The 84,709-nt window shown below is 64.4% G+C and carries 78 protein-coding genes and 2 pseudogenes (2 of these 80 running past the window's edge); 44 read left to right on the top strand and 36 right to left on the bottom strand.

Annotated elements, in window-relative coordinates; all coding sequences use genetic code 11:
- The 3 genes and pseudogenes from LOY42_RS08475 to LOY42_RS08485 form a co-directional block, all read right to left on the bottom strand.
- Positions 1 to 308 (bottom strand): annotated as a pseudogene (locus tag LOY42_RS08475) (response regulator) (it extends 1,620 nt beyond the left edge of the window).
- Positions 305 to 1,195, bottom strand: coding sequence for an ABC transporter substrate-binding protein (locus tag LOY42_RS08480; RefSeq protein WP_139669740.1), 891 nt, complete (start codon positions 1,193 to 1,195; stop codon positions 305 to 307). The pseudogene LOY42_RS08475 and the gene LOY42_RS08480 overlap by 4 nt, the downstream one beginning before the upstream one ends.
- A complete protein-coding gene (locus tag LOY42_RS08485) occupies positions 1,195 to 3,309 on the bottom strand; it encodes a TonB-dependent siderophore receptor (protein ID WP_139669742.1) in 2,115 nt (704 codons plus the stop codon). The genes LOY42_RS08480 and LOY42_RS08485 overlap by 1 nt, the downstream gene beginning before the upstream one ends.
- Positions 3,310 to 3,488: 179 nt before the next feature.
- Between LOY42_RS08485 and LOY42_RS08490 the strand changes: the two genes are divergently transcribed.
- The 14 genes from LOY42_RS08490 (at position 3,489) to LOY42_RS08555 (ending at position 17,519) form a co-directional block, all read left to right on the top strand.
- On the top strand, positions 3,489 to 4,514 hold the full coding sequence (locus LOY42_RS08490; protein WP_038706499.1) for an NAD(P)H-dependent glycerol-3-phosphate dehydrogenase: 1,026 nt from the start codon (positions 3,489 to 3,491) through the stop codon (positions 4,512 to 4,514).
- 11 nt (positions 4,515 to 4,525) lie between these two features.
- Positions 4,526 to 4,873: a DUF4389 domain-containing protein gene (locus LOY42_RS08495; RefSeq protein WP_038706498.1), complete on the top strand. Its 348-nt coding sequence runs from the start codon at positions 4,526 to 4,528 to the stop codon at positions 4,871 to 4,873.
- Positions 4,870 to 5,328, top strand: a complete 459-nt coding sequence (sixA, locus tag LOY42_RS08500; protein WP_139669746.1) for a phosphohistidine phosphatase SixA — start codon at positions 4,870 to 4,872, stop codon at positions 5,326 to 5,328. The genes LOY42_RS08495 and sixA overlap by 4 nt, the downstream gene beginning before the upstream one ends.
- A 96-nt stretch (positions 5,329 to 5,424) precedes the next feature.
- Positions 5,425 to 5,763: a hypothetical protein gene (locus LOY42_RS08505; protein ID WP_139669748.1), complete on the top strand. Its 339-nt coding sequence runs from the start codon at positions 5,425 to 5,427 to the stop codon at positions 5,761 to 5,763.
- Positions 5,764 to 5,866: 103 nt separating this feature from the next.
- Positions 5,867 to 6,655: an alpha/beta fold hydrolase gene (locus LOY42_RS08510; RefSeq protein ID WP_139669750.1), complete on the top strand. Its 789-nt coding sequence runs from the start codon at positions 5,867 to 5,869 to the stop codon at positions 6,653 to 6,655.
- Positions 6,652 to 7,506, top strand: a complete 855-nt coding sequence (locus LOY42_RS08515; protein ID WP_139669752.1) for an alpha/beta fold hydrolase — start codon at positions 6,652 to 6,654, stop codon at positions 7,504 to 7,506. Before LOY42_RS08510 ends, LOY42_RS08515 begins: the two co-directional genes overlap by 4 nt.
- Positions 7,507 to 7,608: 102 nt before the next feature.
- Positions 7,609 to 8,403, top strand: a complete 795-nt coding sequence (locus LOY42_RS08520) for a DUF4892 domain-containing protein (RefSeq protein WP_102684724.1) — start codon at positions 7,609 to 7,611, stop codon at positions 8,401 to 8,403.
- Positions 8,404 to 8,415: 12 nt separating this feature from the next.
- Positions 8,416 to 9,468 carry an AI-2E family transporter gene (locus LOY42_RS08525; RefSeq protein ID WP_258600258.1) on the top strand — a complete coding sequence of 351 codons (1,053 nt, stop codon included), beginning with the start codon at positions 8,416 to 8,418 and terminating at the stop codon, positions 9,466 to 9,468.
- Positions 9,469 to 9,616: 148 nt separating this feature from the next.
- Positions 9,617 to 9,706: a K(+)-transporting ATPase subunit F gene (kdpF, locus tag LOY42_RS08530; RefSeq protein ID WP_011534724.1), complete on the top strand. Its 90-nt coding sequence runs from the start codon at positions 9,617 to 9,619 to the stop codon at positions 9,704 to 9,706.
- A gap of 9 nt (positions 9,707 to 9,715) precedes the next feature.
- Positions 9,716 to 11,410: a potassium-transporting ATPase subunit KdpA gene (gene kdpA, locus LOY42_RS08535; protein WP_258600259.1), complete on the top strand. Its 1,695-nt coding sequence runs from the start codon at positions 9,716 to 9,718 to the stop codon at positions 11,408 to 11,410.
- 10 nt (positions 11,411 to 11,420) lie between these two features.
- Entirely contained in the window at positions 11,421 to 13,475 is a 2,055-nt protein-coding gene (kdpB, locus tag LOY42_RS08540; protein WP_214500378.1) for a potassium-transporting ATPase subunit KdpB, read from the top strand.
- Positions 13,476 to 13,487: 12 nt separating this feature from the next.
- Positions 13,488 to 14,051, top strand: a complete 564-nt coding sequence (gene kdpC / locus LOY42_RS08545) for a potassium-transporting ATPase subunit KdpC (protein WP_102683718.1) — start codon at positions 13,488 to 13,490, stop codon at positions 14,049 to 14,051.
- A gap of 118 nt (positions 14,052 to 14,169) precedes the next feature.
- The gene (locus tag LOY42_RS08550) at positions 14,170 to 16,824 is read left to right on the top strand and encodes a sensor histidine kinase KdpD (protein WP_198755280.1); all 2,655 of its coding nucleotides are present in this window, start codon (positions 14,170 to 14,172) and stop codon (positions 16,822 to 16,824) included.
- A complete protein-coding gene (locus tag LOY42_RS08555) occupies positions 16,821 to 17,519 on the top strand; it encodes a response regulator (RefSeq protein WP_110703485.1) in 699 nt (232 codons plus the stop codon). Before LOY42_RS08550 ends, LOY42_RS08555 begins: the two co-directional genes overlap by 4 nt.
- A gap of 18 nt (positions 17,520 to 17,537) precedes the next feature.
- On the opposite strand, the gene LOY42_RS08560 is transcribed toward LOY42_RS08555, so the two are convergent.
- Together LOY42_RS08560 and lysA are read right to left on the bottom strand one after the other, a co-directional pair.
- Entirely contained in the window at positions 17,538 to 19,223 is a 1,686-nt protein-coding gene (locus tag LOY42_RS08560) for a diguanylate cyclase (protein ID WP_258600261.1), read from the bottom strand.
- 120 nt (positions 19,224 to 19,343) lie between these two features.
- Positions 19,344 to 20,573, bottom strand: a complete 1,230-nt coding sequence (gene lysA / locus LOY42_RS08565) for a diaminopimelate decarboxylase (RefSeq protein ID WP_258600263.1) — start codon at positions 20,571 to 20,573, stop codon at positions 19,344 to 19,346.
- 142 nt (positions 20,574 to 20,715) lie between these two features.
- Here lysA and LOY42_RS08570 point away from each other — a divergent pair, with 142 nt between their 5' ends.
- On the top strand, positions 20,716 to 21,630 hold the full coding sequence (locus LOY42_RS08570) for a LysR family transcriptional regulator (RefSeq protein WP_198755283.1): 915 nt from the start codon (positions 20,716 to 20,718) through the stop codon (positions 21,628 to 21,630).
- Between the two features lie 92 nt (positions 21,631 to 21,722).
- The gene (locus LOY42_RS08575) at positions 21,723 to 22,061 is read left to right on the top strand and encodes a hypothetical protein (protein ID WP_102683713.1); all 339 of its coding nucleotides are present in this window, start codon (positions 21,723 to 21,725) and stop codon (positions 22,059 to 22,061) included.
- Here the strand turns inward: LOY42_RS08575 and cynR are convergent.
- A complete protein-coding gene (gene cynR / locus LOY42_RS08580) occupies positions 22,049 to 22,966 on the bottom strand; it encodes a transcriptional regulator CynR (RefSeq protein ID WP_139669763.1) in 918 nt (305 codons plus the stop codon). The two genes, LOY42_RS08575 and cynR, sit on opposite strands and share 13 nt — an antisense overlap.
- Before the next feature lie 112 nt (positions 22,967 to 23,078).
- Here cynR and LOY42_RS08585 point away from each other — a divergent pair, with 112 nt between their 5' ends.
- From LOY42_RS08585 to LOY42_RS08595, 3 genes are all read left to right on the top strand, one after another.
- On the top strand, positions 23,079 to 23,738 hold the full coding sequence (locus tag LOY42_RS08585; protein WP_046854796.1) for a carbonic anhydrase: 660 nt from the start codon (positions 23,079 to 23,081) through the stop codon (positions 23,736 to 23,738).
- Positions 23,739 to 23,766: 28 nt separating this feature from the next.
- Complete coding sequence (gene cynS / locus LOY42_RS08590) at positions 23,767 to 24,237, top strand: cyanase (protein ID WP_038706489.1); 471 nt, start codon at positions 23,767 to 23,769, stop codon at positions 24,235 to 24,237.
- An 86-nt stretch (positions 24,238 to 24,323) separates the two neighbouring features.
- Complete coding sequence (locus LOY42_RS08595; RefSeq protein WP_258600265.1) at positions 24,324 to 25,547, top strand: amidohydrolase family protein; 1,224 nt, start codon at positions 24,324 to 24,326, stop codon at positions 25,545 to 25,547.
- Positions 25,548 to 25,591: 44 nt separating this feature from the next.
- Here the strand turns inward: LOY42_RS08595 and LOY42_RS08600 are convergent, their stop codons facing one another.
- A complete protein-coding gene (locus LOY42_RS08600) occupies positions 25,592 to 26,317 on the bottom strand; it encodes a hypothetical protein (RefSeq protein ID WP_139669767.1) in 726 nt (241 codons plus the stop codon).
- A 307-nt stretch (positions 26,318 to 26,624) separates the two neighbouring features.
- On the opposite strand from LOY42_RS08600, the gene LOY42_RS08605 reads away from it, so the two are divergent.
- Positions 26,625 to 27,977 carry an MFS transporter gene (locus tag LOY42_RS08605; protein ID WP_139669769.1) on the top strand — a complete coding sequence of 451 codons (1,353 nt, stop codon included), beginning with the start codon at positions 26,625 to 26,627 and terminating at the stop codon, positions 27,975 to 27,977.
- 88 nt (positions 27,978 to 28,065) lie between these two features.
- Here LOY42_RS08605 and LOY42_RS08610 read toward each other — a convergent pair whose 3' ends face one another.
- Entirely contained in the window at positions 28,066 to 28,887 is an 822-nt protein-coding gene (locus LOY42_RS08610; RefSeq protein WP_256659262.1) for a helix-turn-helix domain-containing protein, read from the bottom strand.
- 124 nt (positions 28,888 to 29,011) lie between these two features.
- Between LOY42_RS08610 and LOY42_RS08615 the strand changes: the two genes are divergently transcribed.
- Genes LOY42_RS08615 through LOY42_RS08630 form a run of 4 tightly spaced genes read left to right on the top strand, consistent with a single transcriptional unit; the run spans position 29,012 to position 31,459 of the window.
- Positions 29,012 to 29,326, top strand: a complete 315-nt coding sequence (locus LOY42_RS08615; protein ID WP_139669773.1) for a DUF2834 domain-containing protein — start codon at positions 29,012 to 29,014, stop codon at positions 29,324 to 29,326.
- A complete protein-coding gene (locus LOY42_RS08620) occupies positions 29,323 to 29,763 on the top strand; it encodes an MAPEG family protein (RefSeq protein ID WP_139669775.1) in 441 nt (146 codons plus the stop codon). The genes LOY42_RS08615 and LOY42_RS08620 overlap by 4 nt, the downstream gene beginning before the upstream one ends.
- Positions 29,764 to 29,812: 49 nt before the next feature.
- On the top strand, positions 29,813 to 30,976 hold the full coding sequence (locus tag LOY42_RS08625; RefSeq protein ID WP_139669777.1) for an AAA family ATPase: 1,164 nt from the start codon (positions 29,813 to 29,815) through the stop codon (positions 30,974 to 30,976).
- Between the two features lie 42 nt (positions 30,977 to 31,018).
- Positions 31,019 to 31,459, top strand: a complete 441-nt coding sequence (locus tag LOY42_RS08630; RefSeq protein ID WP_258600268.1) for a hypothetical protein — start codon at positions 31,019 to 31,021, stop codon at positions 31,457 to 31,459.
- A gap of 353 nt (positions 31,460 to 31,812) precedes the next feature.
- Here LOY42_RS08630 and LOY42_RS08635 read toward each other — a convergent pair.
- The 11 genes and pseudogenes from LOY42_RS08635 to gloB all read right to left on the bottom strand — a co-directional run.
- Positions 31,813 to 32,253 (bottom strand): annotated as a pseudogene (locus LOY42_RS08635) (GNAT family N-acetyltransferase); the annotation flags it as partial.
- Between the two features lie 95 nt (positions 32,254 to 32,348).
- On the bottom strand, positions 32,349 to 32,618 hold the full coding sequence (locus LOY42_RS08640; RefSeq protein ID WP_046854813.1) for a DUF3077 domain-containing protein: 270 nt from the start codon (positions 32,616 to 32,618) through the stop codon (positions 32,349 to 32,351).
- 154 nt (positions 32,619 to 32,772) lie between these two features.
- Positions 32,773 to 33,018, bottom strand: coding sequence for a hypothetical protein (locus LOY42_RS08645; protein ID WP_258600270.1), 246 nt, complete (start codon positions 33,016 to 33,018; stop codon positions 32,773 to 32,775).
- A gap of 465 nt (positions 33,019 to 33,483) precedes the next feature.
- Entirely contained in the window at positions 33,484 to 34,398 is a 915-nt protein-coding gene (locus tag LOY42_RS08650; protein ID WP_258600272.1) for an SH3 domain-containing protein, read from the bottom strand.
- 73 nt (positions 34,399 to 34,471) lie between these two features.
- Complete coding sequence (locus LOY42_RS08655) at positions 34,472 to 36,067, bottom strand: ABC transporter ATP-binding protein (RefSeq protein ID WP_258600274.1); 1,596 nt, start codon at positions 36,065 to 36,067, stop codon at positions 34,472 to 34,474.
- Position 36,068: 1 nt separating this feature from the next.
- Positions 36,069 to 37,088: an ABC transporter permease gene (locus LOY42_RS08660; protein WP_217866563.1), complete on the bottom strand. Its 1,020-nt coding sequence runs from the start codon at positions 37,086 to 37,088 to the stop codon at positions 36,069 to 36,071.
- A gap of 1 nt (position 37,089) precedes the next feature.
- Positions 37,090 to 38,163: a microcin C ABC transporter permease YejB gene (locus tag LOY42_RS08665; RefSeq protein WP_258600277.1), complete on the bottom strand. Its 1,074-nt coding sequence runs from the start codon at positions 38,161 to 38,163 to the stop codon at positions 37,090 to 37,092.
- Position 38,164: 1 nt separating this feature from the next.
- The gene (locus LOY42_RS08670; RefSeq protein ID WP_139669789.1) at positions 38,165 to 39,997 is read right to left on the bottom strand and encodes an extracellular solute-binding protein; all 1,833 of its coding nucleotides are present in this window, start codon (positions 39,995 to 39,997) and stop codon (positions 38,165 to 38,167) included.
- Entirely contained in the window at positions 39,994 to 41,826 is a 1,833-nt protein-coding gene (locus LOY42_RS08675; protein WP_198755301.1) for an extracellular solute-binding protein, read from the bottom strand. The genes LOY42_RS08670 and LOY42_RS08675 overlap by 4 nt, the downstream gene beginning before the upstream one ends.
- 178 nt (positions 41,827 to 42,004) lie before the next feature.
- Positions 42,005 to 43,435, bottom strand: coding sequence for a lytic transglycosylase domain-containing protein (locus LOY42_RS08680; RefSeq protein ID WP_102683694.1), 1,431 nt, complete (start codon positions 43,433 to 43,435; stop codon positions 42,005 to 42,007).
- Between the two features lie 100 nt (positions 43,436 to 43,535).
- Positions 43,536 to 44,315, bottom strand: a complete 780-nt coding sequence (gene gloB, locus LOY42_RS08685) for a hydroxyacylglutathione hydrolase (RefSeq protein ID WP_258600280.1) — start codon at positions 44,313 to 44,315, stop codon at positions 43,536 to 43,538.
- 84 nt (positions 44,316 to 44,399) lie between these two features.
- Between gloB and LOY42_RS08690 the strand changes: the two genes are divergently transcribed.
- The 4 genes from LOY42_RS08690 to LOY42_RS08705 all read left to right on the top strand — a co-directional run bounded on the left by LOY42_RS08690 (position 44,400) and on the right by LOY42_RS08705 (position 48,940).
- Complete coding sequence (locus tag LOY42_RS08690) at positions 44,400 to 45,173, top strand: methyltransferase domain-containing protein (RefSeq protein WP_038706475.1); 774 nt, start codon at positions 44,400 to 44,402, stop codon at positions 45,171 to 45,173.
- Between the two features lie 13 nt (positions 45,174 to 45,186).
- A complete protein-coding gene (rnhA, locus tag LOY42_RS08695) occupies positions 45,187 to 45,633 on the top strand; it encodes a ribonuclease HI (RefSeq protein WP_023629443.1) in 447 nt (148 codons plus the stop codon).
- Positions 45,634 to 45,798: 165 nt separating this feature from the next.
- On the top strand, positions 45,799 to 46,554 hold the full coding sequence (gene dnaQ, locus LOY42_RS08700) for a DNA polymerase III subunit epsilon (RefSeq protein ID WP_139669793.1): 756 nt from the start codon (positions 45,799 to 45,801) through the stop codon (positions 46,552 to 46,554).
- Positions 46,555 to 46,699: 145 nt separating this feature from the next.
- Positions 46,700 to 48,940, top strand: coding sequence for an Orn/Lys/Arg decarboxylase N-terminal domain-containing protein (locus LOY42_RS08705; protein WP_139669795.1), 2,241 nt, complete (start codon positions 46,700 to 46,702; stop codon positions 48,938 to 48,940).
- On the opposite strand, the gene LOY42_RS08710 is transcribed toward LOY42_RS08705, so the two are convergent.
- Positions 48,924 to 49,142 carry a hypothetical protein gene (locus LOY42_RS08710; RefSeq protein ID WP_028690532.1) on the bottom strand — a complete coding sequence of 73 codons (219 nt, stop codon included), beginning with the start codon at positions 49,140 to 49,142 and terminating at the stop codon, positions 48,924 to 48,926. The genes LOY42_RS08705 and LOY42_RS08710 overlap by 17 nt on opposite strands.
- A gap of 158 nt (positions 49,143 to 49,300) precedes the next feature.
- On the opposite strand from LOY42_RS08710, the gene LOY42_RS08715 reads away from it, so the two are divergent.
- Positions 49,301 to 49,861 carry an NADPH-dependent FMN reductase gene (locus LOY42_RS08715; protein WP_139669797.1) on the top strand — a complete coding sequence of 187 codons (561 nt, stop codon included), beginning with the start codon at positions 49,301 to 49,303 and terminating at the stop codon, positions 49,859 to 49,861.
- A 70-nt stretch (positions 49,862 to 49,931) separates the two neighbouring features.
- Here LOY42_RS08715 and phnX read toward each other — a convergent pair whose 3' ends face one another.
- On the bottom strand, positions 49,932 to 50,759 hold the full coding sequence (gene phnX / locus LOY42_RS08720) for a phosphonoacetaldehyde hydrolase (protein WP_139669799.1): 828 nt from the start codon (positions 50,757 to 50,759) through the stop codon (positions 49,932 to 49,934).
- A 34-nt stretch (positions 50,760 to 50,793) separates the two neighbouring features.
- Entirely contained in the window at positions 50,794 to 51,900 is a 1,107-nt protein-coding gene (locus tag LOY42_RS08725) for a 2-aminoethylphosphonate--pyruvate transaminase (protein ID WP_139669801.1), read from the bottom strand.
- Positions 51,901 to 52,013: 113 nt separating this feature from the next.
- Here LOY42_RS08725 and LOY42_RS08730 point away from each other — a divergent pair, with 113 nt between their 5' ends.
- The 8 genes from LOY42_RS08730 (at position 52,014) to LOY42_RS08765 (ending at position 64,227) form a co-directional block, all read left to right on the top strand.
- Positions 52,014 to 52,877: a LysR substrate-binding domain-containing protein gene (locus LOY42_RS08730; protein WP_258600284.1), complete on the top strand. Its 864-nt coding sequence runs from the start codon at positions 52,014 to 52,016 to the stop codon at positions 52,875 to 52,877.
- Positions 52,878 to 52,941: 64 nt separating this feature from the next.
- Positions 52,942 to 53,964: an AraC family transcriptional regulator gene (locus tag LOY42_RS08735; RefSeq protein ID WP_258600285.1), complete on the top strand. Its 1,023-nt coding sequence runs from the start codon at positions 52,942 to 52,944 to the stop codon at positions 53,962 to 53,964.
- Positions 53,965 to 54,069: 105 nt separating this feature from the next.
- Positions 54,070 to 58,581 (top strand): NEL-type E3 ubiquitin ligase domain-containing protein, encoded by a 4,512-nt coding sequence (locus tag LOY42_RS08740; protein ID WP_258600287.1) that lies wholly within the window; start codon positions 54,070 to 54,072, stop codon positions 58,579 to 58,581.
- Between the two features lie 92 nt (positions 58,582 to 58,673).
- Complete coding sequence (locus tag LOY42_RS08745) at positions 58,674 to 60,320, top strand: AMP-binding protein (protein ID WP_139669809.1); 1,647 nt, start codon at positions 58,674 to 58,676, stop codon at positions 60,318 to 60,320.
- A 10-nt stretch (positions 60,321 to 60,330) separates the two neighbouring features.
- Positions 60,331 to 61,098, top strand: a complete 768-nt coding sequence (locus LOY42_RS08750) for an SDR family NAD(P)-dependent oxidoreductase (RefSeq protein WP_139669811.1) — start codon at positions 60,331 to 60,333, stop codon at positions 61,096 to 61,098.
- 12 nt (positions 61,099 to 61,110) lie between these two features.
- Positions 61,111 to 62,304 (top strand): acetyl-CoA C-acyltransferase, encoded by a 1,194-nt coding sequence (locus LOY42_RS08755; RefSeq protein ID WP_139669813.1) that lies wholly within the window; start codon positions 61,111 to 61,113, stop codon positions 62,302 to 62,304.
- Positions 62,305 to 62,312: 8 nt separating this feature from the next.
- Positions 62,313 to 63,440 carry an acyl-CoA dehydrogenase gene (locus LOY42_RS08760; protein ID WP_258600290.1) on the top strand — a complete coding sequence of 376 codons (1,128 nt, stop codon included), beginning with the start codon at positions 62,313 to 62,315 and terminating at the stop codon, positions 63,438 to 63,440.
- Positions 63,441 to 63,453: 13 nt separating this feature from the next.
- A complete protein-coding gene (locus tag LOY42_RS08765) occupies positions 63,454 to 64,227 on the top strand; it encodes an enoyl-CoA hydratase (protein WP_102683680.1) in 774 nt (257 codons plus the stop codon).
- Positions 64,228 to 64,261: 34 nt separating this feature from the next.
- On the opposite strand, the gene LOY42_RS08770 is transcribed toward LOY42_RS08765, so the two are convergent.
- Positions 64,262 to 68,815 (bottom strand): hypothetical protein, encoded by a 4,554-nt coding sequence (locus LOY42_RS08770; RefSeq protein WP_258600292.1) that lies wholly within the window; start codon positions 68,813 to 68,815, stop codon positions 64,262 to 64,264.
- 408 nt (positions 68,816 to 69,223) lie between these two features.
- Here LOY42_RS08770 and LOY42_RS08775 point away from each other — a divergent pair, with 408 nt between their 5' ends.
- On the top strand, positions 69,224 to 69,628 hold the full coding sequence (locus LOY42_RS08775; RefSeq protein ID WP_023629711.1) for a TraR/DksA family transcriptional regulator: 405 nt from the start codon (positions 69,224 to 69,226) through the stop codon (positions 69,626 to 69,628).
- A gap of 344 nt (positions 69,629 to 69,972) precedes the next feature.
- Entirely contained in the window at positions 69,973 to 70,167 is a 195-nt protein-coding gene (locus LOY42_RS08780; RefSeq protein ID WP_102683678.1) for a hypothetical protein, read from the top strand.
- 5 nt (positions 70,168 to 70,172) lie between these two features.
- On the opposite strand, the gene LOY42_RS08785 is transcribed toward LOY42_RS08780, so the two are convergent.
- Positions 70,173 to 70,358, bottom strand: coding sequence for a hypothetical protein (locus tag LOY42_RS08785; RefSeq protein ID WP_139669819.1), 186 nt, complete (start codon positions 70,356 to 70,358; stop codon positions 70,173 to 70,175).
- 314 nt (positions 70,359 to 70,672) lie between these two features.
- Between LOY42_RS08785 and LOY42_RS08790 the strand changes: the two genes are divergently transcribed.
- Both LOY42_RS08790 and LOY42_RS08795 read left to right on the top strand, forming a co-directional pair.
- Positions 70,673 to 71,143 carry a hypothetical protein gene (locus LOY42_RS08790; protein ID WP_102683676.1) on the top strand — a complete coding sequence of 157 codons (471 nt, stop codon included), beginning with the start codon at positions 70,673 to 70,675 and terminating at the stop codon, positions 71,141 to 71,143.
- Positions 71,140 to 71,349 carry a hypothetical protein gene (locus LOY42_RS08795; RefSeq protein WP_102683675.1) on the top strand — a complete coding sequence of 70 codons (210 nt, stop codon included), beginning with the start codon at positions 71,140 to 71,142 and terminating at the stop codon, positions 71,347 to 71,349. Before LOY42_RS08790 ends, LOY42_RS08795 begins: the two co-directional genes overlap by 4 nt.
- A 3-nt stretch (positions 71,350 to 71,352) precedes the next feature.
- Here LOY42_RS08795 and LOY42_RS08800 read toward each other — a convergent pair whose 3' ends face one another.
- The 7 genes from LOY42_RS08800 to LOY42_RS08830 form a co-directional block, all read right to left on the bottom strand.
- Positions 71,353 to 71,718 carry a Na+/H+ antiporter subunit G gene (locus LOY42_RS08800; RefSeq protein ID WP_139669821.1) on the bottom strand — a complete coding sequence of 122 codons (366 nt, stop codon included), beginning with the start codon at positions 71,716 to 71,718 and terminating at the stop codon, positions 71,353 to 71,355.
- Positions 71,715 to 71,993, bottom strand: coding sequence for a K+/H+ antiporter subunit F (locus tag LOY42_RS08805; protein WP_258600296.1), 279 nt, complete (start codon positions 71,991 to 71,993; stop codon positions 71,715 to 71,717). Before LOY42_RS08805 ends, LOY42_RS08800 begins: the two co-directional genes overlap by 4 nt.
- Entirely contained in the window at positions 71,990 to 72,478 is a 489-nt protein-coding gene (locus tag LOY42_RS08810; RefSeq protein ID WP_139669823.1) for a Na+/H+ antiporter subunit E, read from the bottom strand. The genes LOY42_RS08805 and LOY42_RS08810 overlap by 4 nt, the downstream gene beginning before the upstream one ends.
- A complete protein-coding gene (locus LOY42_RS08815) occupies positions 72,475 to 74,154 on the bottom strand; it encodes a monovalent cation/H+ antiporter subunit D (RefSeq protein WP_139669825.1) in 1,680 nt (559 codons plus the stop codon). The genes LOY42_RS08810 and LOY42_RS08815 overlap by 4 nt, the downstream gene beginning before the upstream one ends.
- Positions 74,151 to 74,495, bottom strand: coding sequence for a Na+/H+ antiporter subunit C (locus LOY42_RS08820; RefSeq protein ID WP_023632557.1), 345 nt, complete (start codon positions 74,493 to 74,495; stop codon positions 74,151 to 74,153). The genes LOY42_RS08815 and LOY42_RS08820 overlap by 4 nt, the downstream gene beginning before the upstream one ends.
- A complete protein-coding gene (locus LOY42_RS08825) occupies positions 74,495 to 77,401 on the bottom strand; it encodes a monovalent cation/H+ antiporter subunit A (RefSeq protein ID WP_139669827.1) in 2,907 nt (968 codons plus the stop codon). Before LOY42_RS08825 ends, LOY42_RS08820 begins: the two co-directional genes overlap by 1 nt.
- A gap of 188 nt (positions 77,402 to 77,589) precedes the next feature.
- Positions 77,590 to 78,534 carry a DMT family transporter gene (locus LOY42_RS08830; protein WP_139669829.1) on the bottom strand — a complete coding sequence of 315 codons (945 nt, stop codon included), beginning with the start codon at positions 78,532 to 78,534 and terminating at the stop codon, positions 77,590 to 77,592.
- A gap of 84 nt (positions 78,535 to 78,618) precedes the next feature.
- Here LOY42_RS08830 and LOY42_RS08835 point away from each other — a divergent pair, with 84 nt between their 5' ends.
- Positions 78,619 to 79,182: a helix-turn-helix domain-containing protein gene (locus LOY42_RS08835; protein ID WP_139669831.1), complete on the top strand. Its 564-nt coding sequence runs from the start codon at positions 78,619 to 78,621 to the stop codon at positions 79,180 to 79,182.
- 73 nt (positions 79,183 to 79,255) lie between these two features.
- On the opposite strand, the gene soxR is transcribed toward LOY42_RS08835, so the two are convergent.
- On the bottom strand, positions 79,256 to 79,711 hold the full coding sequence (soxR, locus tag LOY42_RS08840) for a redox-sensitive transcriptional activator SoxR (protein ID WP_110703565.1): 456 nt from the start codon (positions 79,709 to 79,711) through the stop codon (positions 79,256 to 79,258).
- Positions 79,712 to 79,799: 88 nt separating this feature from the next.
- On the opposite strand from soxR, the gene LOY42_RS08845 reads away from it, so the two are divergent.
- A complete protein-coding gene (locus LOY42_RS08845) occupies positions 79,800 to 80,180 on the top strand; it encodes an antibiotic biosynthesis monooxygenase (protein ID WP_110703567.1) in 381 nt (126 codons plus the stop codon).
- Here the strand turns inward: LOY42_RS08845 and LOY42_RS08850 are convergent.
- Both LOY42_RS08850 and LOY42_RS08855 read right to left on the bottom strand, forming a co-directional pair.
- A complete protein-coding gene (locus tag LOY42_RS08850) occupies positions 80,159 to 80,929 on the bottom strand; it encodes a S9 family peptidase (protein WP_139669833.1) in 771 nt (256 codons plus the stop codon). The two genes, LOY42_RS08845 and LOY42_RS08850, sit on opposite strands and share 22 nt — an antisense overlap.
- Entirely contained in the window at positions 80,913 to 82,025 is a 1,113-nt protein-coding gene (locus tag LOY42_RS08855) for a DUF3182 family protein (RefSeq protein WP_408981068.1), read from the bottom strand. The genes LOY42_RS08850 and LOY42_RS08855 overlap by 17 nt, the downstream gene beginning before the upstream one ends.
- A 195-nt stretch (positions 82,026 to 82,220) precedes the next feature.
- Here LOY42_RS08855 and LOY42_RS08860 point away from each other — a divergent pair, with 195 nt between their 5' ends.
- Positions 82,221 to 84,023: an aminopeptidase P family protein gene (locus LOY42_RS08860; RefSeq protein ID WP_139669837.1), complete on the top strand. Its 1,803-nt coding sequence runs from the start codon at positions 82,221 to 82,223 to the stop codon at positions 84,021 to 84,023.
- 40 nt (positions 84,024 to 84,063) lie between these two features.
- On the opposite strand, the gene LOY42_RS08865 is transcribed toward LOY42_RS08860, so the two are convergent.
- Positions 84,064 to 84,345: a hypothetical protein gene (locus LOY42_RS08865; RefSeq protein ID WP_110703575.1), complete on the bottom strand. Its 282-nt coding sequence runs from the start codon at positions 84,343 to 84,345 to the stop codon at positions 84,064 to 84,066.
- Positions 84,346 to 84,531: 186 nt separating this feature from the next.
- A protein-coding gene (gene rhtA, locus LOY42_RS08870) for a threonine/homoserine exporter RhtA (RefSeq protein ID WP_110703577.1) crosses the window boundary here: on the bottom strand, positions 84,532 to 84,709 show its 3' end. The gene runs 710 nt beyond the window's last position; 178 of the gene's 888 nt are visible here — the last part of the coding sequence; its start codon lies beyond the right edge, outside the window; its stop codon occupies positions 84,532 to 84,534.

Below are 84,709 nucleotides of genomic sequence, written 5' to 3' on the forward strand. Positions count from 1 at the left end.
GGCTGCTCGACGTACACCAGGATATGGTTGCGGCTGTCCTGCACCTCGAGGAAACGCACGTGGGGAATGCTCAAGGTGGCGCGCATCAGGCTTTCGAGCACTTCGTTGTTGCCCGAGATCACCCCGTACTCGGACGCCGGCGCCAGCTGGTTGGCGATCAGCTGCCCGGTGTGGTTGAGCTCCTGGCGCAAGTCCTGGATGCGTACGAAGGTGAAGAAACTGATCAGCAGCAGGGTCAGCAACAGCGCGGGGCCCAGGCTGATGATCTGAGTGCGGGTGTGGATGTCCCAGCTCAGGCGCTTGCTCATGGGGTGGGGGTTCCTTCGGCAAGGGCCAGGGCGGCGGCTTCCGGGTCGATCGCTTCCAGGCCCAGGGCCCGGGCCACCTGCTGGTTGCCGCTGACACCAAAGTGCGTGGGGTAGAGGCTACGCGGCCAGCGGGCCGGTGGCTGGTCGAGCAACTGCTCGAGCACCGCCAGCCAATCGTCCTGGTCGCTGTAGGTGCTGGCCAGGGCGCCGGCGCGGACGAAGCCGACGTTCGGGCCGATCAGCGCCATTTGCCGGCCATAGCTGCTGAGCAGCACGTTCTTGGCCGACTTGGAGTTGTACAGCTCGGGGTCGTCCAGCCCCAGCAGCACATCACTGTTGTTCAGCAACTGCTGCAAGGGGCGGCTGTCGCGCACGTCGGGCCAGTCCTGGGCGACGATCTCCAGGCCCAGCGGGCGGGCTGCTTGGCGCAGCTCGTCGAGCAGGAAGCGGCTGTGTTCGCCATACAGCACGCCGATGCGCCGCGCCTGCGGCAGCAGGTAGCGGGCCAGGCGCAGTTGCCGGGCCAGGGGCGGGTCGCTCCACAGCAGGGTGAGGTAGGCGGGGCGCGACACCCCCAGGCGTTGCTCGGCCTGGACCCGGCTGATGCGCAGCGCCAGTGCCAATGGCCCGGTTGCCTCCGTCAGTCGCCACTCCAAGGCCGGGATGTCGAGCAGCACCAGGCGGGTGTCGGCCTTGAGCTTGCCCGGGGCAGGCAGCTGCTCGACGGTCTGGAACCGCACCTGGTCATGGGGCCTGCGCTTTTCCAGGGCTGCGACGAAGCCGCGGATGCCGGGCTGGTCTTCGCCGCCCACCAGCAGGATCTCGCTGGCCGACAGTGATCCCAAGGGCCACAGGCACAGCAGCAGCAGGCGCAGCAGGCGCAGCATCAGAATTCCAGCTCCGCGCTGACACTCAGGCGGTGGCGGCTGTCATAACGGTTCTGTTCGAGAGTGACCGGTTCGTCATCCAGGCGCTGCTGCCACAGCGCGGCCAGTTCCAGATTGCTGCCCTGGATCTTGAAGCGCTTGGCCACGCGCAGGTCGACCCGCTCGTAGCGGTACCGGTTGAGGGCATCGTCGCCGTAATAGAAGAGGGCGCTGGACCAGCCCTCACCCCAATCGCGCAGCCAGCCGGCCGAGCCGCTGTTGCGGGCACTCAGGCGGCGATCGGCCGAGTTGCTGGCCCAGGCGTCGACATAGGCATAGGTCAGGCGCAGGCGGTCGCGCTGGGTGGCGCGCCAGTCGAACTGCGCCTCGCTGCCGCTGAAACGGGCTTTGTTGGCATTGCTGGCGATGAACTGGTTGTTCTTCAACGGCTCGCTGATCATGCCGGTGATTTCGTCGTAGAACAGTTTCACGTCGACATTCAGGTCGATGTCGCTGAAGGCGCCGTTGTAGCCGAGCTCTCGTGAACGCATGCGCTCCTGGTCGAGGTTGCCGGGGCCGCTGGTCTTGACGAAATACTCGCCGTTCTGCAAACCGTACAGGTTGGGCGAGAGGCCCTTGACCGTGTAGCTCCAGTTGACGTTGTTCTCGAACATGTCCGGCGAGCGAATGGCCTCGGAATACACCGCGCGCAGGCCGTGGCGAGGGGTGATCAGGTAGTTCACCGCCATGCGCGGGGTGAGCGAATTGCCCGACAATTGCGAATGTTCGTACATCGCGCCGCCCTGGACGATCCAGTGCTCGTCGGCGCGCCATTCGAGCTGGCCGAACAGGCGCCAGGTCTGGTCGTCGATGCTGCCGTTGAAGTAGGTCTGCGAATCGGCGCGGTCGTAGCGGTAGTTCATGCCGCTGACCAGGCGCAGGCTGTCGGTGAGGCTCAGGGTGTCCTGGATTTCCAGGTCATAGCGGGTTTCACGGGTGCTCTGGTCGACGTCGCCGCAGATCGTGTTGCTGCCACCGCTGGCCCATTGGTTCTGCACCTGGCCCGTCAGCGAACCGAGCACGGGGTCGCTGGTGCTGGGCAGGTTGCCGGTGTACAGGTTGCGCGCGACCTTCTCGGCGAAGTTCGGGTCGAGCTGCCACAGGCGTGTCAGCTCGGGGCTGAAGGCAATTGCCGCATCGCAGGCGCGCCATACCTGCTGGCGGTCGAAGCGCTGCGCCGAACCCTGCACGTACAGGCTGTGCTCGGGGTTGAGGTCGAGGTTCCAGCGCACCGAGCCTGCGTAGTCCTTGGCGTTGACGTCGGCGTTGTCGCCGGCCCGGTAATTGCCGAACACTGGCTGGTAGGTATAAGGCCGCTGGTTGCTGCCTTCCTTGGCCGCCAGTTGCCATTCCAGCGTCTGGTTCGGCGCCAGGGTGTGGCTGGCACTGATGTTGATGCGGTTTAGCCGGCGGCTGTCGCGGTAGTCGCGGCCGAACTGGTCCTGGTCGAAGCCGTCGTCCTGCTGGCCGGAGAGCGACAGGCGCAGGTCACCGGTGTCCCAGCCGAAGCCTTGGCTGGCGTAGTAGTCGTTGATGCCATCCTGGCCGCGGGTCAGCTTGACCCGCGTGCCATGGCTGTCGGCCGGGTTGCGGGTGAGGATGTTGACCACCGCCATCAGTGCGTTGGCGCCGTAGCTGACGGTGTTCGGGCCGCGGAACACCTCGATGCGCTCGATATCCTCGATGGCCACGGGGATGTCGCTCCAGTCCACCGTGGCCAGGCCGGCGCGGTACACCGAGCGGCCATCGATCAGCACCTGCATGCGCCGGGCGTCGCTGACGTTGCTGCCATGGTAGTTGACCGTCGGCTGGTTGCCGGCGCCGTAGCCGATCATCATGCCCGGCACCAGGCGCAGCAGCTCGGGGATGTCGCGGGCACCGCTGGCACGGATCAGCTCGTTGTCGAGCACGGTCATGCTGCCCGGAACCGCCGCCGGGGATTGTTTCAGGCGCGTGGCGGTCAGAACCTGCGGCAGGTCCTGGTTGTCGATGAACAGGTCATCGGCCACGGCCGGGCCGCCCAGCAGGGCAGTCAGCAACAGCAGGCGAGGGTACGGGGGCGTGCCAGGGAACACGAAACGGCCTTGTTTCAGAGATCAATCAGGCATGTTAACCGACCGTGCGGCTTTTGCCAGTGACCGCGACACCATGACAGGCCTGCCCTGCGAAAGGGCGGGTACTGCCACTGGCTCTGGCGCATGCGCGCCGTATAATGCGCACGTCGCCACTTACTTTATTGGTTAACGGATTGGATATGACTGAACAGCAACCTGTTGCAGTTCTTGGAGGCGGCAGCTTCGGCACCGCCGTGGCGAACCTCTTGGCACAGAACGGCCATCCGGTACGGCAGTGGATGCGCGACCCGGCGCAAGCCGAGGCAATGCGTGTCGACCGCGAGAATCCGCGTTACCTCAAAGGCATCCGCCTGCATGATGGCGTCGAACCGGTCAACGACCTGCTCGCCACCCTGCAGGGCAGCGCGCTGATCTTCGTCGCCTTGCCCTCCAGCGCCTTGCGCAGCGTGCTGGCACCCCACGCCGAGCTGCTGCGCGGCAAGGGCCTGGTCAGCCTGACCAAGGGTATCGAGGCGAACACCTTCAAGCTGATGAGCCAGATCCTCGAAGAGATCGCCCCCCAGGCACGCATCGGCGTGCTGTCAGGCCCCAACCTGGCCCGCGAGATCGCCGAGCACGCGTTGACCGCCACCGTGGTCGCCAGCGAGGACGAAGCGCTGTGCCAGCAGGTGCAGGCCGTGCTGCATGGCCGCACGTTCCGTGTCTACGCCAGCAGCGATCGCTTCGGCGTCGAGCTGGGCGGCGCGTTGAAGAACGTCTACGCCATCATCGCCGGCATGGCCGTGGCCTTGGGGATGGGCGAGAACACCAAGAGCATGCTGATTACCCGGGCCCTGGCCGAGATGACCCGCTTCGCCGTGAGCCAGGGCGCCAACCCCATGACCTTCCTCGGCCTGGCCGGGGTTGGCGACCTGATCGTCACCTGTTCCTCGCCCAAGAGCCGCAACTACCAGGTTGGCCATGCGCTTGGCCAGGGCCTGAGCCTCGAGCAGGCGGTCAGCCGCCTGGGCGAGGTGGCCGAAGGCGTCAACACCCTCAAGGTGCTCAAGGCCAAGGCCCAGGAAGTGGGCGTGTACATGCCGCTGGTGGCGGGGCTGCACGCGATCCTGTTCGAAGGCCGCACGCTCAACCAGGTGATCGAGCACCTGATGCGCGCCGAGCCCAAGACCGATGTCGATTTCATTTCCACCAGCGGTTTCAACTGAGGGAGAAACGTATGAACGATACCCCGGAGCGCGCCCAGCGCGAGTCGATCATCCTGCGCGTGCTGTGGATGCTGGTGTTCCTGGTGGCCTGGCAACTGGCCGAGCTGCTGCTTGGCGGCCTGGTGCTGGTGCAACTGATCTACCGCCTGATCTACGGTGCGCCCAGCGCCAGCCTGATGAACTTCGGCGACAGCCTGAGCCAGTACCTGGCACAGATCGGCCGTTTCGGCACCTTCCACAGCGACCAGAAACCCTGGCCGTTCGCCGACTGGCCGACCCCGCGCACCCCGGAAGGCGAGGCGCCCCACGCCGTGGCCCCGGCGCCACACCCGGTGCGTGACGAGGAGCCCAAGCTGTGAAGCTGTGGGTGCTGCGCCACGGCGAGGCCGAGCCACGGGCCAATAGCGACGCCGAGCGGCGCCTGACCGCCCACGGTCGCGAGCAGGTGCTGCGCAGCGCCGCGCACCTGTTGGGCCAGCCGTTGCAGGCAATCATCGCCAGCCCCTACGTGCGCGCCCAGCAGACCGCCGCCCTGGTGCACGGCGCCCTCGGTTTTTCTGAACCAGTGCGTACCGTGCCGTGGCTGACGCCAGAGAGCGACGTGCACCAGGTGATCGGCGAGATCGAGCGCCTGGGGCTCGAGCAGGTCTTGCTGGTCAGCCACCAACCCCTGGTGGGCAACCTGGTTGGTCAGCTTGAGCACGGCCATGGCCAGCAACCTGCACCGTTGAGCACGGCCAGCCTGGCCGAGCTGGAGGGCGACTGGCCACTGGCCGGCCTGATGACCCTGCGCAGCCTCAACCACGCTGGCTGACACCTGGCAACTGGCATTTATGCCAGTTGCCGTTCGGGTGGTGCGGGCCTTAGCGTGGCGGCGTGCATGATCGCAACGCCGCGCAAGGAATCATGGATGAGCAGGCAACGCCTGGAGCTGGTGCGCTCCGTCAATCCCCAGAGCGTGATCGACAAGCTGGACAGCCCCGCTGCGCTGGACTTCGCCGAGTACTGCCTGTTGCGCGACTGTGCCGATGCCAAGCTTGACCAGCTGCTGCGCCGCTTCGAAGGCCAGTACGAGCTCGAGCAACTGCGCCAGTCCGGCATCCGCATGGCGCACCTGCTGCAATCCAGTTGCCTGGCGCTGCGCCGGCTGGTGGAAACCCAGCAGGACCGCCAGCTGGCCCGCGAAGCCCTCGACTGGCAACTGGCCTACATGCGTGCCTGCCTGCACCGTTCGATGGCCAGCTTCTAGTCGTGATGACCTGATCGTCACTGGCGATGACCGTTCAGGACGTTGCCGCCAGCCGATCGCTTGCCGACAATGGGCCATCCATCCCCGTGCAGAGCAGGCGGCCATGTCGCAGCAGATCTTCTTCGCCCACGCCAACGGCTTCCCTTCGGCCACCTACGGCAAGCTGTTTGCCGCGCTGGCGCCGGACTACCAGGTGCATCACCTGGACCAGCACGCCCACGATCCGCGCTTTCCGGTCAACGACAACTGGCAGAGCCTGGTGGACGAGCTGCTGCATCACCTTGAGCAGCAGGATGCGCCGGTCTGGGGCGTCGGCCACTCCCTGGGCGGCGTGCTGCACCTGCATGCGGCGCTGCGTTGCCCGGAGTTCTACCGCGGGGTGGTGATGCTCGATTCTCCGGTGCTGACCCGCGCCGACGAATGGCTGATCCAGGCCGCCAAGCGCCTGGGCTTCATCGACCGCATCACTCCGGCCGGGCGTACCCTGGGCCGGCGCGAGGCTTTTCCCGACCGCGACAGTGCCCGCCGTTACTTTACCGGCAAGACCCTGTTCCGCCACTTCGACCCGGAGTGCCTTGAAGCCTACCTGGAGCATGGCCTGGCGCAGGACGAGGACGGTCTGCGCCTGCGCTTCGACCCGGCCACCGAAATCAGCATTTACCGCAGCATTCCGCATGTCAGCCCAGCCAGGCCTCGCCAGTTGCAGGTGCCCTTGGCGATGGTGCGTGGCGCCCAGAGCCGGGTGATCCGCAAACACCACGCCCTGGCCGTGCGCGGCATGGCCATGGGCGAGTATCACAGCCTGCCGGGCGGGCACATGTTCCCGCTGGAGCGGCCCACCGACACCGCCAGCCTGATCAAGGGCCTGTTCGAGCGCTGGAGCCAGGCATGAGCGCCCAGGTCGAGGAGATCCGCCTGACGCTGGGCCATATCGAACTGGCCGCACACCTGTTCGGCCCGGCCGACGGCCTGCCGGTGATCGCCCTGCATGGCTGGCTGGACAACGCCAACAGCTTCGCGCGCCTGGCGCCGCAGCTGCAGGGGCTGCGCATCGTCGCCCTGGACCTGGCCGGGCACGGCTATTCCGGGCATCGACCGGTCGGTGCCGGCTACGCCCTGGCCGACTATGCCCATGACGTGTTGCGGGTTGCCGAACAGCTCGGCTGGGAGCGCTTTGGCCTGCTCGGCCATTCGCTGGGCGCGATTATTTCGGTGCAACTAGCCGGGGCCTTGCCCGAACGAGTCAGCCATCTGGCATTGATCGACGGGGTGATCCCGCCAACGCTCAGCGAACAGGATGCCGCCGAGCGGCTGGGGCAGGCCTTGCAGGCGCAAATGCGCCTGGAGGGCAAGCGCAAGTCGGTGTACGCGACCCTGGAGGAGGGCGTCGAAGCGCGCATGAAGGGCATGGTCGCGGTCAGTCGCGAAGCCGCCGAGCTGCTGGCCCAGCGCGGCCTGATGCCGGTGCCCGGCGGCTACAGCTGGCGCAGCGACAGTCGCCTCACCTTGCCTTCGCCCATCCGGCTGAACCACGACCAGGCCATGGCCTTCGTCAAGCGTATCGCCTGCCCGGCCTGCCTGGTGGTGGCCGGCGACGGCATGCTGGCGCGCCACACGGATCTGCTGGAGCAGCTACCCTTCGAGCAGGTGATCCTGCCGGGCGGGCACCATCTGCACCTGAACGACGCCGAGGGCGCGGCCCTTGTCGCAGACTGTTTCAATCGCTTCTTTGGCATTCCTTGACTTGCACCGGACAAGTGTCGAGGCTTGGCGGGTTGAAAGGGAGACAACCATGTACATGCCAGACATCCACGCACCTTGCCCCGCCACCTGCGAGGGCGGTCGATGAGCGCACCTGTTTTCGTTCGCGGCGCCGTCGCCGCCTGCCTCGCCATCGCCAGCCCCTTGCTCTGGGCCGGCAGCCTGCCGGTACCGCCCGACGCCAAGGTGGTCGACCAACGCCCGGCAGTGGAGCAGGAGCGTGTCTACCCCATGGGTCCGCTGCGCAAGATCAGCGGCCGGCTACGGGTCGAGGACAAAGTCGAAAGTCGCGGCCAGGTGAGTTCCGTGACCTACGAGCTGCCGGTTGAGCGCAGCGCCCGCGAAGCCTTCACCAGTGCCCGTGAGGCGTTGCAGCAGGACGGTGGCTACCCGTTGTTCTGGTGCCAGGGCCGCGATTGCGGCGAGGCCAGCCTGTGGGCCAACGACGTGTTCGCCAACGCCCGCCTCAATGGTGGTGACGAACAGCAGGCATTCATCCTGTTGCGCCGCTCCGCCGAAGAAGCCGACACCCTGGTGGCGCTGTACAGCGTGACGCGCGGCAACCGCCGCGCCTACCTGCATGTCGAGGAGTTCGTCGCCGGCAACCCGCTGGGCGAGCTGCTGCCCACCGCCGCCACGGTGCTGCGCGAACTGCGCGACACCGGCAAGCTCGACTACCCTGACCTGGCCGAGCCCCAGGCCGCCTGGGCGACGCTGCTGGCCCGCAGCCTGAACCTCGACAGCACCCTGCGCGCCAGCCTCAGTGGCAAGGGCGCCGAAGCCTGGCGCGAGCAACTGGTCAAGGCCGGCGTGCGCAGCGCCCGGCTGGAGGTGGGCGATGCTCCGACCGAAGGCCTGCACCTGGAACTGATCCGTTGAGTGAGGGCCACCATGGCCAACAATGACCGCCTGTTGATCCAGATCCTGCTGCTCACCTTGCTGGGCGCCGCGCTGTGGGTGATGGCGCCGTTCATCTCGGCGCTGCTGTGGGGCGCCATCCTGGCCTTCGCCAGCTGGCCGCTGATGCGCCTGTTGACCCGCGTGCTGGGCGGCCGGGAAACCCTTGCCGCGAGTCTGCTGACCACGGTGTGGATCCTGCTGGTGGCCATGCCGCTGGTGTGGCTGGGTTTCAACCTGGCCGACCATGTGCGTGATGCCACCGCGTTCATTCGCGATGTGCAGGTCGATGGCCTGCCGGACGCGCCCGCCTGGGTGGCCGGTATCCCATTCGTGGGCGAGCGCCTGGTTGGCTGGTGGGAGTCCTTCGACCAGCAAGGGGCGGCCTTGCTGGCCTCGGCCAAGCCGTACCTTGGCCAGGTCGGCAACTGGTTGCTGGCCCGCAGCGCGCAGATCGGCGGTGGGGTGCTCGAGCTGACCCTGAGCCTGGTGTTCGTGTTCTTCTTCTACCGCGACGGGCCACGCCTGGCGGCGTTCGTGCACCGCCTGCTGCAACGGCTGGTGGGCGAGCGCGCCGAGTACTACGTCGACCTGGTCGCCGGCACCGTGCAGCGGGTGGTCAATGGTGTGATCGGTACTGCGGCGGCTCAGGCCCTGCTGGCGCTGATCGGCTTCCTGATCGCCGGCGTGCCGGGAGCCATTGTGCTGGGCCTGGTGACTTTCATGCTCAGCCTGATTCCCATGGGCCCACCACTGGTATGGATACCGGCCACCGCCTGGCTGGTCTGGAAGGGCGACTACGGCATGGCGGTGTTCCTGGGCATCTGGGGCACCTTCATCATCAGTGGCGTGGACAACGTGCTCAAGCCATACCTGATCAGCCGCGGCGGTAACCTGCCGCTGGTCATCGTGCTGCTCGGGGTGTTCGGTGGCCTGATCGCGTTCGGCTTCATCGGGCTGTTCATCGGGCCGACCTTGCTGGCAGTGGGGTACAGCCTGCTGCTGGACTGGAGCCGCAATACCGCGCAGCACACGCCGCAGCGTTGATCTCCATCGCGGGCTTGCCCCGCGATACATCAGCGATCTTTACGCTTTCTTTATGTCCTGACCCGACCCCCCATCTCGCCCCTTTACGCCCCTCCCTCGGACAATTTCCCCAAAGCGGCCTTCACGCCGCAACTAGGGGAGATTGCACATGTACATGCTCGACGGGCTGTCACTGCTTCTGGCGGTGGCGTTGGCGGTTTACCTGCTGGTGGCGCTGCTGCGCGCCGATCGCGGCTAAGGGGCGACCATGCACAGTTACGATTACCTGCTGCTGCTGGCGTTCTTCGCCATCGTGCTGCTGCCGGCACCCTGGCTTGGGCGCTTCTACTTCAAGGTCATGGAGGGCCAGCGTACCTGGCTGTCGCCGCTCCTGGGCCCGGTGGAGCGGGGCTGTTACCGTGTGGCCGGCGTGCGCGCCGACCAGGAGCAGAGCTGGAAGCAGTACACCCTGGCCCTGCTGGCCTTCAACCTGGCCGGTTTTTTGATGGTGTTCGGCGTCCTGCAACTGCAGGGCAGCCTGCCGCTCAACCCGCAGCACTTGCCGGGCCAGGAATGGTCCCTGGCGTTCAACACCGCGGTCAGCTTCATGACCAACACCAACTGGCAGGTCTACAGCGGTGAAGCCTCGGTCAGCTACCTGAGCCAGATGATCGGCCTTACCGTGCAGAACTTCGTCAGCGCCGCCACGGGCCTTGCCGTGCTGGTTGCCCTGTGCCGGGGCATCGCCCGCCGTTCGGCCAGCACCCTGGGCAACTTCTGGGTCGACCTGACCCGCGCCACCCTCTACGGCCTGCTGCCGCTTTGCCTGGTGCTGGCGCTGCTGCTGGTGTGGCAGGGCGTGCCACAAACCTTCGCCGACTACGTCCACGCCGTGACCCTGCAAGGCGTTGACCAGACCATCCCGCTGGGCCCAGCCGCCAGCCAGATCGCCATCAAGCAGTTGGGCACCAACGGCGGTGGTTTCTTCGGCGTCAACTCGGCTCACCCGTTCGAGAACCCCACGGCCTGGAGCAACCTGTTCGAAGTGGCTTCGATCATCCTGATCCCGGTGGCTCTGGTATTCACCTTTGGCCACTACGTGAAGGACCTGCGCCAGAGCCGCGCGATCATCGCCTGCATGCTCGCGCTGTTCCTGATCGGCGGCAGCACCGCGCTGTGGTCGGAGCACCAGCCCAACCCGGCCCTGGAAAGCGCCCAGGTGCAGCAGAGCGCGCCACTCGAAGGCAAGGAGAGCCGTTTCGGCACTACCGGCTCCGTACTGTGGACGGTGACCACTACCTCGGCCTCCAACGGTTCGGTCAACGCCATGCACGACAGCCTCAACCCGCTGACCGGCATGGTGGCGATGGTCAACATGATGCTTGGCGAGGTGATCTTCGGCGGCGTCGGCGCCGGCCTCTACGGCATGCTGCTGTTCGTGCTGATCGCCGTGTTCCTGGCGGGCCTGATGATCGGCCGCACGCCGGAGTACCTGGGCAAGAAGCTGCAGGCCCGTGAAGTACAGCTGTTGGTGGCGACCCTGCTGGTGATGCCGGTGGGCGTGCTGGTGCTCGGCGCCATCGCCGCCAGCCTGCCCGGGCCTGCCGGCGCGGTGACCAACCCCGGGGCCCATGGCTTCAGCCAACTGTTGTACGCCTATACCTCCGGTACCGCCAACAATGGCTCGGCCTTCGCCGGCTTCGGCGCCAACACGCCGTTCCACAACGTGATGATTGGCCTGGCCATGTTGATTGGCCGCTTCGGCTACATCCTGCCGGTGCTGGCCCTGGCCGGCAGCCTGGCCGCCAAGAAGAGCGCGCCGCAAGGCCTGAACAGCTTCCCCACCCACGGCCCGCTGTTCACCACGCTGCTGCTGGTGACCATCCTGCTGGTGGGTGGCCTGACCTTCCTGCCGACCCTGGCCCTGGGGCCGATTGCCGAACACCTGAGCCTGGGTTTCTGAGGAACACACCATGAACATGCCCATTCCCGAAGTGAAGGCGCGTCATAGCGCCAAGGACCAGACCCGTTTCGCCGCCCTGTGGCGCCCGGCGCTGGTGCAGGCCTTCGTCAAGCTCGACCCGCGCCAGCTCAAACGCGCCCCGGTGATGCTGGTGGTGGCCCTCACTGCCATGCTGACCACCGTGCTTTGCTTCGCCCCTGAAAGTGGCGTGAGCACTTCAGTGGCCGTGCAGATCACCGTATGGCTATGGTTCACCGTGCTGTTCGCCAACTTCGCCGAAGCCCTTGCCGAAGGCCGTGGCAAGGCCCGCGCCGACAGCCTCAAGGCCGGCAGCCAGGGCCTGGCCGCCAAGCGCCGCAAGAGTGACGGTACGTTCGAGACCGTCGCCGCCACCCAGTTGCGCAAGGACGACGTGGTGCGCGTGGTGGCCGGTGAGCTGATCCCCGGCGACGGCGAGGTGCTCGAGGGTATCGCCGCGGTCAACGAGGCGGCCATCACCGGCGAGTCCGCGCCGGTGATCCGCGAGTCCGGCGGCGATCGTTCGGCCGTTACCGGCAACACCCGGCTGGTCTCCGACTGGCTGCTGATCCGCATCACCAGCAACCCCGGTGAATCGACCCTGGACCGCATGATCGCCCTGGTCGAAGGCGCCAAGCGGCAGAAGACCCCCAACGAGATCGCCCTCGACATCCTGTTGATCGGCCTGACCCTGATCTTCCTGATCGTGGTGGTGACCCTGCAGCCGTTCGCCCGCTTCGCCGGCGGCGAGCTGCCGCTGATCTTCCTCGCCGCGCTGCTGGTGACGCTGATCCCCACCACCATCGGCGGCTTGTTGTCGGCCATCGGCATCGCCGGCATGGACCGCCTGGTGCGCCTGAACGTGATCGCCCGCTCCGGCCGCGCCGTTGAAGCGGCAGGCGACGTGCACACGCTGATGCTCGACAAGACCGGCACCATCACCTTCGGCAACCGTCGCTGCAGCGCACTGCACGCAGCCTCCGGCGTGACCGCCAAGGAGCTGGGGGAGGGCGCCTTGCTCGCCTCGCTGGCCGATGACACTGCCGAAGGCAAGTCGATCGTCGAGTACCTGCGCCAGTTGCACGACTTCGCGGAACCGGCGAGCAACCAGTACGAAGCCATCGCCTTCAGCGCCGAGACGCGCCTGTCGGGTATCGACTTCCAGCAGCGCCGCTACCGCAAGGGCGCCGTCGACGCGGTACTGGCCTTCTGCGGCCTGCAACGCCTGGAGCTGCCCACCGCGCTGGCCCGTGAAGTGGAGCGCATCGCCCAGAGCGGCGGCACCCCGCTGCTGGTGTGCGTCGACAAGCACCTGCTCGGCGTAATCCACCTCAAGGACGTGGTCAAGCCCGGTATCCGCGAGCGTTTCGCCGAACTGCGCAAGCTCGGTATCCGCACCGTGATGGTCACCGGCGACAACCCGCTGACCGCCGCCGCCATTGCTGCCGAGGCGGGTGTGGACGACGTGCTCGCCGAAGCCACCCCGGAGAAGAAGCTGGCGCGCATCCGCCAGGAGCAGAACGACGGCCGCCTGGTGGCCATGTGCGGTGACGGTGCCAACGACGCCCCAGCCCTGGCCCAGGCCGACGTGGGCATGGCCATGAACGATGGCACCCAGGCCGCCCGCGAGGCCGCCAACATGGTCGACCTGGACAGCGACCCGACCAAGCTGCTGGACGTGGTACAGGTGGGCAAGGAGCTGCTGGTCACCCGTGGCGCGCTGACCACCTTCTCCATTGCCAACGACGTGGCCAAGTACTTCGCCATCCTGCCGGCGCTGTTCGCCGCCATCTACCCACAGTTGGGCGTGCTCAACCTGATGCACCTGGCCAGCCCGCAAAGCGCGATCCTCTCGGCCATTGTGTTCAACGCGCTGATCATCATCGTGCTGATCCCCCTGGCGCTGCGCGGGGTGCGGGTGCAGGCCGCCAGCGCCGCCCATTTGCTGCGGCGCAACCTGCTGATCTACGGCCTGGGCGGCATTGTCGTGCCGTTCGCCGGGATCAAGCTGATCGACATGCTGCTCACTGCGTTGCACCTGGTCTGAGGAGAGACTGACATGACCGCTTATGTACGCCCGGCCCTGAGCCTGATCCTGCTGATGACCGTGGTCACCGGCGCGCTGTATCCCCTGGCGGTGACCGGCATCGCCCAGGTCGCCTTCCCTGAGCAGGCCAACGGTAGCCTGTTGCGCGATGATCGGGGCGAGGTGCGCGGTTCGGCGTTGATCGCCCAGGAATTCAAGGGTGACGCTTGGTTCCAGTCGCGGCCTTCGGCGGGGGCCTATGCCACCGTGGCCAGCGGCGCCAGCAACCTGGCGCCGAGCAACCCGGCGCTGGTCGAGCGGGTCAAGACCGATGCCGCTGCGCAGTACCAGGCGCAGCAGGGGCCGGTGCCACAGGCGCTGCTGACCACCTCGGGCAGCGGGCTGGACCCGCACCTGCCGCCCGAGGCGATCGCCTACCAGCTGCCGCGCGTGGCGGCGGCGCGGCAGGTCTCTGAGGAGCGCTTGCAAGTGCTGGTGAATGACGCCACCCTGCGTCCACTGATCGGGCCACCGGTGGTGAATGTGCTGGCATTGAACCAGGCGCTTGAGCGGTTGGCGCCGCTAGCCGCGCGCTGACGGTGGGATTTGTTCGCCGGCAAGCCGGCTCCTACGGGATTTGTGCCGTCCTGGCATGTGTCTGTAGGAGCCGGCTTGCCGGCGAACAGCTGATCCTTGAACAACCAAAGGATGAAACATGAGTGACTCCGCCCGCGCCGACGCGCTGTTGGCGGGCCTGCCCCGGGAAGGCCGGGGCAGGCTCAAGGTATTTCTCGGCGCCGCGCCCGGGGTCGGCAAGACTTTCTCCATGCTGCAGGCCGCCCACGCCCAGCAACGCCAGGGCGTGCGCGTGGTGGCCGGGGTGGTCGAGACCCACGGCCGGGCCGAGACCGAGGCTTTGCTCGGCGGCCTGACCCAGCAACCCCTGCTGCGCAGCGAGTACCGTGGCGTGATGCTCGAGGAAATGGATCTCGACGGCCTGCTCAAGGCCACGCCGCCGCTGGTGCTGGTCGACGAACTGGCCCACACCAACGCCCCTGGTAGCCGCCACGCCAAACGCTGGCAAGACGTGCAGGATCTGCTCGCCGCCGGCATCGACGTATACACCACGGTCAACGTCCAGCACCTGGAGAGCCTCAACGACAAGGTCCGCGACATCACCGGCGTGCAGGTGCGCGAGACGCTGCCCGACTGGGTGTTGCAGGAAGCCTTCGAACTGGTGCTGATCGACCTGCCGCCGCGTGAACTGCTCGAGCGCTTGCGCGAGGGCAAGGTTTACGTACCCGAACAGGCACGGGCGGCCATCGAGGCCTATTTCTCCCAGACCAACCTCACCGCCCTGCGCGAACTGGCCATGCAGACCGCCGCCGCCCAGGTGGACGCGGACCTGGCCAGCGGCTATCGCCAGCGCGGTCAGGAAGCCCCGGCCCTGCGCGGCCGGCTGCTGGTGGGCATCGATGGCGACGAGCAGGCCGAACGCCTGGTGCGCCATGCCTGTCGCGTCGCCCAGCGTCGCCATCTGCCATGGAGCGTGGTCCACGTCGACAACGGCCGCCTGCGTGACGAGACGGCCCGCCATCGCTTGCAGGCTGCCCAGCAACTGGCCGAGCGCCTCGGCGGCGAAGTGGTGCTGCTGCGCGCCGGCGAAGTGGCGCGCACGTTGATCCAGCACGCCGCCGAGCGCCGCGCCAGCCTGGTGCTGGTGGGCCAGTCCCGTGATCTGTTGCGTCGGCGCCTGTTCGGCGCCGGTGTGGCGGCCCGCCTGCTGCGTGAGAGCCACGGCCTGGAGATCAACGTGCTCGACCGCGACGCCCAGCCGCCAGCGGCGCGTACGGCGGTAAAGCGCGTATGGGTGTGGCGCCACTACCTGCTCGCGCTACTCGCCACCGCGCTGGCGGCGGGCTTGTCCTGGGCGGTGTCGAGCGTGCTGGCGCTGCCCAACATTTCCCTGGTGTTCCTCGCCGCCGTGCTGCTGGTGGCAGTGCGCAGCAGCCTGGGGCCGGCCCTGGCGTGCGCGGCGCTGTCGTTCCTCACCTACGACTTCCTGTTCATCCCGCCGAACTTCTCCTTCGCCATCCAGCGCGAAGAGGACGTGCTGACCCTGGTGTTCTTCCTGCTGATGGCCGCGCTCACCGGCAACCTCGCCGCTCGCCAGCGTCGCCAACTGCAGGCCTTGCGCGAAACCCAGGCGCAGACCAACCAGCTGCTCGACCTGTCGCGCCGCCTGACCGTTGCCACCGACCGCCAAGCGGTGTTCAGCGCTGCCGGCCAGCATATGGATGGCTGGCAGGGCGTGCAGGTGTGTCTGCTCGAACGCAGCGCCGAGGGCCTGTTGCAGGTGGCCAGCGGTGGCGCTCCCGCCTTCACCGACAATGAACGCGCCGCCGCCGAATGGGCCTGGCAACATGGCCAGGCCGCGGGCTTCGGCAGTGACACATTGCCCCACGGCCGCTGGTGGTGGTGGCCGCTGGCCGTGGAGGAACAGCCCCTGGCACTGCTCGGCATACGCCCACGCGACGGCGAGCCCTTGAGCGACCAGCGCCGTCGGCTGTTGATGGCCCTGGCGCAACCCCTGGCCCAGGCCCTGGCCCGTGCCCGCCTGGGCGAGCAACTGGAAGCCGCCCGCCTGCACGGCGAAACAGAGCAACTGCGCAGCGCCTTGCTCGCCTCGGTGTCCCACGACCTGCGCACGCCGCTGACGTCGATGCGCGGCAGTATCGACAGCCTGCTGGCGCTGGGCGACGCCATCCCCCCGGATGACCGCCGCGAACTGCTCGAAGGCACCCGAAACGAAGCCGAGCGTCTGGACCGCTACATCCAGAACCTGCTGGACATGACCCGCCTGGGCCATGGCACGCTCAAGCTGGCCCGCGACTGGGTTGCCCCGGCCGATATCGTCGGCAGCGCCCTCAACCGCCTGCGCGTGGTACTGGCCCCCCTGCGCGTGCACACCGAAGTCCCGCCGGAACTGCCGCTGCTGTTCGTGCACGCGGCGTTGATCGAGCAGGCGCTGATCAACGTGCTGGAAAACGCCGCGCGTTTCTCTCCAACGCAAGGCCGCCTGGAACTTCAGGTCTCGGTGCGCGATGAGCAACTGTGCTTCGCCGTGGCCGATGAAGGCCCCGGCATCCCCCAGGATGAACGCGAGAAGATCTTCGACATGTTCTACACCGCCGCCCGCGGTGATCGGGGCGGGCAGGGCACCGGCCTCGGTCTGGCGATCTGCCAGGGCATGATCGGTGCCCATGGCGGGCGGATCCTGGTCGACGACGGCATCGATGGTCACGGCACCCGCATCACTCTATGCTTGCCGCTGCCGACCCAACCCGATACTGAAAGTGAAGCCCCATGAGCCAAGCCGCCACCCTGCTGGTGATCGACGACGAGCCGCAAATCCGCAAGTTCCTGCGCATCAGCCTGGCGTCCCAGGGCTACAAGGTGATCGAGGCCGGCACCGGCAGCGACGGCCTGGCCCAGGCCGCCTTGAACAAGCCCGACCTGGTGGTACTCGACCTCGGTCTGCCGGACATGGACGGCCAGCAGGTGCTGCGCGAGCTGCGTGAATGGAGCACGGTGCCAGTGATGGTGCTGTCGGTGCGTGCCAGCGAAGTGCAGAAGGTCGATGCCCTCGACGGCGGGGCCAACGACTACGTGACCAAGCCGTTCGGTATCCAGGAATTCCTCGCCCGGGTGCGGGCATTGCTGCGCCAGGCGCCCCAGGTGGGCAACCTCGCCTCGGCGGCGAGTTTCGGGCCGCTGGTGGTGGACTTCGCCTTTCGCAAGGTTACCCTGGATGGCATAGAGATAGCCTTGACGCGCAAGGAGTACGCGCTGCTGGCGCAGTTGGCCGGGCACCCCGGACGGGTGATCACCCAGCAGCAATTGCTCAAGGACATCTGGGGGCCGACCCATGTCGACGACACCCACTACCTGCGCATCGTGGTGGGGCACCTGCGCCAGAAACTGGGCGACGACCCCACCGCGCCGCGGTTCATCGTCACCGAGGCGGGCGTGGGATACCGGCTGGTGGCGCCGTCCGACCCGTGAACAGGCCGGGCGATGGGATCATGATTGGGCAACTGCCGATAGTTCTTTTTCCGTTACTACCCGATTGCGCCCCTGCGCCTTGGCTTGATAGAGCAACCGGTCCGATCTTTCCAGCGTGTCCGACATCGATTCGCCGGCTCTCCACAGGGCAACCCCCAGCGATATCGTGATATGCCCGACGGTATCGAGTTCCGCGGCTTCGATCACGGTTCGAAGCCGCTCGGCAACCTCCGCGCCAGTAGCAATTGAACCGTTGGGCAGCAGCAGCAGGAATTCCTCGCCGCCCACCCTGCAGACCAAATCGTCTGGGCGCGAGGCCTGCCTCATCAACTGGGCCACGGTGCGCAGGGCTTCATCGCCGACGGCATGGCCGTAGGTATCGTTGACCCGTTTGAAATGGTCGATGTCCACTGCGATCGCAGCGAAGGTTTTCAGTGTTTGCTGCCACAACACCAAGGTTTCTTCCATCGCCCGGCGATTCGCCAGTCCGGTCAACGGGTCACTGTGTGCCTGTTGATTGAGCCGCCCGATCTTTTCTTGCAGAAGGTTGGCCCCCAGCAGCAGAGCGCGGCGGATCTGCCAGCTTTCAAAATAATCCGCAGGTACCGCGAGGATGCGCTCGTAGCTTTCAGGTGCATCCAGACGCTTGGCGCTCTCCGCCAGACGAGAGAGCGGGACGGAAATTTTCACGCCCAGCCACCAGATCAACAGCAGGCCGAACACACCGAGTGGGACGATGCCTTTGGCAACTTTGATCGTCGTCGCCTCCAGCGTTGCCTCAATGTTCGACAGCGGTCGCTGTGAAATCACGCTCCAACGGCTGCTGGGGATACTGGCGAACCCGGCGAGCATCTCGTTGCCACTGCTGTTTATCGCTCGCATCGAGCCGTGACTGTGCTGGAGCGCCGCCTCGACGATAGGGTCGGTTGCCAGGATCGTACCGATGCGCTCCGGGTCAGGGTGGTACAGCACTTGCCGATGGCTGTCGACCAAATAGACATGCGCGCCATCTTCGCGGATGTTCAGGTCCATGAGCGCCTGCAACGTGTTTTTCTGCTCCAGGCGGATGCTCCCGCCCACAAGCCCAAGGTATTTTCCATCGCGGCTGAAAATGGGATGGGAAACGAACACGACCAGGTTGCCGGCAAGGGACTTGAATGCGTCGCTGATCATCGGCTCTCGCCTCGTTAGCGGCGAGCGACGTTGCAGCACCTGGCCGTCCAGTTGCAGGCTGCTGGGGGCCGAAGCAATGATTTTTCCTTCGGCGTTGGCTATCAGTACCGAGTTGAAGCTGTGGTCCTGGCTCAGGAGGCGGTGCGCCTCATCGTGCAGGGCAGATGGGTCTGTGAAGGTGCGACCGATGACGGTGGATGCAAAACCCAGGCGATCGAGCTCGGAGCTCAATACCCCCTCCACACTGGTAGCGATTCGGGCAGCATAGGCTTCGTTGGTCTGGAGGGCGTTCTCCACCAGCTCGGCTTTCTGGGTGGTGAACATCACCACGAACGTATTGGCCAGGGTTGCGATGGCACAGATCAGCGCGAATGCCAGCAGCAGCGTGCGCAGGGTGAGCTTGGGGCGTGGCCGTGTGGGCATGTGGCGCATCCGGATGCTGAAGGCATGCGATTTGGTGAAGTAGCGTCGCCGTGGGGTTGCAAACGCGCTCCTTGCGCCTTGTGGCGTATCCTGTGTGGCCTTCTGCATCAAAACGCGATAGTTCGGGCTGAGTATCTCACATCTGTTTTTGAGCCACCATTTTGACATTTATTCGACGGCGCATCGCCTTTCGGCGACCCGCCGCGAACAATCGCTTGCCCTTGCCGGCTAGTCCATTCGCTCGAGCTGCAACAATTCCTCTACCGTCTGCCTGCGGCGAATCATGCGCAATCCACCCTGATCGAGCAGGAACTCAGGCAACAATGGCCGGCTGTTGTAGTTCGACGACATGGACGCGCCATACGCCCCCGCATCGTGAATCACCAGCAGGTCACCGACCTTGGCCTGGGGCAGGTCCTGGGGGGTCAGCTCTTCGTCGTTCTGGGTGAACACATCTCCCGACTCGCACAGCGGCCCCGCCACCACGGTCGGTTGCACCGGGCGGCTCACTGGTCGGCCCACGGCATCGAACAGGCTCATGCGGTGGTAAGCGCCGTACATGGCTGGGCGCATCAGGTCGTTGAAACCGGCGTCGACCAGGATGTAGTGGCGCTCGCCCATCTGCTTGACTGCGCGCACCTCGGCCACCAGGTAGCCGGACTCGGCCACCAGGAAGCGCCCCGGTTCGATCTCCATGCGCACGGAGTGGCCGAGCATCGCCTCGATTTCCGAGCGGGCCACCGCCCAGGTGTGGGCGTAGCGCTGCAGGTCCACCGGTTGGTCGCCGTCGCGGTAGGGGGTGGACAGGCCGCCACCGATGGAGAAGGCCTCGATATCCATGCCCAGGCGGCCGATCAGCCCGACCATGGCTCCGGCCACCTGTTCCAGATGTGCGTAGTCCACCCCCGAGCCGATGTGCATGTGCACGCCCACCAGGTGCAGGCCGTGCTGCTTCACGCAGGCCAGCGCCTCGGGCAATTGCTCATGCCAGATGCCGTGCTTGCTGTTCTCGCCGCCGGTGTTGGTCTTGCGGCTGTGGCCATGACCGAAGCCGGGGTTGATGCGCAGCCACACCCGGTGGCCGGGGGAGCGCTCGCCGAGCTGGCGGAGCATGTCGATGGAGCCGGCGTTGACCTCGATACCGGTCTCCACCACCCGCGCCAGGGTCGGCTGGTCCAGCACGTCGCAAGTCAGCACCACGCCAGCCGGCTCGCCGCCCACCGATGCGCCAGCGGCGAAGGCGCGTTCCATTTCCCCCAGGGAGACCGCGTCGAGCACCAGGCCGCGTTCGCGGATCAGGCGCAGCACGTGCAGGTTGGGGTTGGCCTTCTGCGCGAAGCGCACGGTGTCGAAGTGCTGCTTGAGCTGGTCGATGCGCTGATGGATGGTCTGGGCGTCGTAGGCCCACAGCGGCGAGCCGTGCTGGCGGACGGCATCGGCCAGGAGGGTGGTGGTCATGGTGGCGTTCCTTGTTTTGGATACGCCGATGGTGAGGCAGTTTTGGTGATTCAGAAAAATAGCTATTGTTCTGAAGGCAATTCATATCTGATATGTAGCAACCCCTCCAGATTTCTGGTTACGCACAGGTCTTGTTGCAGCCATGCGACTTTCCATTCGTCATATCGAAGTTTTCCGCGCCATCATGGCCGCCGGCAGTGTCACTGGCGCCGCGCGCCTGCTGTTCACCTCACAGCCCACGGTCAGCCGCGAGCTGGCGCGCATGGAGCAGGTCACCGGCCTGAGTTTGTTCGAGCGCGAAGGCGGGCGCCTGGTGCCCAGTGCCCAGGCCTTGTTGCTGATCGAGGAAGTCGAGCGTGCCTTCGTCGGCCTCGAGCGCATCGACCGCTTCGCCCAGGCCATCCGCAATTTCGAGCAGGGCCGGCTGGCCGTCACCTGCCTGCCGTTGTTCTCGCAAACCCTGCTGCCGAAGGCCTGCAAGGCGTTTCACCAGCATCATCCTGGGGTCAGCCTGAGCATCACCGCCCAGGAGTCGCCGTTGTTGGAGGAGTCGCTGGTCGCCCAGCAGCACGACCTCGGCCTGACCGAGACCGCGCAAGTGCCGCGGGGTGCGGTCGGCGAGCTGTTGTTCAACGCCGACATGGTCTGTGTGCTGCCCGCGCAGCACCCCTTGCTGGCCAAGCCGGTACTCCAGTTGCAGGACTTCCATGAGGTCGATTTCATCAACCTTGCCAGCTTGGACAGCTACCGCCAGCAACTCGACCGGCATTTCCGCGAGGCCGGCGTGAACCGGCGCACGATCATCGAGACCACCAGCGCCGCCTCGGTGTGCGCCATGGTCCGCCAGGGGCTGGGGGTGGCGATCATCAACCCGCTGAGCGGGCTGGAAGCGGGGCAGGCTGGGCTGGCGATCCGCCGCCTGAGCCTGTCGGTGCCGTACCAGGTGATGCTTATCCGGCCAGAGCTGCGGCCGGCGTCAGTGGTGCTGGAGCCGTTCTGCCAGGCGCTGCGGGTGCAGGCCAGGGCAATGGAGGCGGCCTTGGCGCAAGGCGCCTGAGCGGTCGGGCGACCGATTGGAACGTTCTCAGCCACGCCAGGGTCAACCCCATCAGCAGTGATCGAAAATGCTCCACAGCATGAGGAATCGCCATGAGTACGCTGACGATCGAAGGCTGGTTCAAAGCTGAGGGTGATCGCAGGTCCACCCCGGTGGGCGATATCCACTTCGACATCCAGGGTGTGAACCACCGCAAGTTGGAGCAGGCCGAGGAGCGCCTGCAACAGAGCCACGAGCCCGAGGCGATGGTGGATGTCGACATGGACAGCCTGAACCTGGTGTTGCCCGAGGGCTACGGCCCGTTGTCGGACTGCCGCCTGCGCGTCTACCTGAGCGACGACGAGCGTGGCCAGTTCCACCTGGTCGGGCATCGGGCCAGCGATGGCAGCCTGATCTACACCAATGCGGTGTTGATCGCTCAGCTGAGCTGAATACCGGCTGCGCTGTCGCCGATTTCCAGGCGTGCCGCCACTGACGTTGCCACTTCGATGAAAGCCCGCGCTGCCGCGCTCTGATAGGCGCCCCTGCGCTGCATCAAGACTGCGGTGCGCTGCAGGCGCAGAGGGTCCAGGGCAATGGCGGTCAGGTCATCATGGGCCAGGGCGAGGTTGGCGGGCAGCAAGGTCGACAGTGTCGTGCGGCGTACCACTTCGATCACCGCGCCAATGGCGTTGGCCTCCATCCGCACCCGTGGGCGTATACCGTGCTGGCGGAAATAGCGCTCGATCTGCTCGCGCGTGGCGAACTCGGCGCTGAGCAATATCAGCGACTCGTCGTTGAGCGCCTGCGGGCCAATGCTGCGGGCAGTGGCCAGCGGATGTGCGCGACCGACCACCAGCGCCAGGGTTTCCACCAGCAGCGGGCGGCTGTCGATGTCCTGGCTGTGGACCTCATCGAAGGCGATGCCGACATCCAGCTCATCGGCCTGCAACAGCTCCTCCATGCGCTCTTGGGCGATTTCGCGCAGGTTCAGGGTGATGTTGGGGTAACGCGCATGGAAGGCCTCGACCAGCGGGCCGATCAGGTAGCTGGTGAAGGTCGGCGTTACCGCCACCCGCAGCGATCCTCGGCTCAGGTCGCCCACGTCATGGATGGCGCGCCTGGCCTCCAGCAGTTCCTGTTCCGCCCGCTTGGCATAGCGCAGGTAGACATCCCCGGCATCGGTCAGCCGCGTGCTGCGCCCGGAACGGTCGAACAACTGCGCGCCAAGGCTTTCCTCCAGTTGCCTGACCTGTTGTGACAGCGCCGGCTGGGAGACATGCAGCGCCGCTGCGGCGCGGGTGAAACTGTGGTGTTGCGCCACTGCGAGAAAGTACTGGAGGTGCCGGGCAAGCATGACTGTTTCCATAAGATAATCTGATGCGCTTCATCATAAATGAGACTTTTACCTTATGTAATGCGCTGCGTAACCTTTGCCTCAACACACCGCGACATTGAGGCAAGCAGCCATGAAAGACATCATCGACGGTTTTCTGAAGTTCCAGCGCGACGCCTTCCCCGAGCGGGTCAAGCTGTTCAAGGACCTGGCCACCCAGCAAAGCCCCCGGGCGCTGTTCATCTCCTGCTCCGACAGCCGCCTGGTGCCCGAGCTGGTCACCCAGCGCGAGCCGGGCGACCTGTTCGTCATCCGCAACGCCGGCAACATCGTGCCTTCCTACGGCCCTGAGCCCGGCGGCGTATCGGCCTCGGTCGAATATGCCGTCGCCGCCCTGCAAGTGGCCGACATCGTCATCTGCGGCCACTCCGACTGCGGCGCCATGACCGCCATCGCCACCTGCAAGTGCCTGGACCACATGCCTGCCGTGGCCGGCTGGCTGCGCTATGCCGACTCCGCCCGGGTGGTCAACGAGGCGCGCCAGCATCACAGCCCGCAAGCCAAGGTCGAGGCCATGGTGCGCGAGAACGTGATCGCCCAGCTGGCCAACATCCAGACCCACCCCTCGGTGCGCCTGGCCCTGGAAGAGGGCCGCGTGCGCCTGCATGGCTGGATCTACGACATCGAAAGCGGCCGCATCGATGCCTTCGATGGGCGCACCGGCCAGTTCGTGGCCCTGGCGCAGAACCCTGACGTCAACGCCGTTTCCCACCCCTCCAGGCACGTTGCCTGAACCTCTTTCAAACCCAAGGAGATACACCATGATCCAGTCGCAAATCAGCCAGAACGCCCGCCTTGCCCTGAGCGAAGTCATCCTCCTGGCCAAGGCCCGCAAGGACCTGTCGTTCGCCCAGATCACCGACGGCACCGGGCTGTCCGAAGCCTTCGTCACTGCCGCGCTGCTGGGCCAGCACCCGCTGCCGGCCAGCGCTGCCCAGGTGGTGGGTGACAAGCTCGGCCTGGACGCCGATGGCATTGCCTTGCTGCAGACCGTGCCACTGCGCGGCAGCATCCAAGGCGGCGTGCCGACCGACCCGACCATCTACCGCTTCTACGAGATGCTGCAGGTGTACGGCACCACCCTCAAGGCACTGGTCCACGAGAAGTTCGGCGACGGCATCATCAGCGCCATCAACTTCAAGCTCGACGTGAAGAAGGTTGACGACCCGGAAGGTGGTTCCCGCGCGGTGATCACCCTGGATGGCAAGTACCTGCCGACCAAACCGTTCTGATTCGCCCCTAGGGGAATGGCCCGACCGCAGCAAGACGGCCGGGCCATTTCCACGCTCGCTAATGATCCCCTATCAGGAGTGACGGCATGGACCTGATCTTCAGAAATGTCCGCATCGACGATGCAAAACCCTTGATGGATGTGGCCGTGCGCAATGGCAAGATCACTGATATCGCCCAGACGATCACGGCAACGGCAAACCAGGAAATCCAGGGCAACGGCAATGTCCTGGTCCCCGGCTTCGTCGAAGCCCACCTGCACCTGGAAAAAGCCAACGTCATGCAGCGCAAGGCCAACCGCTCCGGCACCTTGAAGGAAGCGATCGCCGTCACCGCCGCGCTCAAGCCCACCCTGACCCGCGACGATATTCGCGAGCGTTCTGTGCAGGTGTTGCGCGCCCTGGTGCAGGCCGGCACCACCCATGTGCGCGCCCACGCCGAGTTCGATCCGGCCCAGGGTTTTACCGGCCTGGACGGGGTCCTGGAGCTGCGCGAAACCTTGCGTGATGTCATCGATATCCAGGTGGTGGCGTTTCCCCAGGAAGGCATCCTGAAACTGCCCGGCATGAAAGAGATGATGGTCGAGGCCATGGAGAGGGGCGCCGATGTGGTCGGCGGCATTCCCTACAACGACGTATCGCCCCTGGAGCACATCGATTTCGTCTTCGACCTGGCCCAGCGCTACGGCAAGGACATCGACCTGCACCAGGACTTCGCCGACGACGCCGAGCACATGACCATCGAGTACGTCGCCCGCCGGACCCTCGCCGTGGGCTACCAAGGGCGCGTCAGCGTCGGCCACCTGACCAGCCTGGCGGCCGTGGAGCCAGCGCGCCAGGCGCGCATCATCGCGCTGCTGCGCGAAGCCGGCATCAGCGTGATGTGCCTGCCCGCCACCGACCTGCACCTGGGCGCCCGCGGCGACAGCCACAATGTGCGCCGCACCTTGACGCCGGTGCGGGCGTTGCGCGATGGCGGGGTGAACGTGTGCCTGGCCACCAACAACATCCGCAATGCCTTCACCCCCTACGGTACCGGCGACCTGCTGCACATCGCGCAACTGGCCATTCCCGCCTGCCACCTGGGCGGGGCGGACGACCAGGCCACGGTGCTGCCGATGCTCACCAGCAACCCGGCCAAGGCCCTGGGGTTGCAGAACCATGGCCTGGCGGTGGGCAACGACGCGGACCTGGTGCTGATGGATACCCACCGTGTCAGCGACGTGATCCTCGACCTGCCTGCGCGGCTGATGGTGCTCAAGCGTGGGAGGGTGGTGGCGACGGCTGAGCATCGCCGCTCGGTGGTGTTCTGAGCGGTTGTTACGGTAACTGCGTCAGGTGGGGTTGCAGCGTGTTGTCAGCCCTGAGCCGCCACGGCAGCTTGATCGTTGAAGCCCTGCTCCAGTTCGATCCCGTATTGAAACATCGCCATGTCCATGATCCGCGCGGTGGGGTATTGCAGCCCAAGGCGTCCGGTGCGCAGGGGCAGGGCAGGGACGGCGAGTTCCTCGACCAGTTCCGCCAATGCCGCCAGGCCTTTGCCACTGGCATTGGTGATTGAGGAGCGGCGGGGGAACAGATCGCGGCATGCCGCAATATAGAAACGATCGAGCGCTGGGCACTCACCCCAGACGCCCATCAGGATCTTGGTCTTGAGGGTGTTCGTCCAGGAGACGTTGGTCGCCAGGGACTCCATGGAGCCCAGCACGGAATCCAGCAATTTCTGATGGCGGGCCCGGTTGCTGTTGTCAGGTCCGAAGTCCTCCAGCGAGAGCTCAAGCAACTCGGCACCCTGACCTTCGAAGAGCAGTTTGGCCAAGGCCTTCATCAGGTCCAGATTGCTGTTCTGCAGGAGCCCCGAGGAACCTCGGAACATCCCCCAGTTCGCCAGGTAGAAACCGATGTGCAGCGCGGTCGTCTCTAGCTGCGTCTTGGATGTCAGGTCGGACCAGTGGGTACGGGAATCGTCCCAGATGTACTCGTACAGGAACTCCCAGGCCTTGAGCCTTGGGTAAAGATTGCCTGGCGCCGGCTGGATGTTGCCGTAGTAGGTCTTGGCGTAGTGATGCACATCGAAAGTCATGGGGCAACGTCCTGTCGAGATGGGGGTGGCATTTTAGTGGCGCATGATCCGCCAGTCGACCATGACGGATGTTCTGCCAACCCGTGTTCATAGGTCGTGCTCATGATCCGCCACGTGTCGCTGTCGGTGGGTAGCAGGTGCTCGATCCGCAGCGAAGCCGCCGCTTTCGCAAGGGAATGTCTCACTAAGGGTTTGGCTATCGCCCGGTATCAACGCGATCGATGTTGGCAGACGCGCCGCGTTCTCTCCCTCTAGTTTGCGCAGGGCGTGCTGGAACCCCGAACAACAATAACGAGGGACCCCGACCATGCCCACCGCCCCCCAAGCGTCCAACGCCTGGCGCATCCTGTTCCTGCTGTTCCTGGCCAACCTGTTCAACTTCTTCGACCGCACCATCCCCGCCATCGTCATCGAGCCGATCCGCCTGGAGTGGCACCTGAGCGACTTCCAGATCGGCATCATCGGCACCGCCTTCACCCTGGTCTACGCCATCGCCGGCCTGCCGCTGGCACGTATCGCCGACACCGGCTCGCGCAGCAAGCTCATGGGCTGGGGCCTGCTGGCGTGGAGCGGGCTGACGGCGGTAAACGGCATGGTCGGCAGTTTCTGGAGCTTCCTGCTGGTGCGCATGGGCGTGGGCATCGGCGAGGCGAGCTATGCGCCCGCCGCCAACTCGCTGATCGGCGACCTGTTTCCCGCCGGGCGGCGGGCAAGGGCGATGGGCATCTTCATGCTTGGCCTGCCGTTGGGCCTGTTGCTGGCGTTCTTCAGCATCGGCGCGATGGTCGAGGCCTTCGCTACCTGGCGCGCACCGTTCTTCATTGCCGCCGTGCCTGGCGTGCTGCTGGCGCTGTTCATCTTCATGATCCGCGAACCCGCGCGCGGTGCGGCGGAGACTGTGGCTATCGCCCAGACCCCGCTCGACCGCCCGCTGCGCCGGGTGCTCAGCGTGCCCACCTTCGCCTGGCTGGTGTTGGCGGGGCTGACCTTCAATTTCGCCACCTATGCCTGCAACTCGTTCATGGTGCCGATGCTGCAGCGTTACTTTGCTCTGACGCTGCACGACGCCGCAGTGGCCACCGGGCTGATCGTCGGCCTCAGCGGCCTGGTGGGCCTGACCCTCGGCGGCTGGGTGGCCGACAAGGTGCACCAACGCTTTGCCAATGGCCGCCTGGTGTTTGCCGCGCTGAGCATGTTGGCGGCCACCCTGTGCACCGCCTGGGCACTGCATGCCGGGCGCATCGAGCTGGGCGTGTTCGTGGCGGTCTTCGGCATTGGCTGGCTGTTCTCGTACAACTTCTATACCTGCGTGTACACCGCCATCCAGGACGTGGTGCAACCGCGCTTGCGGGCCACGGCCATGGCCCTGTTCTTCGCTGGGCTGTACCTGCTGGGCGGCGGGCTGGGGCCGGTGGTGGTCGGCGGGCTGTCCGACCACTTCGCCGTGGCGGCCATGACGGCGGCGGGTGAGGGCGTGATGAACGAGGCGTTCAAGGCACAGGGGCTGCATGACGCGATGTACCTGATACCCGTGGCGCTGATGCTGACGATGGTGTTCCTGCTGGCGGCTTCGCGGTGTTTCAGCCGGGATGCGCAGCGGATGCGCGAGGGGATGGTGCTGGAGGGTGGGGCGGTGGCGGGGCAGGCGGCACAGGCTTGAGTCCGTGCTTACCGGCCGGGACGCCAGCACTTGCTTGTCGAGAAGGTTGGCATTGAGGTTCATCGAGTCCTGACGCCGCGATTGTCACTCAAATCTCGGCGTTGCGGATCACTCGTTGATACGCCGCCGTCATGGCTTGCCATGTTTCGCTGTCGGCGGGCATCAGGTGCTCGATACGCAGCGACGCCACCGTGATGTCCTGCGGCATGCCGAAGGTGGTGAAGGTAGACAGGAAGCGCAGCTCACCCTCGGCAGTGCGCACCCGGGTCAGCACCACTGGAGACATCGGCGTATCCGCCGCCAACGCGGGTGGCACGGGCAAGTCTTGCAGCAGTCTGGCCAGGTCAGGATTGCTCACCGCCTCCCTGGCCGCCCGCTGCCAGGCAATCGCCCGTATCTCGTCTGCATTGATCAGATGATCCCCCAGCCCGCCCGGGCGCAGCAGTGTGTCCAGCAGGTTGAGGCCCGAGGTGCTGCTGGCCAGTACGCCGGCCATTGCGAACAACAGTCCGGCACTGGCATTGGCCGCCGTGATGTCCCAGTTGCTGGCGATGACGATGGCCGGGGCGGGGTTGTTGGCCTGCAGGATGTGCTCCACGGCGTCGTGCACCATCTTCATGGCCGGAGCGTCCGCTGCAGAGGCCATGTAGCGCGGTGCATAGCCCGCCGCGAGGAACACTTCGTTGCAGTGCTCAAGCGGCACCTGCAGCGCGCTGAGCAGGGCATGCAGGGTGCCGGGGCTGGCCTTGGCGCGGCCGGTTTCCACGCAGCTCAGGTGGCGTTGCGAAACACCAGCGAGCAACGCCAGGTTGAGCTGGCTGAGGCCGGCCTGGCGCCGCAGGCGGCGCAGATGCGCGCCCGCGTCGGTGGCGGTGGGCGGGTGCGGGGTGTGGAAGGGAAGAGGGCTCATGCTGCGACTCTGGCTGTCCTTGGCTGAAGCGTTCATGACCTGTGAGGTCATTGCTGCGCAGGCGACTGTATCACTACCGTGAGGCCAACTTCGCCCGCCAGATCGACAGGTATGGAATTCGACCATGAGAGCTGAATGGATCGCGCTGCCGCTGTTGCTGTTGTTTGCCCTTTACACCGGTTGGACCATGGTGATTGCGGAGCAATCACTGATTGCCTTTGGCCTGGAGCTGATGTCCCGGCCGGACACCGCGCAGGTGCTTATCGACCTGTACATGATGGCCGGGCTGGGCTGCGTCTGGATGGTCAGCGACCACCGCAAGCGCGGCGGTTCGCTGCTTGGCGTCATGCCCTATGTGCTGCTGACGCTGGTGTTCGTCTGCATGGGGCCGCTGCTGTACATCGTGGTCAAGGGTGGCATGCCGAGGTACGGGCAATGAACGTCGCCCTGTCGGTCTATGCCTGTTGCGTGGTGGTGCTGTTCATCAAGATGCTGGCGATTTCCTGCTACCAGGGTTACTTCCGTCTGCGTTTCCTGGCCTTCACCAACAGCGAGGATGCGGCAGTGTTCAGACGCTCGGCTTCTCCCTCTGAACTACCGCAAGTCACGCGCGCCGCGCAGGCTTGGCGCAATGACCTGGAGAATATTCCGATGTTCATAGCCTTGGCCGGGCTTGCGGTTGCGCTCGACGCGCCTGCAGCCAGCACCGCTTGGCTCAGTGGCATGTTCACCGTGGCGCGGGTGCTGCATACGGTGACCTACCTGGCGCGGCTCCAGCCCTGGCGGACGCTGAGCTATGGCGTGGGCGTACTGTGCCTGATCGGGTTGGCCACGTTGCTCGTCATACCAGTGTACTCAGCCGTGGCTTTACATTGAATTATTCCAGGCCAATAATTATCGCCATGGAATAATTGCGGATAAACCCATGGCTGACATCTTCCTGCGACCTGAACTGGCGGCCGACATGGCCCGGCAACTGCTCGAGCCGTCCGCGCTGGATATCGGCCTGCGTTCCGGATTGTTCCTGTCTGGCCTGCGGCGCACCGGCAAGACTACCTTCCTCAGGAACGATCTGATCCCGGCGCTGGAGGCCAAGGGCGCGCTGGTGATCTACGTCGACCTGTGGAGCGACACCCAGACCAGCCCGGTGCATCTGGTGCTCGCCGCCGTGCGCAAGGCCCTGCGCGAGCTGCAGACGCCGGCGTCGTCGTTCATGCAGCGGCTCAGGGCCCTGCGCGGCGCCGAGGTGGAGCTGGCCGGGTTCAAGTTCGGCTTCAACCTCGACACCCTGGGCGAGGCGGGCGGCGTGACCTTGGCCCAGGCCCTGGGCGAGGTGGTCGACCAGGCCAAGGCCAATGTGGTGTTGATCGTCGACGAAGTGCAGCACGCCATCACCACCGAAGACGGGCAGCAGATGATGCTGGCGCTGAAGGCCGCGCGTGACGCCATCAACCCACGCCCAGCCCCGGCTGGGCATTTCCTGTTCATCGGCACCGGCTCGCACCGGGCGATGGTCAACGAGCTGACCGCCCGGCGTAACCAGGCCTTCGCCGGTGCCACCAACGTGGCCTATCCGGTACTGGGCGAGGACTATGTGGCGTTCTGGCTTGAACGGCTCGCAGCCGATGGCCTCGACAACCTGCCTTCGCTGGCGGTGGCGACCGAGGCGTTCCAGACGCTGGGCAGCCGCCCCGAAGAGTTCATCCGCGCCCTGCGCCAGTTGATTCATTCGCCCAGCCTGACTTCTGGAGCGGATGTGGTGCTGCCGGTGATCGCCGCCACGCTGCGTTCGGCGGCGGCGGACCTGGAGCTGATGAAGGTCGAGGAACTGGGCGTGCTGGCCCAGGCCATCTTCGCTCGAATTGCCTCGGTGGACGGCGAGACCCGCGGGGTGTTCTCCGCCGAGGCGGCGGCGCAGTACTCGAAGGTCGTCGGGCGTGAAGTGCGGGTGGAGGAGGTGCAGCCCGTGGCCAACGACCTGCTGGCGGCCAATCTGATCATCCGCCGTGGGCATGGGTTGTATGGGGTGACGGATCCGTTCGTGCAGGAGATCTGGCGGGAGCGCCAGGCGATGTTGGGCAAGCGCTGAGTCGGCTGCGGTCGGCGATGCTCAAATGACAAGGATGTTGGTGTGAGTGATACCCCTTCGATTTTCAAAAAACTGGCTGTACGGCTGCTGGGCTTGTGCGTGGTACTTCCCGTGTTGTTGGTTACGGGATACTGGGGCCTGTTCGCCGTGGTCTTGTTCCCAGGGATGATCTACAACGGCTTCGATGACCCTTGGGATTACCAACTGACCCGTATGGGGTTGGTCATCGTAACGGCGATGGGCTTGTGGGGCGTATATACAGGGCTGCGGCTTTATCGGCACTTCCTGCAAAGCACGCGCCCACCAGCGTGGGCCCGCTCTGCCTGGGCGGGGCTGGCATGCGGCACGGTGGCGAATCTGGCGATCCTCGCCTGGTTGCCGGAGTCGTTGCTGTTCCTGGGGTGGCCGTTGATCGGCAGCGCGGCGTTTGCCTTGCTGTTGCACAGCGCCAGGTTTAGCCCGCGCTACCGATGCAGCCCTTGATCAGCCGTTTGTGATCGGTCAGTGCCTGGTTGAAATCACTGAGCGCGAAGCTAACCGGCTTGCTGTTTGGGTAACAGTGCGTGGAGGCATCCACTAATAGGAAACGCCTGATGCCAATGTCAGGTCTCGCTGTCGTAACCCATTTTCAAAGCCTGAGCCTGATCTGCCAGTTCATTCATCGCGGCCCGGCTGATCTTGTCGTGCCTGCCCTTGTAGGCAATCAGGTCGGGGAACGTGATACTCCGCTCACGGTCGGCGCAGGTATGAGGGATTGCACCCTCATCCAGCTGCTTCGCCAGATACTCGCAAGAAACGTTGAGCGCGTGTGGCGCTTCCGAAACGGTCAGCGTGGACTTTTCCATGACAATAGTGCGTTCTGCACCATGGAATTCATCACGAAGTTTCCGATACCCCAACCGCGCATAGAAGCCTTGGGCCGTGATGGACGAAGGAACGCGCAATGCTGTGACGCCGGCTTTGATCGCTGCTGTGTGGATAGCCCTCATCAACTGCCTGCCAATACCTGCCCCATGATGGATCGGCGCGACAAACACTGTCCTGACGACCTCACCATCGAGACTTGCCGTCCCCAGCAGATCGTTCTGCTTGACCGCCACGAACACCACCCGGCTATCGAGCAAGGTACCGACCGCCGCAGGTGAAAAACTCTGTTCTACCTGGGCGATCACCTCTGCCGGGTAATCCTGCGAGTTGGATTCGTGCAGCGCCGCGATCACGAGGAGGCTGATGGCTTGTGCGTCTTCGCGCTTAGCGCGACGGATATGACATTCCATGGACGTATCCCGAACTGATGTCCCCAAAGCCTAACCCGTGTCGAGCGGCCTTGTACTGCGAAGGGGCCGCAAAGCGGCCCCATGCACCTGTGAAGTCAGTGCTTCATCCCCAGCTCCGCATCATCCATCAGCGCCTTGGCCAGCGCGCTCAGGTAATACGATGCCCAGATCAGCTGAGGTTTTTCCTCCATGATCCCGGTGATGGTCAGGTCGCACACGCAGCCCATCAACTCCGAAGCCTGTTCCCGTGCGTGCTGGCAAGGGATGCCGGGTTCGATGCAGAACAGCGGGTCGGTATGCCCTTCACCCTGGTAGAACCGGGTCTTGCCCACGGTGGTGTGGGGCGTGGTGTCGTCTGTGCTCATTGCTCAATCTCCCTGAAATGATCGGTGCCTGGGCGAGCTCTCACAGTTAGATCCGCTATCAGCTACACAGCATCTGCCGCGCAGCCATGCCGATCCCCTGTGGGAGCCGGCTTGCCGGCGATGAGGCCAGCCCAGGCAACCCATGGCTAACGGCCTAGTGCAGTGTCCGAGGCTCCACCTGCGGCATCTGCACCTGAATCAACGCCGATTCGAGCAGCACCCGCAGCGCCTCCATTTCATGCATCGCGGCCATGACCAGAATCGACACGGGCGACTTGGGATGCAGCAGAGCAGCCCGATGCGCCACGGTCTGCGCGCACAGGGCGTACTCCGTGGCCTGGATGATGGTGTCTTCGAGGGAGTGGTGGTTGTGGGGTGGGTCGGGGACGATCTTTAACATAACAATTTCCCTTTGGCGGTGCCGCCACCTGCCTGCTGTCAAACAGTAGGGTGGCAGCTGTACGTGGGTTGACAGACCGGCGGAAATTGCAAAGTTCCGGCGCACGCAAGCGTGCCCGCACGTACAGCTGCCATAAAGGTTGAGCTGCGTGCAATTTGCCGTCACAGCCTGTCAAAGCTGTATCGTTGATGTGCAACGATAGGTCGAGACTAGAGCCCCAATAGGGAGACCGCAACGGAAAAAAGACGGTGGCAGGATATTTGGGAAATGGACTACAAGGAAGAGGTTAAATCTGATTTTAAAGAGGCGAGTCGGAAGCGGTCCTTCTGCCTCAGGGTGAAAGTAAGTTGGCAGGATTCATCGGTTTCTGTTGTTTGAGCTAGACGGGTAAGGCGCCTTGATTTACTAGAAGTTTTGGTTGGGTTGTGGCTATGCGCCGAAGAGTCTGGTGCTGTTTTGATATGTCTAAAGGGAGATTTTTGCTGCAAATTTTTTGTAAATCCATCCTTCGAATGGAAGGCCGTCTATGTGTGTTTCTATTCGAATCCAATCACTATCGATTTTCGATTCTAGAATTGTGATCCTATTAGGCGTGCTGAGTTTGGTAATGGTTTTGTATTTTGTTCCTGGGCCATTTCTTAGATTTATGTTTTCCTTTTTTATTATCCATATTTCACTTGGGTTGCTATTCGTTGTGCTGGTGCTGGCTTGAATTTTACAAATAGTTGATCCAGTTGCATTTGTCTCCCCTCTAGATAGCTGCTTGCAAATTATACCTATAAATGTGTCTATGTCAGCGATGTGGCCAATCGTGCTGAGAATGGCGTATAGCAATACCGCAAGGAAAGGCTTGGAGCTTTCGCTAATTGCTTCGTCTTTAAGAGCGTTAAGTATTTTCTTCTTTAGTTTCTTGTTGGGTGTCGAGCTGTCTAGATTTAAGAATATGGACTCTAGTTTTTTGCGGTTTGAGGCATTGTATTCGGTTAGGATCTCGTTGAGCTGTAATGTGGATGTTAGGAATCTGAAGTGGGTTGAGCCTTTGAAGTCGTCGAAGGTTTTATATAGGTATGTGAGATCTTTCCACGGGTTGAATACCTCAGGGTGAAAAAAGATGTACTTGGTGCCGTCAATGAGGTCGCGCCATTTGGTGGTTGCACTCTTCATTAGCTTGCTCGATGCGAGTTTTTTCCACTGTTCATCGTCAAGCGACATCGCTTGGAGCGTTGCGCCAAGTTGGCTAAGTGGGATAGATTCCATTACTTTGCGTAGAGGTGCCCTTGTGTCAATTGGGAGCGCTGGACGTGGACGTTCGGGACCTACGAAGTCCATGTTGAAGGCTTTTCTTATCCATGATGTGTCTGGTTCTTCGTTCTCTGTCATTTTAGTCTCGGTTAAGAGTAGGTGCCTCTTTATCGCCCAAAGCCAGTAGGGACTGTAGGGGTATAGTCTGCTTTTACTCTAAAAACGCCGCCTCCAACAACTGCCTCGTATACCCATGCCGCGGCTCATGAAATATAGCCCCCGCATCCCCCTGTTCCACCACCTGCCCATGCTTGATCACCATCAACTGATGACTCAACGCCTTGACCACCGCCAGGTCATGGCTGATAAACAGATAGGTCAGGTTGTACTTAACCTGCAAATTCCGCAGCAACTCAACCACCTGCCGCTGCACCGTCCGATCCAGCGCCGAGGTCGGCTCATCCAGCAAAATCAACGCCGGCTTCAACACAAGCGCCCGAGCAATCGCAATCCGCTGCCGCTGCCCGCCAGAAAACTCATGGGGATACCGATGCCGCGTCCGCGGATCCAGCCCCACTTCCTCCAACGCCGCGATAATCGCCGCTTCCTGCTCAGCTGGCGTGCCGATCTTGTGAATCCGTAACCCTTCGCCAACGATATCCGCCACGCACATGCGTGGGCTCAGGCTGCCAAAGGGGTCCTGAAACACCACTTGCATCTCCCGCCGCAGCGGCCGCACTTCCTTCTGGTTCAGCCCCTCAAGATTCTGCCCATGGAAACGAATCCCACCCTGGCTGGAAATCAACCGCAAGATGGCCAGCCCCAAGGTGGACTTGCCCGAGCCACTCTCGCCAACAATGCCCAGCGTCTGGCCCTGGGGCAGGCTGAAGTTCACCCCGTCCACGGCCTTCACATGGTCCACGGTGCGGCGCAGCAGCCCCTTCTTGATCGGGAACCACACCTTCAGGTCCTTCACCTCCAGCAACGGCGCGCCTTCGGCATTCGCAGCCGGTGCACCGCTGGGCTCGGCATTGATCAGCATCTGCGTATACGGATGCTGCGGCTTGCTGAACAGCGTGGCGCAGTCGGCCTGCTCGACGATCTTGCCGCACTGCATCACGCACACGCGGTGGGCGATGCGGCGTACCAGGTTGAGGTCGTGGCTGATCAGCAGCAGGGCCATGCCGAGGCGCGCCTGCAACGACTTGAGCAGGTCGAGGATCTTCAACTGCACGGTCACGTCGAGCGCCGTGGTGGGCTCGTCGGCAATCAGCAGTTCGGGTTCGTTGGCCAGGGCCATGGCGATCATCACCCGCTGGCGCTGGCCACCGGACAGCTCGTGGGGCAGGGCTTTCAGGCGCTTGTGCGGCTCGGGAATGCCGACCAGTTCCAGCAGCTCCAGGGTGCGCGCCGTGGCGGCCTTGCCGGTGAGGCCCTTGTGCAGCGAGAGGATCTCGTTGATCTGCTTCTCGATGCTGTGCAGCGGGTTCAGCGAGGTCATCGGCTCCTGGAAGATCATCGCGATGCGGTTGCCGCGAATGCGCTGCATGGGCTTCTCGCCCAGGTGCAGCAGGTCCTTGCCTTGGTAATGGATGGTGCCAGAAGGATGCCGCGCCAGCGGGTAGGGCAGCAGGCGCAGGATCGAGTGGGCGGTCACCGACTTGCCCGAGCCGCTTTCGCCAACCAGGGCCAGGGTCTCGCCCTTGCGGATGTCGAAGCTGATGCCATCGACCACGCGGTTGACCTGCTCGCCAGTGACGAACTCCACCGCCAGGTCGCGGACTTCGATCAGGGTGTCTTGGCTCATGTCATTTCCTCGGGTCGAAGGCGTCGCGGGCGGATTCACCGATGAATACCAGCAGGCTCAGCATCACCGCCAGCACGGCAAAGGCGCTGATGCCCAGCCACGGGGCTTGCAGGTTGGACTTGCCCTGGGCCACCAGCTCGCCCAGCGAGGGGGAGCCGGCGGGCAGGCCGAAGCCGAGGAAGTCCAGGGCGGTGAGGGTGCCGATGGCGCCGGTGAGGATGAACGGCATGAAGGTCATGGTCGAGATCATCGCGTTGGGCAGGATATGCCGGTACATGATCGGGCCGTTGCGCATGCCCAGGGCGCGGGCGGCGCGCACGTATTCCAGGTTGCGCCCGCGCAGGAACTCGGCGCGCACCACGTCCACCAGGCTCATCCACGAGAACAGCAGCATGATGCCCAGCAACCACCAGAAGTTGGGCTGCACGAAACTGGCGAGGATGATCAGCAGGTACAGCACCGGCAGGCCGGACCAGATCTCCAAGAAGCGCTGGCCGGCGAGGTCCACCCAGCCGCCGTAGAAGCCCTGCAGGGCGCCGGCGATTACACCGATGATCGAGCTGGCGATGGTCAGCGTCAGGGCGAACAGCACCGAGATGCGGAAGCCGTAGATCACCCGGGCCAGCACGTCGCGGCCCTGGTCGTCGGTGCCCAGCAGGTTGTCGGTGGAGGGCGGCGCGGGGGCGGGCACTTTCAGGTCGTAGTTGATGCTCTGGTAGCTGTAGGGTATCGGCGCCCACAGCACGAAGGCGTCTTTCTTGGCCAGCAACTCGCGGATATACGGGCTCTTGTAGTTGGCCTCCAGCGGGAACTCGCCGCCGAAGGTGGTTTCCGGGTAGCGCTTGAAGGCCGGGAAGTACCATTCGCCGTCGTAGCGCACGGCGATGGGCTTGTCGTTGGCGATGAACTCGGCGCCCAGGCTGAGCACGAACAGCACCAGGAAGATCCACAGCGACCACCAGCCGCGGCGGTTGGCCTTGAAGCGCTCGAAGCGCCGGCGGTTTAGAGGGGAGAGGGCCATGTCAGTGCTCCCGGCTGGCGAAGTCGATGCGTGGATCGACCAGGGTGTAGGTGAGGTCGCCGATCAGCTTCACCACCAGACCGAGCAGGGTGAAGATGAACAAGGTGCCGAACACCACCGGGTAGTCGCGGTTGATCGCCGCTTCGAAACTCATCAGGCCCAGGCCGTCGAGGCTGAATATCACCTCGATCAGCAGGGACCCTGTGAAGAAGATGCCGATGAACGCCGAGGGGAAGCCGGCGATCACCAGCAGCATGGCGTTGCGGAACACATGGCCGCAGAGCACGCGGGTGCGGCTCAGGCCCTTGGCCTTGGCGGTGACCACGTACTGCTTGTTGATCTCGTCGAGGAAGCTGTTCTTGGTCAACAGGGTCATGGTGGCGAAGTTGCCGATCACCAGGGCGGTGATGGGCAGCACCAGGTGCCAGAAGTAGTCGAGCACCTTGCCGGTGGTGCTGAGCTCGTCGAAGTTGTTGGAGGTCAGCCCGCGCAACGGGAACCAGTCGAAGTAGCTGCCGCCGGCGAACAGCACGATCAGCAGGATGGCGAACAGGAATGCCGGGATGGCGTAGCCGACAATGATCGCCGAGCTGGTCCACACGTCGAAGTGGCTACCGTGGCGCACCGCCTTGGCGATCCCCAGCGGGATCGACACCAGGTACATGATCAGTGTGCTCCATAGCCCCAGCGAGATGGACACGGGCATCTTCTCGGCGATCAGGTCGATGACCTTGGCGTCGCGGAAGAAGCTGTTGCCAAAATCCAGCTGGGCGTAGTTCTTGACCATGATCCACAACCGTTCGGGCGCGGATTTGTCGAAGCCGTACATGCGCTCGATCTCGGCGATCAGCGCCGGGTCCAAGCCTTGTGCGCCACGGTAGTTGGAGCCGGCCACCGAGACTTCGGCGCCGCCGCCGGCGATGCGGCTGGTGGCGCCGTCGAAGCCTTCGAGCTTGGCGATCATCTGTTCCACCGGGCCGCCGGGGGCGGCCTGGACGATGATGAAGTTGATGATGAGGATGCCGAACAGGGTGGGGATGATCAGCAGCAGGCGCCGCAGGATATAAGCCAGCATGTCAGTTGGCCTCATCCGGAACGGTGGCTTCGCTTACCGCGGGCGTGACGTCGGGTTTGATCCACCAGGTGTCGATACCGATGTCGTACTTGGGTGATACGGCGGGGTGGCCGATATGGTTCCAGTAGGCCACGCGCCAGGTCTTGATGTGCCAGTTGGGGATCACGTAGTAACCCCATTGCAGTACACGGTCCAGGGCGCGGCAGTGCTCGATCAGGCTCTGCCGGGAGTCGGCGTTGATCAACTGCTCCACCAGCTGGTCGATGGCAGGGTCGCGCAGGCCGATGAAATTGCGGCTGCCGGGGTTGTCGGCGGCGGCGCTGTTCCAGTACTCGCGCTGCTCGTTGCCGGGCGAGTTGGATTGCGCGAAGCCGCCGACGATCATGTCGTAGTCACGCGAGCGCAGGCGGGTGATGTACTGCGACACGTCCACGCGGCGGATCTCGAGGTTGATGCCAAGGTCCGCGAGGTTGCGCTTGAACGGCAGCAGCACGCGCTCGAACTGGGTCTGGGCCAGGAGGAACTCGATGGTCATCGGCTTGCCGTCTTTATCGACCATCTTGTCGTCGACGACCTTCCAGCCGGCCTCCTGCAGCAGCTTGTAGGCCTGGCGCTGCTGGTCGCGGATCATGCCGCTGCCGTCGGTGACCGGGTTGTGGAAGGCGCCGTTGAACACTTCGGCCGGCACCTTGCCGCGCAGCGGCTCGAGGATCTTCAGCTCGGCGGGGCTGGGCAGGCCGCTGGCGGCCATTTCGGAGTTCTCGAAGTAGCTGCCGGTGCGGGTGTAGGCGCCGTTGAACAGCTGCTTGTTGGTCCATTCGAAGTCCAGCAGCAGGCTGATGGCGTGGCGCACGCGGATGTCCTGGAACATCGGCTTGCGCAGGTTGAAGATGAAGCCCTGCATGCCGACGGGGTTGCCGTTGGGCAGCTCTTCCTTGATCAGCCGGCCATCGCGCACGGCGGGCACGTCGTAGGCGGTGGCCCAGTTCTTCGCGCTCACCTCCAGGCCGTAGTCGAACTGGCCGGCCTTGAGTGCTTCGAGGGCGACGGTGTTGTCGCGGTAGGAGTCGAAGGTCATCACATCGAAATTGTAGAAGCCGCGGTTGATCGGCAGGTCCTTGGCCCAGTAGTCCTTGACCCGCTCGTAGCGGATCGAGCGGCCGGCCTTCACCTCGGCGACCTTGTACGGGCCGCTGCCGAGCGGGATCTCCAGGTTGCCGCGGTCGAAGTCGCGGCCTTGGTACCAGTGCTTGGGCAGCACCGGCAGCTGGCCGAGGATCAGCGGCAGCTCGCGGTTGTTGTTGTGCTTGAACTTGAACAGCACCGTGAGCGGCGCTTCGGCGACTACTTCTGCGACGTCGGCGTAGTACTGGCGGTACAGCGGCGCGCCGTCCTTGATCAGGGCGTTGAAGGTGAATACCACGTCCTCGGCGCGCATCGGGTGGCCGTCGTGGAAGCGTGCCTCGGGGCGCAGGTAGAAGCGCACCCAGCTGTTGTCGGGGGCCTTTTCGATCTTGCCGGCCACCAGGCCGTACTCGGTGAAGGGCTCGTCCAGGCTCTGGCGCATCAGGGTGTCGTAGATGGCGCCGACGTTGTCGGCGGGCACGCCCTTGTTGATGAACGGGTTGAGGCTGTCGAAGCCGCCGAAGCTGGACTGGCGGAAGGTGCCGCCCTTCGGTGCGTCGGGGTTGACGTACTCGAAGTGCTTGAAGTTGGCCGGGTATTTCGGTGCCTCGTCGTACAGGGTCAGGGCGTGTTGCGGGGCGGCCACGGCCGGGAGCGTGAGGCAGGTCAGCAGCAGGCTCGCGGCCAGGCGGCGCAGGGTCGGCGTCATTTGGCTTTCTCCGAAGGCTTCTTGATCCACCAGCTGTTCAGCCCGAGGGTGTAGGGCGGCGTGGTGACGAAGGCGAACCGGTTGCGGTAGGCCAGGCGGTGATTGTCGAGGTACCAGTTGGGGATCATGTAGTACTGCCATGAGAGCACGCGGTCCAGGGCGCGCGCGGCGGCAATCTGGTCATCGCGGCTGCGGGCGGCGAGCAAGGTGTCGAGCAGGTGGTCGACCACCGGGTCCTTCACGCCAGCATAGTTCTTGCTGCCCTTGGTGGCGGCCTGGCTTGAGTGGAAATACAGCCACTGTTCAAGGCCCGGGCTCAGGGTCTGGTTCAGGGTCATCAGGATCATGTCGAAATCGAACTGGTCGAGCCGTTGTTTGTACTGGGCGCGGTCCACGGTGCGCAAGCGCGCATCGATGCCGATGCTGGCCAGATTTTCGACATAAGGTTGCAGGATGCGTTCGAGGTTGGGGTTCACCAGCAGCAGCTCCAGCCTGAACGGTTGGCCTTTGCTGTCGACCAGGCGCTGGCCGTTGAGCTTCCAGCCGGCCTGGGCGAACAGGGCCAGGGCCTGGCGCAGGGCGGGGCGGCTGATGCCGCTGCCGTCGGTGTGGCTGACCTGGTAGGGCTCGGTGAACAGCTTGTCCGGCAACTGGTCGCGGAATGGCTTGAGCAGCAGCCATTCCTTGCCGGTGGGCAGGCCGCTGGCGGTGAAGTCGCTGTTCGGGTAATAGCTGGTCGAGCGGCGGTAGGCGCTGCTGAACAGGGCGCGGTTGGTCCACTCGAAGTCGAGCATCAGGCCTAGCGCCTGGCGCACCCGTGGGTCGCTGAACGCGGCGCGGCGACTGTTCATGAACAGGCCTTGGGTTTGCGTGGGGATCTTGTGCGGAATCTGCGCCTTGATCACCTCGCCACGGCGTACGGCGGGGAAGTTGTAGCCGTTGGCCCAGTTCTTCGCCTGGTGCTCGATGTAGATGTCGAATTCACCGGCCTTGAACGCTTCGAAGGCCACGGTGGCGTCGCGGTAGAACTCGTATTCGACGCGCTTGAAGTTGTACTTGCCGCGGTTAACCGCCAGGTCCTTGCCCCAGTAGTTCTTCACCCGTTCGAACACCAGGCGCCGGCCCGGCTGCACCTCGGTGATGCGGTACGGGCCGCTACCCAGTGGTGGTTCGAAGGTGGTGGCCTTGAAGTCGCGCTTGGCCCAGTAGTGCTTGGGCAGCACCGGCATCTCGCCCAGGCGCAGGATCAGCAGCGGGTTGCCAGCGCGCTTGAACACGAAGCGGATGCGCAGCGGGCCGAGGATATCGACCCGGGCCACTTCCTGCAGGTTGGTGCGGTAGATCGGGTGGCCGTCCTTGAGCAGCGTGCGGTAGGAAAACGCCACGTCCTGCGCGGTGATCGGCACGCCATCGTGGAAGCGCGCCTCGGGGCGCAGGTTGAACACCACCCAGCTGCGGTCCTCGCTGTACTCGACCGAGCGGGCGATCAGGCCGTAGCTGGAGGTGGGTTCGTCGCCGGACGGGTCGTACATGCCGGTGCCGACCATCAGCGGCTCGTTCAGCTCGTTGATGCCGTACTGCAGGAAGTTGGGCGTGGTGACCGGGCTCGAGCCCTTGAAGGTGTAAGGGTTGAGCGTGTCGAAGGTGCCGAAGGCCATGGCCCGCAACGTGCCGCCTTTGGGGGCTTGCGGGTTGACCCAGTCAAAGTGGGTAAAGCTGGCCGGGTACTTGAGCGTGCCGAACTGCGCGTATCCGTGGCTTTCGCTCACCATCGCGACGGCGGGGAAGCTCAAGGCCAGGCTGAGTGACAGCAGGAGGGGACGTATCAAGTCGGCATCCGATCCAGAGGGCGTTGGGCTTGGTTCGGGGTACAGTAACAGCTTGTCTGGAATGGAAAAAGGGTAGGGCGCGGGGCTTTGCTTCAGCCTTCAAAGCATCGTGGGGCCAGCCCGCTCCCACGCCGATCGTGACTGGCGTGGGAGCGGGGCTGGCCCCGCTATCGAGGTATCAGCGCGCGAGGTAGACGGTCAGGGTCTGGCCTGGCTTGAGCGCATGCCCGGTACGTGGGTTCCAGCGCTTGAGGTGCTTCATCTCGACGTTGAAGCGCTTGGCCACCAGGTAGTACGAGTCGCCCTTACGCACCTTGTACTGGGTGGAGCGTTGCTTGGAGTCGGCCACGCGGTTGGCTGCCGCGCTCGGCGCGCTGCCGCCACGCAGGGCCAGGACCTGGCCGACCTTGAGGCTGTTGCCGCGGATGCGGTTCCAGCTTTGCAGCTGCTTGACCGACACCCGGTTGGCCTTGGCGATGCTGCCCAGGTTGTCGCCACGCTTGACCCGGTAGCTGCGCGCCGCAGGCGCCTTGGCCTCGGCCAGGGCGGCCTGGAACACGGCCTTGTTCGGTTGCAGGCTGACCAGTTCCTCGGGCTTGAGGTTGGACATGCGGTCGCTGAGCAGTTGCGCCTTGGCGGTCGGCACCAGCAGTTGTTGTGGGCCGTCCACGGTCATGCGCTTCTTGAAGGCAGGGTTGAGCTGGATCAGTTCGTCTTCGTCGATGTCGGCGAAGGCGGCCACGCGGGACAGGTCGAGGCGGTCGTTGATGGCGACGGCTTCGAAGTACGGCTCGTTGGCAATGGGGTTCAGGTTGACCCCGTAGGCGGCCGGGGTGTTGACCACCTGCGACAGGGCCAGCAGCTTGGGCACGTAGTCGCGGGTTTCCTGCGGCAGCGGCAGGTTCCAGTAGTCGGTCGGCAGGCCCAGGCGCTCGTTGCGCTCGATGGCGCGGCTGACGGTGCCTTCACCGGCGTTGTAGGCCGCCAGGGCCAGCAGCCAGTCGCCGTTGAACATGTCATGCAGGCGGTTCAGGTAATCCAGCGCGGCGTTGGTCGAGGCGGTGACGTCGCGACGGCCATCGTAGAAGTTGGTCTGGCGCAGGTTGAAGTGGCGCCCGGTGGACGGGATGAACTGCCACATGCCGGCGGCATGCGCCCGGGAGTAGGCCATCGGGTTGTAGGCGCTCTCGATGGCCGGCAGCAGGGCCAGTTCCAGCGGCATGTCGCGTTCTTCGAGGCGCTCGACGATGTAGTGCAGGTAGAGGCTGCCGCGCTCGCCGGCGTTCTCGAGGAACGACGGGTTGCTGGCGAACCACAGGCGCTGCTGTTCGATGCGCGGGTTGACGTCCATGCCGTCCTGCAGGGCGAAGCCCTGGCGCATGCGCTCCCAGACGTCCTGCGGCGGTGCCTGCTCCTTGGGCTTGACCACCAGCGGCGCTGGTTTGTGCTTGATCCGCGCCTGATAGTTGTGCGCGCGAACGCTGTCGGCTTCGTCCAGCTGACGGGTGCTCTGGCAGCCGACCAGGGTGGCGGCCAGCGCCAGTGCACTGATCTGGGCCAGTCGCGTCAGGGCGACCGAATGAGAGGTTCTGCGGCTACGGGAAGACATCGGCTGGGACGGTTATCCGGGCGAAAAAGTTGGGCGATTCTAGAAACCGCTCCCCGCCGGGTCAACCATCGGGCCTATGATGCGATATATCTTGGGGTTATCAGAACACGTCCTTCCAAGACCTCAAGGCAGCAAAAACAGTGGCTTGGCTGGGGTTGGAATGTCCCTTCCATTCGTCTGCTTTTTGTTTAACGAATGTTTCAGCGGTGCGCAAAAACGGGTTGGTCAGGCGCTCCAGGCCAATGTTGGAGGGCAAGGTAATGCGATTGTCGGCGCGCAACCGGGTAACGTCCTCGAACCGTTGGCGAACGTGTTCATTGTCGGGTTCCACGGCACGGGCGAATCGCAGGTTGCTCAGGGTGTATTCGTGGGCGCAGTACACTTCGGTCGCGGCGGGCAGGGCGGCCAGGCGTTGCAGCGAATGGTGCATCTGCTCGGGCGTGCCTTCGAACAAGCGGCCGCAGCCGGCGGCGAACAGGGTATCGCCACTGAACAGTAGCGGTGTGGGCGATTGCGCAGTGTAATAGGCGATGTGCCCCAGGGTGTGGCCGGGCATGGCCAGGACCTCGAAGGCCAGGCCCAGCACCTCGATGCGTGCGCCGTCTTCCAGGGCGATATCGCGGCCCGGGATAGGTTCGCTGGCAGGGCCGTACACCTGGGCGCCGGTGGCCTGTTTCAACGCTTCGACGCCGCCGACGTGGTCATGGTGGTGGTGGGTGACGAGGATCGCCTGCAATGCCCAGTCCGGGTGCTGCTCCAGCCATGCGCGCACCGGCCCGGCGTCACCGGGGTCGACCACTGCGCAGCGGCGATTGGCAGTATCCTGTAACAACCAGATGTAGTTGTCGTTGAAAGCGGGTAGGGCATCGATCTGTATCATGTGCGGATCCGTATCGCCAAGCCTGGACATTGAGGGCATCTTAGCCGCGATGGCGCGAGCGGAGAACCTTCGAGGGAGAACGCAATGACCGACCAAGCCTTCGCCCAGGCCGACCCCGACTGGGTCGAGCTGATCCGCCTGGCCCGCGACTGGTTCGATGGGCCTCTTGGGCAGTTGATGCTCAAGGAGGAGGAAAAGTTGCTCGAAGAAGAGCTGCGGCGCTTCTTCGGTGGCTACCTTGTGCACTACGGCCCCTGCGCCGAACCTCCGCCCAATGCCCCGCAGGTGCAGCGCAACGTGCGCCTGGGCGCGCCGCTGCCGGGGGTGGAGATCGTCTGCGAGGAGCAGGCCTGGCCGCTGTCGGAGCACGCCGCCGACGTGGTGGTGCTGCAGCATGGCCTGGACTTCAGCCTGTCTCCCCACGGGCTGCTGCGTGAGGCCGCCAGTTCCGTGCGCCCGGGGGGGCACCTGCTGATCATCGGGATCAACCCCTGGAGCAGTTGGGGCGTGCGTCATTTCTTCAGCCACGGGGCCTTGCGCAAGGCCCGTTGCATCTCGCCGTCGCGGGTTGGCGACTGGCTCAACCTGCTGGGCTTCGCGCTGGAGAAACGCCGCTTCGGGTGTTATCGTCCGCCGCTTGCCTCGCCGGCCTGGCAACAGCGCCTGGCTGGCTGGGAGCGCGTGGCCGGGGGCTGGCAAACTGCCGGCGGCGGTGTCTACCTGCTGGTGGCGCGCAAGATGGTGGTGGGCCTGCGGCCGTTGCGTCTGGAGCGCCGCGAGCCGATGGGCAAGCTGCTGCCGCTGCCGCTGGCCAAGGTCAACCGCAGCGCCACCCATCCCGAATCCGAAAAGCACTGAACATGAGTGGTACATGAGCGATAGCGTCGAGATCTACACCGATGGTGCCTGCAAGGGCAACCCTGGCCCAGGCGGCTGGGGTGTGCTGATTGTCTACAAGGGCGTCGAGAAGGAATTGTGGGGCGGCGAGCGCGAGACCACCAACAACCGCATGGAGCTGATGGCGGCGATCGAGGGGCTCAAGGCGCTCAAGCGCGAGTGCGAGGTGCTGCTGACCACCGACTCGCAATACGTCATGAAGGGCATCAACGAGTGGATGGTCAATTGGAAGAAGCGCGGTTGGAAGACCGCCGCGAAAGAGCCGGTGAAGAACGCTGACCTGTGGGTGCAGCTCGATGAGCAGGTCAACCGGCACAAGGTGACCTGGAAGTGGGTCCGTGGGCATATCGGCCATCCGGGCAACGAGCGGGCCGACCAGCTGGCCAATCGTGGGGTTGATGAGGTTCGCGCGCAACGTTGATTGTGTTGCGGGCAATCGCGGGGCAAGTCGGGTCGCCGCATCGCCGCTCCCACGAGATGACTGCTGGCTGCGTGGGAGCGGGCTTGCCCCGCGATGACCGCAAAACGGCCCCGATTTCGTTATACTCCCACCCCGAATTCAAGCACCGCCAGTTGGAGTCCCCGCGTGGAGCAGCAGCAAGACAAACGGTTCGTCATCCTCGACACCGAGACCACCGGCATGCCGGTGGCCGAAGGCCACCGCATCATCGAGATCGGTTGCGTCGAGGTCGTGGGCCGGCGCCTGACCGGGCGGCACTTCCATGTCTACCTGCAGCCCGACCGCGAGAGTGACGAGGGCGCGATCAACGTCCACGGCATCACCGATGCTTTCCTGGTCGGCAAACCGCGTTTCGGCGATGTGGCCGAGGAGTTCTTCGAGTTCATCCAGGGCGCCACCCTGGTCATCCACAACGCGGCGTTCGACGTCGGCTTCATCAACAACGAGTTCGCCCTGATCGGCCAGCAGGATCGTGCCGATATCTCGCAGCATTGCCCGATCCTCGACACCCTGATGATGGCGCGCTCGCGCCACCCGGGGCAGCGCAACAGCCTCGATGCCCTGTGCAAACGCTACGGCATCGACAACTCCGGCCGTGAGCTGCACGGCGCACTGCTCGACTCGGAACTGCTGGCAGACGTCTACCTGGCGATGACCGGTGGCCAGACCAGCTTGTCGCTGGCGGGCGAAGGGGCGGGCGACGAGGATGGGCAGGGCGGCACCGGCAGTGAAATCCGCCGTATCGTCGGGCGTGCGCCGGGGCGGGTGATCATGGCCAACGAGGAAGAGCTCGAGGCCCATGCCGAGCGGCTGGCGGCCATCGCCAAGTCGGCGGGTGGGCCGTCGATGTGGCAGGCATTGACCGAGCCAGCGGCCAGCTGACTCGAAGGCCGGCCCGGCCCCATCGCTGGCCAGCCAGCTCCCACAGGGACCGCATTCTGCGTTGCACCTTGTGAGAGCCGGCCTGGCGATGACAGCATCACACTCGACTACCCTGAGGGAAATTACCCGCAGAGGTAGCCGCCCGATGTACAAGGACCTGCAGTTCCCGATCCTCATCGTCCACCGGGCCATCAAGGCCGACAGCGTCGCTGGCGAGCGGGTGCGCGGCATTGCCGATGAACTGGTGCGTGACGGCTTCGCCATCCTCGCCGCCGCCGACCAGGCCGAAGCGCGGCTGGTGGCTGCCACTCATCATGGCCTGGCCTGCATGCTGATCGCCGCCGAGGGCGTCGGCGACAACAGCCGGCTGCTGCACAACATGGCCGAGCTGATCCGCCTGGCGCGGCTGAGGGCGCCCAACCTGCCGATCTTCGCCCTGGGCGAGCAGGTCACCCTGGAGAATGCCCCGGCCGAGGCCATGGGTGAACTGAACCAGCTGCGCGGCATTCTCTATCTGTTCGAAGACACCGTGCCGTTTCTCGCCCGCCAGGTGGCGCGGGCCGCGCATAACTACCTCGACGGCCTGCTGCCGCCTTTCTTCAAGGCCCTGGTGCAGCACACCGCACAATCCAATTACTCCTGGCACACACCGGGCCACGGCGGTGGCGTGGCTTACCGCAAGAGCCCGGTGGGGCAGGCCTTCCATCAGTTCTTCGGTGAAAACACCCTGCGCTCGGACCTGTCGGTCTCGGTGCCGGAACTGGGCTCGCTGCTCGACCACACTGGCCCGCTGGCCGCCGCCGAGGCGCGGGCGGCACGCAACTTCGGCGCCGACCATACCTTCTTCGTCATCAATGGCACCTCCACCGCCAACAAGATCGTCTGGCACGCCATGGTCGGGCGCGGTGACTTGGTGCTCGTGGACCGCAACTGCCACAAGTCGGTGGTGCACGCGATCATCATGACTGGCGCCATTCCTATCTACCTGTGCCCGGAACGCAACGAGCTGGGCATCATCGGACCCATACCTCTTGATGAGTTCAGCCAGGTGTCGATCCAGGCAAAGATCCAGGCCCACCCGCTGGCCCAGGGAAAGCCTGCAAAGATCAAGCTGGCCGTGGTCACCAACTCCACCTACGACGGCCTGTGCTACCACGCCGGGATGATCAAGCAGGCACTGGGCGCCAGCGTCGAGGTGCTGCACTTCGACGAGGCCTGGTTCGCCTACGCTGCCTTCCATGAATTCTTCGCCGGCCGTTACGCCATGGGCACGCCGCGTGCCGACGATGGACCGCTGCTATTCAGCACCCATTCCACCCACAAGCTGCTGGCGGCCTTCAGCCAGGCCTCGATGATCCATGTGCAGGACGGTGCCAGCCGCCAGTTGGACCGTGACCGTTTCAACGAAGCGTTCATGATGCATATCTCCACCTCGCCGCAGTACAGCATCCTCGCCTCGCTGGACGTCGCCTCGGCGATGATGGAGGGCCCGGCGGGGCGTTCGCTGTTGCAGGAGATGTTCGACGAGGCCCTGAGCTTTCGCCGGGCGCTGGCCAACCTGCGCGAGCACCTCGCCGCCGATGACTGGTGGTTCAGCATCTGGCAGCCGCCGACGGCGCAGGCCAGCGAGCTGCAGGCGGTGGACTGGCTGCTGCAACCGGGGGCCGAGTGGCATGGCTTTGGCGGGCTGGGCGACGACTATGTCTTGCTCGACCCGCTCAAGGTCACCCTGGTGATGCCGGGCGCTGCTGGCGCAGCGGATGGCCATGGAATTCCCGCGGCAGTGGTGGGCAAGTTTCTCTGGGAGCGCGGGCTGGTGGTGGAAAAGACCGGCCTGTACAGCTTCCTGGTGCTGTTTTCGATGGGGATCACCAAGGGCAAGTGGAGCACGCTGCTCACCGAGCTGCTGGAGTTCAAGCGCCACTACGACGCCAATACCGCCCTGGCCGACTGCCTGGCCAGCGTGATGATGGAGCAGCCGTCACGCTACCAAGGGCTGGGGCTGCGCGACCTGTGCCAGCAACTGCATGGTTTCTACCGTGGCAATGCCACGTCCAGGCAGCTCAAGCTGCTGTTCACCCGTTTACCGGAGGTGGCGATGACTCCGGCCGAGGCCTATGACCGGATGGTGCGCGGGGAGGTGGAGGCGGTGCCTATCGAGCATCTGCTGGGCCGGGTCGCGGCGGTGATGCTGGTGCCCTATCCCCCGGGAATCCCGTTGATCATGCCGGGCGAGCGCTTCACCGAGGCGACCCGTTCGATCCTGGTCTACCTGGACTGCGCCCGGGCCTTCGACCAGGGTTTCCCAGGCTTCGTCGCCGACGTGCACGGCCTGCAGCGGGAAGGGCAGCTGTATACGGTGGACTGCGTCAAGGAATGCGAATGATCTCGACGCCGGTCTGGGCCAGCTCGAAACGGTCGTCGCCCAGGTGATTGACGCGGTCGCCGATAGCCAGGCGATAGCTGGTAACCGGCGCGCCGAGGGTGCTGCCGTCGGCCTGGAGGGTGGACTCCTGGAACTCGTGGACCGGGTAGATACGGCCTTCGGCGTCGCGGGCGTGGAACTGGCCGACCATTACTGCTGCCATTTAGGTGGAAACCTCTGAATCGTGTAGGAAATGTCTGTAGACATAGACCAGTGAAACGCCCGGGAAGTTTTCAGCCGAATGGAAAAAAACCGCGAAGCCGAGGAACGGTCATCTATAACTAACTGGTCCCATTCCCAGAGCAGAGGTTGCAAAACGCCATGAGCCAGGTCTATTCGGTAGCGGTCGTCGTCGGCAGCTTGCGCAAGGACTCCTACAACCGCAAGGTGGCCCGCGCGCTGTCTGAGCTGGCGCCGTCCAGCCTTGCCCTGCGAATCGTCGAGATCGGCGACCTGCCGTTGTACAACGAAGATGTCGAGGCCGAGGGCGCCCCTGAGGCGTGGAAACATTTCCGCGACGAGATCCGCCGCAGCGACGCGGTGCTGTTCGTCACGCCGGAATACAACCGTTCGGTGCCGGGGGGGTTGAAAAATGCCATCGATGTAGGATCGCGTCCCTATGGGCAGAGCGTGTGGGCTGGCAAGCCGGCGGCGGTGGCCAGCGTGTCGCCGGGGGCGATCGGCGGGTTTGGTGCCAATCATGCGGTGCGCCAGTCGCTGGTGTTCCTCGATATGCCGTGCATGCAGATGCCCGAGGCTTACCTCGGTGGGGCGGCAACGTTGTTCGATGACAGTGGCAAGTTGAGCGAAAAGACCCGGCCGTTCCTGCAGGGGTTCATCGACAAGTTTGCCTCGTGGGTGAAGCTTAACCGGGCGGTCTGAAGATGCCTCATCGCCGGCAAGCCGGCTCCTGTGGGAGCCGGCTTGCCGGCGATGGCCATCACGCGGACGATCAGCAAGCCTGCGGCATCTCCCCCTTGGCCAACCGCCGGTTGATATCGGCGATCACCTCGGGCAGCTCGTTGATGGTGTCGATCAGGTAGTGCGGGCGCGACCCTGCAAACATCGCGTGAATGCGCTTGCGCTCGCTCTCCAGCTTTTCCGCGCTCAAGGCCTGGTAACCTTCCCAGGTCAGCCCCAGGGCATTGCCCGAACACACCAGTGCCACGGTCCACATCCCGGCGCGGCGGCCTTCGAGAATGCCCGGCACGGTGTCGTCGACCTTCACGCAGGCGGCCACATCGTCGATGCCCAGGGCAATCACGTTGGCCAGCGCCTGGGCGGGCCACGGGCGGCCGTTCGGTGTCTCGTCGGTGGCCACCACGTGGTCGGCCACATAGCCGTTCTGCGCTGCCAGCTCGACCACCTTGTCCATCACCACCTTCGGGTAGCCCGAGCAGGAGCCGATTTTCAGGCCGTCCTTGCGCAGCCCGGTCAGGGTGTCCAGGGCGCCGGGGATCAGCGCCGAATGCACGGCGATCTTCTCAATCTGCAGCGGCATGAAGCGCTCGTAGATGGCGGTCACATCGTCATCGGTCGGCGTGCGGCCGAACACCTTGCGGTAGCGCTCAGCGATCTCCGGCACGTCGCACAGGGTGCGGATGTGGTCCCACTTGCCCATGCCCATCGGGCCACGGGCCTCTTCGATGGAGACCTGTACGTCGAACTCGGCGAAGGCTTCGACGAAGATCTGCGTCGGAGCGAACGAGCCGAAATCGACCACGGTGCCGGCCCAGTCGAGGATGGCGGCTTGCAGCTGGGTGGGGTTGCTGTAGTTCATGTGCGCGTTTTCCTTGAATTGGGTGGGCAGAGGGTCAGATGTCCAGCACTTCCATTTCCCGCAGCACTTCGGCCACGGCGTTCACGGCGGCCAGCATGCCATCGGCACCGACCACGCCGATGCAGCCGACGCGGAAGGTCTCGACCTGGGTCAGCTTGCCTGGGTAGAGGATGAAACCTTTGGCCTTGACGCGCTCGTAGAAATCCTTGAACTGGTAACGCGGGTCTTTCGGCGCGTGGAAGGTGACGATGATCGGTGCCTGGATTTCGGCGGGCAGGAAACTCTGCAGGCCGATTTTTGCCATGCCGTCGAGCAGGGTCTTGCAGTTGTCGGCGTAGCGCTGGTGGCGGGCGGGCAGGCCACCCTCTTCGTTGTATTGCTGCAGCGCTTCGTGCAGGGCGGCGACCACGTGGGTCGGCGGGGTAAAGCGCCACTGGCCGGTCTTGGTCATGTAGGCGTGCTGGTCTTGCAGGTCCATGGCCAGGGAGTGGGCATTGCCTTCGGCGGCGGCCAGGGCGGTTTTTTCAGCGAAGACGAAGCCCATGCCGGGTACGCCTTCCAGGCACTTGCCGGAGGCGGCGATCAGCGCTTCGAAGGGAATCTTGCGGGCGTCGATTGGCAGTGCGCCGAACGAACTCATCGCGTCGATGATCAGGCGTTTGCCATGACGCTTGATCACCTGGGCGATCTCTGGCAGCGGGTTGAGGATGCCGGTGCTGGTCTCGCAGTGGATCAGTGCCACGTGGGTCACGGCGGGGTCGGCGGCCAGCAGGCGGTCGACGTCCGCGGCGGTGGTTGGCTGGTCTTCGGCGGTCTCGAAGGTGCTGTACGCGCGGCCCAGTACCTTGCAGATCTTGGCCAGGCGTTGGCCGTAGGCGCCGTTGATCAGCACCAGTACCTTGCCGTCCCGGGGTACCAGGGTGCCGATGGCGGCCTCGACCGCGAAGGTGCCGCTGCCTTGCAGGGGCACGCAGTGATGGCTGGCGCTGCCGTCGAGGATGGCCAGCAGCTGCTCGCACACGCTGGCGGTCAGTTGGTTGAAGTCGCGGTCCCACGAGCCCCAGTCCACGAGCATGGCCTGGCGGGTGCGGATCGAGGTTGTCAGTGGACCGGGGGTCAGCAGGATCGGGGCGTTGCTCATTCCGTGGTTCCTCACTTGCGGTGGGCTGGAAGCTAGTGGGGCTAGGTTGCAATTCACCGTGTCATCAATCAAATTGTTTGTAGATATGCCAGCCATAAGTCAGGCCGATAGATATGAACCTGTTCCAGCTCCGTGCCTTCGATGCCGTCGCCCGCGAGGGCAGCTTCACCCGTGCCGCCGAGCGCCTGTTCATCAGCCAGCCGGCGGTGACCGGGCATGTAAAGGCGCTGGAGGAGCATTACCAGATCACGTTGCTGCGGCGAACCGCACGGCGGGTCGAGCTGACCGAGGAGGGCACGCGCCTGGCGGCCATCACCCGGGCCATGTTCGGCCTGGCCGAAGAGGCCCAGGCCATGCTCGAGGCCAACCGGCAGTTGCTCACCGGGCGCCTGGAGGTGGCGGCGGACGGGCCGCACCGGGTGATGCCGATGCTGGCGCAATTGCGCGAGCGCTACCCCGGTATCACCGTCAACCTGCGCCTGGGCAACGCCCAGGAAACCTTGGCCGCGCTGCTGTCGGAGCATGCCGACGTGGCCGTGCTGACGGAGATCGAGCCACGCAAGGGCCTGCACCTGCAGGGCCTGTGCGAGTCGCAACTGTGCGCGTTGCTGCCGGTGGGGCACGCCTGGGCGAGCAGCGACGGCGACTTGCCCCTGGCCGTGCTGGACAGGCAGATCATGGTGCTGCGCGAGCCAAGCTCGACCACTCGGCGCACCTTCGACAAGGCCTGTGCCGACGCAGGCGTGCAACCCCGGGTGTTGCTGGAGCTAGACAGCCGCGAGGCGGTCACCGAGGCGGTGGCGGCGGAGCTGGGCATCGGCGTGGTGTCCTCCACCGAGGTGGCCCATGACCCCCGGGTGGTGGCCCGCCCCCTGGCCGGCCAGGGGTTGGTCAACCAGCACATGGTCGGTTGCCTGGAGCGCCGCCGCGAGCTGCGCCTGATCCAGGCATTCCTGGGCCTGGCCGCCGGCCAGTGATTGGCGGCTGACGTTTTCTCCATGGCGGCTTAAGATGGCCACCACAGCGCAGACTGGATTGTCGATGAGCGAGAAGGACACCATTTCCATGCAGCTGGTGCGCGAAGCCCTGTTGCAGACCTGCCCGGCAGGGCAACCCGATGTCGGTGTACTGCGGCGTGCCGGTATCGACCCGGCGCAGCTTGAGCTGCCAGAGGCGCGGGTGAGTGCCGATGCCTACGCGCAGCTTTGGCGGCTGCTGGCGCGGCGCTGCAACGATGAATTCTTCGCCATGGACCCACGTGGCCTACCCGTCGGTAGCCTGGCCTTCATGACCCGCGCAGCCATGGCTCAGCCGACCCTCGGTGAGGGGCTGGACGTCGCGCTGGGTTTTCTCTCGTTGATGCTCGAGGACCTGCATCCCACCCTGATACGCCAGCAGAGCCTCGCCGAAATCGTCATCAACGAACCCCGCGAAGCGTCCCGCCGAGCCTTCACCTATTTCACCTTCTGGATGATCGTGCACGGCGTCGCCTGCTGGTTGGCCGGCCGGCGCATCCCGATCCTGGCCATCGACCTGCGCTGCGGCGAGCCTTCATTCTGCGATGACTACCGGGTCATGTTCTCGGAAAGCTTGCAATTCGACCGGCCGCGTACGCGGATGATCATTGCCGCCGACAGCCTTGACCTGCCACTCAAGCGTACGCCGCAGGAACTGCAACGCTTCCTGGCCGAAGCGCCCGGCAACATTCTGGTCAAGTATCGCGATCCTGCCAGCCTGGGGCGGCGTATACGCAACGACCTGTTGCATCGACACCCCAATCAGTGGCCTGACGCCGACGCCCTGGCGCGGCAGCTGTGTCTGTCGCCTTCCACCCTGCGTCGGCGCCTGGCCGAGGAGGGGCAGACCTACCAAGGCCTCAAAGACAGCGTGCGACGTGAATTGGCGATTGCCTGGCTCAGCGAGGCTGAACCCGCCATGGCGGACATCGCCGAGCGTTTGGGGTTTGCCGACAGCAGTTCGTTTTACAAGGCCTTTCGCAAATGGTTCGGCTGCAACCCCGGCCATTACCGTGCGCTGGTCCAGGCGCGCGATGCTCACTGCTGAGCGACCGCAGCTCCCGAATCGCCGTGGCAGCTGTTTCGCTTCCCTCTGAAGCTTCGCCGCAATGAGTGAAAGATTGTGCCCTCTCATCAGCACAGAGGGCTCTTCATGCGAACATTTCCGACTGTACCCAGTACCCGCAACGGCGTCTCTGCCAAGGATATGCAAACGGCTGCTGCCGCTTTCACCCAATCGCTCCCTCGATGGATCTCAGGTACCTCTGCAGCCAACATCTACACGTTGCGGGTATTGATCGCCAGCCATAGAGCCAGCCAGATAGCCGTGGCCAGCGCGACCAAGGCAGTGGTACCGCTGCATGTGTTCGCCGAGAGCAGATTCTCCGAAGCCCTGGCAGGCATGCTGCCGAATGGGCAAACACTGACCAGTTTGCAGTGGCGAAGAAAGATGCGTGAAGAGGTGGGGCATTCGGTTCCCCATTTCGTAGATTCATTTGAAGTTCAGCCAGCGCTGTCGCGCCTGGCGCAGAACTTTGCCGATAGTGCCACCCCTCTGAGCGGCAGTGGCTTGGTTGTTCAGGTTGGCGATGATCAGGTCATTGGCAACACGGCGCAATTGATCGAAACGTGCCGCCAACTGGATGCGGGAAAGCAGTACCAGGCACTGCTTGATCAACATTTCACCCAGAACAAGGCGCTGCTGGTCGCGGACAAGCTTGCGGGCTTCAAGCTGGCCGTGCATGTCGCATTTCTCAAGGGCAAGATCGACAGCGATGTGAGCGCCGCACTGGAGCACTACGCTGAAAGCCCGAACGGCACGAGTACCGAGCCCAGGCTCACGGCGTATCCAGGGCTGATGTCCATGCTGGGGGTGCTGGTCCATGAGGCATTGATCATCCAGTTGAAAACTGTCGATGGCGATAATGCAGGTGTCGTGACCTACATGCCTGGCGATGCCGACAATCCACTGCGCTGGCACAGCTCCACGCAGGACTTGCAAGTTGAAATGGTCTCTCACCTACGGCGCCAGGGTTATCTGCGCGAACTCCTGCAATTGATCGCGCTGGATGCACGCAGCGCGTTCTTCCGGCAGTTGCAGTTGCGCTTGATGGATGCAGCGCCTGACCTGCAGATAGAGGGCATGACCGGTCATGGCACAGTCTTCACACGCTGGGTGGATGAGCAGGTCGAGCGCGTGCGCGCGGATGCCAAAGCGCTGCTTGTACCTACCGCAGACGCTGATGCCGAGGCCAGCCGTAAACGCCTGGAGGATTGGAAGTCGCTTGGCTGGGGGCTGATCGGGCTGGCCGGATTCTTCATCCCGGTGGTAGGGGCCGTGCTGTTGGGGGCGTTGCTGAAGGATGTTTGCGCCCAGGTGTTCGAGGGCGTTACAAATTGGGCCAAAGGGCATGATCACGAAGCATTGCAGCATGCACTGAACGTGGCGCAGGTTGTTGCCGCCACGTCTGTTGGGCTGGTTGCAGGCGCCGCTGTCGGCCGTTTGGTCGACAGGGCGCTGGTCGAGGGCCTGGAAGTGGTTGCGTTGGACGATGACAGCCAAGGGCTGTGGAACGGCGACCTGAGTATCTACGCGCGCGAGTTGCCGGATGACGCGACCCTGGGCGCAGATGGCTTGTATTTCCAAGGCAGCCGCCGTTGGCTGAGGGTTGACGAGCATTATTACGAGGTTCATCAACCGAGTGAGAACGGGGCCTGGCGGTTGCTCCATCCGGATCGGCCACAGGCTTACGGGCCGGTGTTGCAGCACAACGCTGAGCGCCTGTGGCTGCTACCTGACGACTCGCCCATGGACTGGAAGGATGCACGGCAGATGCTTGGCCGTCTCTGGCCACAGCAACGTCCGCTCGACCCGCAACGCGCCAAGCAGGTCCTGCAGGCGGCTTGCAGCGATGTGGATGAACTGCGAGGGATTCTGGTGGAGAACCGCCCTTTGCCGGCCAACCTGCGCGATACGCTGCGCCGTTTCGAGGCCGATGAAAGGATCGAGCGTTTCTTCGAGTCGCTGGCCTGCGGTGCGTCTGTGCCCGATGACCCAGCGCTGCTTGAATGGTGCGAGAAGCACCCTGGTTTAGCTGGGCTGACGGCCGCCGAACGACCTGGAGCTATCCTCGACCAACAGATCGAGCTACGTCATGGCCTGTTCGATTACCTGACAGCCGTCGAGCCAGGTTCTGATCCTGTTGTTCAAGTACTCCGACGGGATTTCCCAGGCCTGCCCACCGATTACGCCATCGAATTGGCCTGTCAGGTCAGCGGCGACGAGCGAGAAGAGGTCGAGTTGCTGCAGCGCCTGCCGTTGCCTGTCGCCACCAAAGCGCGCTCCCTGCTTCAGCTTGCCAGGCTGAATCAAGCCGTGCAGGGCGTGATGCTGCGCAACGCCTACAGTGATGTCGGTGATGAGTTGGCGCTGGGATTGTTGTCGAGGCTTGGCCATTGGTCTTTCTCGCGGCGCGTGGAGTTGCGCCTCGGTTCTGCGGAGGGGCGCCGGCTGGCAGTTATCAACGTGCAGGCTCCGGAAGCCGATCAGATAACCCTGGTGCGGCATGCGGGCGCGTTCGTGCTGTATGACGCTCAAGGCCTTGAGTTGCCAGAGCAGAGCTGCGCCCCTGATGACCTCTTCCAGGCCCTTGTCACAGTACTGACAGCAGAGCAGAAAGCCGCCCTTGGCCTAGGCAGCGAGCACCCGGCTGGCGAACTACGGCGACAGGTCGTCAATCTGCTGCCCATAGGTCGGCAGAAGCTGATGAAACAACTGGCCTGGCGGGAACAGCAGGGCTGGTTCAATCCGGGGCAGCGCTTGGGAGATGGCCGTGTAGGGTATTCGCTAGGCGGCAGCGTATCTCAAGTGCGGGGGCCTGGGTGGCGGGTCCGGCGGCGATTGGCCAGGCTCTATCAGGGTGATACGCCCAGGCAGATCGATGAGCATCTGTTTCGTATTCTGGACGCTGCCAACCCCTACGGAGCGCTGCTTCTTGAAGAGCAGAATTTTCATCTGCTCGACCATTATCTGAACACATGGATTTCTGCCGGGTCAGGAGGGGAACGGGCAGCGCGTCGCATGCTTGGCCGAAGGTTGCTACAGGCTTGGCGCCGGCAATTGCCGGTGGATGTCCATGAAAATGTTGTGCGCGGCTTTGTTCTGGACCTGAGTGGCCATCGTGTGAACGGCATGCCTATACTGGATGAGGCGATCGACTTCCATCACGTCACCTCCCTGACGATGGTCGATACGCCGCTGCAGATGGTTCCAGATGCCTTCTTCAGTTGCTTTGGGCATGTTCGCCGTCTGAGCATGGCGCGCAACCGTCTGGAAGCATTGCCGGTCGGCATTCGGTACCTGCGATTTCTTGAAAGACTGGACCTTTCGTACAACGGTATTCGCAACGGCGAGCGCGTATCCGAGGCGCTGAGTTCACTGACTCGCCTGCAGGAGCTGGACCTCAGTTTCAATCCGTCGATTCGCAGTCTGTCTCTGGGCGATTGGGCTTCAGGCCTGAGGCGCTTGAGCCTGAGGCTGTGCGGGTTGACGCAATGGCCTGCAGGGTTGGAACGGTGTCAACTGCTGCGCTGGATCGACCTGAGTTCCAATAACCTGGTCAACGTACCCGCCACCATCCAGGCAATGCCGTATACCTATCGTACTTCGATTCTACTGGGTCGAAACGCCATTGATCAGGTGCAACTGGAGCGCCTGTATGCGCGCCCTGCACCTGTCCATCCGCCAGCCCCACAACCCGCCCCTGAGCTGCTGGCTGCCAGGGCAGTCTGGGTGGTCGGAGAGCAGGCGCAAGCGCGTGGGGCGACCTGGGATCGATTGTTCGCTGACCCAAGAAGCCGCGAACTGGAAACGATCCTGCGCCGGCTGCAGCAAAGCAGCGACTATCGCAATCAGGCCTACCACCGTGTGCTGGATGCTCGAGTGTGGACGCTGCTTGACGCCATGGATACTGACACAGCGCTGGCAGACGACGTCCACGCCCATGCGGTTGGCAACGTTACCTGTGCAGATGATGTCGCCGATCGCTTCAGCGAGCTGCATCTGCTCGCATTGGTGAACAACGCAAAGCGCTCGACAGCAGTGGTCGAGCAGCAACAGGCACTGCTCGACCTGGGGCAGGGTTTGTTCCGCCTCACGCTGCTGAAGGAACATATCGGCAGGTACATCGCAGAGAAGACGCTGAGCACCCCGCATCTTGATGCCGTCGAGGTCAGCCTTTATTTTCGCTTGGCGTTGGCCGAAGAGATGAAGCTGCCAAGCCAGCCGCACTCGATGTTGTTTGGCGCGATAGCCAACGTCAGCGAGGCGGACCTGGCGGCCGTACGGGGCTTTGTAAGGGATGCGGCCACCGTCGAAGCAAAAGCCGCTTTCTTGAGCCAGCAGAAATTCTGGAGCCAATGGCTGGAAACGCAACAGGCGGAAGCGTTCGCGCCCATCCTCGAGCAATCCCAGGACAGTCTGGACCAGCTATATGACCGGCAGTCCGAGATGACCAGCCAGCAGTATCTGGAGCAAACCGCTGAGGTGGCCGAAAAGCTTGATTACCTGAAAAACCGTCTGGTCATCTTCTTGACCACACCCTTGCTGAGGCCCGACGCGGATTCAGTCCTGCCACCTGGCGACCAAACCGGTCATCCAGATTGACAGCTTTGGCCATTGCCCGTCAGGGCCTCTAGCGACAACATCGTCAGACCAATGGTGCACTCCAACAATAACTAACAACCAGGAGTCTGACGATGCGTGATTACGCCGATGCCGCCCGTTCGTTCGACCATGCCCAGGCTGCCCGCGCAGCACTGCACGGGCAACTGACGGCCCTCAATGCCTGCGTCGAATGCTGTGACCGCCATGTCGGCAGTGGCAAGCCGGCGCTGCTGTGGGAAGGCCGTGATGGCGACAGCAAGCGGTACACCTTCGACGAGTTGGCGCCCTGGGTGGCCCGCTTTGCCAACGTGCTGAAAGCGCAGGGGGTGGGCGCGGGCGACCGTGTCGCCGGCTTGATGCCACGCATCCCCGAGTTGCTGGTGACCATCCTCGCCACCTGGCGCCTGGGTGCGGTCTACCAGCCGTTGTTCACTGCCTTCGGGCCGAAGGCCATCGAACATCGCCTGGAGCAGTCCGCAGCACGCGTGGTGGTGACCGACCAGCAGAACCGTGCCAAGCTCGATAGTGTGAGTGATTGCCCGAAGATCATCACCGTTAAGGCACGCGCTGGCGAACTGGATTTCCATGCCAGCCTCGAAAGTGTCGCGGGCGACTGTGAACCTGTCATGCGCACGGGTGACGACCCTTTCCTGCTGATGTTCACCTCGGGTACCACCGGCCCGGCCAAACCCCTGGAGGTGCCGCTGCGCGCCATCGTCGCCTTCCAGGGCTACATGCGTGATGCCATCGACCTGCGCCCGGAAGACAACTTCTGGAACCTGGCCGATCCGGGTTGGGCGTATGGCCTCTATTACGCAGTTACCGGCCCCTTGTCGCTGGGCCACGCCACGACCTTCTACGATGGCCCGTTCAGCGTCGAGAGCTGCGCGCACATCATCAACAAACTGGGCATCAACAACCTGGCCGGTTCGCCAACGGCTTATCGACTGCTGATCGCTGCGGGCCGAGCGTTTTCCGCGCCAATACAGGGCCGCCTGCGGGTCGTCAGCAGTGCCGGCGAGCCGCTCAATCCAGAGGTCATACGCTGGTTTGCCGACGAACTGGGAGTGACCATCCACGATCACTATGGCCAGACCGAACTGGGGATGGTGCTGTGTAACCACCATGGCTTGAGGCACCCGGTACACCTGGGGTCTGCCGGTTTCGCCATTCCAGGCCACCGTATCGTCGTGCTCGATGAGCAGGGCGCGGAGCTGTCGGTCGGGCAACCTGGGATTCTGGCCGTGGACCGTGAGCAATCACCCTTGTGCTGGTTCGGCGGTTATCGCGATGTACCTACCAAATCGTTCGTCGGCAAGTATTACCTCAGCGGCGATACCGTCGAGCTCAACGCCGACGGCAGCATCAGCTTTGTTGGCCGCAGCGACGATGTGATCACCACCTCCGGTTACCGAGTCGGTCCTTTTGATGTGGAAAGCGCGCTGATCGAGCACCCCACGGTGATCGAAGCGGCAGTCATCGGCAAGCCCGACCCGGAACGCACCGAGCTGATCAAGGCCTTCGTCGTCCTGGCCCAAGGTGTGACAGGCACGGCCGAGCTGGAAGATGCCTTGCGCCAGCACGTGCGCCAGCGACTGTATGCCCACGCCTATCCGCGTGAAATCGAATTCGTCAGCGAGCTGCCCAAGACGCCGAGCGGCAAGCTGCAACGTTTCATCCTGCGCAATCAGGAAATCGCCAAACAACAAGCGCAGCTGGCCACACGCGCCAGCGCCTGAGGAACCACACATGCAGATCAACCACAAACATTTCATCGTCAGCGGCGCGGCCTCAGGGCTGGGCGCCGCCACCGCGCAGATGCTGGTCGAGGCGGGCGCCAAGGTCATGCTGGTCGACCTCAATGCCGCGGCCGTCGAAGCCAAGGCACGTGAACTGGGTGACAGCGCCGGTTTCGCGGTTGCCGATATCAGTGACGAGCAGGCCGCAAAGGCGGCGGTCGACGCTGCTGTCAGTGCATTCGGCAGTATTCATGGCCTGATCAACTGTGCCGGTATCGTCGGCGCCGAGAAGGTGCTGGGCAAGCAGGGCCCGCATGGCCTGGCCAGCTTCACCAAGGTCATCAACGTCAACCTGATCGGCAGTTTCAACTTGCTGCGCCTTGCAGCGGCAGCCATGGCCGAGGGCCAGCCTGACGAAGGAGGGGAGCGCGGCGTGATCATCAACACCGCCTCCATCGCCGCTTATGACGGGCAGATTGGCCAGGCTGCCTATGCGGCATCCAAAGGCGCGATTGCCAGCCTCACGCTCCCTGCGGCCCGTGAGCTGGCGCGTTTCGGGATCCGCGTGATGACCATCGCCCCTGGCATCTTCGAGACGCCAATGATGGCCGGCATGACCCAGGAGGTTCGCGACTCCCTGGCCGCCGGCGTACCGTTCCCGCCGCGCCTGGGCCGCCCACAGGAGTACGCCGCCCTGGCCCGCCACATCATCGAGAACAGCATGCTCAACGGCGAGGTAATCCGCCTTGACGGCGCCCTGCGCATGGCTGCCAAGTAAGGAGCATTGAACATGACCCTCGTCAACGACCCAATTGTCATCGTTAGCGCCGTGCGCACGCCCATGGGCGGCCTGCAGGGCGATCTCAAGAGCCTCACCGCACCACAACTGGGCGCAGCGGCGATCCGCGCGGCTGTCGAACGCGCCGGTATCGATGCCGGCAGCGTCCAGGAGGTGCTGTTCGGCTGCGTGCTGCCGGCCGGGCAGGGCCAGGCCCCGGCGCGCCAGGCGGCCCTCGGCGCCGGGCTGGGCAAGCACACCACCTGCACCACGCTGAACAAGATGTGCGGCTCGGGCATGCAGGCGGCGATCCTGGCCCACGACCAACTGCTGGCCGGCAGCGCCGAAGTGATCGTCGCGGGTGGCATGGAGAGCATGACCAACGCTCCATACCTGCTGGACAAGGCCCGTGGCGGCTACCGCATGGGCCACGGCAAGATCATCGACCACATGTTCATGGACGGCCTCGAGGACGCCTACGACAAAGGGCGGCTGATGGGGACGTTCGCCGAAGACTGCGCGCAGAAAGGCGATTTCAGCCGCGAAGCCCAGGATGCCTTCGCCATCGCCTCGCTGACCCGTGCGCAGGATGCGATCACGAGCGGCCGTTTCGCTGCCGAGATCGTCCCGGTGGAAGTCACCGAGGGCAAGGACAAGCGCGTCATCAAGGATGACGAGCAGCCGCCCAAGGCGCGCCTGGACAAGATCCCGCAGCTCAAGCCGGCCTTCCGCGAAGGCGGCACCGTCACCGCCGCCAACTCCAGCTCCATTTCCGACGGTGCCGCGGCGCTGGTGCTGATGCGCCGTTCCGAGGCCGAGAAGCGTGGCCTCAAGCCGTTGGCGCTGATCCATGGCCACGCGGCCTTCGCCGACACCCCGGCGCTGTTCCCCACCGCGCCCATCGGCGCCATCGAAAAGCTGCTCAAGCGCACCGGCTGGACACTGGCCGAGGTGGACCTGTTCGAGATCAACGAGGCCTTCGCCGTGGTCACCCTGGCGGCCATGAAGCATCTCGACCTGCCCCATGAGAAAGTGAACATCCACGGCGGTGCCTGTGCCCTGGGCCACCCGATCGGCGCCTCGGGCGCGCGCATTCTCGTGACCCTGCTGTCGGCGCTGCGCCAGAACAACCTGCGCCGTGGCGTGGCGGCCATCTGCATCGGCGGTGGCGAAGCGACGGCCATGGCCGTCGAATGCCTGTACTGAGGTGAATCATGCTGGTAACTGACGAGCAACAACAGATCGCCGACGCGGTACGTGACTTCGCTCAGGAGCGCCTGAGGCCGTTTGCCGAGCAATGGGACAAGGATCACCGCTTCCCCAGGGAGGCCATCGAGGAGATGGCCGGCATGGGGCTGTTTGGCATGCTGGTGCCAGAGCAGTACGGCGGCAGCGACACGGGCTACGTGGCCTACGCCATGGCCCTGGAAGAAATCGCCGCCGGTGACGGCGCCTGCTCCACCATCATGAGCGTGCACAATTCGGTGGGTTGCGTGCCGATCCTAAAGTTCGGCAACGAGGCGCAGAAGCAGCAGTTCCTGGCGCCGCTGGCCAGCGGCGCGATGCTCGGCGCGTTCGCCCTGACCGAGCCCCAGGCCGGCTCTGATGCCAGCAGCCTGAAGACCCGCGCTCGCCTGGACGGCGACCATTACGTACTCAATGGCAGCAAGCAGTTCATCACCTCCGGACAGAATGCCGGGGTGGTGATTGTCTTCGCCGTTACCGACCCGGATGCCGGCAAGCGCGGTATCACGGCCTTCATCGTGCCCACCGATGCACCGGGTTACCAGGTGGCGCGGGTCGAGGACAAGCTCGGCCAGCACGCCTCCGACACCTGCCAGATCGTCTTTGACAACGTGCGGGTACCGGTGGCCAATCGCCTGGGCGAGGAAGGGCAGGGTTACAAGATCGCCCTGGCCAACCTCGAGGGCGGGCGGATCGGTATTGCCTCGCAGTCGGTGGGCATGGCCCGCGCTGCCTTCGAAGTGGCCCGCGACTACGCCAATGAGCGGCAAACCTTCGGCAAGCCATTGATCGAGCACCAGGCGGTGGCTTTCCGCCTGGCCGACATGGCGACGAAAATCGCCGTGGCGCGCCAGATGGTGCTGCACGCCGCCGCGTTGCGCGACGCCGGGCGCCCGGCGCTGGTGGAAGCCTCGATGGCCAAGCTTTTCGCCTCGGAAATGGCCGAAAAGGTCTGTTCGGATGCCTTGCAGACGCTTGGCGGTTATGGCTATCTGAGCGACTTCCCGCTGGAGCGCATCTACCGCGACGTGCGGGTCTGCCAGATCTACGAAGGCACCAGCGACATTCAGCGCATGGTCATTGCGCGCAATCTTTGAAGGAGCAGACTGCATGGCATTCGAAACCATCCTGTTGGACATCCACGGCAAGGTCGGCCTGATCACCCTCAACCGCCCGCAGGCGCTCAACGCGCTGAACGCGCAGATCGTCGGCGAGATCAACCAGGCCCTGGACCAGCTCGAGCGTGACCCGAACATCGGCTGCGTGGTGCTCACCGGCTCCGCCAAGGCCTTCGCCGCAGGCGCCGACATCAAGGAAATGGCCGAGCTGCAATACCCGCAGATCTACGTCGACGACCTGTTCAGCGACGCCGACCGCATCGCCAACCGGCGCAAGCCCATCATTGCCGCGGTATCGGGCTTCGCCCTGGGTGGCGGCTGCGAGCTGGCGATGATGTGCGACTTCATCCTCGCCGCCGACAATGCCAAGTTTGGCCAGCCGGAAATCAACTTGGGCGTGTTGCCGGGCATGGGCGGTACCCAGCGCCTGACCCGCGCGGTGGGCAAGGCCAAGGCCATGGAGCTGTGCCTGACCGGGCGCCTGATGGGCGCCGAGGAAGCAGAGCGCGCCGGTCTGGTGGCGCGCATCGTGCCGCAGGCCGAGTTGGTGGAGGAGGCGTTGAAAGTGGCAGCGACTATTGCGGCCAAGTCGATCCCGGTGAGCATGATGGTCAAGGAGAGCGTCAATCGCGCCTTCGAAGTGACCTTGAGCGAAGGCGTGCGCTTCGAACGCCGGGTATTCCATGCCGCGTTTGCCACCGAAGACCAGAAAGAGGGCATGGCAGCCTTCATCGCCAAGCGCGAAGCACAGTTCAAGGACCGTTGACGGGATGGGCGCGGCATTCGCCGCGCCCGACGGATCAGAGGTTGAAGAAGTACCGTGCAGCGGCTGAAACGGTGATCGGGGCGCGGTACACCTCCACCACTGTGCCGCTTCCGTCGGCGTAGCGATGCCCCGGCATATGGCGTTGCGCGGCGAGTTTAAGGTGCCCTGCGGTGAAGTCGGCTTTTGCAGTGTTCATCGCCGGATAATGAAAGTGCGCATACCACAACACCTGCCCGTCATGGCTGATACCGTATTCGTCGAGGAAGTCCGCTGGCCTGCCCTTGACGCTGGCCAGGCGGGTACGGCTGCCGACCCTGCTGATCTGCACATGCTTACCCTCGACCAGGAACATCACTTCACCCATGCGCGGTTTCTGCGCCATGGCGGCCGCCACGCGCAGCTGCGTTGCCTGCCCTTGCAGCTCGTCGGCGAGCCCGCGCAGGGCACGCGCCACCTGCTCGGCATCCTTGTCGCCCAGCGCCTCATCGGTCTCGTTGTCCTCGGTCAGGCTGGCTTCGATGGCATCGGCATGGGCTTGCAAGCGTTCCTGCTGGTGGCGCACGCTCTCCTCTAGTTCAACCGGCAGGTAGCGGCTCGAAACCGCTTGCAGCCTTGCCACCTCATCGCGGGCCGATTTCATCAGCCTGTCGCTGCCGTTGAGCAGGCGTTTGAGGCTTTGCCCGGCGCGCTGGGTGGCTGCCTGGGCAGGTTGGAGCTCGACCCATTCGCCCTGTTTGAGGTGGTAGGTGCGGGTGATGGTCTTGTTGTCCGGGCCTGGAATGTCAACCGTGTTTGCGTCATCCGCTCGGGGCTCGGCCAGCAGCAGGCCGTGTTCAGTGGTGTCGATCAGCCCCGGTACTTTCTTGCGCAGTTGTTGCAGCGTGCTGATCGACGGATAGTCAGGCAGCTCGGCGAGCTCCTGCTTGATGCGTGAGAGGATCCAGTCAACCTGTTCTTGCAGTTGGCGCATCGTCCGTTGCCCGGCCTCCCCGTTGATCTGCTCGGCGAAGTGCCCCAGTTGACGGGCCGCGGCCTGGAACTGTTCGAGGATGCTGCGCAACAATCGGACTGCGACTTCCTCGTCAGCGTCAACCAACCTGAACAGTTTGGCGCGCTGGGCGATGCCCAGCTCGACGTTGCTCCAGAAACGGTCTCGCCAGAAGGGCGCGTCGCCGCTTAGCCCGTGCACCAGCGTCATGCGGTTGACCAGCGCTTCGAGCCGCAGGAAGCGCAAGATCAGGTCGCGCTCTGCCGTGGCGGGCATGGCCGCGGCGAGCTTGCTCCATTGCAGTATCTCGGGTTGCTGCGGGCTCGCCAGCTTGTTCAGGGTGTCCTGGTTCTGGCGCAGGCGGGTGTTGTTGTCGATCATCTGCTCGATCAGCGGTGCCAGCGTGTCCAAGCGACTGGCAGCGATTCTCGCGTCGCTGGCAGAGAGGTCCATGCCCTGCTGCTGTTGCCTGGCAAGCTGCAGCAGTTGCTCGCGCGCCGGCTGGTAGCGCATGTGCAGGATCTTGCGCTGCAAGCGCTGACAGAAACTGTCCTGATAGACCGCGAAGGCGTGGACCTTCTTGAAATCCTTGAGCGGTTCCAAGCCATTGCGGGTTTTCAGCCGCTCGATGTGCGTGGTCCAAAAGTCGGAAAGCGCCTGTAACTTCTCCTGGCAGGTCTGCAAGGTGGTGTCGTCCTGGGTTGCGGCGGCGATTTTCTCGATAGTGGTCTGCTGCTTGATCTTCTCGGAGATGGTGTCCTTGTCCGCCTTTATCTGCTCATTGACTGTGCGCAGGGCGCTTTCCTTGTCCAGTTGCATCCTGCGTATCCGCTCTGGCAATGGCATGCCCCCCTCGAGTACCAGGCGCAGGTCCAGTTGCCAGCGACCCACCTCGTCGCGGCGTAACCACGGGCCATGCTCATGGTCCGGGCCGACGATACGCATCTGGTTGCGGGGCATGCTGAGCTCGACTTCGTACACTTTGCCGCCCAGTTGCGTGTAGAGCTTGCTGTCGTGCAGGTACAGGCCGCGCAGCGCGCCGCTGGGGACCGGAGTGCCGAGCGAGCTGGCGGCGACGGTGGCTTGTAACGCATTCAGCGAACCGCGCTGGGCGTTGGTCAGCGTTTGCGTGGGGCGCGTCCAAGCGAAATCGAGGCGGCTGTCGGCAGGCTGCCTGACCTTCGGTGGCTCGGGCACGACGGATTCGGGTTCAGTGAGGTGGGCGGCGATAGCAGAGAACGGCGCCGTTTCACCTTGCTCCTGGCGCAGCCGGACCAACGAATGAGCGAACAGCAGCATGGAGATGTTGACCAGCAGGTTGACGATGGAGAGGCGATACCTGCTGGGCTCGCGTTCGGCATCCGCGTCCACGTACTCGGCCAGCGCGACCTCCATCTGCGCCAGCCACGCCACTTTGCCCAGCGTGCCACCGGCGAGCGGCAGCAGGGTGTTGAACAGCAGCCATCCCAATTCCTTCCAGCGCGTCCAGCGGGTTTGCGCGGTGGTTGCTGCATGTTCTTCGAAGTGCTGCAGTGATTCGTTCACGCAAGCCAGGTAGAGCGCCGCACCAGGGTCGGCGACGGGGGCTTCCCTCGCCAGCTCCACCGGCGCCGGTGTGCCCCATGGCAGCGCACTGGTGTCTTCGAGTATCACGAACAGATGAGGCTCGAGAAAGCCGCCATGGGCGTAGAACCGTCGGTTCTCGGGCGCCAGGCGTTGCAGCAGGTCATCCTGCAGCTTGCCGGGGCTGCTGATGGCGACGAACAGCGCCAGCCGATCGCTGAACTGCAGCAGGGTGTCCTCATGTAGCGGACGGTACAGCAGGCAGGTCTCGGCGCCCGCGGACAGGGGCTCGATCAGCCAGGTGTTGCAGGGGTGGTCCACCGATGCCCCAGGCGACTTGATGAAGCCCAGCGGGCGCATGATCCAGCGTCGGGCTTCGTCATCTTCGGCCGTCCAGAATACTTGGGCGATACCGCTGGCAGCTTGCTGGTCCGGCAGTTTGCCACGCAGATAAAGCTCCTGTGCCAAAGCGGGCAGTTGGCTGCGCAATTGAGTGGTGAGCAGGCGCTGACGAGTGACGCGTCCGTTCGGATCGTCCAGCAGCTTGCGGCGCAGCATGGCAGGGTAGCTTGCACCGATGTCCAGCTCGCTGACCACGCTGCGCAGGTAGCTCTCGGTCATCCATTCGGGCAAGGGGCTCGCGTCAGTCGAACGCAGTTCGACCCGGCCCGGTCGGAGCAGGCCGAGGTTGCCGATTGCCAGCTGGGCCAGTGTGTACTCGACCGGCGTCACCTCGCCTGTGGTGAGGACCCCGCCTTGGGCAGGCGCGGCGACGCCGGTGGTCTGGTAGTTGAATACCCTGACATGCTTGGGGTCGACACTGTCATCGGGGTGATCAGCCGCGAAGCGTGCAGCCAGTTGCCGGTTGGCAAAGCCTTGCGCGTTGTCGACGCCATCGAGCCAGAACTGGCCTTGGTTATCCTGACAGCCTTGGGCGACATCGAGGAGCAGCGTGCTGAAGTGCATCAGCGAGCGGCTCTGGGCATTGCGCAGCCAGTCTGGCAGATGCTGCAACAAACTCTGGCGTTTAGTGGCCTCGACTTCGCTGCACAGGGCGATCATGGAGGTCAGCCGGTCCAGGTCCAGGTTCATGTTGAGGGCATCGAGCCTGGTTCGATACTGTCCCGCGCGGTGCGTGATGACCCGCAACTGCTGATCGAGCACGCCAAGTGCCTGGGTTTCGAAGTGTCCTTGGCTCGAAAGGCTGATGCTGACCTGGCGTGGGGCGTAGTGGGGCGCGGCGGGCCAGTAGCGGCCAATCGCCTCGAGCATGTCCTGACGGGACTTGAAACTGTACAGCTTGCCGGCCAGCGTGAAGAGCAAGGTCAGATCGCGTGTGGGATCACCATCGGCGTGTTCGATGAGCAAGGCGCTGGCAAGGTCGGTATCGAGCTTGCCATCGGCAGAGAAATCCACGCCGAGATGGGAAACCTTCAGACCAGCCGTGTTACTCCACCTGTCCAGTCCTTGCGCGAATGGCTGGTCATGCACCAAGGTGGCGACTGCCAGGGCGAAAGCGGGAAGGCTCCCCGCGCTACGGTGAGCGTCGACAGCGGTTTGCAACTGAGCACGCAGGAACGCTGCATACCATTGCCAGGGCGTCTGCCCGTTCTTATCGAAGGCGCTCCAGTAGGCAGTCAGCGACTGTTCATAGGCCTCGAGCAGAAACGGCCCGGCCTCGTTGATCAGCAGCTCGACCCGATGCAGGTCGATGTCCACCTGCCAGGCCGGATCCCCATCCACGTGGGTGGTGACGAAGTTTTCGCCATCGCTCAGGTTCAGGGTCTTTCGTGCGCAGTAGCGCTCTACGAGCACGTGCGACAAGGGGCGCACCCAGGTGTCACCAGTGCGTGGATGGCGGCTTGCCAGATACAGCGCGAGCGGGTCATGCGGGTTGTCTGGCAAGTGCCGCAGCCATTGCTGGCGCAGGATCTGGTCAGCGGCGTCGAGCAGTACCGGGCGATCACTGAAGCGTCGGGCGACCTTGCAATCCAGGTTGCTGGAGCGGGCTATACGGTGGTGCAGGTTGTCGGTCATGGTCCTGGCCTGGTGTTTGAAAGAGGACCATCAGGCGATTTTTCGCGCTTGCCTGGGCTTTAGCCGACTACTACCCGGTCCGCGGATAGCTGCGCAGAGCAAGCGGTGGTGGCTGCGTTCCAAGGTGTAGGACGGTGGGCGGGGCTGACAGCACCATGTTTGTTGCGGCATATTGCACTGAGACGCCCGGCAGACGCGCAAACCCGGCAAACCACGACGCCAATTAGCGGATTCCTGGCCATTTCGGTCAAATCCCCCGTCATTTCTGTTGCCCACTGCCGCGCGGCACCTTAGACTTCCGCCCCCTGTAAAAGAGTGCCGGTTGGCGCTTGAAGAATTCCGCCCCCGACGTGCCATCGTCGGTGGCACCCGAATCGCCCATATGCACATTTTTTCATAGAGAAATCGATGACCAAGGAACAGTTGCTGGCCATGTCGGCCGATGACTACATGAACGCCGAGCAGCTCGCGTATTTCACCGCGCTGCTGCAGGCGATGAAAGTCGAAACTCACGAGCGCATCGAACTCAGCCGCACCGCCATCGAAAGCCTGGATACCCCGTCGGATCCCGCTGACGTGGCGTCGGTCGAGGAAGAACGCACCTGGTTGGTCAATGCCATCGACCGCGACCAGCGTCTGCTGCCGCAACTGGAGATGGCGCTGGACCGCATCACCGACGAAAGCTTCGGCTGGTGCGACGACAGCGGCGAGCCGATCGGCCTGAAGCGCCTGCTGATCAGCCCGACCACCAAGTACTGCATCGAAGCCCAGGAGCGTCACGAACAGCTCGACCGCCACCAGCGGCAGATCTGATCCAACGCCTTGTGCAAGGCCCCGCGGAGCGATCCCTGGGGCCTTCGTGTTTTCTTGCCTTGCATCAAGCATGGCCGCCGCCATCGAGGCGCCACGTGCCGGCGAGCACGGACGTGGCTTCGCGGTGGCCGATGAGCTGGGTACCGGGGTGAACAAACCGGTGTGCAGCTTGCACAGATTACGGGACTGGCAGCCCGTGTCGAAGGCCAGGTCCGCGCAAGTGGATTGAGCGGATTTGTTGCCGGAATTGCAATACAGCTGTGCCTGGCGGCGCTTTTTCCCAGGCAGGGCAGGCCGTATCATGCGCGTATCGTTAGGTTGCTAATTAAATTCCGGAGGGAATGATGAATAGCCAAGTCGATGTCGCCGTCATGATCGGGACTGGCGTGCCGCGCTCAATGCAGGCCCTGGGCAACCGTGTGTGTTGGGTGGTACTGGTCGATGGCGAGCGTCGCGGCACAGCATTCGCCAGCCGCGCCGAAGCCTTGGAATGCCGGGATGCCTGGCTGGCCCTGCTGGACAGCTGCAACGCGGCCTGAGGCGTTCAGCGCTCGAATTGTCGGGCCAGTGCGCAAGCCTGCTCGTGGCACTGGCGAAACCCCCTGACCCGACCCGTATCGCGTTCGGCGATGTGGTAGAAGGCGACACCGGCGGGAATGACGATATAGCGAGGGATATCATGGCCGGAAATGTTACGTGCCTCTCGACGGGTTTCAGTGTTTTCGTGCATATTCGCTCTCCTGTAATGCGCGACTGAAGGCCAGCATTCCTTTCTGGCGAAAGAACTGGTGCTGCTTGTCGCATCCTTTCCGGCATTTGTGCTGTCGGACATTACGTTTCCCTTTGCGGAATCGAGCCGAAGCTTACTTCGCATCGCCGGGCGGTGGCTGGGTGAACTGCTTCCTGGTTGCCCTTGCGCCGTTGTGCGTGGACGCTTTGTCGCTTGTTTCCACGGTCCTGCGGACCTTGACTAAAAAGTGCCTGTCACCTGACGCAACTTGTGTCCGTGGCGTGGCCGTTGCAATCGATGTGAGGAGCCCTTCATTGGCAGTCAGTACACTGGATACCCATGCGTTGTTCGCCCTGGGCGACTTGCGCGCACAGCTGGTCAAGCTGTTCCACGGGCGTTTCATCTATGTCACCGAGCAGAACCCGGAAGGCCTGTACATGGCCGAAATCGACACCGAAGAAGCCATGGTGGTCGACGACAAGCAGCGCCTCGAATTGAAGGTGGGTGACCACTTCCGCGCCGCGGTCTTGCCCAGCCGCGAAGGCGGCAAGCTGGAATTGCGCTTTCGCGAGATCAAGCTGAACGTCTATGGCCAGGGCGACTACGCCTTCGTCTCGGTACCGGAAGGCGACGGTATCGTGTTCCGCGATGGGCATGGCGTGATGCTGGTGTTCGCTGCCCAGCAACAGGTGCAGGAAGGCCTGGGCAAACTGCTCAAGGCGGTGACCGGCAAGGTCGCCAAATGGCGCAAGGGCGAGTTGACCACCTTCAAGGCCAGCGAATGATCGACGAGCCCACCGCGGGCTCGCGGGCCGACTTTCACCGCCTGCACCAGGCCCGTGCGGTGGAGGAGGCCGAGCGCCTGCTTGCGCGCCGAGAGGCGCTGCACGGCGGCTGGCTGGCCTGGGTCGCCGGCGAGCTCTATCGGATGAGCCCGCCGCCTTTTGCCGCCATGGTACGCCGCGAGTTGCAGCGCTTGAGCCAGGCATGAGCCTCAGTTGCCGCGATCGCGCCCGCTGCTGACTTCCTCAGGTACGTTTTCACCCGAGGTGCGTTTGCGAAACAGCGCGGCCCTGGCCAACAGCAGCGTGGTCACCGGCACGGTGATCGACAGCAGGATCGGGATCAGCCACGCATGCAGCACCGGGCTCTGCTTGAGCACCGAGAAGTACAGCATCGAGGCCAACGCCACGCACCATGCGCCGATGGTCGAGGCCAGCGCGGGCGGGTGCATGCGCTGGAAAAAGTCCTGCAGACGGACCAGCCCGATGGCGCCGATCAGGGCGAACAGGCTGCCCAGCAGCAGCAGCGTGGACACCAGCAGTTCCAGCCAGAACGGCAGTTCGATAGCTTCGTTCATTCGATCACCTCGCCACGCAGCAGGAACTTGGCCAGGGCGAACGAGCCGACGAAGCCGAACAGGGCGATCAGCAGCGCGCCCTCGAAGTAGGTGTCACTGGCGTAGCGAATGCCCAACACCAGCATCATCAGCATGCCCAGGATGTACAGGTAGTCCAGTGCCAGTACGCGGTCCTGGGCGGACGGGCCGCGGAACACCCGGATCAGTGCCAGGGCCATGGCAATGGCGAAGATGAACAGGCTGGTGAGGACGGCATAGGCAAGCAGGCCGCTCATTCGAAGATCTCCATCAGCGGACGTTCATAGGTGTGCTTGAAGTGCTCGATGAAGGCCGCTTCCTCTTCAAGATCGAACACGTGCAACAACAGTACGCTGCGATCCAGGGCCAGTTCCGACCAGATGGTTCCCGGCACCACGGTGGTTATCATCGACAGTGCCGCCAGACCGTGGGCGTCGCGCAGGTCCAGCGGAATATGCACGAATGCCGAGCGAGGCGGCGTGCTGCCGACGCGCAGCACGCCACGAGCCACCAACAGGTTGGAATGGATCACGTCGAGGCCCACTCGGCCAACCAGCTTGGCGATTGCCCAAGGGCGGCGCACATGGGCGTGCTGCGGGCGCAACGGCGCCATCAGGATAGGTGCGAGGATCCCCAGCGCGGCACCTAGCAGCAGGTTGCCCGGGCTGACCGAGAGGTTGAGCAGCAGCCACAGTGCCAACAGTGCGACGGACAGCAGTGGTGCGGGAAACAGTCGGCTCATGGCTGCGCCTCCACGCTAAGGGTGGTCGGGCCGGGCAGTGGCCGGGTGGCCATCACCGCCTTGACGTAGGCCTCCGGCGTGCTCAGGCTCGCGGCGGTGTCCTGGGTGTAGCGCAGCAGCGGCTCAGCCTTGAGGCTGAGGAAGATGCACAGGCCCAGGAGAATGACGATAGGCACGCATTCATAGCGACGCAGCACCGGCGAGGGGCGTTCCTCAGGCTTCCAGAAGCGCTGGATGCCCACCCGGCCGAAGGCGATCAGCGAGGCCATGCCGGACAGCACCAACAGGGTGACCAGGGTCCAGCCCGCGACGCCCAGCGGCTGCTCCGGGCTGACGCCCATGCCTTGCGGGTTGAACAGCGCGCTGATCAGGTTGAGCTTGCCGATGAAGCCCGATAGGGGAGGCATGCCGATGATCAGCAGGGCGCAGGCGATGAAGGCAAGGCCCAGGAAGGCCATGGTCCAGGGAATGATCTGGCCGATCACCACCTGCTGCTCGTCGTCCAGGTTGATGCCCTTGGGCGGGTGCAGGGACTCCAGAGGCGAGGGCATTGCGCCTTCTTCATCCTCCAGCGGCGCCTCGTTGGCCGAGCGCGAACGCTCCACCAGCTCGGCCAGCAGGAACAGCGCGCACAGGGCCAGGGTGGAGCTGGCCAGGTAGAACAGCGCGGCGCCGGTCAGGATCGGCTGGCCGAAACCGACGGCGGCCAGCAGTGTGCCGGCGGACACCAGGATGCTCAGCGCTGCCAGGCGCTCCAGGCGCTGCGCGGCGAGGATCGACACGGCCGCCACGGCAAGGGTCGCCAGGCCGCCATACACCAGCCAGTCCCCGCCGAAGAACGCCGAGGCGCCGGCCTGGCCGGAGAACAGCAGCGTCCACAGGCGCAGGATGGCGTACAACCCGACCTTGGTCATGATCGCGAACAGCGCGGCTACCGGCGCACTGGCCGACGAATACGCCGGTACCAGCCAGAAGTTCAACGGCCAGACCCCGGCCTTGGCCAGGAAGGCGACCGCCAGGATCGCCGCGCCGGCATGCAGCAGGCCGCGATCGGCTTCCGGCACCAGCGGCACTTTCAATGCCAGGTCGGCCATGTTCAGGGTGCCGGTCACGCCGTAGAGCATGGCCGCGCCCACCAGGAACAGCGAAGAGGCGAACAGGTTGATGGCGATGTAGTGCAGCCCGGCCTTGACCCGTGCCCGCCCCGAGCCATGCAGCAGCAGGCCGTACGAGGCCGCCAGCAGCACCTCGAAGAACACGAACAAGTTGAACAGGTCGGCCGTGAGGAAGGCGCCGTACAGACCCATCAGCTGGATCTGGAACAGCGCGTGGAAGCTGGCACCGGCACCGTCCCAGCGGGCCCGGGCGAACAGCAGGGCGCTCAGGCCGATTATACCTGTCAGCGTCAGCAGCAGCGCCGACAGGTGGTCGAGCACCAGGGCGATGCCGAACGGCGCCGGCCAGTTACCTGGCAGGTAGACGCCGATGGACTCGGCCTGGCCTTGGGTGCGCACCCACATCAGCAGGGTCACGGCGATGCCCAGGCCGAGGGCGGTGGACAACAGGTTCAGGCGCGCCTTCAGCCAGCGGTGCTTCTCACCGATCAGCAGCATCAGCGCCGCGGTGAGCAGCGGCAGCAGGATCGGCGCAATGATCAGTTGGTTCATCCCGCTCATTCGTCACGCTCCCGGCCATCGACGTGGTCGGTGCCGGTCAGGCCGCGCGAAGCCAGCAGCACCACCAGGAACAACGCGGTCATGGCGAAGCTGATGACAATGGCCGTCAGCACCAGCGCCTGGGGCAGCGGGTCGGTGTAGTGCAGCAAGTCGTGGGGCACGCCGTCCTTGATGATAGGCTCCTTGCCGATGAACAGGCTGCCCATGCTGAAGATGAACAGGTTGACGCCGTAGGACAGCAGGCACAGGCCCATGATCACCTGGTAGGTACGCGGGCGCAGGATCAGCCAGACCCCCGAGGCGGCGAGGACACCGATGGCGACTGCTATGACTTCTTCCATCAGGCGGCTCCTGCTTGGCTGGACTTGGCGGGGCGGTAGGCACGCACCGACTGGTGGGCCAGCGCGGTGAGGATCAGCAGGGTCGAGCCGACCACCACGGTATACACGCCGATGTCGAAGAACAGCGCGCTGGCCACATGCACGTCACCCAGCAGCGGCAGGTGCAGGTGGGCGGTGTGGGTGGTGAGGAACGGGTAGCCGAGCAGCATCGCCCCGGCGCCGGTAAGGGTGGCGCAGAGCAGGCCGGTGCCCATCCAGCGCAGCGGGCGCAGGCTCATCTGCGCCTCGACCCACTGTGTACCGGCGACCATGTACTGCAGGATGAACGCCACCGACATCACCAGGCCCGCGACGAAACCGCCGCCGGGCTGATTGTGGCCACGCATGAACAGGTACATTGACACCAGCAGGGCGATCGGCAGCAGCAGGCGCACCAGAGCGGCCGGCACCATCATGAAGCCCAACGCGGTGTCGGTGGCGTGGCGCGGGTTGACCAGGTCGGTGACCACGTCCGGTGCCAGCTGCCGCTGCTGAGCCGGCAACTGCATGCTCTCCTTGGGCGGGCGGAAGCGGCGCAGCAGGGCGAACACGGTCAGCGCCACGGCCACCAGTACGGTGACTTCACCGAGGGTATCGAAGCCACGGAAGTCCACCAGCATCACATTGACCACGTTGGTGCCCCCGCCCTCTGGCAGGGCGCGGCTAAGGAAGAACGAGGAAATGTCGTTGGGCGTCGGGCGGGTGAGCATGGCGTAGGACAGCAAGGCCATGCCGCCGCCGACCAGCACCGCCAGCAGCAGGTCGCGCAAGCGGCGCAGACGTGCGCGGTCCTGGCTGCCGGGCAGCGGCGAGACACCTTCGATACGCCGGGGCAGCCAGCGCAGGCCAAGGAGGATCAGCACGGTTGTCACCACTTCGACCGCCAGCTGGGTCAGGGCCAGGTCGGGCGCGGAGAACCAGACAAAGGTGATGCAGGTCATCAGGCCGCAGACGCCGACCATGATCAGCGCCGCGAGACGGTGGTATTTGGCCTGGTAGGCGGCGCCGATGGCGCAGGCGATGGCGATCAGCCACAGCGCGACGAACACCCCGGAGCCGGGGATCTTCGGTCGGTCGCCCCAGCTCAGGCCGCTGTACAGCAGTGGTGTCAGGCCGGCGATGAATGCCGCCAGCACCAGCATGAACAACTGCGTCTGCAGGCGGCGGGTAGTCAACAGGCGCTCGATGTGCCGGGCCAGCAGCATCAACCGCACCAGGCCATGCTCGAACAGGCGCTTGCCATTGAAGCGCTCGATCAGCGGCGGGTGGGGGAAGCGACCGCGCTGCAGCTGCTTGCGCAGCAGCAGATAGAGGATGATGCCGCCGCTCATGGCGATCAGGCTCATGATCAACGGCGCGTTCCAGCCATGCCAGATGGCCAGGCTGTACTCCGGCAGGGTGCCGCCCACCACCGGCAGGGCGGCGGCGGCCAGCAGCGGGCCGACCGATTGGGCCGGGAAGATACCGACCACCAGGCACGTGAGCACCAGTAGTTCGACCGGTGCGCGCATCCAGCGGGGAGGCTCGTGGGGCGTGTGTGGCAGATCGTCGGCCGCGGGTCCGAAGAACACGTCGACGGTGAAGCGCAGCGCATAGGCCACGCTGAAGGTTCCGGCGAGGGTGGCGATCACTGGCAGGGCGGCCTCGACCCAGGCGGTCGAGGTGATGAACACGGTCTCGGCGAAGAACATCTCCTTGGACAGGAAGCCGTTCATCAGCGGCACCCCGGCCATCGAGGCGCTGGCGACCATGGCCAGGGTGGCGGTGAACGGTACCAGGCGGAACAGCCCGCTGAGGCGGCGGATGTCGCGGGTGCCGCTTTCGTGGTCGATGATCCCCGCGGCCATGAACAGCGAGGCCTTGAAGGTGGCGTGGTTGAGAATATGGAACACCGCGGCGACGGCGGCCAGCGGACTGTTCAGGCCCAGCAGCAGGGTGATCAGGCCCAGGTGGCTGATGGTCGAGTAGGCCAGCAGGCCCTTGAGGTCGTTCTGGAACATCGCGGCGAAGGCGCCGAGCAGCAGGGTGGCGGCACCGGCGCCGCCGACGATCCAGAACCACTCCTCGCTGCCCGACAACACCGGCCACAGGCGGGCGAGCAGAAACACCCCGGCCTTGACCATGGTCGCCGAGTGCAGGTAAGCCGATACGGGAGTGGGCGCCGCCATGGCATGGGGCAGCCAGAACTGGAAGGGGAATTGCGCGCTCTTGGTCAGGGCGCCGATCAGGATGAGGGGCAGCAGCACCGGGTACAGCGCATGCTGGCGGATGATGTCGCCGGCAGCCAGGACCTTGTCCAGGTCATAGCTGCCGACCACATGGCCGAGCAGCAGCGCCCCGACCAGCAGGCACAAACCGCCGGCCCCCGTCACCATCAATGCCATGTAGGCGCCGCGGCGGGCGTCGGCGCGGTGGTGCCAGTAGCCGATCAGCAGAAACGAGAACAGGCTGGTCAACTCCCAGAAGAACACCAGCTGGAGCAGGTTGCCGGAAATCACCAGGCCGAGCATGGCGCCCATGAATGCCAGGAAGAAGGCGAAGAATCGCGGCACCGGGTCCTGCGGCGACATGTAGTAGCGCGCGTACAACGCCACCAGGCTGCCGATGCCCAGCACCAGCAGGCTGAACAGCCAGGCAAAACCGTCCATGCGCAGGACCAGGTTCAGGCCCAGGCTGGGCAGCCACAGGAATTCCTCGCGAATCACCCCGCCATCGGCCACCTGTGGGTACAGCAACGCCACCTGGACGGTACCGACCAGGGCCACGAGCCCGGCGAGAATGGACTCGGCGTTGCGTGCGTTGTGCGGCAGGACAGCCGCCAGGCAACTGCCTATGAAGGGCAGAAGCAATAGCACAATCAATGACATAGCGTTCTGTTCTGAGAAGTTTGCCAAGGATCATACGTGCCGGGGGGGGATCACCAACACGCAAGCAGTTGCAGGATCGTACAAATGTGCTGTGACAAGCTGTTTTTTTATAACAGTTTTTTACAAAGCATAGCGGATGACAGCGTTGCCGTGGGGCTGCTTTGCAGCCCTGAGGATGCGCAGGAGGGCTACAATCCCGTCTCGCGCTGACGCGCGTCATCGTCCGGCAACGCCTCTGCCTCATCCTGGCGACGAATCTTCAGCTCGCTTACCACCACCGCCAGCACGATCAGCACCCCGCCGATCAACGCCACGCCGGGCAGCCGCTCGCCGGCAACGCGCCCGACGATGCCGGCCCACACCGGCTCGCCCGCATAGATCAGCGTGGCGCGGGTCGGCGAGACCGACTTCTGCGCCCAGTTCATCGCCACCTGGATCACCGCGCTCATGGCGCCCAGGCCCACCGCGCTGGCCAGCAGCAGCCATGAAAAATCGGGGAGCTGCTCCTGGGTGGGCACGATCATCAGGAACGACAGCGCCGAGGCGGTGGCCAACTGCACCACGGTGACCCGACGCACATCCACCTTGCCCGCATAGCGGCTGATCAGGATGATCTCGCCAGCGATCGCCACGGCGCTTACCAGCGTCACCAGCTCGCCTTCGCTGAAGTGCAGCGCGCCGCCCTCGGGGCCAGCCAGCAGCATCAGCCCGGCGAAGGCCAGGCCGATGCCCAGGCTCGGCATCAGGCCTGGGCGGCGGCCCAGCACCAGCCATTGCAGCAAGGGCACGAAGGGCACATAGAGCGCGGTGATGAATGCCGACTGGCTGCTGCTGATGGTCTGCAGGCCCATGGTCTGCAAGCCGTAGCCGAGCATGATCGACACGCCGATCAGCACCCCGGCCTTGAGTTCGGTGGCGGTCAGCCCCGCCAGCGAGCGGGCCGACACCATGCCGACGAACAGCGCGGCGGCAGCGAAGCGCAGGCCGACGAAGAACATCGGGCCACTGACGCTCATGACGTTGTGCACGATAAGGAAGGTGCCGCCCCAGAGCATGGTGATGAACACCAGCACCAGTTCGGCCTTGCTCAGGCGGAAGGTGACGGCGGGCTTGCTGGGGGAGGCTTGGCTCATGGTCTTGCGCACTCGGAAGGGGCGGCGCACAATTCGCCGCAAAGTGGGCAGTATACTGCGCACCCCCTACCAGTGAGCAATATAGTGCACAAAGATTCCGAGCACCGGGCTTCGGTGCTGCAGCATGTCAGCCAGAATGTTCGCCGCCTGCGCGGTGACGCCGGCCTGAGCCAGGCCGCCCTGGCCGAGCGCTCCGGGGTCAGCCGGCGCATGCTGGTGGCCATCGAGGCCGGCGAGAAGAATGTCAGTCTCACCACCCTGGACCTGATCGCCGAAGCGCTCGGGGTGGCGTTCAGCACCCTGATCCAGGCCCCCGACCGCCGCGATCCCAGCCGTATCGACGAGTTGGCCTGGGCCGGCGTGCACCCTGCCAGCCGGGCCGTGCTGCTGGGCAGCAGCCCGGCCCGGCGCGAAGTCGAGCTGTGGGAGTGGACCCTCGCACCTGGCGAGTGCTACGCCAGCGAGGCAGACGCCGCCGGCTGGAGCGAACAGATCTATGTGACCGAAGGCCGCCTGACGCTGATCATCGAAGGCGGCGAGCGGCAGTTGGGCAAGGGCGAGTTCTTCGTCTTCCCCAGCGATTGCCGCTACGCCTATCGCAATGATGGCGAGGAGGCGGTGCGTTTCGTGCGTAATGTGGTGATCTGAGGGGTAGAGCGGGTGCTGAAGACATCGGCATAGGCGAACGCCAACGCGGTCATCGGTCTTCAGCGCCTGATCCTCAATCCTGGCTCGGTGGGTGGGGGCCGGGGCCTTCATCGGCCAGGCGATCATGGTGGTTGCGCAGCGGGCACTCTTTCAGCGACATGCAGCCACAGCCGATGCAGCCATCGAGCTGGTCGCGCAACATCACCAGCTCGTCGATACGCCGGCTCAGGTCGTCGCGCCAGCGTGCCGAGAGGCGCTGCCAGTCGTCTGCGGTGGGCGTATGGTCGCAGGGCAGGGTATCCAGGGCGTTGGCGATGTCGGCCAGGGGGATGCCCAGGCGCTGGGCCATCTTGATTACCGCCACTCGGCGCAGCACGGCCCGTGGGTAGCGCCGCTGATTGCCGGCGTTGCGGGTGCTGTGGATCAGGCCCTTGGTCTCGTAGAAGTGCAGGGCGGTCACGGCCACGCCGCTACGGGCGGCCAGCTGGCCGACGCTGAGCAGGCGTTCCTGGGAGGAAGGGGGTTTCATCGTCAACAAAATCCTTGACCTTGAGTTAGCTGGAGGTTTTACCCTCCACGACCATCTGCTGCAAGAGCCCGAAACGAGGAGAAGCAACATGACGGCCAACACCCATTCCCTGTGGTTCACCCAGATGATCGAGTACGACGTGCCACCGCTGCGCCAGGATGCGCTGGCCGAGGCGCTGGTGGTGCGCAGCGAGCACCTGGCGCAACGCTGCGACGGCTTGCTGAGCGTCAGCATCCAGGTTAGTGACGACGGCCGGCGGGTGCTTCAGCTCCTGCGCTGGCAATCGCGCCAGGCGTGGGCGGCAGCCGCGGGAAGCTTCATCGAGGAGCCGTTCCTCGACCTGCTGGGCGAGCATCAGGCGCGGGGGGTGAATTTCGCCGCCTACCAGACCCTGCGCAGCCTTGTGCGCGGCGCCGATGGTGGCCTGCACTGCCAGTTGGGCAGCGCTCAGGCGTACCAAGGCGCATAGTGCGGGTAGCGGTCCAGGCGGGCACCAATGACCATCTCGCTGATCCAGGACGTGAGTATCGCGCTGTAGGCCTTCTGGCTTTCTTCGCTGGACAGGGCATGGTCGGCGCCGTCTACCAGGCGGTGGGTCATGGAATGGGCACTGACGAACGCCGAGCGGTAACTCATCAACGTGCTGTGAGGTACGTAGTCGTCCTGCTCGGACTCCACCAGCAGTACATCGCCGCCAAATTCGGCGCAGGCTGCCAGGGCACGGTTGTCGGCCGGGCCAAGGCTGAGCTGGCGGTAGGCGTTGAGGCGCTGGCGGTCGAGGGCCTGCTTGGGCGCGTTCCATTCGTCGTCCCAGTAGAGGGCGGGCACCCTGAGCGCCAGCCATTTGACCGGCCGGCGCGGGGTAAGCAAGGTGGCCAGGTAGCCACCGTAGCTACTGCCGATCACGGCAATGGCGGCGGGGTTCACCGAAGGGTGGCTGGCGAGCCGGTCGTAGGCGGCCAGCAGGTCGGCGAGGTTCTGCTCGCGGGTGACGCTCAGGCGCTGGCTTTCGGTCTTTTCATGGCCGCGCAGGTCGAAGGTCATGCAGACGCAACCTAGCCCGGTGATCTGCCGGGCACGGGCCAGGTCGCGCTGCTGGCTGCCGCCCCAGCCATGGACGAAGAGAATCCCTGGCATGCGGCTGCCGGGGCTGACCAGGGTGCCGGCAATGCTTTCCCCTTCGACTTGCAGTTCCACAGTTTCACTCTCGATGGTCATGGTCGCGTATCCGTGCATATTTGCTGAGTTGTCCAAGTTCACTGTCATGCCCCTGATAGAACAGCGTGGCATCGGCAGGCAGTCGCGCCTGGCCGAACACCTCGTGGGTCGATGCGCATAGCCGCTGCAGGGCCGGGTCGGCGGCGAACGTCGACAGCGCCAGGACCTCGGCTGGGCTGGCGCCCCCGATGCGCCACGACTGTTCGAGCACGCCGCTGCGCAGGTGGCCTTGGCGGTCGTTGCCCCGGGCGATGTCGTAGTTGCGGCGCGAAGCGATGAAGCCAGGGAAGTAGCGTTCGGCGGCCTGTTCGTAGGCCATGGCCTGATTGATGGCCAGGCGCAGATGATCGTCCAGCGGCAGTTGCAGCAGTTGCAGGTAGTCGCCCCGCACCACCACCAGGTCGGAGCCGCCGTAGACCTCGGTCCCTGCGTGGTCGCGGGTTAAGTGCTGGGTGCCGTGGTAACTGAGGGTGAGCCCGGCCACGCGCACCTGGCCGACGCTGAAGGTCTCGACCGCGTCCAGGTCCTCTTCCAGCACCAGGCCCCACAGCCCCAGGGCCTCGTCGTCCATTGCCTGCAGTAGCGGTTCCAGGGCCTGGGAATCGTTGATCACCTGCTGGCCTCTGCCTGCACAAGCCAGTACCGGCTTGACACGCACCGGGCCGTCGCGCAGCAGCAGCTCGGCGGCGCGGCGCGCGTCTGCCTTGGAGAACACCGTGTAGCCGCGCAGCAGGGCGTCGCTGGCCAGTTGGGCGAAGGCATCCGTCCAGCCGGGTGGAAAGCTGGCATCGGCTGGCAGGGGATGGGAAATCGCCTTGGTGGCCATGTGTGGATGGCTGACCGCACCGCCGAATAGGTCCTCTTCGCCATGGATGCCGAGTGCCATCTGGCGCGTCGGGTCGACCAGGGTGTCGCTCGGCACGTAGTAACAGCGGGCATCGGCGCTGGGCACGGGCGCTGACTCGACCCGATCGATGCCCAGCAGGTGTGCCAGGTACTGGGCGATTTTCAGGTGCGTCGCCTGCTCATGGTCCGGCGTGTGCGCCCGGGTGTCGAGGAGCACGACCGCGGTTTTCGGTGCGCGGGAGTGGGGCATGGCCAACCTCGCGTTCGCAGGGTGTGTAAGGGGTGTGAAGGCGCGTAGGCTGTTTAGTTCAGGAGGAAGGATCGACGGTCGGCAGGGCACTTGGGGCAATGCATGCCTTGTTACGGTCGTGGTGATTGCGGGCGCCTGCCAGCTGTTTCATTATCAACGGCTTGGACCCGTCGACACCTATCCGCAGGAGTGCGCATGAACAGTCAGTCCCCTCTTCACGAACCCGTACCGGCGCGCCTTGCCCGTGTGCGCGAGGCCATGGCCCGGGAGGGCGTGGCTGCCTTGCTGGTGCCTTCGGCCGACCCGCATTTGTCCGAGTACTTGCCTGGCTATTGGCAGGGACGGCAATGGTTGTCCGGCTTCGAGGGGTCGGTGGGCACGTTGGTGGTCACGGCGGATTTCGCTGGGCTCTGGGCTGACAGTCGCTATTGGGAACAAGCGAACAAGGAGCTGGCCGGCAGTGGCATCGAGCTGATGAAGCTGCGGCCCGGCCAGCCAGGCGCGTTGGAGTGGTTGGGTGCGGAGGTCGACGGTACCGTTGCGGTGGACGGTGCGGTCATGGCAGTGGCCGCAGCCCGCCAGTTAAGCGAGCGTCTGCAGGCGCGGGGCGCAAAGTTACGTACGGACATCGATCTGCTGGCCGGGGTCTGGAGCGACCGGCCATTGTTGCCGGGCAATCCGGTCTACCAGCACCTGCCGCCCCATGCGACCGTCAATCGCGCGCAAAAGCTTGCCGAGCTGCGGGGCACCCTGCAGGAAAAAGGCGCCGACTGGCATTTCATTGCCACGCTCGACGATATCGCCTGGCTGTTCAACCTGCGTGGCAGCGACGTTTCCTACAACCCCGTGTTCGTCTCTTTCGCGTTGGTCAGCCAGGACAAGGCGTACCTGTTCGTCGGGCGTGACAAGGTCGATGGGCACCTGCGCGACGTATTGGCGGTCGATGGTATCGAGGTTCGTGACTACGCAGCGGTCGGCGACGCGCTGTCGGCGATTCCGGCCACGGCCAGCCTGCTGGTGGATCCGGCGCGGGTCACCCGTGGGCTGCTGGATCACCTGCATGGGCAGGTTCGGCTGGTCGAGGGCATCAATCCGACGACCTTGAGCAAGTCGCGCAAGGGTGAAGGGGATCTCGTCCATATCCGCCAGGCCATGGAGCAGGACGGCGCGGCATTGTGCGAGTTCTTTGCCTGGTTCGAAGCGAACCAAGGGGCGCAGCACATCACCGAGCTGACCATCGATGAGCGGTTGAGCGCGGCCCGCGCCCGCCGTCCGGGCTTTGTATCGCTGAGCTTTTCCACCATCGCGGCCTATAACGCCAATGGCGCCATGCCGCACTACCGCGCCACCGAGCAGTCACATGCCGTGATCGAGGGCAATGGCCTGCTGTTGATCGATTCAGGTGGGCAGTATCTAGGGGGAACCACCGATATCACCCGAATGGTGCCGATCGGCGAGCCGAGCCGCGAACAGAAGGCGGATTGCTCGCGGGTGCTCAAGGGCATGATCGCGCTGTCCAGGGCCAGGTTCCCGCGTGGGATCCTCTCGCCTCTGCTCGATGCCATCGCCCGCGCGCCGATCTGGGCTGACCAGGTCGATTACGGGCATGGCACCGGCCACGGTGTCGGCTACTTCATGAATGTGCACGAAGGCCCGCAGGTGATCGCCTACCAGGCGGCTGCCACGCCGCAGACAGCCATGCAGCCGGGGATGATCAGCTCGATCGAGCCTGGGACCTACCGGCCGGGGCAGTGGGGGGTGCGTATCGAGAACCTGGTGGTCAATCGCGAGGTCGGTACCAGTGAGTTTGGCGAGTTCCTGGCGTTCGAAACCTTGACCCTGTGCCCGATCGACACGCGCTGCCTGTTGGTCGAGGCGCTGGGCAGGGAGGATATTGCCTGGTTGAACAGCTATCACCAGACGGTGCGCGAGCGGCTTGCCCCTTTGCTGGAAGGTGAAGCGCTGGCGTGGCTGGAGCGGCGGACCGCGCCTCTCTGAAAGTGAAAAGGGCAGCCATTGGCTGCCCTTCATGCATCTGTTACTTGCAAATCACGATCATGCTGCGGCTGGTGTAGCCGGCAGGGTTGATGCCGAAAACGTAATCGCCAGGCTCTTCGTCGGAGTCACCGGAGCGGGCGATGACCTTGTAGCCCTTGCTGCTACAGGAGCTGGCGGCCTTGCTGTAGCACTTCTCCCACGACGAGGAGAGTCCCGAGCAATTGATATGCAGGCCTTTCTTCCCTCGTTTCACCTCGGTATTGGCTGTCGCGGCACATCCAGCGATGACCAGGATGCCCAGGATGAGCAAAATACGTTTCATTCCTGTCCTTATACGGCCCGACTACATTAACGGACCTGACGTTTGCGCGTTTCCTCTTCCTTGATGATCCCCGGCGTCCATGTACCGCTCAGTAGATAGCGTCAAGATTATGATCTGGTGACAGCTTAATCAGCCACGCCGGGCGGTACAAGGCTACAGGTTGGCTAAATGAAAATATTTCTCAAATCAGTCGGCAGCCACGGGTGGCGCCGCTTCCCGTTTCATGGAAAGGGTAGCGCCCACCGAGGCGGTGATGATGGCGAGAATGGCCAGCCACTGCCAGAGCGTGAGCTGCTCGCCCAGGAACAGTAACCCGGACAATGCGCCAAAGGCTGGTTCGATGCTCATCAGGGTGCCGAAGGTG

The organism is Pseudomonas sp. B21-023, assembly GCF_024749165.1.
In the GTDB taxonomy this organism is placed as follows: domain Bacteria; phylum Pseudomonadota; class Gammaproteobacteria; order Pseudomonadales; family Pseudomonadaceae; genus Aquipseudomonas.

Excerpts from the sequence above, each read along its gene's own strand:
- LOY42_RS08480 (WP_139669740.1), bottom strand. The coding sequence starts at position 1,195 with ATGCTGCGCCTGCTGCGCCTGCTGCTGCTGTGCCTGTGGCCCTTGGGA.
- LOY42_RS08490 (WP_038706499.1), top strand. The coding sequence starts at position 3,489 with ATGACTGAACAGCAACCTGTTGCAGTTCTTGGAGGCGGCAGCTTCGGC.
- LOY42_RS08495 (WP_038706498.1), top strand. The coding sequence starts at position 4,526 with ATGAACGATACCCCGGAGCGCGCCCAGCGCGAGTCGATCATCCTGCGC.
- LOY42_RS08505 (WP_139669748.1), top strand. The coding sequence starts at position 5,425 with ATGAGCAGGCAACGCCTGGAGCTGGTGCGCTCCGTCAATCCCCAGAGC.
- LOY42_RS08510 (WP_139669750.1), top strand. The coding sequence starts at position 5,867 with ATGTCGCAGCAGATCTTCTTCGCCCACGCCAACGGCTTCCCTTCGGCC.
- LOY42_RS08515 (WP_139669752.1), top strand. The coding sequence starts at position 6,652 with ATGAGCGCCCAGGTCGAGGAGATCCGCCTGACGCTGGGCCATATCGAA.
- LOY42_RS08520 (WP_102684724.1), top strand. The coding sequence starts at position 7,609 with ATGAGCGCACCTGTTTTCGTTCGCGGCGCCGTCGCCGCCTGCCTCGCC.
- LOY42_RS08525 (WP_258600258.1), top strand. The coding sequence starts at position 8,416 with ATGGCCAACAATGACCGCCTGTTGATCCAGATCCTGCTGCTCACCTTG.
- kdpF (WP_011534724.1), top strand. The coding sequence starts at position 9,617 with ATGTACATGCTCGACGGGCTGTCACTGCTTCTGGCGGTGGCGTTGGCG.
- kdpA (WP_258600259.1), top strand. The coding sequence starts at position 9,716 with ATGCACAGTTACGATTACCTGCTGCTGCTGGCGTTCTTCGCCATCGTG.
- kdpB (WP_214500378.1), top strand. The coding sequence starts at position 11,421 with ATGAACATGCCCATTCCCGAAGTGAAGGCGCGTCATAGCGCCAAGGAC.
- kdpC (WP_102683718.1), top strand. The coding sequence starts at position 13,488 with ATGACCGCTTATGTACGCCCGGCCCTGAGCCTGATCCTGCTGATGACC.
- LOY42_RS08550 (WP_198755280.1), top strand. The coding sequence starts at position 14,170 with ATGAGTGACTCCGCCCGCGCCGACGCGCTGTTGGCGGGCCTGCCCCGG.
- LOY42_RS08555 (WP_110703485.1), top strand. The coding sequence starts at position 16,821 with ATGAGCCAAGCCGCCACCCTGCTGGTGATCGACGACGAGCCGCAAATC.
- LOY42_RS08560 (WP_258600261.1), bottom strand. The coding sequence starts at position 19,223 with ATGCAGAAGGCCACACAGGATACGCCACAAGGCGCAAGGAGCGCGTTT.
- lysA (WP_258600263.1), bottom strand. The coding sequence starts at position 20,573 with ATGACCACCACCCTCCTGGCCGATGCCGTCCGCCAGCACGGCTCGCCG.
- LOY42_RS08570 (WP_198755283.1), top strand. The coding sequence starts at position 20,716 with ATGCGACTTTCCATTCGTCATATCGAAGTTTTCCGCGCCATCATGGCC.
- LOY42_RS08575 (WP_102683713.1), top strand. The coding sequence starts at position 21,723 with ATGAGTACGCTGACGATCGAAGGCTGGTTCAAAGCTGAGGGTGATCGC.
- cynR (WP_139669763.1), bottom strand. The coding sequence starts at position 22,966 with ATGCTTGCCCGGCACCTCCAGTACTTTCTCGCAGTGGCGCAACACCAC.
- LOY42_RS08585 (WP_046854796.1), top strand. The coding sequence starts at position 23,079 with ATGAAAGACATCATCGACGGTTTTCTGAAGTTCCAGCGCGACGCCTTC.
- cynS (WP_038706489.1), top strand. The coding sequence starts at position 23,767 with ATGATCCAGTCGCAAATCAGCCAGAACGCCCGCCTTGCCCTGAGCGAA.
- LOY42_RS08595 (WP_258600265.1), top strand. The coding sequence starts at position 24,324 with ATGGACCTGATCTTCAGAAATGTCCGCATCGACGATGCAAAACCCTTG.
- LOY42_RS08600 (WP_139669767.1), bottom strand. The coding sequence starts at position 26,317 with ATGACTTTCGATGTGCATCACTACGCCAAGACCTACTACGGCAACATC.
- LOY42_RS08605 (WP_139669769.1), top strand. The coding sequence starts at position 26,625 with ATGCCCACCGCCCCCCAAGCGTCCAACGCCTGGCGCATCCTGTTCCTG.
- LOY42_RS08610 (WP_256659262.1), bottom strand. The coding sequence starts at position 28,887 with ATGAGCCCTCTTCCCTTCCACACCCCGCACCCGCCCACCGCCACCGAC.
- LOY42_RS08615 (WP_139669773.1), top strand. The coding sequence starts at position 29,012 with ATGAGAGCTGAATGGATCGCGCTGCCGCTGTTGCTGTTGTTTGCCCTT.
- LOY42_RS08620 (WP_139669775.1), top strand. The coding sequence starts at position 29,323 with ATGAACGTCGCCCTGTCGGTCTATGCCTGTTGCGTGGTGGTGCTGTTC.
- LOY42_RS08625 (WP_139669777.1), top strand. The coding sequence starts at position 29,813 with ATGGCTGACATCTTCCTGCGACCTGAACTGGCGGCCGACATGGCCCGG.
- LOY42_RS08640 (WP_046854813.1), bottom strand. The coding sequence starts at position 32,618 with ATGAGCACAGACGACACCACGCCCCACACCACCGTGGGCAAGACCCGG.
- LOY42_RS08645 (WP_258600270.1), bottom strand. The coding sequence starts at position 33,018 with ATGTTAAAGATCGTCCCCGACCCACCCCACAACCACCACTCCCTCGAA.
- LOY42_RS08650 (WP_258600272.1), bottom strand. The coding sequence starts at position 34,398 with ATGACAGAGAACGAAGAACCAGACACATCATGGATAAGAAAAGCCTTC.
- LOY42_RS08655 (WP_258600274.1), bottom strand. The coding sequence starts at position 36,067 with ATGAGCCAAGACACCCTGATCGAAGTCCGCGACCTGGCGGTGGAGTTC.
- LOY42_RS08660 (WP_217866563.1), bottom strand. The coding sequence starts at position 37,088 with ATGGCCCTCTCCCCTCTAAACCGCCGGCGCTTCGAGCGCTTCAAGGCC.
- LOY42_RS08665 (WP_258600277.1), bottom strand. The coding sequence starts at position 38,163 with ATGCTGGCTTATATCCTGCGGCGCCTGCTGCTGATCATCCCCACCCTG.
- LOY42_RS08670 (WP_139669789.1), bottom strand. The coding sequence starts at position 39,997 with ATGACGCCGACCCTGCGCCGCCTGGCCGCGAGCCTGCTGCTGACCTGC.
- LOY42_RS08680 (WP_102683694.1), bottom strand. The coding sequence starts at position 43,435 with ATGTCTTCCCGTAGCCGCAGAACCTCTCATTCGGTCGCCCTGACGCGA.
- gloB (WP_258600280.1), bottom strand. The coding sequence starts at position 44,315 with ATGATACAGATCGATGCCCTACCCGCTTTCAACGACAACTACATCTGG.
- LOY42_RS08690 (WP_038706475.1), top strand. The coding sequence starts at position 44,400 with ATGACCGACCAAGCCTTCGCCCAGGCCGACCCCGACTGGGTCGAGCTG.
- rnhA (WP_023629443.1), top strand. The coding sequence starts at position 45,187 with ATGAGCGATAGCGTCGAGATCTACACCGATGGTGCCTGCAAGGGCAAC.
- LOY42_RS08705 (WP_139669795.1), top strand. The coding sequence starts at position 46,700 with ATGTACAAGGACCTGCAGTTCCCGATCCTCATCGTCCACCGGGCCATC.
- LOY42_RS08710 (WP_028690532.1), bottom strand. The coding sequence starts at position 49,142 with ATGGCAGCAGTAATGGTCGGCCAGTTCCACGCCCGCGACGCCGAAGGC.
- LOY42_RS08715 (WP_139669797.1), top strand. The coding sequence starts at position 49,301 with ATGAGCCAGGTCTATTCGGTAGCGGTCGTCGTCGGCAGCTTGCGCAAG.
- phnX (WP_139669799.1), bottom strand. The coding sequence starts at position 50,759 with ATGAACTACAGCAACCCCACCCAGCTGCAAGCCGCCATCCTCGACTGG.
- LOY42_RS08725 (WP_139669801.1), bottom strand. The coding sequence starts at position 51,900 with ATGAGCAACGCCCCGATCCTGCTGACCCCCGGTCCACTGACAACCTCG.
- LOY42_RS08730 (WP_258600284.1), top strand. The coding sequence starts at position 52,014 with ATGAACCTGTTCCAGCTCCGTGCCTTCGATGCCGTCGCCCGCGAGGGC.
- LOY42_RS08735 (WP_258600285.1), top strand. The coding sequence starts at position 52,942 with ATGAGCGAGAAGGACACCATTTCCATGCAGCTGGTGCGCGAAGCCCTG.
- LOY42_RS08740 (WP_258600287.1), top strand. The coding sequence starts at position 54,070 with ATGCGAACATTTCCGACTGTACCCAGTACCCGCAACGGCGTCTCTGCC.
- LOY42_RS08745 (WP_139669809.1), top strand. The coding sequence starts at position 58,674 with ATGCGTGATTACGCCGATGCCGCCCGTTCGTTCGACCATGCCCAGGCT.
- LOY42_RS08750 (WP_139669811.1), top strand. The coding sequence starts at position 60,331 with ATGCAGATCAACCACAAACATTTCATCGTCAGCGGCGCGGCCTCAGGG.
- LOY42_RS08755 (WP_139669813.1), top strand. The coding sequence starts at position 61,111 with ATGACCCTCGTCAACGACCCAATTGTCATCGTTAGCGCCGTGCGCACG.
- LOY42_RS08760 (WP_258600290.1), top strand. The coding sequence starts at position 62,313 with ATGCTGGTAACTGACGAGCAACAACAGATCGCCGACGCGGTACGTGAC.
- LOY42_RS08765 (WP_102683680.1), top strand. The coding sequence starts at position 63,454 with ATGGCATTCGAAACCATCCTGTTGGACATCCACGGCAAGGTCGGCCTG.
- LOY42_RS08770 (WP_258600292.1), bottom strand. The coding sequence starts at position 68,815 with ATGACCGACAACCTGCACCACCGTATAGCCCGCTCCAGCAACCTGGAT.
- LOY42_RS08775 (WP_023629711.1), top strand. The coding sequence starts at position 69,224 with ATGACCAAGGAACAGTTGCTGGCCATGTCGGCCGATGACTACATGAAC.
- LOY42_RS08780 (WP_102683678.1), top strand. The coding sequence starts at position 69,973 with ATGAATAGCCAAGTCGATGTCGCCGTCATGATCGGGACTGGCGTGCCG.
- LOY42_RS08785 (WP_139669819.1), bottom strand. The coding sequence starts at position 70,358 with ATGCACGAAAACACTGAAACCCGTCGAGAGGCACGTAACATTTCCGGC.
- LOY42_RS08795 (WP_102683675.1), top strand. The coding sequence starts at position 71,140 with ATGATCGACGAGCCCACCGCGGGCTCGCGGGCCGACTTTCACCGCCTG.
- LOY42_RS08800 (WP_139669821.1), bottom strand. The coding sequence starts at position 71,718 with ATGAACGAAGCTATCGAACTGCCGTTCTGGCTGGAACTGCTGGTGTCC.
- LOY42_RS08805 (WP_258600296.1), bottom strand. The coding sequence starts at position 71,993 with ATGAGCGGCCTGCTTGCCTATGCCGTCCTCACCAGCCTGTTCATCTTC.
- LOY42_RS08810 (WP_139669823.1), bottom strand. The coding sequence starts at position 72,478 with ATGAGCCGACTGTTTCCCGCACCACTGCTGTCCGTCGCACTGTTGGCA.
- LOY42_RS08815 (WP_139669825.1), bottom strand. The coding sequence starts at position 74,154 with ATGAGCGGGATGAACCAACTGATCATTGCGCCGATCCTGCTGCCGCTG.
- LOY42_RS08820 (WP_023632557.1), bottom strand. The coding sequence starts at position 74,495 with ATGGAAGAAGTCATAGCAGTCGCCATCGGTGTCCTCGCCGCCTCGGGG.
- LOY42_RS08825 (WP_139669827.1), bottom strand. The coding sequence starts at position 77,401 with ATGTCATTGATTGTGCTATTGCTTCTGCCCTTCATAGGCAGTTGCCTG.
- LOY42_RS08830 (WP_139669829.1), bottom strand. The coding sequence starts at position 78,534 with ATGAGCCAAGCCTCCCCCAGCAAGCCCGCCGTCACCTTCCGCCTGAGC.
- soxR (WP_110703565.1), bottom strand. The coding sequence starts at position 79,711 with ATGAAACCCCCTTCCTCCCAGGAACGCCTGCTCAGCGTCGGCCAGCTG.
- LOY42_RS08845 (WP_110703567.1), top strand. The coding sequence starts at position 79,800 with ATGACGGCCAACACCCATTCCCTGTGGTTCACCCAGATGATCGAGTAC.
- LOY42_RS08850 (WP_139669833.1), bottom strand. The coding sequence starts at position 80,929 with ATGACCATCGAGAGTGAAACTGTGGAACTGCAAGTCGAAGGGGAAAGC.
- LOY42_RS08855 (WP_408981068.1), bottom strand. The coding sequence starts at position 82,025 with ATGCCCCACTCCCGCGCACCGAAAACCGCGGTCGTGCTCCTCGACACC.
- LOY42_RS08860 (WP_139669837.1), top strand. The coding sequence starts at position 82,221 with ATGAACAGTCAGTCCCCTCTTCACGAACCCGTACCGGCGCGCCTTGCC.
- LOY42_RS08865 (WP_110703575.1), bottom strand. The coding sequence starts at position 84,345 with ATGAAACGTATTTTGCTCATCCTGGGCATCCTGGTCATCGCTGGATGT.